The following is a 115041-nucleotide window of genomic DNA, read 5'->3' as shown; positions in this document are numbered from 1 at the left end:
GTCGACCTCCTCGGGGTCGAGCGGCCGGCGTGGCTCCAGGGGCACTCGCTGCTGCCCCACGTGGCCGACGCGAGCGTCGAGGTGAACGACGCGATCTTCGCGGAGATGACCTTCCACGCCGCCTACGAGCCCCAGCGCGCCGTGCGCACGCGGCGCTTCAAGTACATCCGCCGCTACGACGACGAGCACGTCGGACCGGTGCTGCCCAACGTCGACGACAGCCCCTCCAAGCAGATCCTCACCGACGCCGGCTGGGCCGAGCGGGCGATCCCGCCGGAGCAGCTCTACGACCTGCACTTCGACCCGGGCGAGACCGTCAACCGCGTCCCCGACCCCGCGTACGAGACCGTCCTGGCCGAGCTGCGCGAGCGCCTGGATCGGTGGATGGAGGAGACCGACGATCCGCTGCGCACCGGGCACGTCCTGCCGCCCGACGGCGCGCTCCTGAACCGCCGCCACCAGCGCTCGCCGCGCGAGCCGACCTACGTCTTCGAGTCCGGCGGCGGCATCTGACCGCCGCACCCGCACCGCCATGCTCCGCTTCGACCTGCAGTCCCACTCCACCGCGAGCGACGGCGCCCTGGCGCCCGCCGACGTCGTGCGCGCGGCCCACGCGGCCGGCGTCGAGCTGCTCGCCCTCACCGACCACGACAGCGTCTCGGGGATCGACGAGGCGCTGGCGGCCGCCGACGAGCTCGACGGCATCGCGCTCGTCCCGGCGATCGAGGTCTCGTCCCTGGACGGCGACCGCGCGGACCTGCACGTCTGCGGCTACGGGATCGACCATCGCGACCCGGCCCTGCGCGCGACGCTCGAGGAGTGGCGCGCCGACCGCGTGGGGCGCAGCGACCGGATGGTGGCGGCGCTGCGCGAGCTCGGCTGGGCGGTCGACGACGCGCCGCTCGTGGCGCGTCGCGAGGCCGGGGGCACGATCGGCCGGCCGCACGTCGCCGCCGCGGCGTTCGACCATCCCGACAACGCCGAGCGGCGGGCGGCGGAGGGCCTGGAGACGGCGACCGACCTGCTCGTCGCGTACCTGACGCCCGGGGCACCGGCCTTCCGCGAGCGCACCCGGCCGACGGTCGCCGAGGCGATCGACGTCCTGCACGCCGCCGGAGGCGTCGCCGTCTGGGCGCACCCGTTCTGGGACGTCGAGGCGCCCGCGGCCGTGACCGAGCGGCTCGAGCGGTTCGCCGGCCTCGGCCTCGACGGCGTCGAGGCCTTCTACCCGAGCTTCGACGAGGCGCAGACGCGGTTCCTCGTCGGGGAGGCGGAGCGCCTCGGCCTGCTGAGCACCGGCTCGGCCGACTTCCACGGACCGGAGCACCCCGTCTTCTCGCGGTTCCGGTCGTTCGAGACGTACGACCTGACGCCGCGGCTCGGCCCGATCGCCCCGGCCTGACGCCGCGGCGGCCGACGCGCGGCGCCGTGCCGCGGAGCGGACGGCGTCAGGCGTCCGCGGCGCAGCGAAAGCCCTGGTGCCCCGTCGTGCCGGCGGGGTCCGCGGCGCTGCGGGCGGCGACGCGGTAGCGCTCGCAGTACGAGACGTGGCAGAGGTGCGATCCGCCGCGGATCGCGACGGGCGCGCCGGCCAGCGGCAGCGCTCCCGGCCCGGGCGCGATCCATGGGTCGGCGGTCCACTCCCAGACGTTGCCGGCCACGTCGTGGAGGCCCAGCCCGTTCGGCGGGAAGGCGTCGACCGGGCTCGTCCCGCGCCAGCCGTCCTCCCCGGTGTCCTCGTCCGGGAAGCGCCCCTGCCAGACGTTGCAGCGGTGCCGTCCGCGCGGCTCGAGCTCGTCGCCCCAGGGGAACCGGCGGCCCTCGAGGCCGCCGCGCGCCGCGCGCTCCCACTCGGCCTCGGTCGGCAGCCGCAGCCCCGCCCACGCGCAGAACGCCAGCGCGTCGTCCCGGGACACGTGCACGACGGGGTGGTCCTGGCGCTCCTCGACCGTCGAGCCGGGGCCCTCCGGCGCGCGCCAGGACGCGCCGTGGACCTGCCGCCACCACGGCGTCGCGGCGATCGCCCGGGTCGGCGGGTGGTCGGCCGGCAGGTGGCCCGCGAAGACGAACGACCAGCCCTCGCGCTCGGCGAGCGTCCGGTGGCCGGTGGCCGCGACGAAGGCGGCGAACCGCCGGTTCGTCACGGGATGCGCGTCGATCCGGAACGGCGCGAGCGCGACGCGTCGGACCGGGCCCTCCCCGTCGCCGGGGATGGCGCGCTCGTCCTCGTTGCCCATGAGGAACGACCCACCGGGGACATCGAGCAGGCGCGCCCCGGGGTCCCCGGGTCCGGTGTTCGGGCTCGCGGGCACCCGTCCGAGGCTACGCGAGCCCGAGCACCGGTCCCCGGTCGCCGGCGAGCACGGCGCCGGCCCCTCGGCGTCGACGGGGCCGATCCGGGCCCCGGGGGAGCCGCCGACCGCGTCCCCGTCAGCGCGGCCCCGGCAGGAGCGCCGCCAGCTGGCCGCCGGGACCGCCGATCGGCGTGGGGCGCTCGAGGTTCTCGACCCGGTAGCCGTGCGTCGCCGCCCACGCCACGACGCCGTCGGCGGTGTCGTGCGTCTCGACGACGAGCACCGGGCGGTGCGCGGCGACGGTCCGCTCGAGCCCGTCGAGCACCCCGAGCTCGGCGCCCTCGACGTCGATCTTCACGACGTCTGGGATCCGCACCGCGGGATCGTCGAGCAGGTCGTCGAGCCGCAGCGCCGCGGCGGCGATCCGGCGGCCCTCCGCGCGGCCGGCGACGGTCTGCGCCAGGTGCGCCCAGGCGCCGTCCCCCGGCAGGACGAGCTCGACCTCCCCGGCCTCGCGCCAGGCCGCGGCCTGCAGGGAGCGCACCCACGGCATCGCGTTGAGCGCCGCGATCGCCGCGACGGACGAGGCGTGCTCCGGTACGGGGTCCAGCGCGAGGACCTGACCCTCCGGTCCGACGATCCGGCCACCGAGCGCCGCGAAGTAGCCGATGTTCGCCCCGACGTCCCAGAGGACGCCGCCGACGGGCAGGTGGCGGCGCAGGGCCTCGGCGACGGGGGGCTCGACGGCGCCGCGCACGAGCAGCCCCGCCTGCGCGTGGTCGATCCGCAGCAACGCGCTCGGCACGAGCAGGCCGACGGCGGGGCCGCCGGCGATCCGCACCGGCCCGGTGCGGACGGCCGCGTCGAGGAGGTCGAGGACCGCGGCGCCGGGACCGCGCCGGGCGGCGCGCCACGCCTGCAGGCGCGGGCTCGGCACGCGGGTGCCGAGCCGGAGCGCCCGCGACAGCGCCTGGGTGCGCAGCGGGCGGACCGCCGGCCGCGCGGGCGCGCGGACCTCGTGCGGCAGCACGGGCGGTCAGTCGGCCCAGGGGTGCGCGTCGGGGGCGCGGCGCACGCCCTCCAGGCGCGCCGCGCGGGTCCACGCGTCGGTCCGCTTCGGAGCCGGAGCGGCGAGCGTCGTGTCGCGCAGGAACTGCTCGACGGCGGCCACGAGCGCGGCCGCCTCCTCCGGGGACGCGGAGGCGGGAACGTCGATGCGCACGTCGGGATCGCCGGCCATGGCGCCAAGGGTACCGCCGCTGCGCGTCCGCTCACCGGCTCGCCGGACGCCGACCACCCGGCGGTCGGAGCGGTGCAGGGAGCGGCGAAGCGACATTCGACGTGCACGGGTCGCCGAAATCGGGCATGATCGGAATGCGCCCTTCCCCCATGGGGCGTCCGGGCCCCCGCCCACTGGAGATTCCGATGGTTCCCCCGCTCCTCGCGACCGCCGCGGTCGCGATCCTCCTGATCCTCGCCGGCACGCGCGGGCAGCGACCCGGGCGCGTGCTGCTCGGCGGTGCGCTGCTCACCGCGGCGGCGCTCGCGACGCTCGTGCTCGTCCTGCCGCTCGCGCTCGGCATCGCGGCCGGCTGGGTGGTCGCGTCGATCGGCGTCGGCCTCAGCGCCGCCGGCGCGTCGATCGCGCGCAGGGCGCCGACGCCGGCGCCGCGGCGGTCGCGGCCGTCCTCGGCCGCCACGGCCTAACGCACGAGCCCGCTCAGGGCTCCAGCGCCGCCGCGACGACCGCGAGGTAGTCGGGCAGCGCCAGCAGGAACGAGTCGTGGCCCCACGGCGAGGTCAGCGACCGACGGACGACGCCGACGCCCGCGGCGGCCAGCTCGCGGGCGATCCGGTCGCTGTGGGGCGGTCCGAACCGCCAGTCGCTGTCGAAGCTCACCACCGTCGCGTGGGCTCCGGCGGCCGCCGCGGCGGCGAGCCGCGCCGGGTCCCGGAACGGGTCGAAGTGGTCCATGACCCGCGTCAGGTAGAGGTAGCTCAAGGGGTCGAAGCGGTCCAGGAACGTCGCTGCCTGGTGGTGGAGGTAGTGCTCGACCTCGAAGTCCGGGGCCAGCCACTCCGCGCCGCTGGCGGGGAGCGCGCCACCCGGCGCGCGCCGCGCGCGGTCGAACTTCCGCTCGAGCGCCTCCTCGGAGACGTACGTCACGTGGCCGATCATCCGCGCGGCCGCGAGCCCCGCGTCGGGGCGGCGCCCGGTGCCGTGGTACCGGCCACCCTGGAAGTCGGGATCGCGGAGGATCGCCTCCCGGGCGGCGGTCGAGAGCGCGATGCTCTGCGCGGACAGCCGCGCGCTCGCCGCGATGACGACGACCCGGTCCACGTCCTCGGGCGCCTGCAGCACCCATTCGAGCGCCTGCATGCCGCCGAGGGAGCCTCCGACGACCGCGTGGATGCGCCGGACGCCGAGATGGCGCAGCAGCGCCCGCTGCACCCGCACGAGGTCGCCGATCGTGAGGGCGGGGAAGTCGAGCCCGTAGGGCCGCCCGGTCGCGGGATCCGGCGAGGACGGGCCGGTCGTGCCCCGGCAGCCGCCGAGGAGGTTCGACGCCACGACGAACCAGCGATCGGTGTCGATCGGCCGGCCCGGCCCGATGAGGACGTCCCACCAGCCGCGCCGGGCGGGATCGCCGTGGTGGCCGGCCGCGTGCGCGTCGCCCGTCAGCGCGTGCGGCACGACGACGACGTTGCTCGCCGTGGCGTCGAGCGTCCCGTAGGTCTCGTAGGCGACCTCGACCGGCGCCAGGACGGCGCCGCGCTCGAGCTCGAGCGGCGCCTCCGGCGTGAAGAGGACCGCCTGCGACGTGCGCACGAGCCCGAGGCCGCCCGGGGTCCGCGGCACGCCGCGCGCGGCGGACGGCGAGGACTCGGCGGTGCGGGCGGTGCTCATGGCGGGGAGCTCCTGGCCCGCCGCGTCCCGACGGGGTGGGCTCGTCGGGACGCGGCGGCCAGGCCGTGGTCCCCTGCGTGGCGCGCGTGCGCGCAGGGGTCCGGCGGATCGGTCAGTCGGCGGCGACCGCCGACCGGGACTTCGTCAGGGCCTGGTCGAGGTCCGCGAGCAGGTCGTCGATGTGCTCCAGGCCGACCGACAGCCGCACGGTGTCCTGGGTCACGCCGGCCGCCGCGAGCTCGTCCTCGTTGAGCTGCGAGTGCGTCGTGGAGGCGTTGTGGATCGCCAGCGACTTCGCGTCGCCGATGTTCGCCAGGTGGCTGAAGATCGAGAGCGCCTCGATGAACGTGCGACCGCCCTCGTAGCCGCCGGCCACGCCGAACGTCACGAGCGCCCCGCCCCGCCCGCCGAGGGTCCGCTCGGCGACCTCGTGGTACGGGCTGGACTCCAGGCCGGGGTAGGAGACCCAGGTCACGGCATCGTGCTGCTCGAGGAACCGCGCGACGGCGAGGGCGTTCTCGTTGTGCCGCTCGATCCGCAGCGGCAGCGTCTCGATGCCCTGGAGGAAGAGGAACGCGTTGAACGGCGACAGCGCGGCGCCCGTGTTGCGCAGGAGCACCGTGCGCGCGCGCAGGACGTACGCGATCGGGCCGGCGGCCTCCGTCCAGACCACGCCGTGGTAGGAGGGATCGGGCTTCGTGAGGCCGGGGAACCGGTCGGCGTGGGCGTTCCAGTCGAAGCGGCCGCTGTCGACGATCGCCCCGCCGATCGACGTGCCGTGCCCGCCGATGAACTTCGTGAGCGAGTGGACGGCCACGTCGGCCCCGTCCTCGAAGATCCGCGCGCCGACCGGCGTCGGCACGGTGTTGTCGACGATCAGCGGGACGCCGACGGCGTGCGCGGCGTCGGCCCACGCCCGGACGTCGAGGACGTTGAGCTTCGGGTTGCCGATCGTCTCGCCGAAGACGAGGCGCGTGCGCTCGTCCGCCACGCGGGCGACCGCGCCGGGGTCGTCCGCGTCGACGAAGCGGACCTCGATCCCGTACTGCGGCAGCGTGTGGGCGAAGAGGTTGTAGGTGCCGCCGTAGAGCTGCGTGACCGAGACGATGTTGTCGCCGGCGCGCGCGATGTTGAGGATCGCGTACGTGATCGCGGCCTGGCCCGACGCCGTGACGAGGGCGGCCTGACCGCCCTCGAGCTGGGCGAGCCGCTGCTCCAGCACGTCCCAGGTCGGGTTCATGATCCGGGTGTAGATGTTGCCCGGCGTCTTCAGGGCGAAGAGGTCCGCGCCGTGCTGGACGTCGTCGAAGACGTACGAGGTCGTCTGGTAGATCGGGACGGCCCGCGCGTTCGTGGCGGAGTCCGGCTCCTGGCCGCCGTGGAGCGCGATCGTCTCGGGGCGGAAGGTGGGCTGCTCGTCGGTCACGGGTCGGCTCCTCGGTGGGGATCGGCTGCGGCGCAGTCCCCGGCGCCGCCCTCACGACGCCGGGGAGACCGGTCCGCAGCATCCCGCAGGTTCGGGATCCTCCGGCGCTCGGCGCGCCGCGAGACCTTTATACACAAATCCGATCAGGTTTGCGACTTTAAGTCGCCGGAGCGGCAGGCGCGCCGCGAGGCGACGCGCGCCCGCCGCCTACAGCGGGATGTTGCCGTGCTTGCGCTTCGGCTGATCGACGCGCTTCGTGCGCAGGACCCGCAGGGCGGTGGCGACCTTCGCACGCGTCTGCGACGGCTCGATGACGTCGTCGATGTACCCGCGCTCGGCGGCGACGTACGGGTTCGCGAAGCGCGCCTTGTAGTCGTCCATGAGGACCGTGCGGCGCTCGTCGGGCGTCGGGGAGCCGGAGATGTCGCGGCGGTAGATGATGTTCACCGCGCCCTCGGCGCCCATGACCGCGACCTCGGCCTGGGGCCAGGCGAAGTTCATGTCCGACCCGAGGTGCTTGGACGCCATGACGTCGTAGGCGCCGCCGTAGGCCTTGCGGGTGATGACCGTGACCTTCGGGACCGTCGCCTCGGCGTAGGCGTAGAGCATCTTCGCGCCGTGGCGGATGATGCCGTTCCACTCCTGCGACGTGCCCGGCAGGAAGCCCGGGACGTCGCAGAACGTGACGAGCGGGACGTTGAAGGCGTCGCAGGTGCGGATGAACCGCGCGGCCTTCTCCGACGCCTCGATGTCGAGCACGCCGGCCATCTGGTTGGGCTGGTTGCCCACGACGCCGATCGAGTGGCCCTCGATCCGGGCGAAGCCGCAGAGGATGTTGCGCGCGAAGTTCTCGTGGACCTCGAAGAACTCGCCGTCGTCCGCGACGAGCTTGATGACCTCGCGCATGTCGTAGGGCTTGTTCGGGTTCGCGGGGACGGCGTCGTTGAGCGCCGGCTCCTCGCGGTCGGCCGGGTCGCTCGTGGGGACGACCGGCGCGGTCTCGAGGTTGTTCTGCGGGAGGAACGAGAGGAGGTAGCGCGTCTCCTCGAGCGCGTGGTCCTCGTCCTCGAACGCGAAGTGCGCGACGCCGGAGCGCGAGCTGTGGGCGACGGCGCCGCCGAGCTCCTCGAAGCCGACCTCCTCGCCGGTCACCGTCTTGATGACGTCGGGACCGGTGATGAACATGTGGGAGGTCTCCTTGACCATCCCGATGAAGTCCGTGATGGCGGGCGAGTAGACCGCGCCGCCGGCGCACGGGCCCATGATCAGCGAGATCTGGGGGATGACGCCGGAGGAGTCGACGTTGCGCTGGAAGACGTCGCCGTAGGCGCCGAGCGAGACGACGCCCTCCTGGATCCGGGCGCCGCCCGAGTCGTTGATGCCGATGACCGGGCAGCCGATCTTCGCGGCCAGGTCCATGACCTTGCACATCTTCTCGCTCATGACCTCGCCGAGCGAGCCGCCGAAGACCGTGAAGTCCTGGCTGAAGACCGCGACCGGGCGGCCGTCGATCGTGCCGTGACCGGTGACGACGGCGTCGCCCCACGGCCGCTGCTTCTGCATGTCGAAGTCGTGCGTCCGGTGGCGGACGAACGTGTCGAGCTCCTGGAAGGAGCCCTCGTCGAGCAGCTTCTCGATCCGCTCCCGGGCGGTGTACTTGCCCTTGGCGTGCTGCTTCTCGACGGCCTTCTCGGAGGCCGAGTGGATCGCCTGGTGGCGCAGGTCCCGCAGGAGATCCAGCTTCTCCTCGAACGTCTCTGGCGACTGCAGGCGCTGGCTCATGAGGCCGCGGATGCTATCCGCGCGGCGGCGCGCGGCGTCGGTCGGCCCGTCGGCGACCCGACGCCCGGCCGGCTCGGGGCTCGGTCGCGAGGCCCGGCGCGACCCCCGCCGCCCGGGGGACCCGGGCCGTTCGGCCGGCCGTCCAGCACCGGGTCGACGGCGCCGGCCCGGCGCTAGCCTGGCGCCGTGCGCGCTCCGACCTCGCGCGTCGCGGCCCTCGTCGTCGCGGCGCTCCTCCTCGCGCTGCTGCCGACGAGCGGCGGCGTCGCGTTGGCGGCCCCCGCGTCCGGCGCGCTGGACGCGCGACCGAACGCCGACGGCACCACGTCGCTGACGTGGACGCTGCGCGGGACGAGCGACGAGATCAACGTGCTGCCGCACCTGCGCTGCCCGGTGGACCCGACGGCCGACGGGCCGTTCGCCGGGGCACGGGTCCCGTGCCTGTGGATCGTCGACCACGAGGCCGCGTACGCGCCCGGCCCCGACGGCTGCGCGGCCGTCGACGGGCGCCTGGCCTCCTGGCGCTGCGACATGCGGCGGTTCCGCGACGTCACGATCGACGCCGCCGAGGCGGGCGAGTCGTCGCTCATCATGCTCAACACCCTCGCGGGCGGCGGCAGCGGCGTCTGCGCGTGGATCCCGCTCGCGATCCGCCTCGGCGGCGGCTCCGGCGAGGTCCGCGCCGCCGACGGCTGCCCGCAGGTCATCACCTGCGCTCCCGCCTACGCGGGGACGATCACGCGCGACCGGTTCGACCGCGTCACCGGGTGCCGCGCGGTGCGGGGCGCGACCGCCGGGTCGGCGTCGCCGGGGACGGACGGCGCCGCGTGCGCGGCGGGCACGGCGGAGCGGACGTCGCGCAGCCCCCTGGAGCGCGTCGCCGTCGCGCTGCGCGGGCGGCGCGGGATGCGGATCGCCATCCGCCTGCGCCGGGCGGCGCTCCTGCACGTGGACATCGAGGCGCGCGGCGCGCGCGGGTGGCGCCGCGTGCGGCGGATCGACCGCTGCGGGCGCGCGGGCGCGAACGTCGTGCGCGTGGGCGACGCGACCGGCGGCCGGCGCGGGGCGCGCAACTACCGCGTCGTGGTCCGCTCGCCCGCCAGCGCCTACCCGCTCCGGTCGAGCTGGACGACCCTGCCGCGGTCCTGACGCCGGGCATCGCGCGGCCGGTCCTGCGACGATCACGGCATGCGCGCGCGCCGGCTCGTCGATGCCCGATCGCTCACCGCGGTCCTCGCCGCGGCGGCGCTCGGCCTCCCCGCGAGCGCGGCGGCCCACGGCGGGATCACCGTCGCCCAGGGCGGCAGCGGCGGCGTGCGGATCCTCGTCCAGGGGACGGAGGCCGCCGCGGCCGACGGGTCGGCGGCCGCGGACCTCTCCACGACGCTCGACGGCGCGGGCTCCGGAGCGGGCGCGCGGGTCGTCTACTGGATCCGCCCGAAGGGCCGGGAGCGCGCGTTCCGGGTCCGGACCGAGCGCGACGAGCGCGGCATCCACCACGCCGAGATCCGCACCGCCGACCGCGGCTCGTGGCAGGACTGGGACGTCGCGGCGTACGTCACGCTGAGCACCGGCCGCGAGCTGCGGGTGACGAACGACCGCCGCGATCCGCCCGGCCCGCCGGAGGCGCCCGCGAGCGGCGGCACCCCGCCGCCGACCACGACGACGGAGGCCGCGCCGCCCGCCGGCGCCGGCACGACGACGGACGCGGCGCCGGCCGACGACGCGAGCTCGGCCGTCGAGGACGTGTCGGGCGAGGGCGACGGGACGCCCGGCTGGGTCGTTCCGAGCATCGTCGTCCTCGTCGTGCTCGGCGTCGTCGCCGTCGTCCTGCGCCAGCGCCGCCTGCCGCCGGACCCGCGCGACTAGCGTCGGCGCCACCCCGTCGCGACCCGCACCGATCAGGGCACGACGTAGGCCGCCTTCGACGCCGCGCGGCGCAGCGACGAGACGTCCTGGGCGGTGACCGGGACCGTCGCACCCGCGGCGGGGGCCGCCCAGACGTAGATCCGCCACTGATCGCTGCGCTCCTGCGCGCGCACGAGGCGCATGCCGCGGACCGGCGGCGCCGGGATCGGCCGGACCCGCGGGACGTCCTTCCCGCGCGCGGCGGGGCGGTCGATCACCGCGATCGAGTGGAACCCGCGGCCCTCCGGGCTCGACGTCGGCAGGCGCCACGCGCCCGGCACGTAGTGGACGACGGGCAGCAGCTGGTCGCGGTCCACGAGCAGGAGCTGCGGGCCGCCGCCGACCGCCGCGGCCCGGAAGGCGCCGCGCCAGTCGTCGCGCTGGGCGCCCGGCGTGACGGCGACCCAGGCGATGACGCCGAGCTGCACGGCGACGACGACCCCGACGCCCACGCGCGACCACCGCGGTCCGGCCGCGGCGGCGATCCCCACGAGCGCCCACAGGGCCGGCATGAGGAGCAGCAGGTTCCGGCTGAGGACGACGTCGAAGCCCGCGATCGCGGCGAGCTCGGGCACGAGCCACACGACGGCCGCCAGCCCGCCGACGAGTGCCGCCCGCCGCGCCGCGCCGCCGTCCGCGCGGGCGGCGCGCCACCCGCCGAGGAGCACGGCGGCGAGCAGGAGCGCGACGCCGAAGCCGAGCGGGTCCTCGACGGGGGCGGCGTAGCCGACGGCGAACTGCTTCGGCGCCGCGAGCGTGCGCTCGAGCAGCCCGCCCCCGGAGGCGATGCCGTTGTACATGCCGGTCGACTGCTGGTCGAGGGCGATCGGCACGAGGGCGAGGGCCGCCGCGCCGGACAGCGCGAGGGGGGCGACCGCGGCGCGGGGCAGGATCGGGGCGCCGGTCCCGCGCATCCGGCGCAGGACGAGCAGCCAGCCGAGGCCGAGCACGAGCAGCCCGAAGTAGTGCGTCCACGCGAGCGCGGCGGCCGCGAGGGCCCAGCGCCACAGGCGGCCCGGCGTGGGGTCCTCGAGCGCCACGACGAGCGCGAGCCAGGCGATGCCGGCGACGAGCAGCAGGAGCGCGTACGTCCGAGCCTCCTGGCCCATCCAGTGCGCGAGCGGGTTGACCGCGAGCAGGAGCCCGGCGAGGAGCCCCGCCGCCGCACCGTGGCGTGGTCCGGCGACGCGCCGGGCCAGGAGCGCCGTGGGCCAGACGGCGAGCGATCCGACGAGCGCCGAGAGCAGGCGCAGATCCACGTCGCCGCTCCCGACGACCTGCCGCCAGCCCCAGCCCAGGAGGTAGTAGAGCGGCGGGGTGTTCTCGGTCTGGCGGATGAGCGACCAGACCCGCCCGAGGTCGTCGCCGGCCGTGACGTTGACGGTGAAGATCTCGTCGAGCCAGAGGCCCTGGACGTCGATCGTCGCGACCCGGAGCGCGAGCGCGAGCAGCACGAGCGCCGCGACGAGCAGCCCGAAGCGGCGCGACCAGGGGTCGACGCGCGCGTCCCCGCCCGGGCTGTCGTGGGAGGCGGTGATCTCGAGGTCCGTTCGGGCTCGGCGCCGCGACGCGCGGCGCGCGGCGATCAGCGGTCGCCGCCGGCGGTGGGCGGCGCGCCCGCCTCGTCGTCCTCGCCGCCGAAGCTCTCGCGCGCGAGGAACTCCTCGACCCAGAGCGGGTTCTCCTTCGCGCGCGTGACGGTCGTGAGCAGGTCGGACATCGTCGCGACCTCCTCGACCTGCTCCTTCAGGAACCACTGGATGAACTGCTCGGACTGGTAGTCCCCGGCCTCGCGCGCGACCTTCGCGAGGCGCTCGATCTGCTGCGTGACCTGCTTCTCCTGCTCGAGGGCGAGCTGGATCGGCTCCACGATGTCGGCGAACCCGTTGCGCGGGGCGGCGACCGCCGGGATCACGACCTCGGCGTCCTGGTCCATGAGGTACTGGACCATCTTCAGCGCGTGGCCGCGCTCCTCGACGGCCTGGCGGTAGAAGAACGCCGCCAGGCGCGGCAGCGTGTCGGCGTCGTAGTGGACGGCCACCGCGACGTACTGCTGGCTGGCGGCGAACTCGTTGGCGATCTGCTCGTTGAGCGCGTCGACGAAGGCGGGCGCGGGCATGGCGGGGACGATAGCCCGCCGCAACGACCGCCATTCGGCCGGCGCGGCACGGCCCGGCCGACGGCGGGGTCGCAGCGGCCCCACCGGGGTACCCTGGGGAGAGGCGCATGGGCTCGACCGTCATCACGAAGAAGAAGTGCTGCAAGAGCGACCCGCGCTGCAAGAAGTGCCCCGTGGTCTGGAAGCGGCTGGAGCGCGCGGACCTCGCCGAGCGGCTGTCCCGGCGGGAGTACGCGCCGGCGGAGAAGATCCCGAAGAAGGCCTTCAAGGCCGCCCGCCGCTAGGGCCGATCGCCCGGCGCGCGGGCGCCCGCTAGCGTTGCGCCCCATGGCGACCTGTCTGGTGACCGGCGGAGCGGGGTTCCTCGGCTCCCACCTCTGCGACGAGCTGCTCTCGCGGGGGCACCGCGTCATCTGCGTCGACAACCTCGAGACCGGGTCGCTGCGCAACATCGCGCACATCCGCCGGCCCGAGTTCGAGTTCCGCCAGGTCGACATCGTCCAGCCGTTCTTCGTCGACGAGCCGGTCGACGTCGTCTACCACGCCGCCTCGCCGGCGTCGCCGATCGACTACCTGCGCCTGCCGCTGCACACGCTGAAGGTCGGCTCGCACGGCACGCACCACGCCCTCGGCCTCGCGAAGGCCCACCGCGCGCGGTTCCTCCTCTTCTCCACGAGCGAGGTCTACGGCGACCCGCAGGTCCATCCGCAGCAGGAGTCCTACTGGGGGCACGTCAACCCGATCGGCCCGCGCGGCGTCTACGACGAGGCGAAGCGCTACGCCGAGGCGCTGACGATGGCCTACCACCGCCAGCAGGGCGTCGACACGACGATCGTCCGGATCTTCAACACCTACGGCGCGCGGATGCGCCCGCACGACGGTCGCGCGATCCCGACGTTCCTGCGCCAGGCGCTCTCCGGCGAGCCGATCACCGTCTTCGGGGACGGCTCGCAGACGCGGTCGTTCTGCTTCGTCGACGACCTCATCGACGGGATCATCCGCCTGGCGGAGTCGGGCGAGCACCAGCCGGTGAACGTCGGCAACCCGGACGAGTTCACGCTGCTGGAGCTCGCGGAGACGGTCATCGACCTCACGGGGTCCGCCAGCGAGATCCTGCACCAGCCGCTGCCCACGGACGACCCGAAGCAGCGTCGTCCGGACATCACCCGCGCGCAGGAGCTCCTCGGCTGGGAGCCGCGCGTCTCGCTGCGGGACGGCCTGCAGCGCACGATCGAGCAGGCCGGGCGCGACGGCCTGCTCGGCCGCAGCGCCTAGAGCGCGTCGTCGGCCCACCGGCGCCGGCGTCGATCGGCGGCCGTCGAACGACCGCGCACGAGCGGCGTACGGCGAACGCGGGCCGGACCGGACGGGGACCGCCGTCCGGGCGGGTCGCGCCCCCAGGACGGGCGCAGTCGGGTCGGGGATCTGCCAGCATTCGCTGCTGGTGCCGTCCGGGATCCGCACACACGAGCCTGGCGATCAGCGCCCCCTCGCCGCCCCCTCCGAGCCGTTGCCCGGGGCCGGCAACCGGAGCGCGGCCGTCCTGCCGTCGGTCGACGTCCGCTCGAAGCGGCCAGCCGTCCTCGGCTACCTGCTGCGCGTGGACACGCTGCGGCAGGCGCTGCGCGTCACGACGCTGCTGGCCCTCGACGCGTTCGGCGTCTGGGCGGCGATCTTCTGCGCGCTCGCGGTGAAGGGCGCCTGGACCGAGGGGTTCGACCTCTCGATCCACGCCGAGCAGGCGCGCGACGTGGCGCCGTTCGCGGTCCTCGTCCTCCTCTTCAACTTCGCGCGGCTCGGGCTCTACGGCCGCCGCAACGAGCGCCCCGGCCTGGGGAAGATCGTCACCGGCAGCTTCCAGGCGATGGTCGTGATCATGCTGTTCGTCCTCATCGACGGGCAGCGCGACGCCTTCACGAGCTACTACATCTTCTGGGGCGGCCTGATCTGGACGATCGTGGTGATCGCGACCCTCCGCCTGCTCTACGAGAGCACGAGCGGGGCGGTCCTCCGGCACACCGGGCAGGAGCGCCGCGCGATCCTCGTCGGGCCCGCGCACCACGCCGACGCGGTGGCGACCGCGCTGCGCGAGGACGTCGACTCGGCGATCACCGTCGCCGGCGCGCTGCGCGTCGACGAGCGCGGCCCGCGCCCGCAGCGGTCGCGCTCGCTCGGCGTCATCGGCGACCTGCCGCGGCTCCTGGACGAGCACGTCTGCGACGAGGTGATCATCACCGACCCCGCGTTCCCGCAGGACCTCGCGCTGGAGATCGTCGACCAGGCGCACCACCGCGGGATCAACGTCCGCGTCGCCCCGTCGACGATGGAGATCCTCGTCAAGCGGGCCGAGTTCCTGCCGGGGCAGACGCTCCCGCTCTTCGAGCTCCGCCCCCCGGTCTCGGAGGGCGTCGACTTCGCGATCAAGCGGACGTTCGACCTCGTCGTCTCCTCGACGATCCTCCTGCTGCTCAGCCCGCTGCTGCTGGCGATCTCGGTCGCGATCAAGCTCACGAGCGCCGGGCCGGTGATCTACCGCTCGCGCCGCCCCGGCATCGGCGGCCAGCCGTTCGACTGCCTGAAGTTCCGCACGATGTACCAGGACGCCGACGCGCGCCAGGCGGAGCTCGAGGCGCTGAACGAGGCCGGCGGCGCGATCTTCAAGATCCGCGACGACCCGCGGGTCACCCCGGTCGGCCGCGTCCTGCGCCGGCTCTCGATCGACGAGCTGCCGCAGCTGCTGAACGTCCTCCGGGGCGAGATGTCGCTCGTCGGCCCGCGTCCGCTGCCGCAGCGCGACTACGACCGGCTCGAGGAGTGGCACAAGAAGCGCTACCACGTGCTGCCGGGCGTCACCGGCCTGTGGCAGGTCTCCGGCCGCTCGGACCTCGACTTCGACGACATGGTTCGCCTCGACTTCCTCTACCTCGAGCGGTGGTCGGTGTCGATGGACCTCTCGATCCTCGTGAAGACCCTCCCGGCCGTCCTCGGCCGTCGCGGCGCCTTCTGAGCGACACCCTGGAGGAGCCGCCTCAGCGGCCGGCGGGAACCACGTCGCGTGCCCCGTCGTCGCGGCGCCGCTCCGGGGCGGGCCCGTCGTGACTCGCAGAGCCCGCGACCGACCCCGGGCGGCCGTCGGACCACGTCGCGGCCCCGGCGGGTGCGACGGCACCGCGTCCGGGGAGCAGCAGGACGAGGAGCGCCGCGGCGATCACCAGCGGCAGGGCGCGGAGGAGGGTGCGACGGAGGGGCACCCCTCGGGTGTAGCGCCCGCGGCCCGGCGCGGGAAGGCCGACCGGAGGAATGTCCGCCCCCGGATCGACGGCGTGGCGGCGGCCTCGTACGGGCGTCCAGCGGTCCGGCGTGGCGGCGTCCGTACCGCGCCCGCGGGGACCCGCGGGGACGTGCCGCCCCCGAACGCGCGATCATCCACCGGTCGATGAGCTCCACGTCGGTCACCCGCCCGAGCGATCTGCGCGGTCACGGCTTCCTGTTCCAGCAGCTCGTCCAGCGCGAGCTGCGGCAGAAGTACCAGGGCTCCGTGCTCGGGCTCGTCTGGTACCTCATCAACCCGCTGCTGCTGCTCGGGTCGTACTACCTCATGTTCGGGGTCGTGCTGAAGCCGATCGAGCACGACGACTATCCGCTGTTCGTCATGACCGCGATGGTCGTCTGGCTCCTCGTGAGCCAGACGCTGCCGGCGGCGGGCGACAGCCTGCTCTCGCAGTCGGCGCTGCTGCGCAAGGCGCGCTTCCCCCGGGAGATCATCCCGACGGCGACCGTCGCGGTGCAGGCGATGACGTTCCTCGCGCTGCTGACGATCGTCGCGGTGATCACCGTCCCGCTGCGCGGGACGCTGGACCCGGCGCTCCTGCTGCTGCCGTTCGTGGCGGCGCTCAACATCCTCGCCGTCCAGGGCGCCGCCCTGGCGCTGTCGGCGCTCCACGCGCACTTCCGGGACGTCATGCCGATCGTCAGCGCGATCCTCGTCCCCTGGTTCTTCCTGACGCCGATCTTCTACGAGCCGGCCGACCTCGAGCTGCGCGACGCGCCGCACGCGGCGGTCGTCGCCCTCGAGTGGGGCAACCCCGTGGCCCCGTTCGTCGAGGCGACGCGCCAGATCCTCTACTACGGCCACGCGCCCGGGCTCGACCTCTGGGCCTACATGGTGGCCGCGACCGGGATCGCGCTCGTCGGCGGCTGGGCGATCTTCCGTCGCCTGCAGCGCGACCTGGCGGTGCTCCTGTGAGCGGCGGGCTCGAGGCCGGCGCGATCCGCTTGCGCGACGCGACGCGCGCCTTCGACGTGCGGATCGACAGCGGCCGCACGCTGAAGGAGGTCCTCGTCGGCGGCCTGCGGCGGCGCTCGGCCCCCGGGGGACGCGACCCGCGGCACCCCCCGCCGGTCCAGGCCCTGCGCGGCGTGAGCCTCGACATCGCCCCGCGCGAGACGGTCGCGATCGTCGGGCGCAACGGCGCGGGCAAGAGCTCGACGCTGCGCGTCCTCGCGGGGATCGTGCCCCTGGACAGCGGCAGCGTGGAGATCGGCGGTCGCGTCGCGGCGCTGCTCGACCTCGCCGCCGGCTTCAGCCGCGACTTCTCCGGCCGCGAGAACATCGTCATGGGCGGAGCCCTCTACGGGCTCAGCCGGCGCGAGGTCGAGGAGCGGATGGAGGCGATGGTCGCCTTCAGCGAGCTCGGCGACTTCGTCGACCTGCCGCTGAAGACGTACTCGACCGGCATGCTCGTCCGGCTGGCGTTCGCGATCGTCGCCGAGCTCGACGCCGACGTCCTCCTCATCGACGAGGTGCTCGCGGTCGGCGACGGCGCGTTCCAGCGCAAGTGCGAGGAGCGGATCGCCCAGCAGGTCGCGGGCGGCTCGACGCTCGTGCTCGTGTCCCACGACCTCGCGCTCATCGAGCGGACGTGCGAGCGCACCGTGCTGCTGGACAACGGCCGCGTCGCCGCGGACGGCCCGACGGCCGACGTCCTGGCCGAGTACCGCCACGTGCTCGAGGACGCCTCCGCGCCCGTGCGCGGCAGCGGCGCGCCCGCCGTGCCGGCGGGCGCGGACGCCGATCGTCAGGATTCCGCGTCGTGAAGCCCGAGGAGGCCCTGGCGGCCGCGCGCGAGCGCTCCGCCGCGAAGGCCGACGTCACCATCCCGGCGGGCGGGCTCGTCGTCCGCCGCAGCGCCCAGCCCAACGACGAGGAGCTCCTGCAGTGGGCCGTCGTCGAGCCGGACCTGGAGGAGGTCCGCTCCACCCGCCGCCTCGGCGCGCCGGTGACGCGGACGAAGCAGCTGCTGCTGCGCCTGCTGGGCCAGTACCACGCCCAGGTCCTGTCGGTCCAGAACCGGGTCAACGTCCACCTGGCGCTGCGCTCGAGCCTCGCGCGCGACGAGGTCCGCGACCTGCGGGCCGAGGTCGACGCCCTGCGCAAGCGGCTGCGCGAGACGGAGGACGCGCTGGGGATCTCGCGGGCCCAGGCCGACGAGCTCGCCGACGCCCGCGCCGAGCAGCGGCGGGCCGAGGAGGCCGCGGCCCCCGAGCCCGGCGCCGAGGGTCCCGGCGGCGGCCCGATCGACCCGACCGACGGCCGGACCGCCGACGCGCAGGAGCGAGCGAACGCCCGATGAGCATCACCGTCCACCAGGTGATCGGCGGCGCGGGTCCCTACGACGCGATCACGACCCAGGCGCTGCGCTACCGCAAGCTCTTCGACGAGTGGGGCTGGAAGGGCCGCGACACCGCCGTCCACATCGACCCGCGCGTCGGCGATCGCTTCGCGAGCCTCCGGTCGCTCGCGCCGGCGCCGACCGACGTCGTCTTCGCCCAGTACTCCGCCTACACGCCGGGCCTCGGCGAGCTGCTCGCGTCGCACCCGCGCTCGCTCGTCCTGTGCCAGAACATCACCCCGCCGGAGTGGTTCTGGGCCCACGACCCCCTCACCGCCCTGCAGTGCTACCTCGGGCGGCGCGAGGCGAAGCGCGTCATGGGGGCCGCGACGGTCCCCGCCGGAGCCTCGCGCTACACCGCCGAGGAGTTCGGGGCGAGCACCGTCATCCCGATCCTCTTCGAGCCCGAGCGCTACGGCGCGCCGGGACCCGACGAGCGCCCGGGGCCCTCGGGCACGGCCGGTCCGCCGGCGGACGGCGGCGAGATCCTCTTCGTCGGCCGGCTCTGCCCGCACAAGCGCCACGACGCCCTGATCCGCACGGTCGCCCTGCTGCGCGCGCGCCACCGGCCGCGGGCCACGCTGCGGATCGTCGGCGAGCCGGTGAACGAGGGCTACGGCGCCGAGGTCCAGCAGCTCGGCCGGCTGCTGCTCGGCGACGCGTTCACCTGGGACCGCGGCCTGACGCAGCAGGAGCTCGCCGACCGCTACCGCTCCGCGCACGTGCTCTGCTGCATGTCCGAGCACGAGGGCTTCTGCGTCCCGATCCTCGAGGCGTTCCACTTCGGCCTGCCGGTCGTCGGCCGCCCGTCCGGTGGCGTGGCCGAGGTCGCCGGGGACGCGGCGCTGCTGACCGACGAGCCGCACCTCGGCGTCGTCGCCGGGCTGCTGGACGTCGTGCTCGGCGACGCGGAGCTGCGCGCCGAGCTGCGCGAGCGGGGCCGGGCACGCCTGCGGGTCTACGACGAGGGCACGACGGCGGCCGCGCTGCGCGCCGCCGTCGAGGAGGTCGTCGCGCGCACCCCCGCCGTCGTCTGAGGCGGCCCTGGGGCCGAGCCGCGACGCGCCGGGCGGCGCGCGCCGGAACGACGAAGGCCCCGCCGGAGCGGGGCCTTCGTGCTTCGAGTCTCCTGTCCACGTCCGGCGGGCGGCCGGCGGAGAGAGGTGCCCCGGGAGGGACTCGAACCCTCAACCTTCGGATTAAGAGTCCGCTGCTCTAACCAGTTGAGCTACCAGGGCTCGGCGATGGTAGCCGATGCCCCGCTCCCGGCGTCGCGCGGCCTACTCGTCGGGCAGGGTGATCGTCTGGGGCGTCGTCGCGGTCGCCTGGCCCTGGCCGAGCGCGGCGTCCTTGCCGCCCTTCTCGAGCGCCTCGACCTGCTGGCGGACCGCGGTGCGCTGGTTCGGCCGGGCGGCGGCGATCGCGTCCTGGCCGTTGATCTTCGCCTGGCGCTTGCGGTCCGCGGCGAGGTTCGCCTGCATCAGCGCGAGGTACTGCGCGAACGGCGGACGGGTGCCGGCGCGCTCGGCGCGGGCGATCGCCGCCGCGGTGACGACCGCCTGGGCGTCGGCCCACTGGCCGGGCTTGTTCAGGATCGAGGGGCTGAAGACGGTGACCATCTTCTTCGCCGTCGTCTCGTCGACCCGCTCGGGATCGGTGGCGAGGTAGCGCGTCCACGCGTCGGCGGCCCCCTGGAAGCCGCGCCGGGCCTCGTCGGAGACCGCGCCGGTGTCCGGGTCGATCTGCCCGACGGCGATGTCGTACCGCGCGGAGGCGAGCGCCGCCAGGACCTTCCCGTCGCGGGGCTTCTGGACGACCTCCTTCTCGAGCCGCTCGACGCGCTCGCGCTGCTCCTTGGCGAGGTCGCCGCCGCCGCCCTGGTTGTTGCCGTCGAAGACGCCGGGGAGGCCCGAGCCGACGCCGAAGAAGATCAGGCCGCCGACGAGCACGACGGCGAGCACGAGGTAGACGGCCTGGATGAGCCGCTTGCGGCCGGGCGCGGCCAAGTCGAACAGCATGGGCGCCAGGATAGAGCGGTTCCGAGTGCCGAGCCGCCACCTCGAGCGCGCGGGTCGTTCCCCGCGCGCGCCCGCGGCGCCGTCGGGGCGCGGACCGCCGCTCAGTCGCGCGGGCCGCCGGCGGGTCCCGGCCCGTCGTCGTCGGCGGCGTACGGGTCGCGCGCGTCGAGGTCGTCGGCCTCCTCCCACCACGGCGCCGGCTCCTGCGAGCCGACGACCCGCGGCCCGGCCGGATCGCCCTGGAGCGCGGGGTCGGGCGCCTCGCCGGCAGGGGCAGCGCCGCCGGCCACCGCTCCCGGGTCGTCGTCGGGCCCGGCATCGGTGGCCCCGCCCGGCCAGGTCGGCTCGGGCGGGTCGCCGGGGACGGAGCGCGCGTCGTCGACGGGCCAGCGGGGCTCGTCCTCGTCGTCGTGGTCGCGGTCCCAGGGATCGACGTCGTCGCCGCCGTCGCCACCGCGCGGTGCGTCGGGACCGCCGCCGAGATCGTCGTCGTCGTCCTCGTCGTCGTCCCACATCTTCCAGCGATCCCGTGCCGGGCTGCGCCGCTCGAGGAACGCCGCGACGAGGAGGCTCAGCTCGAAGAGCACCACGAGGGGCGCCATGACGAGGAGCATCGTCACCGGATCCGGCGTCGGCGTGATGACGGCCGCGACCACCGCGGCGATCAGCACGACGATGCCGCGTTGCTTGCGCAGCTGCGTGACGCTCAGGACGCCGAGCCGGCTGATGGCCAGGACGAGCACGGGGACCTGGAACGCGATCCCGGTCCCGGCCAGGAAGAGCGTGACGAACTTGTAGTAGTCCTTGGCCTGGACGAGGATGTCGAAGGCCTGGTCGTTGAAGTTCTGGAGGAAGTCGACGGCCCGTGGCAGCGCGAGGAAGTACCCGAACGCGACGCCGCCGTAGAAGAGGAACGGGATCCCGACCATCACGGGGACCACGACGCGTCGCTCGCGGGTCGTGAACGCCGGGATGAGGAACGCGTACAACTGGTAGAGCAGCAGCGGCAGCGCGAGCACGAGCGCCGCGTAGAGCGCGACGTTGATCGTCTGGAAGAACGGCTCGGCGACGCCGAGGGTCACCGGGCGCCGCTCCGTCGACCGTGGCGCGAGCTTCGCCGCGTCGGTCAGGGCCTTCGTCGCCGTCTCGACCCGCGCGAGCTGCTCGGCGGTGGACGCGCGCGTCGACGCGGACTCGTTCGCCGCCAGCGCGCTCGTCGTGCCGGACAGCTGCTGGATCGCCGGCGTCAGCGCGCCGAGGGCCTTCGCCACCGCGCGGTCGAAGCACGCGGACTTCTCGAGCGAGTCGCCCGCCTCCGCGCAGTCGCGCGGCGCCTGCTGCGACTGCTCCAGGGGCTTGTTGACGATGTCGAGGACGCGCTCGTTCTGCCAGTAGGTGAAGCTGAACGCGACGACGAGGATCGCCAGGCAGATGAACAGCCGGGATCGGAGCTCCGTGAGGTGCTCGACGAGGGTGAGCCGGTCCTCGTGCTGGACCGGACGAAGGACGGCCATCTGCCGTCGGGACCGCCGGGGAGCCTACTCGCGCGTGCCGGACTCGCTGCGCTGCGACTCGCGCTGCGCGAACGCCTCGCCCGCGTCGGGGCGGTCCTCCGGCGCCGCGTCGAGCGACGTCGTCGAGGCGCGCTTCTCCTGCTTGTCGTCACCGCTGATCGAGTCCTTGAACTCGCGCATGCCGGTGCCGAGCTGCTTGCCCAGGCCGGGCAGGCGCTTCGGGCCGAAGATCACGAGGACCACGACCAGGATGATCAGGAGCTCGGGGACACCGATGGGCATGGGTGCATCCTTCCACGACGGGGTTGGGAGGGAAACGTCCGAGCGGCGGCGATCGGATGCCCCGCATGCTCCATCTGGACGCGTACGCTGTCCAGCCCGGCGTCGCCGCCGGCCCCTCCGGACGGCCGCCCCGGCGGCGCCTCGCCCGGCTCAGAGGCGGCGGTCCACGACGCCGCGCCCGATGAGGCGCAGCGCGCGATCGCGTCCGGCGTCGCCGTCCGGCGGGAGCGCCGCGAGCGCCACGTCGACGAGCTCACGCGCCCGCCGCTCCGTGGCGACGGTCGCCCCGGTCGCCGCGATCCGGTCGCACGCGGCGGCCGCGCCCGCGGGATCGAGCGCCCGCAGGTCGAGCTCGCGCAGCACCGGGTCCTCGGCGCGCGCGAGCAGCAGCGGCAGCGTCACCGTGCCGTCGAGGAGGTCGGTCCCGCGCGGCTTGCCGGTGACCTCCGGCGGGCCGACGACGTCGAGCACGTCGTCGAAGAGCTGGAACGCGACGCCGATCGCGGTCGCGAAGCGCGCGTAGGGCTCCGGCGCGACCCCGCCCACCTGGGCGCCGAGCGTCGCCGCGGCGGCGAACAGCGCCCCCGTCTTCAGCCGGCACCGCTCGAGGTAGCGCGCCTCATCGACGTCGGTGCGCCACGCGTCGGCGCGCTGGAGCAGCTCGCCCTGCGCGAGCTCGCGACACGCGCCGGCGAGCGCCTGCACGGCCGACGTCGAGCCACCCGCGGCGAGCTCGGCGAAGGCGGCGGCGAAGAGCGCGTCCCCGAGGCAGGTCGCGGCGGCGCGTCCGTGCTCGGCGAACGCCGTGGGCCGCCCGCGCCGCAGCGGCGCGGCGTCGAGGACGTCGTCGTGGGCGAGCGTCGCGGTGTGGATCAGCTCGAGCGCCACTCCGGCGCGCACGGCGGCGCGGGCGCGCTCGTCGTCGTCCCCGGCGGCGGCGCCGGCCACGACGATCGCCAGCAGCGGCCGGAGGCGCTTGCCACCGGCGGCGACCGCGGCGGTCCCCGCGAGGTCCACCGCCTCCTCGCCGGGGCCCGCGACGTCCCGGAGCCGGGACTCGACCGCGGCGACGAGGCCCGCGACGTGCGGGCCCGCCGCGTCGGCGATCGGCGCGACGACGGCCGGGACCGCCGCGCGAGGCTCGGTGTCGCCGGCCGTCACCGTCGCTGCGGAGCGTCCCGCCGCGGAAGGGGCGGGATCAGCCGCCCGGGACCGAGTCGTTGCCCTCGCCGGCACCCTCGGGCGCGGCGTCGCCACCGGCGTGGCCCTCCTCGGAGCCGGAGCTCTTCAGGGTGGCGAGGAAGTACGCCATGTCCTCGAGCTTCTGCGGACCGAGCTTCGAGAAGGACGGCATCGGCAGCGTCGGGTTGATCAGCGTCTCGCGGATCGCGCCCTCCTTCAGCCGGTCGCCGATCGCGGTCAGCTGGGGACCGGGACCGTCGTTGCCGTTGTGCCCGATCTTGTGGCAGCCGCCGCAGCCGCTCTGGGCCACGAGGCGCCGACCGCGCTCCCACTGCTCCTGGTCCTCGCTGCTCGCCGTCATGATCGACGCCGGCGGTTCGATCTCCACGCGGGAGGGCGGCTCCGCCTCGGCACCGAGGTACGAGAGGAAGAACATCGCGCCGATGACGCAGATGCCGGCCGTCGTGGCGACCGGGCGACGGAGCGGGTGACGCTCCGGGTTGCGGTCGTAGAACGGCAGCAGGAACAGCAGCAGCATCGCGATCGTCGGGACGCCGACGGTCGCGAGGGTCACGAGCTCCGGCGGCTTGATGACGCGCAGCAGCTCGAACGCCCAGAAGTAGTACCACTCGGGGCGCGGGGCGTACGTGGTCGTCGTCGCGTCGGCCTTCGCCGTCAGCTCGCCACCGAGGACGATCGACAGCAGCATGATCGTCCCGACGACGACGATCATCATCACGCCGTCCTTGACGATGATGTAGGGGAAGAACGGCTTCCCCTGCGCCTTCAGGACGGCGTACTCGCGGAGGTACTCCTCCTTCTCGCGCTGGTTCATGCGTCGTGCTCCTTCAGGTCGCTGCCGACCTTGTCGGCGCGCACCCACGGCGGGGCGGTCGTGCCCAGCTTGATGACGAGGTAGAGGTGGGCCACGATCAGGCCGATGATGAGGCCCGGGATCAACATCATGTGGATGATGTAGAAGCGCGAGAGGGTCAGGGTCGTGACGTCCGGTCCGCCGAGGGCGATGTCCGGGATGAACGGCCCGAGCAGCGGCGCGTTGCCGCCGATGTTCATCGCGACGACCGACGCCCAGTAGGCGCGCTGGTCGAACGGCAGCAGGTAGCCGGTGACCGACATCACGAGCGTCAGCACCAGCAGGGCGACGCCGATGACCCAGTTCAGCTCACGCGGGTACTTGTACGCGCCGAAGAAGAACGTCCTCGCCATGTGGAGGAACACGAGGACGACCATCACCGTCGAGCCCCAGCGGTGCATGCCGTGGAGGAACTCGCCGAGGAAGACCTCGTTGTTGATGTACTTCATCGACTCGTAGGCCCGGGTGGCCGACGGCTCGTAGTACATCGCCAGCACCATGCCGGTGATGACCTGGCTGATGAAGGCGACCATCGTCGCCGTGCCCAGGGTGTAGAACCAGTTCGTCCCCTTGGGGATCGGCCGGAACATCACCCAGCGGACGGTCCCCGAGAGCGACGTGCGCTCGTCGACCCAGTCGGCGGCGCTGATGGCCGCCTCCTTGACGAGGTCCTGGGGCTTGTCGTCGACCGACGGGTCGTCGGGCCGCTTCGGCTGCGGCCTGAGCGCCGCGGGCGGCGACGGGAGGAGCTTGATCTTCGCCATGAGGGATCAGGTGCCGGGGAGCTTGCGCATCGTCGGACGCGACGGGAACAGGTACTGGCCGACGCCGTCCAGCGCCTGCCCGGGCGGGCGCGGCGAGAACCGCTTGAGCTCGGAGTTCACCGAGTAGCGGCGGCCGACCTCGACCCGGCCGTTGACGACCCGGGTGTAGAAGCGATCGAGTGGGCGGACCGGCGGGCCGCCGGCCACCTTGCCGACGAAGTCGTAGACCCCGCCGTGGCACGGGCAGATGAAGTGCTGCGCGGCCTGCACGTAGCGGGCCGGGCAGCCCATGTGCATGCAGCGGGACGAGATCGCGACGTAGCGGCTGTACTGGTCCTGCGGACCTTCGGTGTCGACGCGGTCGTTGTGCTTGCGCACGTAGACCGTCGTCTTGCCGACCTGACCGGTCTTCGGGTCGAGGGTGATCACCCGCGGCACGTACGTGTCGTCGGGGATCTCGTCCTCGGCTCCGACGTCGTGCCAGCCGGTGTCGACCTCGACGAAGGGCTGGCCGAGCGCGAAGCCGGTCGCGGAGAGGGCGACTCCGCCGATCGCGATGCCGCCGGTGACGTTGGCGGCGAGGACCATCATGCGCCGACGGGTGACCGTCTCACCCTCGAAGGCGCCGGGGATTCCGCGGTCGAGGGTGTACTTGCTCTTCGCTGGGCGTCGTTCGGACACGTGTGAGGCTCCTGCGTGGACCCACGGGGGCCGCGTGGGACGCCGGGCATCGTATCGGCCGCGGGCGCAAGAGGAGCGCCCCTCGCCGCCGACGCGGGTGCTATGGCCCGTCGGCCCTGCTCTGACGGCGGTTCCGGGGCCCTCGGCGTGCGCCGTCGACCGGCGGCGCTCGGGCGCCCCGTGGACGACCCGATCCCGGATCAGGACGTCACGACGCCGGGCACGCGGCCGGCGCGGGCGACCCGCAGCAGCCGGGCCTCCGCGCTCTCGGCGCCCGTCCCGAGCGCGCCGGCCGCGACCGACCAGAGCGCCGCGGTCCGCACCTGCGCCGTCGCCGGCGCGCCCGTGCCCGCGTGGTGCGCGGGACCCAGCGCCCATGCCGCGCCCGCGTGCAAGCGCGCGACCAGCGCGACGACGTCGGCGAGGATCGCGACCTCGGCGGTCCACCCGCCGGCCGCGAGGCGCTCGAGACCGAGCGCGAGGAGGCGGTCGCCGGCGAGCAGCGCGAGGTCGCGATCGTCGGTGCGGACGATCCGCGCCCGCTCCGGGACGTGGTGGACGAGCTCGGCCTCGCGGGTCGCCTCGGCGGCGAGCGCCAGGTCCGGACCGATGACGTCCGCGCGGGGCGCGCCGGCGAGCGCCTGGGCGATCCGCCGGTCGGCGGCCGGTCCCGGGTCGACGACGACCTCGCCGAGCAGGCCGCCCTCGGCGCGCAGGAGGCCCGCGATCGCCGTCAGCGGGTCGGCGCCCGCGGAGCCGTCCGCGGCGCCGGCGGGCCTCACCCCAGCACCTCGAAGGCGGCGGCCGCCGCCTCGACGGTGCGGGCGACGTGGTCGGGCTCGTGGGCGAGCGAGACGAACCACGCCTCGTAGCCCGACGGCGGCGCGTAGACCCCGCGGGCCAGGAGGCCGCGGCACCAGGCGCCGTAGGCCTCGTGGTCCGCGTCGCGCGCATCGGCGTAGTCGCGGACGGGGCGGTCGCGGAAGAAGAGCGTGACGAGCCCGGTCTCCGACACGACCTGGACCGGCCGGTCGCCGGCCGCCTCGCGCAGGCCGGTGGCGAGCGCCGTCGTCGTCTCGCTGAGCCGGAGGTAGGCGTCGTCATCCAGCAGGCGCAGCGTCGCCAGGCCCGCGGCGACCGCCAGCGGGTTCCCCGAGAGCGTCCCGGCCTGGTAGACGTCGCCGACCGGCGCGAGGCGCTCCAGGAGCTCGCGCGGGCCGCCGAACGCGGCCGCCGGCAGGCCGCCGCCCAGGATCTTGCCCATGACCGTCAGGTCCGGCGTGACGCCGCTGAGCTCCTGCGCCCCGCCGGGGGCGACCCGGAAGCCGGAGATCACCTCGTCGAAGATCAGCAGCGCGCCGTGCTCCTCCGTCAGCTCGCGCAGCCGGGCGAGGAAGCCCTCCTCCGGCGGGACGAGGCCCATGTTCGCCGGGTAGGGCTCGGCGATGAGGGCGGCCACCTCGTGCTCCCGCAGCGCCGCCTCGACCGCGTCGAAGTCGTTCCACGGCACGATGACCGTCGCGGCCGCGGCCGACGGCAGGACGCCCGGCGACGACGGGATGCCCTGCGTCGCGAGGCCCGAGCCGGCGTCGGCGAGCAGCCCGTCGACGTGCCCGTGGTAGGCCCCGGCGAACTTCACGACGACGTCCCGGCCGGTCGCGGCCCGTGCGAGGCGGATGGCGCTCATCGACGCCTCGGTGCCCGACGACGTCATCCGGAGCATCTCGACCGAGGGAACGCGGCGGGCGACCTCCTCCGCGAGCTCGACCTCGAGCGCCGTCGGCGCGCCGAAGGTCGTGCCGGCGGTCGCGGTGTCCTGGATCGCCGCCAGGACCTCGGGATGCGCGTGCCCGTGGATCAGCGGGCCCCAGGAGCAGACCCAGTCGACGTAGCGGTTGCCGTCGACGTCGAGCAGGTCGACGCCGGCGGCGCGCTCGACGAAGATCGGGTCGCGCCCGATCGAGCGCATGGCGCGCACCGGCGAGTTCACCCCGCCGGGCAGCACCCGCGCGGCGCGGGCGAAGAGCTCGGCGGACTTGGCGTCGGTCAGGGAGGCGGTCATGGCGATGTCGCGATCCGCGGGCTCGTGCGCCGGGTCAGACGCCGGCGTGCTCGCGCTCCCAGTTGCGGAAGTCGTCGGTGAAGTACAGGAGCCGGATCTTCTTGAACTCGGTCGAGCTGTAGAGCGTCGCCCGGTCGTGGATGCCGTCGACCTCGGAGGCGATCGCGTCGAGGATCGCGTCGCACTCCTCCTTCGAGCGGCCGTGGGCCATCGTGAAGACCTGGTACTTCCAGTCGGCGTACGTCGGCCGCTGGTAGCAGTGGCTGATGCCGCGGTAGGCGGCCATCCGGATGCCGATCTCCTCGATCCGGTCCGGGTCCACCTGCCAGACGCCCATGCCGTTGGCGCTGAAGCCGGCGCGGCGGTGGAAGAGGATCGCGGCGACGCGGCGCAGGAGGCGACGCTCGGTCATGCCCTCGAGGTGCTCGAGCAGGCGCTCGACCGGCATCCCGAGCTCGGCGGCGGCGGGCGCGAAGGGCTCGGCGATCACCGGCAGGTCGCCCTGCGTCGCGCGGACGACGCGACGGTCGAGCTCGTCGTAGGGCTGGCGCTCGGTCTCGGCGGGCGCGACGGCCTCGCCGGCGGCGGCGAGGTCCTGCGTGTCGCCCGTCATCTTCAGGTCCATCCGGATCTTGAAGAGCTGCAGCGTCGGCAGCTGGCGGATCGACTCGGCACCGGTGAGCTCCTGCAGCACGTCGAGCGTCCCCTGCAGGCCGAGCTTCGAGTCCTCCTCGACGGCCAGCGTGAACCACATGTTGAACTCGTGGTTGCGCAGGTAGTTGTGGCTCACGCCCGGGTGGCCGTTGATGATCTTCGCCGGGCCCCACGGATGCTCGGGGTCGACCTTCGCGGCGACGAGCATCGAGCCGTAGCCGAACGCCCGCGTGTCGTAGATCGGCGTGACCTGGCGGATGATCCGCTCGCGCACGAGGCGCTCGGTCCGGCGCAGGACCTCGTCCTCGGTGATGCCGGCCCGCGTCGCCACCTCGGCGTACGGGCGCGGCACGAGCGGGAAGGACCCCTGGAGCAGGTCCAGGAGCTGCTTGTCGACGTCGTCGAGCGGGACCGCGGCCCCGTCCTTGCGGCTGCGCGCCTTGCCGACGCCGGGCAGGATGCCGTCGGTCGTCGTCGTGTCGTTCGTGGCCATCGGGACTCCTCGGGGGTCGAGCGCCGCCGCGGGCCGGGCCGGTGGTGGCACTCCCTCTGATCCTAGATGCCCGGCGTGGCGCGTTCGTTGCGACGCGCCCCGGCCGGCGCGACGGGACGGCGATCCGGGCGCTCGCGACGACCCTCCGGGACGCGTCGCGAGCGCGCGACGGAGGCCCTCGGGATCAGCCGGCCGCCCGGGCGACGTCGAGGGCGAAGTACGTCGCGACGAGGTCGGCACCGGCGCGCCGGATCGCGAGCAGCGACTCGGCGACGACCGCCGGCTCGTCGACGTACCCCGCCGCCGCCGCCGCCTTGATCATCGAGTACTCGCCGGAGACCTGGTAGGCGGCGACCGGCATCCCGGTGGCGTCCTTCACCCGCCGCACGAGGTCCAGCGCGGGGCCGGCCGGCTTCACCATGACGACGTCGGCGCCCTCGGCCACGTCGGTCAGCGCCTCGCGGACCGCCTCGTCGCCGTTGGCGGGATCCATCTGGTAGCTTCGCCGATCGCCGAACGCCGGCGTCGACCCCGCGGCCTCGCGGAACGGCCCGTAGTAGGCCGAGGCGAGCTTCGCGCTGTGGGCGACGAGCACCACCTGGTCGTGGCCGGCCGCGTCGAGCGCATCGCGGAGGACCCCGATCCGGCCGTCCATCATGTCCGAGGGGTACAGCACCTCGGCCCCGGCGTCGGCCTGCGCGACGGCGGTCCGGGCGAGCAGCTCGAGCGTCGCGTCGTTCTGGACCTGGCCCCGGTCGTCGAGCAGCCCGCAGTGGCCGTGGTCGGTGTACTCGCAGAGGCAGAGGTCGACGCCGACCGTGATGCCGGGGACCGCGCGCCGGATCGCGCTCGCGGCCTGCTGCACGATCCCGTCGGCCGCCCACGCCCCGGAGCCCTCGTGGTCCTTCTCGCGGGGGATGCCGAAGAGCATCACCCCGCCGACCCCGTGGTCGGCGGCCTCGCGCGCCAGCTCGACCGCACCGGCGATCGGCAGGCGCTCGACCCCCGGCATCGCGCCGATCGCCGCAGGCCGGTCCAGGCCCTCCGCGACGAACAGCGGCAGGACGAGCTGCGCGGGGCGCAGGGTCGTCTCCCGCACCGCGGCGCGCAGCTCCGGGGTCCGGCGCAGGCGGCGGGGACGGGAGCGCGGGAAGGCCATGGCAGGACGGTAGCGCCGCGCGGCGCGGCGTCCGGATCAGCGCCGCAGCGCGACGCGCGCGATCGCCAGCCAGGCGAGCGTGAGCACCGCGAGGTGGATCGCCGGCCCGACGTACGCGCCGCGCTCGAGCGCCGCGGTCACGAGATCGAGCCCGGGACCGAACGGGAAGATCGCCGTGACGCCGTCGATCGCCACGCCGGTGACGGACCCGACGGTGCCGTCCGGCACGAGGCCGATGACGACGACGGGAACGAGCAGGAGGATCGCCAGCAGGCTGGCCGCGCGGACCTCGGGCGCGAGCGATCCGAGCGCCACGCCGAGCGCGCCGCTGGCGGCGCCCGTCAGCAGCAGCGCCGGGACCCAGAGCGGGATCCGCTCGGCGGGCAGCCCGACGAACGGCGCCAGGCCCCCGACGACGAGCAGCCCGACGGCGGCGGCGACGAGGCCGGCGAGCAGCGTCTTGGCGGCGAGGAGCGGCCCCGGCCGGACCGCCGACCGGACGAGGCGCCCGAGGGTGCGCTCCTCGCGCTCCAGCGCGACGAGACCGGCGCCGAGGAGGACCGCGACGAGCAGCAGCGAGACGGCCGCCGCGACCGCGCCGGCGTACGTCTCCAGGTCGACGGCGGGACCGGTGACGCTCGTGCGCTTGACCCGGATCGGGTCGGCGATCGACTGGAGGATCGCGGGCGTGAAGCCGAGGTTCTCGACCGCGAGCTGCGCGAAGCGCTGGACGCGCAGCACGTCGTCGCGCTGGCTCCCGGCGGGCAGCGACCCGGCCGTGCGTCGGAGGATCTCGCTCGCGCCGCGCAGGCCGAGGATGTCGCCGCGCAGGCCGAGGACCGAGAGGTTGCCGCCCTGCAGGAGGACGCCGAGGTAGCCGCCGCCGACCTCGATCAGGCGCTTGCTGATCTCGGCGTTCGCGTCGCCGAGCCGCGCGCTGATGAGGGTGCGGAGGGCCTCCGCGCGGACCGGGTCGGTGTCGTTCGTCAGCACCTCGAGCGTCGGCAGCGTCCGCTCGCCGCGCAGCGACAGCACCGCCCGCAGCCGATCGACGGTGTCGGGCGGGATGACGATCGCGCCGGCGGCGTCGCCGTCGCGGACGCGGCGCACCGCCTCCTCGCGGGTCGCCACGCTCTGCACGTCGGTGCCCTCGAGCAGTCGCAGCGCGTACGTCCGCGCGTCGAGCTGCTCGCCGGCGAGGTCGACGGTGCTGCGCCCCTCGGGGACCTGGTTGACGAGCAGGACCGACGGCGAGGACGGCCCGCGGGAGAGCGCGAGGCCGAGCAGCAGGGCCACGAGCAGCGGATAGACGACGAGCAGCCCGAGCAGGAGCGGCGAGCGCCGCAACACGCGCGCGTCCTTCGCGACGAGCGGGCCGAGCAGCCCCCTCACGCCTCGGCCTCCCCGGCTTCCACGAGGTCGACGAAGGCGCGCAGGAGGTCGCCGCCGGCCGTCGCCGCGAGCGCCGCGGGCGTCCCGGTGAACGCGACGCGCCCGTCGACGAGCACGACGACCCGGTCGGCGTACCGCTCCGCCTCGCCCACGTCGTGCGTCGATGACAGCAGCGCGCGGCCGTCGCGCGCGAGTCCGGTCAGGAACCGCCACATCCGCTCGCGCTGCCGCGGATCGAGCGAGCTCGACGGCTCGTCGAGCAGGACGACCGGTGGGTCGGCCAGGAGCCCGACCGCGATGTTCACGCGCTGCTGCCCGCCGCCGGAGAGATCGCCGACGCGGTCGTCGGCGCGGTCCACGAGATCCGCCTCGACGAGCATCCGCTCGACGCGCGCGGCGGCGTCCGGCACGCCGTCGAGCCGGGCGAAGAGCTCGAGGTTCTCGCGCACGGTGAGCCGGCGGTAGACCGCGGGCTGCTGCGGGATCCAGCCGACCTGACGCGGCGGCAGCCCGACCTCGCCGGCGTCCGGCTCCTGCAGCCCCGCCAGCAGCGAGAGGAGCGTCGTCTTGCCTGCGCCGTTGGGGCCGAGCAGCGCGACGATCTCGCCCGCGGCGACGTCCAGCCCGACGTCGTCGAGCGCCACGCGGTCGCGGTAGCGGCGCGTGAGCCCTGTGGCGCGCAGGACCGGCGGGGACGCCGCGGCGGGCACGGCGGGGTCCTCGGCGGCCGACGTCACGCGCGCATCGTAGGCGGGGCGGCGCCCGCGCGCGACGTCCGCCCCACGGCGAGCGGGCGGGGCGTCGCCGCGTGGCAGACTCGCGCGATGGCCTCCGGACCGTCGGTGCTGTTCCTCGGCGACGTCGTCGGCGCGACCGGTCGCGCGGCGGTGCGCGCGGCGCTGCCCGAGCTCCGCGAGACCTTCGCGCCGACGTTCGTCGTCGTCAACGGCGAGAACATCGCCGGCGGCGTGGGCATCACGTCCCGGCTGGCGGAGGAGCTGTTCGGCCTCGGCGTCGACGCGATCACGCTCGGCAACCACGCGTTCCGCCAGCGCGAGGTGTGGTCGTACCTCGACGACACCGACGCGATCGTGCGGCCGGCGAACTACCTCGCCACCCATCCGGGCCACGGCAGCTGCGTCGTGGAGCGCGACGGGGTGCGGCTCGGCGTCCTGAACCTCATGGGGAACCTCTACCTCGACCCGGGGCGCGTGATGTTCGCCCAGGCCGAGGTCGAGGTCGACAAGCTCGAGCGCCGCGGCGTCGACCTGCTGCTCGTCGACGTGCACGCCGAGGCGACGAGCGAGAAGGTCGCGCTCGGCTGGGAGCTCGACGGTCGCGCGACGGCCGTCCTCGGCACGCACACCCACGTCCCGACCGCGGACGCCCGCGTCCTGCCGAAGGGCACGGCGTACATGACCGACGTCGGCATGTGCGGTCCGCGCGAGTCGGTGATCGGCGTGCGCCGGGAGCAGGCGATCGAGTCGATGCGCACCCGCCTGCCGGTGCGGTTCGAGACCGCCACGGGCGACCCGTGGGTCTGCGCCGCGCTCGTGCGCACCGACGGCCGGCGGGCGACGGAGATCGTGCCGATCCAGCGCTCGCCCCGGCTCCCGTCGAGCTGACCGACCAGCGCCCCGTACCACGTGGCGGCGTGCGCGGATCCCACCGCTGCGGCGCGGGACGGATGCCGTCCCCGAACCGGGACGGCGGACGCGAGGTGGCGGCGTCGGCCGCTCAGCGCGACGCGCCCGCCGGCGCGTCCTGCGCCCACGGGGCGTCCTCGCGCGGCACCGGGCCGTGCGGGCGCTCCGGGGGCGCGGTGTCGGCGCGGGTGCCGACCCAGCGGAGCGTCCGGTCGCCGAGCGCGCCGACGAGCACCAGCGGCAGGAGCCAGACGAGGTAGAGGTAGAACCAGTACTCCGTCGAGAGCTGCAGCGCGAGCAGCACGGCCGCCGCGGTGGCCGCCAGCCCGGTGAGGTCGTGGCGGCGCGGCAGCAGCGCCACGAGCAGCGCGAAGCCGACCGCCAGCACCCGGGCGACGGTCGTGGCCACGTCCGGGACCCAGCCGTAGAACCCCCACGGCATGAACGGCGCCTCGCGGCCGGCCTGGTAGCCGATCGTGCGGTCGTAGAGCAGCCGCAGCGACGCGCCGTCGAGGACCAGGAGCGTCGTCGGGACCACGACGACGAGGATGCCGACGCCGAACGCGGCCCACGCCCCGGGCGAGAGCCGTGGACCGCGGTGGTGGTGGCGGACCGTCGGGTCGACGGGGTGTCGAGTGGCCAGGAGCGGCACGAGCGCCAGCGGAGCGACCTTCGCCGCGCCGGCGAGGCCCGCGGCCAGCCCCCGGGCGAGCGGACGCGTGCCGACGAGCAGCAGCAGCGCCAGGCCGGCGGCGACGAGCGCGTCGTTCGCGTTGCTCGACAGGCAGTACGCCGTCCACGGGCACGCGAGCCAGAGGTAGGCGTAGAGCACGCCGCGACCGCGGCCCGCGCGCGGGTCCGTCTCCTGACGGCGGCCGACGAGGTAGAGGAGGCCGGCGGCGACGGCGTCGAAGGCGACCGCCGCCGCGTGCGCTGCGGGCAGGTCGTCCCAGCGACCGCTCCACGGCCAGACCTGCTCGAAGGGGAGGTACGCGAGGTAGTTGATCGGGCCGTACGTGTCGCCGGCCTCGATCCCCTTCGGGAAGTTGCCGTAGACGGCCTGGCCCTTGCCGAGGAGGTCCGCCCCGACGACGCCGGCGTAGCCCACGTCGATGACGTTGCCGTCCACGACGCTCAGGACCGCGCGGAAGACGAGCAGGGCGAGACCGGCGAGGAGCAGCAGCACGAGCGGGACCCCCACGACGACGTCCCGAGGCCGGTCGGGGTCCCGCGGACGCCGCAGGCCCGTCGTCGCCGCCCAGAGCAGCAGCGCGACGAGGAGGGCGAACGACGTCGGGACGGCGATGTCGAGCCGCGCGTTGTTGAACGCCGCCAGCGGGACGGCGAAGCCGGCGAGCAGCAGCAGCGGAACCGGCGGCCCGCGGAGCGGACGGACCCCGACGAACGGGAGGAGGAAGAGGATCGTCAGGACCCCCCAGAGCCACGGGCTCGTGATCGAGCGGCCGAAGGCGCCGTCGTACCCGCGCGCCATCGTCCAGGCGACGTACGGGCCGTCCCAGGACTCGGTCACCCGCCCCGAGGCGTCGCTGACGATGACCTGCCCGATCTCGCGCAGCGGCTTGCCCGGCGCGTAGATCGAGAGCTGCCAGCGGTCCTTGCCCTTGAGGAAGATGCTGTCGTAGCTGCCCCGCGTCTCCCGCCGGACCCTCCGGGCCTTGGGATCGGCGCGGGCGATCGCCTCGGCCTGCCGGGCGCTCAGGCGGTGCCCGGCGGGCGGGACCTCGCGGTCGCCGGGCGACTCGACGCCGTTGGGGTCGGTCGGGCCGGCGCGGGGGTCGAGGACCGGCACGCCCGGGACGGTCGTCGTCGTGCCGCCGGCCGGGGTGGTGCCGGTGCCCTGCGCGGCCGCCGGTCCGGCGAGGAGCAGCAGCGCCGCGACGATCAGCGCCAGGACCGTCCCGCGGCGGGTCGCCGCGCTCACGCCGGCGCGCTCCCGGCCACGTGGGCCTGGGCGGCGAAGTGGTCGAGGATCAGCGGAACCGGATCCTCGATCGACCAGGTCGTGGCGCCCTCGCGGGCGGGCAGCCCCGGTCGGCGCCGGCCGTCGAGCCCGTGCGCGAGCAGCACGCCGACGGAGTCCTCGGCCCGCAGCGAGCCGTGGCTGCCGGCGTCGACGTGGTCGACGTCGCCCCAGTCCGGGAACTCCACGCCCTCCGCGGCGGAGAGCAGGACGTCGCCGGAGTTCACGCAGGTCAGCGCGGACCAGCAGCGCCCGAGCGGATCGGGGTGGGAGTCCGACCGCAGGACGCCGTCGTCGATCGTCGCGCCGACGAGGCCGAGCTCGCCACGGACCTCCCACGTGCCGCCGCGGGTGTCGGCGACGGGCCCGCCCGGGCGGAAGCGCAGCTCGCCGGCGACCGCCGCGTCGGGACCCGACGCGATCACGCCCTCGTCGCCCTCGCGCCAGACGACGAGCTCGACGCCGTCGCCCTCGCGGCCGGCCGCGACGAGCTCGGGCAGCAGCTCGTCGCGCTGCGCCCGGTCCAGGACGTAGACGCTCGCCGAGCGCGACGCGGGGCAGTAGGCGATCCGGTCGCCCTTGCGCGGGCCGCCCGGCCGCGCGATCCCGAACGCCTCGAACGCGGGGCGCAGCTCGCCGCGGCGCTCGACGAGCGCGTGGGCGTGATCCGACGCGACGACGAGCCCCCATTCCTCCAGGAACCGGTCCACGCCGCCCGCGGCCTGCGCGATCCGGGCCAGCTGCTCGTCCGCGGCGGCGATCGAGTCGATCTGGGCGTCCGGGCCGTGCTTGTGGCTGTGCGTGTCGTTGTCGGGCAGCGAGAGCAGCAGGAAGTCGACGAGGTCCCGCTCGATGAGGTGCGCCCCGACGCAGCCGGCGTGCTGGTCGCGGATGCCCGGCAGGCCGAACTGGGAGTAGCAGCCGGTCTCCCGGCTCGCGAAGAGGTCCGCGTAGAAGAGCTCCCGCGGTCCCATCACGGGCTTGCGGAACATCGTCGAGGCGACGCGGTTCATCGCCGAGCCCTTCGCGAGCTGGTGGCGGAACCGCCCGCGGTAGACGAGGAACGTCGTGCCGGCCGTCCGCACGCCCCGGTCGTCGAGCGACTCGAAGACCGTCTCGACCTCGGGGGCGAGGTGGCGACCGTTGAGGTGGTAGACGGTGTCGGCGAGCTGCCGGACGATCCCGAGCTTGCGCGACGCGGCGAAGCTCGACCCGTACTCGACGTAGCGGCCGCGCGACCGGTCCCACCAGTTCATCGACGGGATCCGGTGACGGTCCTGGCGCACGCCCGTCGCCAGCGCGGTGGCGCAGACCGGCGTCACCGAGGGGAACGCCGCGACCGACCGGTGCGACTCCCCGTCGCGGGCGACGCGGGCGAGGACCGGCGCGCGGCCGGCATCGATGGCCGCCCGCAGCTGCTCGGGCCCGCAACCGTCGATGACCGCGAAGACGAGGCGCCGCATGGCGGGTCAGCGCAGGATGCGCAGCCCGGCGTGCTTGCGGGTGTCCTGCCGGCGGCCGCCGACGAGCAGCCAGATCCCGCCCGCGAGCGCGATCAGCCCCAGCGGCGGCAGCGCGATCGACAGCAGGGCGACGACGGCGGCGCCGAGCGCGACGCCGCCCGCGAGGGTCCCGTGGGCGTCGCGGTCCAGCCGCTGGCGGGTCCGGCGCACGAGCGAGCGCGCTCCGAGGCCCGAGACGAGCGCGGCGACCGCGCCCGCCAGCAGGCCGGGCCACCAGGTCCCGCTGTTGTCGGCGATCGTCGCGCCGGTCACCACGGCGCCCACGACGACGCCGAGGACGAGCAGCGCCTGCTCGGCCTGCGGGCGCTCGAGCCGGCGGCGCAGGACGAGCGCCGCGACCGCGAGGAGGATCGCGAGCACGAGCACGACCGGCGACCCGACCACCGACAGGTCGGTCCCGTCGTAGTCGGCGCCGAGCTGCAGCAGGCCGGCGGCGGAGGCGACCGCGAGGGGCAGGAACGGGCTCGCGCCCGCCGCTGCCGCGACGCCGAGGCCCTGGAGGAGATCGAGGAGGTAGGTCATGTGGCGATACCGTTCGCCGCATGACTGTAGAGGACCCGGACCCGACCGCCTCGGCCCCGGCTGCCGACGCGGCTGCCGGTTCCTCGGCGCCGCGCCAGCAGGGCGACCTCGAGCGCTACACCGCGCTCTTCGCCGGACGCACGCGCGTCATGAAGAGCTCGGCCATGCGCGACCTCATGGCGCTCACCGAGCGACCGGAGGTCATCTCGCTCGCCGGCGGCCTGGCCGACACGACGCTCTTCCCCCCCGAGCAGCTCGCGAAGGTCCTCTCGCAGATGGCCGCGGCGGACAGCGCCCGGGCGCTGCAGTACGCCCCCACGGAGGGGATCGCCGACATCCGCCCGTGCCTGGCGGAGGTCATGGCCGCGGAGGGCATGAGCGTCGACCCCGGCGAGATCCTCGTCACCACCGGTGGCCAGCAGGTCATCGACCTCATGTGCAAGACGCTCGTGGACCCCGGCGACGTCGTCGTCGCGGAGGCGCCGACGTACCCGGGCGCCGTGCCGACGTTCAGCGCCTACGAGGCCGACCTCGTGCAGGTCGAGGTCGACGACGACGGGATGCGGATCGACGTCCTGGAGGAGACGCTGGACCGCCTGGACCGCGAGGGCCGCACGCCGAAGTTCATCTACGCGATCCCGACCTTCCAGAACCCCTCGGGCGTCACGATGTCGCTCGAGCGGCGCCGCCGGCTCGTCGAGATCGCGAACGAGCGCCAGATCCTCGTGCTCGAGGACAACCCGTACGGCCTGCTGCGCTACGACGGCGGCGAGCAGCTGCCGACGCTCTACGAGCTCGACGGCGGCCGCTTCGTCGTCTACGCCGGCACGCTCTCGAAGATCCTCTCCCCCGGCATCCGCGTCGGCTGGGCGGTGGCGCCCGGACCGGTCCGGCAGAAGATGGTCATCGGCAAGGCCGGCAGCGACCTGAACTCCGCGTCGCTGAGCCAGTACTTCGTCGCCTACTACTTCCGCGACGAGGACTGGCGGACCCACGTCCAGCGCCAGGCCGACGTCTACCGGCAGCGGCGGGACGTCATGCTCGACGCGCTCGAGCGCCACATGCCGGACGGCGCGACGTGGACGCGGCCCGGTGGCGGCCTCTTCGTCTGGGTCACGCTCCCCGCGTTCCTCGACACGACCGACCTGCTCGTGCGGGCGCTGAGTCGCAACGTCGCGTTCGTCCCGGGCCGCGGGGCGTACCTCGACGGCCGGGGCGGGCACTCCATGCGGATCAACTTCTCGGGCGTCGGCGAGGAGGACATCCGCGAGGGCGTCAGCCGGATCGGCTCGGTCGTCGCCGAGCAGATCGAGCTCTACGACTCCCTCTCCGGAGGCGGTCGACGCCGGAGCAGCCGGCGGCCGGCCACCCCGCCGGCGGCCGGGACCGGCGAGGGCGGCTCGGTCGTGCCGCTGCGCCCGTCGGCGGGGCGCCGGCGCGACACCGCCTGAGCGCGGCCGCGCCGGCGGGCCCGTCGCCGCGCGTCCGACGATCCCGAGCGCCGCTGCGACCGCGCCGTTTCACGTGAAACGGCGTGGCGCTCGCCAGCTGCCGCTCGCGGAGGCGACGCGGGTGCGGGCGGGTCAGCCCTGCTGCCGGAAGTCGTCCGGCGAGACGTCGTCGAGGAAGCTGCGGAAGCGATCGACGACGTCGTCGGACTCGTCGCCGGAGCGCTCGAACTCGATCGCCGACTCCTCGACGACGTCGTCCGCGGCGAAGATCGGGGCCCCGCAGCGGACGGCGAAGGCCAGCGCGTCGGAGGGCCGCGAGTCGATCTCGACCTCGCGGCCGTTCTGCTCGAGCGTGATCGTCGCGTAGAAGGTGTTGTCCCGCAGCTCGGTCACCGCGACCTGGACGCACTTCACGTCGAACTCGCCGAGCACGTCGACCATGAGGTCGTGCGTCATCGGTCGCGGCGTCGAGGCGCCCTGCAGGCGCATGAGGATCGCGGCCGCCTCCGGGTGCCCGATCCAGATCGGGAGGAAGCGGTTGGACTGGACGCACTTCAGCAGCACGATCGGCTGCTTGCCGACCATGTCGAAGCTCACGCCGTAGATCGTCATCTCCTGCATGCGAGAGGCGGATCGGTCGGGCCCGTCGGGCGTCGTTCGATCCGCCCTGGAGTATAGGCCCGTGTCCAGGAATCCCCTGTGACGGGGCCTTCCTGTCGACGCCCGCTCCCAACCGCCCCGGCGATGACGCACGAGGGCACGACGGCGAGGGGCCGGCGCGCCGCGCGACCCGGACCGCCGGACCGCGCGAGCGCCACCGGACCGCGGAGGCGGGGTGCGCTCCGCGCGTCGCGCGCGCTCGGATCCAGCGACGCGCACCTCCACGGTGCGCCGGCGGGGCGCCGCGCGCGCCGTGGAGCGCTCTCGGCGGCGGCTCGCGCCCGGAGCCCATCGGGTCGGCCGGGTCCCGGGCGGCCCATCGCGCGCGCACCAGGACGATCGACCGCCGCCACGACGCGATCGGCCGGCCTCGGTGGGCGGCCGTCCGGCGTCAGGGCGCGGTCGCGGCGCTGCGCGGGTCCACGAGGACCTTCGCGTGCGTCTCGGGGTCGCCGAGCGCCTCGAACGCCGTCCCCACGCCGTCCAGGCCGACGGTGCCCGTCACGAGCGGGGAGGGATCGACGCGCCCTTCCGCGAGGAGGTGCAGCGCGTCGCGGAACTCGAGCGGCGTGTACCCGAGGACGAAGCGCAGCTCGACCTCCTTGTTGATCGCCATCGTCGGTCGCAGGCGGTCCTCCCCCATGCAGACCCCCACCACGACGACCCGCGACCAGATCGGCGCCCCGGCGACCACGGCGTCGATCATCCCCGGGACGCCGACGCACTCGAAGACGACCGGCGCCTTCGGACGGATCCCGAGCCGGTCGATCGCCCGCCACGTCCCCCAGGTCGGGATCGGCGCGTCGACGAGCTTCTCCTGCGTCCCGACGGCGAGCTCCAGGACGTCGGGAGCCGTCGTCAGGTGCCCGGCGTCCGGGAACGCCGCGTACGGGGACGCCGTGGCGGGATCGACGACGACGTCGGCGCCGCAGCGCTGCGCCAGCGCCCGCCGGCCGGGCGAGAGGTCGGCCGCGACGACGCGCCGGACGCCCTGCGCCTTGAGCAGCAGGATCACGGCGAGGCCGACCGGGCCGCAGCCGATGACGATCGCGACCTGCCGCTTGCCGACCTCCCCGCGGCGCACCGCGTGCCACGCGACCGCGAGCGGCTCCGTCAGGGTCGCGACCTCGGGTGGCAGGCCGTTCGGGACGGTGATCGCGCACGCGGCCTGGACGAGCAGGCGCTCGGCGTAGCCGCCCGCCGCCGCCGCGGACAGGCCGGTCGGATGCACCGCCCCGTCCGCTCCCCGCAGCAGCGGCAGGGCGACGACGAGGTCCCCGTCCGCCGGGCCGCCCTTCGTGCGCGGTCCGCGGTCGACGACCTCCCCGCAGAACTCGTGACCGAGGACGACCGCCTGGGACCGGCGCATCATCCCGTCGTAGCCCAGCTCGTCCATGACGCCCGCGAGCTCGTCGCAGTGGTGCCGGGCGTGCAGGTCCGAGCCGCAGATCCCGCACCGGCGCACCTCGACGAGCAGCTGGCCGGGACCGGGCACCGGCTCGGGCAGGTCCACGACCTCGAGACGGGCGTCCCGGCAGACGACGGCGCGCATGCGCCCAGGCTAGCCGCGGTCCGGGCGCCCGCGCCGCGGGTGCCCAGGAACGACGACGGCCCCGCGGTGCGGGGCCTCGCATGGGCGATGGTGGACTCGAACCACCGACCTCTTCCTTATCAGAGAAGCGCTCTAACCGACTGAGCTAATCGCCCGAAGGGACCGGAAGGGTAGCGCACCGAGGAGCGACACGCGGCCCCGCCCGCGCGGCCCCGATCCGGACCGGCCGCGCGGTCCCGGCGGGGCGTTTCACGTGAAACGGGCGCGGCGTCAGGAGCGATCGAACGACGACGCGCCGATCCGCGCGCCGAGCGCCTCGGCGTCCGCGAGATCCTCGAGCCGGATCTCCACGACGAACCCGTCGCCCTTCGGTCGCACCGCGACGTCGCGGCCCAGCGCGAGGCCGAACCGGTCGCTGAGCGACGTGGCGGCCGCCGCCTGGTCGGCCGGGACCCGACGGGCGGCCGGCCGCGATCGCTCGCCATCCGTGGCCGCGCGAGCCCGCTCCTCCAGCACGCGCACCGACCAGCCCTCCTCCGCAGCGCGGCGGGCGAGGTCGCGGCGGGTCGCGTGGCCGTCCGCGAGCAGCAGCGCTCGTCCGTGGCCCTCGGTCAGACGGCCGTCGCCGATGAGGTCCAGCGCCTCGTCCGGCAGGTCCAGGATCCGCAGGAGGTTCGAGATCGCCACGCGACTGCGACCGACCATCCGGCCGACCGCCTCCCGGGTCAGCCCGAGATCCTCGACGAGCGCCGCGACGGCGCGCGCCTCCTCGACCGGGTTGAGGTCCGCCCGCGCCATGTTCTCCACGAGCGCGGCCTGCAACGACGTCGCGTCGTCCTGCTCCTGCACGATCGCGGGGATCTCGCTCAGCCCCGCGATGCGGCTCGCCCGCCAGCGCCGCTCGCCCGCGACGATCTCGTAGCGGCCCCCGGGGAGCGGGCGCACGAGCACCGGCTGCAGCAGGCCGCGGTCGGCGATCGAGTCGGCCAGCGCCTGCAGCGCCTCCTCCTCGAACACCCGGCGCGGCTGGTTGGGGTTCGGGACGACGAGGTCCAGGGGCAGCGTCCGCAGCTCCGCGGCGGAGCCGTCGAAGGACTCCCCCTCGGTGGCGAGGATCGATGCGAGGCCGCGGCCCATGCCGCGCTGCTTGGCCTTCGGCTTCGGCTTCTCAGCCACGGGCGACCATCTCCTTGGCGAGGTCGAAGTAGGCGCTCGACCCGCTCGAGTGCGGGTCGTGATGGATCACCGGCACGCCGTAGCTCGGCGCCTCGCTGATCCGGACGTTCCGCGGGATCACGGTGTCGAACACGAGGTCGGGGAAGTGCTGGCGCACCTCGCGCTCGACGTCGTTGGAGAGGCGCGTGCGCGAGTCGTGCATCGTCAGGAGCATCCCGGCGATCGCCAGCCGCGGGTTCAGCCGCCGCTGGATGAGCTTCAGCGTGTCGAGCAGGCCCGCGAGCCCCTCGAGGGCGAAGTACTCCGTCTGCACCGGGACGATCACGCGGTCCGCAGCGGCCAGGGCGTTGATCGTGAGGGGACCGAGCGACGGCGGGCAGTCGAGGAGGAGGAAGCGAAAGCGGTCGCGCAGGGGCTCGAGGGCGTCCCGCAGCCGGGTCTCGCTCCCGTCCTCGCGTGCGAGCTCGACCGTCGCCGCGGCGAGGTCGGGGTTGGCGGGCAGCAGCGAGAGGCCCTCGATGTCCGTGCCCACCACGGCTGCCGCGGCCTCGACGTCGCCGCGGAGCACGTCGTAGACGCTCGGCTCGGTCGTCTTGTCGACGCCGAGCGCCACCGTCGCGTTCGCCTGGGCGTCGATGTCGACCAGGAGCGTCGGGTACCCGGCCTCCGCCACGCAGGCGGCGACGTTCACCGCCGTCGTCGTCTTGCCGACGCCGCCCTTCTGGTTCGCGATCGCGTAGATGGTGCCCAAGGAGCTGTCCGTGTCGGGAGCGGTGAGGACGCCGGGAGCCCGTGGGGCCCGGCCGGCGCATGCGACCCGGGGGTCGCGGTCCGTGGGACCGCCGCAGCGGCGCCCGTCGGGGCCTGGGACGGTACCGCGCGCGTCACCGGGACGCACCCTCGCGGCGTTTCACGTGAAACCGTCGCGAGCGCGGCCCGTTTCACGTGAAACGACGCCGCCGACCGGGGGTCCCCGCGAGGTCCTACAGGGGGCGCCGGCGCGCTTCCCCGGGCTTCCGGGGGAAGCCCTTCGGCGTCGGCCGTTCCTTCACCGAGACGACGAGGCGCCGCTCGCGAGCCTCCGGCCACGGCGTCACCCGCTGGCTGCGCGGCTCCCCCATGCCGAGCTGCTTCGCCGCCCCCCGACCGGTGCGGGACTCGTCGTCGTCGAGCTGCCCCTTCCAGGCCACGAGCGCCCCACCGGGTCGCAGCAGCGGGGCGGCGTACTCCAGCAGGACGCCGAGCGGGGCGACGGCCCGGGCCGTGACCACGTCGAAGCGGTGCCGCCCGGCCGACCACGCCTCGGCCCGGCCGTGCACCGTGCGGACGTTCTGCAGCCCCATCCGCTCGGCGGTCGCGGCGACCCACTCGACCTTGCGACGGACGGTGTCCATCGCCACGACCTGCAGCTCGGGCCGCGCGGCCGCGAGCACGAGCGCCGGCACCCCGATGCCCGTGCCGACGTCGACGAGGGTCCGGGCCTCCCGGATCTCGGGCGCCGTGAGGCCGCTCAGGCCATCGGCGACGTGACGATCCACCGCCTCGGTGGGATCGCGGACCGTCGTCGCGGCGTGCTCGTCCGCGGCCAGGACGTCGAGCAGCACCCCCAGCGCGACGACCGCCGGCTCGTCGAGGCCGTGCTCGGTCCCCAGCGCCGCCAACCGGGCCGCGACCCGGTCGCTCACGGGCGCTTCGGCGTGACGACCAGGTGCCGCTCGGGCTCGTCGCCCTCGCTGTGGGTCGTGACGTCCCCGCGGTCGCGCAGCCGCTCGTGGACGTGACGGCGCTCGCTGGCGGTCATCGGGTCCAGCGCGACGGCCTCGCCCCGGCCGACCGCCCGATCGGCCGCCTCCATCGCGATCCGCTCGAGGATCGACGCCCGCCGCGACCGGTAGTCACCGGCGTCGACCGTGACGACCCAGTCCCCGCCGGGAGCGTGCTTCGCCGCGACGCGGGTGGCGAGGTGCTGGACGGCGTCGATCACCTGACCGTGGCGGCCGATGAACGGGGCGACGCCGTCGCCGCGGAGCGTGGCCGTGATCCGGTTGCCCTCGCGCGTGACGTCGACGTCGTCGCCGGCACCGAGGCCGAGCGCCACGCGCCCGACCACCGCCCCGACCTCGACGGCGATCCGCTCGCCGATGGCCTCGTCGTCGCGTGCCACGTCAGCGCCTCCGTCCGGACCGCTTCTTCTTCTTGCGGGGCGGCGGCGGCGGCGCCGACGTCCGCACGGCCGCGGCCCCGCCCGCGACCTCGGGCTCGTCCGGGACGGCGGCGGGCTTCGCGTGGCCGTAGACCCGGATGAGGCCCCACTGCTGGACGAGCGTGAAGACGTTCGTCGTGATCCAGTAGATGAAGAGGCCCGAGGGCGGCTTGATCGGGATGAGGAAGATGACGAAGACCAGCGGCAGCGCGAGCATCAGCCGCTTCTGGTTCTTGTCGGCCGTCGGCGGCATGTTCACCAGCGACGAGGCCATCTGCGACCCGACGTAGAGGACGAGGAGCAGGACGAGCAGGCCGCCCGTGGCCACCGCCGTGATGTCGGTGATGCCGAGGAAGCCCTCGCCGAACCCGCCGAGGACCTTGCCCTTGATGTCGGCGGCGTAGGAGGCCGCGTCGTAGGTGAAGCCCGTGGAGGGGTTGGGCACCTGGTGGCAGCCCACGTCGTGGGGCAGGTTCAGGTCGCGCCCCTGACCGCAGATCTCGAACTTCAGATCCGTGCGGAGCATGTAGAAGAACGCGATCAGGAACGGGATCTGCGCGATGATCGGCAGACAGGACCCGAACGGGTTCACCTTGTGCTCGGCGTAGAGCTTCATCGTCTCCTGCTGGAGACGCTGGCGGTCGTCCTTGTACTTCGCCTGGAGCGCCTTCATCTGCGGCGCGATCGCCTGCAGGCCGCGCATCGACTTGAAGGACTTGACGCCGAGCGGCAGCACGAGCAGCCGCAGCAGGATCGTCAGCAGGATGATCGAGAGGCCCCATCCGATCCCCAGGGAGTCATGGAAGAACTCCATGACGGGGAGGAAGATGTCGATCAGCCATTGGATCGGGGCGAGGACGGCAACGGGCATGCGGGTCGCTCAGGACGAGGAGGCAGGAGGACGGGGGCGGAACAGGCGCTGCGCCGCGACGGGATCGTAGCCACCGTCGCTCCACGGGTTGCACCTGAGGATGCGCCAGGTCGCCAGGACGAGCCCGCGCAGCACCCCGTAGGTGCGAACGGACTCGACGGCGTAGTGGCTGCAGCTGGGCTCGTAGCGGCAGCTCTGCGGCAGCGCCGGGCTGATCACCCGCTGGTACAGGCGGATCGGCGCGACGACGATCTCGCGCAGGAGGCGCAGCACGATCATCGCTCGCGCTCGGCCTCGGCGGCGGCGGCCTTGTCGACGAGCTCGCCGAGCGCGGCGTCGATCCCCGAGAGGCCCTCGCGCTCGGCGAGCTCGAGGGCGTCCGGACGCGCGACCACCACGACGTCGAGCGACGTCGGCAGCCGATCGCGATGGACGGCGAACGCCTCCCGCAGGAGGCGCTTGACGAGGTTGCGCTGCACGGCGCCGCCGACCCGACGGGAGACGCTGAGCCCCACGCGGGGCTCGCGTGCGTCCTCGGACGCGTCGCGCGGGAAGAGGTGCAGGACGAGGTGCCGGTTGCCGAACGAGCGCCCGCGACGAAAGACGCGCTCGAAGTCGGCGCTGCGCGTCAACCGGCCCCGCTTCGACCGCCGGGCGGTCGGTCGGGGCTCGGTCACGGCGATCAGACCGTCAGGCGGCGACGGCCCTTCGCGCGGCGGCGCTTGAGGACCTGGCGACCGGCCTTCGACGACATCCGCTCGCGGAAGCCGTGGGTGCGGGCGCGCTTGCGCTTCTTCGGCTGGTAGGTGCGCTTCATGGTTCAGCTCGGATCGACTCGGTGGCCGGGCGCAGCAGGCTGCGACCCGCCTCGGGCACGGCGAGGCAGTGTAGCCGGAGACGCCCTCCCGGCGCCGTGCGGGTCGTCGCTAGCGCACCGGGTGGACGGACCCGAGGCGGTCCTTCCCGCTCTTTCCGGGAAACGACCACCACGCGTCGTCGAACGGCCCCGGCGAGGGCCGGGGGCGCTGGTATATTCGCGCCCTCGCCGCCGGCCCCGGCCGCGGCCCCTCGGGACCCCAGGGTCCTCCCATCCGCCCGACTCGCACCACGTCCGCGTGGTGCCGCCGCCTGCTGCCCGTGACCGCCTCCGACCTCGACCGCGCCTGGAACGCCATCGTCGTCGAGGCCCAGCGGCGGATCGCCGATCCCGCCTGGACCACGTGGCTCTCGGTCCTCCGGCCGGTCGGGCTGGAGCAGGGCGTCCTCGAGGTGCACGCGCCCGACCACGCCCGGTCCTGGGTGTCCTCGCGGCTCGTCCCGCTGCTGCAGGACTGCGCGCAGCGCGCCCTCGGACCCGGCTGGGAGATCCGGCTCGCGCCCGGCGCCGCGTCGTCGCCGGGCGGGCGACGCGGGGGCCGGCGCGGCGGGGCGGCGGGCGGCCGCGACGAGGAGGGCGAGCGGCGCCGCGTTCCCGAGCGCCCGCTGACCCCGCGGTTCCGGTTCGAGGAGTTCGTGCTGGGACCGGCGAACCGCTTCGCCCACGCGGCCGCGCTGACGGTCGCCGAGAACCCGGGCATCGCGTACAACCCGCTCTTCCTCTGCGGCCCCCCGGGCGTCGGCAAGACCCACCTGCTGCACGCGATCGGGCACTACGCCCGCGCCCATCACCCGGGCATCCGGGTCCGCTACGCCACCGCGGAGACGTTCACCTCCGAGTTCACCGACGCGCTGCGGACGCGCGGGATCGACGGCTTCAAGCAGCGGTACCGGTCGATCGACCTCCTGCTCGTCGACGACGTGCAGTTCCTCATGGCCAAGCAGGCCACCGAGGAGGAGTTCTTCCACACCTTCAACGCGCTGCACGAGGCCGGCGCCCAGGTCGTCCTCACCGCCGATCGCGTGCCGAACGACATGGAGCAGCTCGAGCAGCGGCTCCGCGACCGCTTCGCCTCGGGTCTCGTGGCCGAGGTCGAGCCGCCGGACATCGCGACCCGGCTCATGGTCCTGCGCAAGCGGATCACCGGCCAGCAGCTCGAGCTCACCGACCCCGGCGCGCTGGAGGAGATCGCGCGCCACGTCTCCACGAGCGTGCGGGCCGTCGAGGCGGCGCTCATCCGCGTCGTCGCCTTCGCCTCGCTCACCGACCGCCCGGTCACGCGCGCGCTGGCGCAGGAGGTCCTCGGCTCGCTCTACCCGGGCCGCGACCGCCAGCCCGGCACGCGGCGGGTCGACGAGCCGGCGACGACCGGCGAGGTCCTCGCGGCCACCGCGGCCGTCTTCGGCCTCGCCGTCGACGACCTGACCGGCCGGCGCAACGACAAGCGCACGGCCTGGGCGCGCAAGCTCGCGATGTACGTCGCCCGCGAGGAGACCGGCGCGTCGTACCCCGCGCTCGGGCAGGCCTTCGGCGGTCGCAACCACACGACCGTGCTGAACGCCGTGCGCGGCGTGAACGAGCGGATCGACCGCGATCCCGCCGCACAGGTCGACCTCGCACGTGTGCACGACCGCATCGCGGCCGTGCAGCGGGGCGAGGACGACCCGGCCGGCGATCGACAGGACGACCGCCTCGGGTGACAGACTGCACAGGTCGCTGTGGACGAGCCGATCCCAGCTGCCACGGGCGATCGCCGGTGCTCCCGCACAGGACGCACAGGCCTTCCTCCTACTGCTGATCACTCTCTCCCCCTGAGGACTTCAAGGTGAAACTGCACACCGCCGCACAGGACCTGCTCGGTCACCTGCAGTCGCTCAGCCGCGTCGCGTCCGGGCGACTGGCCAACCCGACGCTCTCGGGCGTGCAGATCGCCGCCGACGCCGACGGCATCGAGCTGCGCGCCACCGACCTGCAGGTCGGCCTGCGGATCAGGCTCGAGGGCGAGGTCGAGCGACCGGGCACGATCGTCCTGCCCGCGCGGCTGCTGCTGGACATCACGCGCCAGGCTCCCGGGCCGCGCCTGACGCTCGAGCTGCGCACGGAGGAGCAGGACGTCGAGGTCACCGCCGGCTCGGCGGTGTTCCACCTGCGGACGCTCCGCGGGGAGGACTTCCCGCCCCTGCCCGAGCCGGCCGGTGCCGACGCGGTCCACGTGCCCGCCGACGCGTTCATCGCCACGACGGCGAAGGTCGTGCGCTCGGCGGCGAAGGACGACACGCGGCCGCTGCTGGCCTGCGTGCTCGTGCGCGCCGAGGGCGACACGCTCACGATGGTCGCCACGGACTCCTACCGGCTGTCGGAGAAGCGCACGGCGCTCGAGACCCCGCTCGAGGGCGGCTTCGAGGCGAACGTGCCCGCTCGCGTGATGCAGGAGCTCGAGCGGCTCGTGCCGGCCAGCGGCGCGGAGCACCTCGTCGTCTCCCGCGGCGAGAACCAGGTCCTCTTCACCATCGGCGAGCACGTCCTGAGCTCGCGGCTCGTCGACGGCACGTTCCCGCAGTACCGCTCGCTCATCCCCGAGACGTTCGAGCACGAGCTGCGCGTCTCGACGGCCGAGCTGCGCGAGGTCGTCTCGCGCGTGTCGCTGCTGGCCCAGAAGGCCGCCGCCCTGCGACTGGCCTTCAGCGACGGCGAGCTCGTCGTCTCCGCCCAGACCCAGGACGTCGGCGAGGCCCGCGAGCCCCTGCCCGTCCCCTTCCAGGGCGAGCCGTTCGAGATCGGCTTCAACCCGGAGTACCTCCGCGACGGCCTCGACGCGATCGACGAGGACGAGGTCCTCCTGCGCCTCACGAGCCCGATCCGGCCGGGGCTGCTGCAGACGACCGACGAGCAGCAGGGGTTCCTGTACCTGATCATGCCGATCCGCCTCAACGCGTAGGCGCGCTCGACGCGGTCCGCGGTGGAGGGAGGCGACGCGCCGCAGGACCGCTCGCCGCGGCTGGCCGCGCTGCGCCTGCGCGACCTGCGGACCTACGAGGAGGCCGACCTCGAGCTCGGTCCGGGGCTGACGGTCGTCTCCGGGCCCAACGGGGCGGGCAAGACGAACCTCCTCGAGGCGGCGTACGTCGCCTGCACGGGACGCTCGTTCCGCGCGGCGGGCGACCGCGAGCTCGTGCGCCGTGGTCGGGACGCCGCCCACGTCGCCGTCGAGGTCGAGCGGCCGGGCTTCGGCCGGGCGACCTTCACCGTCGGGCTCGTGCCGGGCGACCGCCGGCGACTGCGGGTCGACGGGGCCCCGGTGGACGGCCTGCTCGACCATCCGTCGCGGCCGCTGCTCAGCGTGTTCCTCCCCGACCGCCTCGCGCTCGTGAAGGGCACCCCGGGCCTGCGCCGCGCCCATCTCGACCAGGTGGTGCTCGCGCTGCGCCCGGCGGCGGCGGCGGTCCGCCGGCGCTACGTCGACGCGCTGCGCCAGCGCAACGCGCTCCTCGGGCAGCTGCGTGCCCGCGAGGTCAGCCCCGCCGCCGCGGCGACCGACCTCGAGCCGTGGGACCGGGCGCTCGCCGACGCGGCGGTGGCGCTGACCGGGGCGCGCGCCGAGGCCGTGGCGCTCCTCGCGGATCCGGTCGCGGCGCGGGCGGAGGAGCTCGGTCTCGCGGGCGAGCTGTCGGTCGAGTACCGGCCGCGCGTGGCGGGCGACGCCGAGGCCTTCCGCGCGGCGCTCGCCGAGCGCCGGGTGGGGGACCTCGAGCGCGGGTTCACCCACGCCGGCCCCCATCGGGACGAGCTGGCCCTGCGCCGCGACGGACGCGCGATCGCGCGGTTCGGCTCCCAGGGGGAGCAGCGCCTCTGCCTCCTGGCCCTCCTGCTGGGCGAGGCCGACGCGCTCCAGGCCGAGACCGGGCGCCGGCCCGTGCTGCTGCTCGACGACGTCATGAGCGAGCTCGACGCCACGCGGCGGGAGCGGCTCGTCGCCGTCCTGCGCGCCGGCGGCCAGGCGCTCGTCACGGTCACCGAGGCCGCGCACGTCCCGCACGCCGACGATCCCGGCGTCGGGCGCGTGGAGGTCGAGCCGGGCCACGCCCGTGCGCTGCGCGTGTCGACGATCGCGGAGGTCGCGTGAGCCGTCGGCGCCGGTCCACCCCGCGGCCGGTCGCCGACGGCCTGGGCTCCATGCTCGACGGGCTGGCGCCGGACGACGACCTCGCGCGGGTCCAGCGGGCCTGGGCGGCGGCGCTGGGACCGGCGGTCGCGGCGGCCGGCCAGCCGGTCGCGCTGCGCGACGGCGTCCTCCACGTCGCGTGCGCGGACGCCACCTGGGCCCACGAGCTGCAGCTCATGGAGCCGCAGATCCTCGAGCGGCTGGGCAGCGCCTACAACGGTCTTCCCGTGGTCGCGCTGCGGACGCGCGCCGGCGGTCGCTGAGGCCGCCGTCGCGGCCCCGGTTTGCAGCCGTTTTAGCCCGTCGCGACGGGGTTTCCGGGCCCTTCCTGTGGTACCCTGGGGAGCTGATTCGCTCGGTGCGCCCCGCCCGTCGTCCTAGGACTCCGGACCGGGGCGTTTCTGCTGCACGGAGGCCCATGACGACGACTGACAGCCCTGACCCCGACGAGCTGGCCGCGGCAGGCGCGACGCCGCAGGCGGTCGAGGCCGCCAAGCTGGCCGACTCGTACGACGCCGGGGACATCACCGTCCTCGAGGGGCTCGAGGCCGTCCGTCACCGGCCCGGCATGTACATCGGCTCCACCGGCGTGCGGGGCCTGCACCACCTCGTGTGGGAGATCGTCGACAACTCGGTCGACGAGGCGCTCGCGGGCCGCAACGACGTCGTCCGGATCGCCATCCACCCGGACAACTCCGTCACGGTCTCCGACGACGGCGCCGGCATCCCGGTCGCCATGCACGACACGGGCCGCCCGACCGTCGAGGTCGTGCTCACCGTCCTGCACGCCGGCGGCAAGTTCGGCGACGGCGGCGGCTACAAGGTCTCCGGCGGCCTGCACGGCGTCGGCTCGTCGGTCGTCAACGCGCTCTCGGAGTCGCTGACGGTCGAGGTCCGCCGCGACGGCCACGTCTGGACCCAGGAGTACTCGCGCGGCATCCCGCAGGGCGAGCTCGTCAAGGGGCCGCCGCTGGCGAAGGGCCAGTCGACCGGCACGACGATCACGTTCCTGCCGGACTCCGAGATCTTCGAGACGACGGAGTACGACTGGACGACGCTCGAGCAGCGCCTCCGCGAGACGGCGTTCCTCACGCGCGGCCTGCGGATCGAGCTCGTCGACGAGCGCGGCGACGGCAAGCGGGTCGACTTCCACTACGAGGGCGGCATCGCCGACTTCGTCTCGTTCCTCAACGACGGCAAGGACCCGATCCAGCGGAAGGTCGTCTGGTTCGAGGGCGAGGACGCCTCCGAGGGCGGCGGCGTCGAGATCGCGATGCAGTGGAACTCCACCTACCAGGAGTCCGTCTTCTCCTTCGCGAACAACATCAACACGCACGAGGGCGGCTCGCACCTCTCGGGCTTCCGCTCAGCGCTGACGCGGACGATCAACAAGTGGGCCCGCGACAAGGGCGAGCTGAAGGAGAAGGACCCGGCGCTCTCGGGCGAGGACGTCCGCGAGGGCCTGACCGCCGTCATCTCGGCGAAGCTCACGAACCCCCAGTTCGAGGGCCAGACGAAGACGAAGCTCGGCAACCCGGGCATGGAGGGCTTCGTCCAGAAGGTCGTCAACGAGAAGCTCGCCGAGTTCTTCGAGGAGAACCCGCAGGACGCCCGCGCGGTCATCCGCAAGGCCGTCCAGGCCGCGCAGGCCCGCACCGCCGCCCGGAAGGCCCGCGACCTCACGCGCCGCAAGAGCGCGCTGGAGAACTCGCGCCTGCCGGGCAAGCTCGCCGACTGCTCGGTGAAGGACCCGTCGCTGGCGGAGCTCTTCATCGTCGAGGGCGACTCGGCCGGCGGCTCGGCGAAGCAGGGCCGCGACCGGAACACCCAGGCGATCCTGCCGCTGCGCGGCAAGATCCTGAACGTCGAGCGGGCGCGGATCGACAAGGTCCTCCAGAACAACGAGGTCCAGGCGCTGATCACCGCGATCGGCACCGGCGTGCGCGACGAGTTCGACATCGAGCAGGCGCGGTACCACAAGCTCATCCTCATGACGGACGCCGACGTCGACGGCGCCCACATCCGGACGCTCGTGCTCACGCTGCTCTTCCGCGAGATGCAGCCGCTGATCGAGGCCGGCTACGTCTACATCGCCAAGCCGCCGCTCTACAAGCTCAAGCAGGGCTCCAAGGATCGCTACATCGAGAAGGAGTCCGAGCTCGAGGAGCACCTCCTCGCCGACAAGCTCGAGTCCTTCGAGATCCTCGCCGCCGGAGGCGCCGCCGCGAAGCTCACGCCCGCCAAGTGGCAGAAGTTCGGCCGGCTGCGCAAGCAGCACGAGGGGTGGGGCAGCGCGCTGCGGGCCGAGCACGGCTCCGATGTCGTGCAGTTCCTCGCCTCGACCGGGCTCGTGCACGACGGGATCACCGGCACGGACAACGTGCTCGCGCGCCTGCGCTCCGACCGCGCGGAGGAGGAGACGGGCATCCACGTCGAGCTCCTGGGCTCCGACGACGAGCACCTCGAGATCCGCACGACGGAGAAGAAGACGAACCTCCGCCGCACGCACCGCCTCGACCGCAACCTCTTCGACAGCGCCGAGTACACGGGCTTCGTGAAGGTCCACCAGCAGCTCGTGCAGCTCATCGGCCCGCCGCCGTTCCAGATCGCCCTCGGCGAGCGGACGGCCGAGGCCGAGACGTTCGAGGAGCTCGGCCGCCAGGTGATGCGGATCGCCTCGCGCGGGGTGCAGCTGTCCCGCTTCAAGGGCCTGGGCGAGATGAACGCCGACCAGCTCGGCGAGACGACGATGGACCCGCAGCACCGCACGCTGCAGCAGGTCACGATCGAGGACGCGGCCGCGGCCGACCGCCTGTTCTCGATGCTCATGGGCGAGCACGTCGAGTTCCGCCGCGACTTCATCGAGGAGCACGCCCGCCAGGTCGTGAACCTCGACGTCTGAGCCACCCCCGGCTCAGCACGACCCACCGTACGAACGAGGACCGATAGATGGCGACCGAGGTGATCAGCGGCGGCAACATCGAGCCCCGCGCGCTCGAGGACGAGATGCGCACCGCGTACCTCGATTACGCGATGTCGGTGATCGTCGGCCGCGCGCTGCCCGACGTGCGCGACGGCCTGAAGCCCGTCCACCGGCGAGTGCTCTACGGCATGTCGGAGCTCGGCATCGGGCCGACCCGCGGGTACGCGAAGTGCGCCCGCATCGTCGGCGAGGTGATGGGCAACTACCACCCGCACGGCGACTCGTCGATCTACGACACCCTCGTGCGCCTCGCCCAGGACTTCGCGATGCGCTACGAGCTCGTCGACGGTCAGGGCAACTTCGGCTCGATCGACGACGACCCGGCCGCGGCGATGCGCTACACCGAGGCGCGCCTCACGAGGCTCGCGCTGGAGATGCTGCGCGACCTCGACATGGACACGGTCGACTTCTCGCCGAACTACGACGGCCGCACGACCGAGCCCGACGTCCTGCCGGCCCGCTTCCCGAACCTCCTCGTCAACGGCTCCGCCGGCATCGCCGTCGGCATGGCGACGAAGATCCCGCCGCACAACCTCGGCGAGGCGATCGACGCGACGATCGCCTTCATCGAGGACCCGGCGATCTCGATCGAGGGGCTCATGCAGCACCTCAAGGGCCCGGACTTCCCGACCGCCGGGATCATCCTCGGCACCGGGGGGATCAAGGACGCCTACGAGACCGGCCGCGGCCGGGTCCGGATCCAGGCGAAGGCCCACATCGAGCCGCTGAGCCAGGGCAAGGAGGCGATCGTCGTCACCGAGCTGCCCTACGAGGTGAAGAAGGGCGGCGACAACGGCCTCATCCGGAAGATCGCGGACCTCGCGAACGAGAAGAAGATCCCCGAGGTCTCCGACATCCGGGACGAGTCGGACAAGCGCGGCATGCGCCTCGTCATCGAGCTGAAGCGCGACGTCCTGCCGAAGGTCGTGCTGAACAAGCTGTTCAAGCACACGAACATGCAGACGACGTTCGGCGTGAACATGGTCGCGCTCGTCGACGGCGTGCCGCGGACGCTGAACCTGCGCGAGATCCTCCGCGCCTACGTCGACCACCAGCGCGAGGTCGTCGTCCGCCGCGCGAAGTTCGAGCTCGCGCAGAAGGAGGCCCGGGCGCACGTCCTCGAGGGCCTCCTCATCGCGCTGGACAACCTCGACGCGGTGATCGCGGTCATCCGCAACTCGTCCGATCGCGAGACGGCCCGCGGCGAGCTCATGAGCCGCTTCGGGCTGACGCTCATCCAGGCCCAGGCGATCCTCGACCTGCGCCTCGCCCAGCTCACCGCGCTGGAGAGCGACGCGATCCGCGCCGAGCACGCCGACGTCATGGAGCGCATCCGCGAGCTGCGCGAGCTGCTCGGCGACGAGCAGCAGGTCCTCGAGCTCATCAAGGAGGAGCTCACGGACATCAAGGAGCGCTTCGGCGACGAGCGTCGCACGATCATCACCCACGCCGAGGGCGAGATCGACATCGAGGACCTGATCGCCGACCAGCAGATGGTCATCACCATCACGCAGGACGGCTACATCAAGTCGCTGCCGCTGAACACCTACCGCCAGCAGCGTCGCGGCGGGGTCGGGGTCACCGGCATGAACATGAAGGACGGCGACTACATCGAGCACCTCTTCGTGTGCTCGAGCCACGACTACCTGCTGTTCTTCTCCAACCGCGGCAAGGTCTACCGCTCGAAGGTCTACGAGCTGCCGGAGGCCTCGCGTCAGTCCAAGGGGCGCTTCCTGCGCAACTTCCTGCCGCTGCGCGAGGACGAGCGGATCCAGTCCGTCCTCTCCACCCGGGACTTCAACGAGACGCAGTTCCTCATCTTCGCCACGCGCAACGGCACGGTGAAGAAGACCGAGCTGCAGGCGTACAACACGCCGATCAAGGCCGACGGCATCATCGCCATCAAGGTCCGCGACGACGACGAGCTGATCGCGGTGCGCAACGTCGACCCCGGCGACGAGGTCGTGATGGTCTCCAAGCAGGGCCTGGCCGTCCGCTTCGGCGAGGACGACGCGCGCGCCATGGGCCGCGACACGACCGGCGTGCGCGGCATGGACGTCGGGGCGGACGCGAGGAAGAACTCCGTGATCGCGATGGACGTCGCTCAGGACGACCTCGACCTGCTCGTCGTGACGGAGAACGGGTTCGGCAAGCGGACGCTCGTGCGGGAGTACCGCAAGACGAGCCGCGGGGCCAAGGGCGTCAAGACGATCCAGCTCACCGAGACGAAGGGCGGCCTCGCCGGTGCGCTCGTCGTCCGCGAGCACGAGGGCCTCGTCTTCATCAGCGAGGGCGGCATGGTCCAGCGGACCTCGGTCAAGGGGATCAACCGCTACGGCCGCAACTCGCAGGGGGTGAAGGTCATGAACGTCCGCGACGACGACCGCGTGCGCGCGATCGCCCGCGTCGTCGAGGAGACGGCCGCCGACCCGACGGTCGCCCTCGAGGACGGCGCGGTGCCGCCCGGCGCCGACGCCGTCGATGCGGGCGGCGAGGCGCCCCCGCCGGCGGACGACGCGCCGACGGACGCCTGACCGGCTGCCGCCGGACCGGTCGCCGCCGCGACCGGCCCGGCGGCAGCGTCCGGTCGGTCGTGACCGGCCCCCCGGGCCGGCTCGGCTCGTCGCGAGCCGTGCCGCCGTCGCCCCGTGCACGTCGACGGCGGACGCGCCTCGCGGGAGCGCGGTCCCCGTTCACGATCCGGTGCCACCCGCCTCCGACCGACGGGTAGCCTGCGAGGGGCCGTGCGCCATCTCTCGCTCTTCGCGCCACCTCGAAGCCGTCGCTCAGGTGCCGTGGTCGCCGTGCTCGCCGCGCTGCTCGGCGGCCCGACCGCGGCCTCGGCCGCCGCGCCGGACCGCGTCGCGCTGAACCCCACCGCTGATCCGGCGCGCTCGCAGACGGTCACCTGGCGGGCCCCCGACGGCGCGGGGGGCAGCCTTCAGCTGCGGGCGGCCGACGGCCGCGCGATCCGCAGCGCCACGCCCGACGAGAGCGAGCTCCTGCGCGGGGCTCGGCACCACGCCGTGACCCTCACCGGGCTGCGACCGGACACGACCTACGGCTACCGCGTCGGGCACGACGGCGCGTGGTCGCCCTGGCACGCGTTCCGCACCGCCACGGACGGCCTGCGGGCGCCGTGGCGGTGGCTGTACCTCGGCGACGCCCAGGAGGAGCTCGACACCTGGGCCCGATGGGTCCGACCGGCCTTCGACGCGGTCTCCGACGCGCGCCTCGTCATGCACGTCGGAGACCTCGTCAACGCGCCGAACGAGGACCGCGAGTGGGGCCAGTGGTTCGGCGGGCAGCGCGGCACGATCGAGCGGATCAACGTCTTCTCCGTCCCCGGCAACCACGAGTACGTGGGGACGACCGACCGCCTGCCGTTCGTCGACGCCGACGCGAGCGCGCGGACGTTCCGCACGCACTTCCGCTTCCCGCGCAACGGCGTGCCGGGCTTCAGCGACACGAACTACGTCTTCGACCACCAGGGCGTCCGGTTCATCGGCCTCAACACCGGCGACAACCTCGGCTACGACCCGTCCCCGCAGCAGGCGGCGTGGCTGGACCGGACGATCGCCGAGAGCACCCAGCGGTGGACGGTCGTCTTCTTCCACATCCCGGTCTTCTCCAGCGCCGACCAGCACCACTCGCAGGCCGCGCGGGTGCGCCGGTCGTGGCTGGAGATCCTCGAGCGTCGCGACGTCGACCTCGTGCTGCAGGGCCACACGCACGCCTACGGCCGCGGGTTCGTCAACGGGCACCCCGACGGTCCCCAGTACGTCGTGAGCGTCAGCAGCCCGAAGTACTACGACCTCGGCACCCCGCCCGGGGCCGACTGGATCGCCAACGGCGCGACCGCCCGCGCGATCGTCGGGCAGACCTCGACCGCCCAGGAGATCTGCGTGGGTCCGGACCGCCTGGGCCTGCGCGCGACGATCATCGGCAAGGGCCCCGGCACGACGACGGACAAGCCCGTCGGCGCCGTCCTCGATGCGTTCACGATCCGCAAGGACGGCGGGAGGAAGCGCGTCGAGGACGGGTTCTCCTGCGACGAGCCCCGCCCCCCGACGGCGACGGAGCCCGGCGGCGGCGTCGCGGAGTGCCTCGGCCGGCCCGCGATCGTCGACGTCGCGACGAGGGGCCGCCACGACCGGATCCGCGCCGAGGTCCCGCTCGCGCGCGCCGGCGGCGCGGTCCGGGTCGAGCGCTCCACCGGCGGCGCGTGGCGCACGGTGGTCCGAGGTCGGGCCGATGCGCATGGCCGCGTCGACGTCGGGGTCGCCGCGCCCGCCCGCCGCGTGGCCGCCCGGACGCGGTACCGCGTCGTCGCGGGCACGGGGCGCTCCAGCGCCGCCGGGCGGGACCGCGCCGTGCGGATCACCGGGATGGCGCGGCGCGGCGAGCGGGTGACGGTCGCCGGACGCGGGGCCGCGCGCGCTCCGGCGAGGATCGAGGTCCGCCGCGGCTGCGGGGCCTGGCGCTCGGTCGCCCGCGTCCGCTCGACGCGCGCCGGCGCGGTGCGCCGCACGGTCGACGTGCCGCGCGGAAGCGCCGTGCGCCTCGTCGTGGCCGGTGGCCGGTCGCTGCCGCGGACGGCGCGCTGAGCCCGGGTCCGGCGTCGCGGTCGCGGCTCCTCGGCGACGGGGGCGCGCCGCCCCGCCGGCCGTCGCGCCCGTGAGCGTCCTCGCTCCCGGCCGCGTCCAGGACTCGAACTCCCGGGTCGACGCGTCCGGACGTCCCTTCCCCTCGACCTCGTCGGCGGCCGGTGCTACCGTCGCCTCGACCCGCTTGCACCAGAGAAAGGAGGTGGTCCGAATCTACGACAGTAGCCACGGGACGCAGGAGGTGGCTGCGCGCTGACGCAGCCGTGATCGGCCTCCGGTGACGCGCACCCGACGCGTCATCCCGGATCAGGAGTTCCGCCCTCGTCCCAGCGGATGTTGTCCCCGCCCACGAGACTGGCGTGGAGACGTGGAGCTCCTGACCGGGCCACCGGTCCGACTCTGCGGGTGCCTCGAGGCACCCGGTCAAGCGCGGCGCCCTCTGGGCGCCGCGCGTCGTCGTGGGCGCGCCTCGCGGGCGCATCGCCCCGGCCGACGTCCGGCACGCACTGCAGCGGTGCGCCCGCGAGGGGTCCCCGCCGACGGACGCGCCGTCAGGCCGCCTGGCCGAGCCAGGCGTGCCAGCTGTCGGGCACCCGGGGGCACGCGACCTGGATGAACACCGACGGGTGCGGCGGCCGCGGCGAGCGGCGCGGGAACATCCGCGCCTGGTGCGGCAGCCGGTCCGCCTTGCGCCGGTTGCACGGCGCGCAGCAGGCGACGATGTTCTCCCACTCGCTCGACCCGCCCTTGGACCGCGGGATGACGTGGTCGACGGTGAGGTCGCCGCGCGAGCCGCAGTACTGGCAGGACCAGTCGTCGCGAGCGAACACCGCGCGCCTCGTGAGACGACGACGCCCGTGCCGAGGCACGGGCGCGTAGGTCCTGAGTCTGATGACGGCGGGGCGGGCGAGGGCCGTGCGCTCCGCGCGTAGCTCGCCGAGGCCGGCCTCGATCACCTCCGCCTTCTCCTTCAGCAGGAGGACGGTGGCGCGCCGGACGCCGCAGACGTGTATCGGCTCGTACGTCGCGTTGAGGACGAGCACGTGGGAGGAGCTGGCCGCGGGCGGCGGCGAGGCGTCCCGCGCCGGCCGCGTCGCGCTCGGCGCGCCGCCGCGGCGTGCGGCGCCGCCCGATCCCCGGGGGACGAGCGGTACGACCGTGGCTGGTGCGTCGCCGGCGTGCATGCTCCTGCTCCGCGGCGGAGGATACCCGGGCCCGCGGCGCCGTCGAGCCGGCGTGGCCCCATGGACACCGGGGCTTCACGGGTTCGAGCCCGCCCGCTCCCGCGCGCCTGGCGCGGCCCCGCTCGGCGCGGAGGGCGACGCGCTCAGTCCGCGCCGTCGGGGCGCGGCGCCGGCGGGGTGCCCTCGATCGTCCCGTCCCGGCGGATCGCGCCGTGACCGAGCGCGAGGGCGAGCGCCTCGTCCTCCTCCGGCGCGAGGCGGTGCTCGGGCCGCCCGCCGAGGATCCGACGGACGTACAGGCGGGCCTGGTCGCGGTGGTGGATCGACGTGATGACCACGCCGTCGCCGCGGACGTCGAGCAGCGCCAGGGAACAGGACTGCTGGCCCGAGAGCTCGCCGTAGGCGTCGTAGCGGACCATGCCGTGCCGCGAGAAGACGCGCAGCAGGGCGCCCTCGATGCCGCCCATCCGCGCCGACAGCCCGTCGGCGAGCGTCCGCCACTCGCCGGTCGCCGCGTCCACGCGGGCCGTGAGCTGCGCGGCGTGCGCGACGAGGTCGGCGGTCCCCAGGTCGCCGAGGACCGCGCGCTGGGCGCCGCGCACCCGTCGCAGCTGCAGCGCGAGGACGGCGACGCCGAGGAGGGCGAGCAGCCCGACCACCGCAGCGGCCGCGGCGACGACCTGCCAGGTCTCCGTCGACCCGCCCATCCCGCTCAGCCGCCGACCGTGACCTGGAACGTCTGCTTGTTGTTGTCCATGTTCGACTCGCCGGGGACGCCGCCGACCGTGATCGTCAGCTCGCCCTCGACGCCGGAGCGGACGGCCGCGGGCAGCGTCAGCGGGACGGTCGCGGTCTGGCCCTGCGCGAGCGTCGCGATCACCCGCTTCGTCGACACGGACTGCCCGCCGGAGATCGCGAACGTCGCGCCGACCTCGATCTGCGACTCGTCGGACTCGCCGCCGTTGTTCACCTGGACCTCGACCTTGCGGCCGGGGACCGCGGTGGACGCGCCGGCGCTCAGCTGCGTGCCGCCCATCGTGACGCCGGTGATGCTCGTGCCGTGCAGCCCGGGCGACGAGGGCGTCTCGCCGCTGCGGTCGCGGACCTCGCCCGACGAGCTCGATCCGCCGCCGCCCCCGCCGCTGCCGAGCTTCGCGCCGAGGCCGTCGGCGTCGAGCCAGCTGAAGTCGGTGAGGACGCGCGGCGCCTGGACCTCGGCGCCGCTGACGTCGGCGTCGCGCAGCGCCTCGTCGATCAGGGGCTTCGTGCGGCTGAGCAGGATCACGTCGCTGGCCAGGAGCGCCTGCATCTGCCCCGCGATCGCGTCGAGCGCCTCCTGGCTCGTCGACGCGTCGGCGAGGGCGCGCGAGATCTCCTGGGCGATGACGCGCAGCGCCTCGGCGCGGAGGTTCATCGCCAGCTCGAGGTCGTGCTGGGCGGCCTTCCCGCGGTCGTCGCCGGGCGGGCTGAAGCCCTGGACGCGGTCGGCCTCGTCGGAGGCGACCTCGCGGATGCTGCTCAGGCGCGACTGCAGCGCGTTGGCCTCCTCGCCCGAGGAGAGGACGTCGAAGAGCGGGTCGGCGACCTCGCTGCGCGACTCCTGCAGCACGGCGGTCACGTCGCGCGAGTAGTCCTGCAGCGCCGACTTGCGCCCGGACTTCACGCAGCTGTTCACCGCGACGGTGAGGAGGATGAGGATGAAGACGATCGCGCCGAGGGCCACGATCTGCCGGACGCGCGCGGTCTGGGCGTCGGGCGGCGCGCCCCCGCCGGTGAGCCCGCCGAGTCCGGGGCGCCGCGACGACGCACGCCGCGACTCGCCCTCGTGGGCGACGTACGTCGGCTCGTCGAAATCGTCGTCGTCGAAGAACGACACGGGGTGCGCTCCTGGGGCAGGTGGCAGTGCTCGGCCGGTCGATCGTCCGGCGGTCCCGGGCCTCGTTCACCGCGGACGCCCGAGATCCTCCTGCTCGCACCAGGGTAGACGGCGCGCGTGCCTCGACGCGCCGCAGCGCCGGGCGGCCGCCTGCCCCGTGCAGGAGCCGCGACGCGGAGCGCGAAACGGGAGGCGTGCGCACGGGAACCGTCGCCGCCACCGACCGCCTGGCCCCGCCCTCCGCGGCGACGCCGGCGGTGCCGCCCGCCGCCCCGGGCCGGTCGTCCGCCCCCGGCGGGCTCGTGCCCGGCGAGCTCGTGCTGGGCCGCTACGTCCTCGTGCGCGTCCTCGGCCGCGGCGGCGCCGGAACGGTCTGGGAGGCGCTCGATCGCCAGCTCGGCCGACCGGTCGCGGTGAAGTGCCTGCCGGCGGACGGCCGGGGGAAGGCGCTCGGCGAGGCCCGGGCCGCCGCGCGGCTCGGGCACCCCGCGGTCGTCTCCGTGTACGCCTTGGGCGCTGCCGCCGGGCACGTCTGGCTCGTGACGGAGCTCGTCGCCGGGGACACGCTGCGCCGCACGATCGCCGACGACACGCACAGCGACGAGGAGCTGCTGCAGATCGGCGTGTCGCTCTGCGCCGCCCTGCGTCACGCGCACGGGCGCGGGATCGTGCACCGCGACGTCACGCCCCGGAACGTCCTCGTGCCCCACGGCGCGTTCCGGGTCGACGGCGCCGGCGGGACGCGGTGCGATCCGGGGGTCGCCCCGGCGAAGCTCGCGGACTTCGGGATCGCCCGCCTGGCGGCGACCGAGACCGCGCCGACCCCACCCGGCGAGCCGCCGCGGATCGTCGGGACCCTCGCCTACATGTCGCCGGAGCGCCTCGAGGGCGGGCCCGGCGACGCCGCGGGCGATCTCTGGGCCCTCGCGGTCGTCCTCCACGAGGCGCTGACGGGCGAGCACCCGGCCGGGTCCACGACCGGGAAGCCGGCGAGCGCGCTGCTCGTCGCGCACCGCGACCTTCCGTCGCTGCGCCTGCGCCGGCCCGACCTCGAGCCGGATCTCGTCGCCGCCATCGACCGCGCGGCCGCCGAGGATCCCGCAGCGCGGGGCACGGTGGCCGAGCTCGAGGCGGCCCTGATGAGCGCCCTCGAGCAGCGCGGCGTCGCCGTCGCCCCCGCGGTGGCCGACCCGGCCCGCGCGCTGCCGCGCCGGCCCGCGCCGATCGCCGGTCCGTCCCCGGCGATCCACGTCCACGTCGCGCGCCCGCGGCCGGCGCTCGTGCCCGTCGTGCCGGTCGCCGCCGCGGCCGGCGCGGCGCTGGGCCCGCTCGCCGTGCCGGTCGCCGCGCTGCTCGGCGCCGCGGCGATCGTCGGGGCGCGTCGCGCCACGGCCCATGCCCACGGACGCCGGATCGCGGCGGGCGTGCTCCTCCTCGCGCTCGTCCTCGCCGTCGCCGCCGGCGCGGCGTCCGTGCTGCGCGCGGCGGGCGCTCCGGCCGGTCCCGCCCTGCCCCTCGTGGCGCTGCTGCTGGCCACGGGGGCGGTCGTCGCGCGGTCACCGAGCACGGCCGCCGCGGCTCCGACGCCCCGTCGAGCGCCGCGCACCCCGTAGCATCCGGGGACCGAGCCCGAGCCTCCTGTGCTGCGCGACATCGAGAGCAAGCTTGCCGGCCTGGTCGAGGGGACCTTCGGCCGGCTGTTCCGAAGCGAGGTCACCCCCGCTGAGCTCGCGCGCGGCCTCGCGCGGGAGATGGAGGCGACCCGGCGCCAGGGACTCGACCGCACCTGGGCCGCCCACCACTACGACGTGTACCTCTCGCCCGACGACCACGACCGGATCCTCCGGCTCGGGCCCTCGCTGCTGGAGGAGCTCTCGAACCACCTGCTCGTCCACGCGCGCGAGCAGCGCTACGCGCTCGCGCACACGCCGGTCGTGCGGCTGCATCGCGGCGACGAGCTGCCGCCGAGCCGCTACGGCGTCGCCGCGATCCACGAGGACCCCGACGACGAGCCGCCCGCCCCGTCCCCGGCGCGCCCGGCCGAGCCGCCGGCCGACCACGCCGCGCCGATCCCCGCCCCGCGGCAGCCGACCGGACCCGTCGCCGAGCCGCGACGCGCGCGCTCCGGGCGCGTGCCGACCCCGCCGGGCGGGGCCCCCGGTGCCGCCCGACCCCGCGCCGGGGCGCCGCCGCGGAGCCTCGTGGTCGTGCTCGAGGGCCGGCGCGAGCCGATCGGCCCCGACGGGGGCGTCATCGGCCGCAGCCGCGAGTGCGACGTCGTGATCGCCAGCGCCGAGGTCTCGCGGCGCCACTGCGAGATCCGGCCCGGCCGCGACGGCTGGACGATCGACGACCTCGGCTCGACGAACGGCGTCGTGGTCGACGGCGTGCCGGTGCAGCCGGGCCGTCCCGCGCCCCTGCGTCCCGGCGCGCAGCTCGAGCTGGGCACGATCGTCGCGCGGGTGGAGGCCGGCGCGTGAGCCTGCCCCTCGCCGATCTCGTCGAGCCGGTGTCCGTCGCCCTGAAGTTCGGCATCGTCGCCGTCCTCTACCTCTTCCTCGCCTGGGTCGCGCGCTCGAGCGTCGTGGACCTGAGCCGCGGCGCCGTCGGCGCGCTCGCCCCCGGGGTCCACGATCCGGGCGGCGAGGGACCCGTCGGGGCGGGCACCGGCGAGCCGCGCCTGCGCGTGGAGCGGGCCGTCGGTCACCAGCCCGGCGACGAGTACGACGTCGGCCCCGGTGCGGTGATCGGACGGGGCAGCCAGGTCGACATCCGGATCGACGACGCCTACGCCTCGGGACGCCACGCGCGCCTGGTGCGACAGGCTGGGGTCGTGATCGTGGAGGATCTCGGCTCGACGAACGGTACGTTCCTGAACGAGGAGCCGCTCGCCGGACCGCAGCCGCTCCAGCTCGGCGACCGGATCCGGATCGGCGACACCGAGTTCACGTACCTCGACGACTGACGACCCGTCCCCCGTGCTGAAAGTCGCCGAACACGCCCAGCGGACCGACACCGGCCGCCAGCGCCCCCACAACGAGGACTCGTTCGTGGCGCGGACGCCCCTGTTCGCGGTCGCGGACGGGATGGGCGGCGCCCAGGCGGGCGAGGTCGCCTCCCGCGTGGCGGTCGACACCCTCCGGGAGGGCCTGGGCACCGGCAGCGGGACCGTCGCCGAGCGCCTGCGCGACCAGGTCTCCGAGGCGAACCGCCGGATCCACGAGCGCGCGCTGCGCGACCAGCGACGCGCCGGGATGGGGACGACCCTCACCGCCGCCTACGTCGACGAGGGCCAGCTCGTCGTCGTCCACGTCGGCGACAGCCGCCTCTACCGGCTGCGGGGGCAGGAGCTCACGCGGCTGACGCGCGACCACTCGCTCGTCGAGGAGCTCGTCCGGCAGGGTCGGCTGACGCCCGAGCAGGCGCTCGAGCACCCCCAGCGCTCGATCATCACCCGTGCGCTCGGGCCCGAGCCCGAGGTCGCGATCGACTCCGAGGTCCTGAACGTCGAGGACGACGACCTCTTCCTCGTGTGCAGCGACGGCCTCACCGCGATGCTCAGCGAGGAGGAGATCGAGGAGATCCTCGCGGGTCCGGGCTCGCTCGACGAGCGGGTCGACCTGCTCGTCGACCGCGCGAACGAGGCCGGTGGGCGCGACAACATCACCGTCCTCCTCTTCCGGGTCGAGAACGCCGGGACCGCGCCGTCCGCGCTCGCCGCGGGGAGCCCCGCCGCCGACGAGGAGCCGACCCAGGCGCACGAGCAGGTCACCGCGGTGCTGCCGCGGGTCGACGCCGACCAGCTCGCCGCGGCGGCGTCCGCGGAGGAGCCGCGTCCCCCGCGCGGGTCCGCGGACGGACCGCGCACGCCGCGGACCGCGGTCGCGCCGCGCAAGCGCCGCGGCGTCCGCGCCGGGCCGTTCATCGTCCTCTTCCTGCTCTTCTGCGTCCTCGTCGGCGGGTACTTCGCGTCCCAGACGGTGTACTTCGTCGGCAATCACCGGGGCCTCGTGACCGTCTACCGCGGCCTGCCGTACGAGCTGCCCGCCGGGCTGAAGCTCTACTCGGTGAACTACCCGTCCGCCGTCCCCGTCGACGAGGTCGACGCGCCGCTGCGCCGGCGGCTCCTCGACCACCGCCTGCGGTCGCTGGCCGACGCCAACGACCTCGTGTCGAAGCTGGAGCGGGGCGAGGTCGTCAAGCCGTGAGGCCGCGCACGCGCGAGGCGCTCGCGCTCCTGCCCTCCGCGCTCCTGATCACCGCCGGCTTCACGGCGATCTTCCTCAAGCGCGGCGACTTCGTCGGCAACACGTCGCTCGTCATCGGCGGCGTGTTCCTCGGGCTGTGCCTCGCGGCGCACCTCGTCATCCGCTTCACCGCGCCGAACGCCGACCCGTTCATCTTCCCGCTCGTCGCGCTGCTGGCGTGCCTCGGGCTCGTCGAGCTCTACCGGATCGACGAGAGCTTCGCCCGGTCCCAGGCGCTGTGGTTCGTCATCGGGCTCGGGCTCTTCGCCGCGACGATGATCGCGCTGCGCGACTACCACCAGCTCGAGCGCTACCGGTACACGATCGCGCTCGGGGCGATCGTCCTGCTCATGCTGCCGCGGTTCCCCGTGATCGGGCAGGCGACGAACGGCGCCTACCTCTCGATCAAGATCGGGCCGATGAGCTTCCAGGCGGCGGAGTTCGCGAAGCTCGGGATCGTCATCTTCCTCGCGAGCTACCTGCGCGACACGCGGCAGGTGCTCATCCACGGCGGGCGCAAGGTCCTCGGGGTCGCGATGCCGCCGCTGCGCTACCTCGGCCCGCTGCTGGCGATCTGGGGCAGCGCGATGCTGCTGCTCATCTTCATCCGCGACCTCGGCTCGTCGCTCATGTTCTTCGGCGCGTTCCTCGCGCTGATCTACGTCGCGACCGGCAAGCTGCGGTTCCCGCTGTTCGGGCTCGGCGCGTTCGCCGCGGGCGCGTACATGGTCGGCTCCCGCGTCGGGCACGTCCAGGATCGCGTCGCCGCGTGGCGCACCCCGCTGGACCCGATCCTCTTCGGCAGCGCCGACGTCTCGCCGCGGCCGCCCGAGTACGGGACGAGCTACCAGCTGGCGCAATCGCTCTTCGCCCAGGCCGACGGGGGGCTCTTCGGCCGCGGGCTCGGCCAGGCCGAGCTCGGGACGACGATCAGCGACGGCGGCACCGTCTCCACGCCGCTGCTGCCGGCGTCGCAGACCGACATGATCTACGCGCTGATCACGAACGAGCTCGGCCTGCTCGGGGCCGCGGCGATCCTCCTCGCCTACCTCCTGATCATCCACCGCGGCTTCCGCGTGGCGATCCTCGCCCGCGATCCGTTCAGCAAGCTCCTGGCCACCGGGCTCACCGCGGTCTTCGCGCTCCAGGTGTTCGTCATCGTCGGCGGGGTCACGAAGGTCATCCCGCTCACGGGCGTCACGCTCCCGTTCATCAGCTACGGCGGCTCGTCGGTGCTCGCGAACTTCGTCCTGCTGGCGCTGCTGCTGCGCGTGTCCGAGGACGCGAGGAGACCGGCGTGAACAAGCCGATCCGCAACCTCTTCGCGCTCTTCGTCCTGCTCTTCGGGCTGCTGCTGGCGTTCAGCTCCCGCTGGACGGTGTTCGAGGACCAGGGCCTGCGCGACAACGCGCAGAACCGTCGCGACCTCATCCGGGCCGAGCGGGTGCCCCGTGGGCGGATCCTCGCGGCCGACGGCACGACCCTCGCGCGCAGCGTCGCGAGGAGGTCGCGGGACACGAACACCACCGCCTACAAGCGGCGCTACCCGCAGGGCTCCCGCTACGTCGCCGCGGTCGGCTACAGCGACACGACGCTCGGCCAGCAGTCGGGCCTCGAGCGCTCCCAGAACGACTGGCTCGCCGGCAAGGCGGTGAAGCTCGCCACGGCGGTCGACCGGCTCGTCTCGGGCGACCAGCGCGGCGACGACGTGCGCACGACGCTCGAGCCGGCCGTCCAGAACGCCGGGATCGCCGCGCTGGCCGGCCGGCGCGGGTCGGTCGTGGCGCTGGACCCGCGCAACGGCAAGGTCCTCGCGATGGTCTCGGTCCCCGGCTGGGACCCGAACAAGGCGATCCGGGACCCGGAGTACTTCGCCGACCTGAACAAGGCCGAGACGACGCGCCCGCTCGTCAACCGGGCCACGCAGGAGGCGTACGTCCCGGGATCGACCTTCAAGGTCGTCACCGCGGCGGCCGCGCTGGACAGCGGCAAGTTCACGCCGGACTCGCTCATCGACGGGTCCAACGGCCAGGTCTTCAGCGGGCAGCCGCTGAACAACGCCGGTGGCGAGGACCCCGGGACGACGACCCTGCGCTACCACCTGACGCACTCGACGAACACCGCCTTCGCGAACATCGCCAACGACCTCGGCAAGGCGACGATGCAGCGGTACATGAAGCGCTTCGGGTTCGGCGAGCTGCCGCCGCTGGACTACCCGAAGGCGCAGATGCGCCCCTCCGGCGAGTTCCTCGCCCGCGGGCGCAACAGCCGGTTCATCCCGGCGACGAGCCGCTTCGTCGACGTCGGGCGCCTCGGCATCGGCCAGGACAAGCTGCAGGTCACGCCGCTGCAGATGGCGATGGTCGCCGCCACCGTCGCCAACGGCGGACGGCTCATGCGCCCGCACCTCGTCGATCGCGTCGTCGACGCCGACGGCCGCGTCCAGGAGCGGGTCGAGGGCCGGCTCTTCCGGCGCGTCATGTCGAGCTCGGCCGCGTCCGACCTGCGCTCGATGATGGGCGACGTCGTGAACGAGGGCACGGGCACCGCCTCGGCCCTCCAGGGCTTCCAGGTCGGCGGCAAGACGGGCACCGCCGAGCTGAACATCGCCAAGGGGCTCAACGACCTGTGGTTCATCGGCTTCGCGCCGCTGGAGAACCCGCGCGTCGCCGTCGCCGCGGTGGTGGAGAACACGACCGGCTTCGGCGGGCCCGTCGCCGGGCCGATCGCCAAGCAGGTCATGCAGGCCGCGCTCGCGGAGGGATCGCGCTGATGCGCCGTCGCGATCGCTCGCACGTCATCCTGGGGGATGCGCCATGAACCGGGTGGGACAGACCATCGATGCCCGATACCGCGTCGAGCGCCGGCTCGGCACGGGCGGGATGGCCGACGTCTTCGGCTGCGAGGACCTGCAGCTCGGGCGGCACGTCGCGCTGAAGGTCCTCCACGAGCAGCTCGCCGAGGACCCGCAGGTCGTCGCCCGCTTCCGGCGCGAGAGCCAGTCCGCGGCCGGGCTCCAGCATCCCCACATCGTCCAGGTCTTCGACCGCGGCGACTGGGACGGCATCCCCTACATGGCGATGGAGCTCGTCGACGGGGTGACGCTGAAGGACGTCATCCGCGACCAGGCGCCGCTGGATCCGATCAAGTCGATCGACCAGATCAGCCAGGTCCTCGACGCCCTGCGCTACGCCCACCGCCGGGGCCTCGTCCACCGCGACATCAAGCCGCAGAACGTCCTGGTCGGACCGGACGGCCAGCTGAAGGTCGCCGACTTCGGCATCGCGCGCGCCGTCGACGACCTGCAGATGACGCAGACCGGCATGATCGTCGGCACGGCGCACTACCTCTCGCCGGAGCAGGCGTCGGGGCAGAACATCACGCCCGCCGCCGACCTCTACGCCGTCGGCGTCGTCCTCTTCGAGATGCTGACCGGCCGGCTGCCCTTCGACGGGGATCAGCCGGTGGCGATCGCGCTGAAGCACGTCAACGAGGACCCGCCGGCGCTCTCGGTCGTCAACCCGGCCGTCCCGGCGGACCTCGAGGCCGTCGTCATGCGGGCGCTGGCGAAGTCGGTCGACGACCGCTTCGCCGACGCCGAGGAGTTCATCGCGGCCCTGCAGGGCGTCCGGCACCGGATCGTGTCCGGCGAGCCCGAGCCCGAGCGCGGCACGTACCCGACGTCCGGGCCCCGCGGCGCCGACATGCCGACGGGCGGCTGGCTGCAGCCCGCGGCCGGGATGGCGGTGCCGGCCGGCGTGGCCCCGGAGGAGGCGCGGGAGGCCGACGAGGCCCGACGCCGACGCCGGCGAGCGTGGATGGTGACCGGCGCGCTCGCGACGCTCGCGGCGCTGGCGCTCATCGGCTACCTCATCTTCGGCCGGATGGAGACCGTCCCGCGGCTCAACGGCCTGACGGAGGCGGCCGCGACGCAGCGGCTCGAGGAGCGCGGCTTCCGGGTCAGCACGGAGCAGCAGGCGAGCGCCGACGTCCGTCGCGGGATCGTCATCCGGTCCTCGCCCCGTCGCGGAGCGCGCGTGCGGCACGGGTCGAAGGTCCTGCTCACCGTCTCGAGCGGCCCGGCGCAGCTGACGATCCCGGCGGTGGTCGGCCAGACGCGCGCCGACGCGCGCCGCGCCCTCGTCCAGGCGGGGATCGCCGAGGACGACATCGCCGACGCCGAGCAGGCGTCGGAGACCGTCGAGGCCGGGCGCGTGATCAGCGTGTCCCCGGCGGCGCAGACGCGGATCGATCCGGGGACCCAGGTGACGCTGACCGTGTCCTCCGGTCCCGCGAGCGAGGACCAGGTCGAGGTGCCGAAGGTCACCGACCTCGACCGCGCCGCGGCGGAGAAGGCGATCACCGACGCCGGGCTCGTGCCGGAGGTCACCGAGGTCGACTCGACCGACGTCGAGGCCGGCACGGTGACCGAGCAGAGCCCCGCCGCGCGCTCGAAGGTCGACGAGGGCTCGACCGTGCGCCTCACCGTCACGCGGACGCCGGCCGACGAGGAGGACGACCAGGTCGCCGTCCCGAACGTCGAGGGCCGCACCCGCGCCCAGGCGGAGCGCGCCCTGCGCGCCGCCGGCCTGCGGCCCCGGGTGACGGAGGTCGCGGTGTCCGACGAGGGCCAGGACGGCCGCGTCCAGCGGCAGGTGCCCAACGGCGGCAACGTGCGCAAGAACGCGACGGTGACCGTCCAGGTCGGGCGCTACGAGGAGCCGACGACCGACACGACGACCACCGGCAGCTCGGGCTCGTCCGAGGACCAGGGCGCGGCCGGGACGAGCACGACCGGCGTGGCGGCCGTCCGCTCGCAGGACGCGGCCCCCGTCGCCGCCGGCGACTGGCTCGGCGGGCTCGTGCGGCGACCGGCGGTCGTCGTGCGCGAGGCGCGCCGCCGCGCCTGAGGCCCCGCGGCGTCGCCGGCGGCGGGCGCCTCGTGGACCGACCGTCAGCCGCGCCGCAGGAGCGACAGCGCCTCGATCGAGACGCGCTCGGCGCCCGGCGGCAGCTGCGTGATCCAGACGAGGTAGTACCGGTACCGGCGGCCGTTCGTGCGCAGCGCGACGTTCGTGCGGGCCGTCGCCTGCGCGACCGAGCCGACCTCGACCCAGCCCGGGTCCGGGACCGTCGACGGCGGTGCCTCGCCGCCCGCGGACGCGAGGATCGTCGCCTGCCACCCGGGGGTGGACGTGGCGATCGACAGGCGCGTCGCGGCGACGGTGCTCGTCCCGACGTCGAGGTAGATGCCGACGCCGGTCTTCGGCGAGGGGAAGACGCCGCCGCGGTACTGCTCGGTCGTCCAGGCCGTGCTGCGGTCGCCGTCGAGGACCTTCGCCGTGTCCTCGGGGTGCTCGGACTTGTCGCCGAGCGGGTCGTAGTCGTGCGCCGCGTTCTGGCTCAGCGAGATCGTGCGCTCGCCGGACACCGGCGGCGTCGAGGGGCGCTGGTCGGTGCCGCGGGTCGTCGCGTCCGGCAGCAGCTGGACGGCGGCGAAGACGAGCGCCGCCACGACGAGCAGGACGGCCCCGAGCAGCAGGCCCCGGCGCCGCAGGCGCAGGTTCGCCCGCCGGCGCTTCTGCGGCGGCAGGCTGCGCAGCACCGCCGTCGCCTCGCCGGTCGCCTCGCCCCGGCGCGACGCCTCGATGGTGAGGACGTCCTCGAGGTCGGCGATGAGGTCCGCGGTGTCGGGGTAGCGGACCTCGAGGTCCTTCGCCGTGGCGCGGTCGACGACCGCGGCGAGGGCGGCGCCGACCGACGGGCGCAGCGCCTGGACGTCCGGCAGCTCCTCGCGGACGTGCTTCATCGCGACGGCGACCTGGTTCTCCCCGTGGAAGGGGACGTCGCCGATGAGCATCTCGAAGAGGACGATCCCCAGCGAGTAGACGTCGCTCTGGCCGGTGACCTCGTGGCCCATCGCCTGCTCGGGCGATACGTAGTCGGTCGTGCCCAGCACGCGGCCGTCGGCGGTCAGCCCGTGCTCCTCGAGCGTGCGCGCGATGCCGAAGTCCGTGACCTTCGCCAGGCCCTCCTCGTTGATGAGGACGTTCTGCGGCTTGACGTCGCGGTGGACGATGCCGCGGTCGTGCGCGGCGCCGAGGGCCCGGGCGATCTCGATCGCGTACGCCACGGCCTCGGTGACCGGCAGGCGGCCGGCCCGCTGGATCCGCTCCTTCAGCGTCTCCCCGCGGACGTGCTCGAAGACGATGAACGGCGTGTCGTCGTGCTCGCCGGCGTCGATCACCTGCACGATGTGCGGGTGGTTGAGCTGCGCCACGGCGCGCGCCTCGCGGCGGAACCGCTCGAGCTGCTCGGAGTGCTCGGCGATCTCGCGGTGCATCCGCTTGATCGCGACCGTCCGCTCCAGGACGGTGTCGAAGGCCCGGTAGACCGTCGACATGCCACCGGACCCGATCTGGGCCTCGAGGCGGTAGCGGTCCGCGAGCAGTGTGCCGACGTCGATGGTCACCGGGACGGGGTCGTTCGGGCGGTCCGGGTCGGCGAGGCGGTCGGGAGGGCGGTCGGAGGGCGGCTCGGCGGGGCGCCGGCCTCGTCACATCCTTGCGGGTGACGGGCGATCGCGGGCCGCCGGGTCCGGATCTTGCCGGGATCCGGCGCCGGAGCCCGGGATCTTCATCGCTTCCTAACCCTCTCCGGGCGCGGGGTTGCACCCGGAGCGAACGTCCGTTCCCGCCCCGGCTCAGCGCAGCTCGACCCCGCCGGGGGCCGTGCAGACGCCGCCGCGGTCGGTGACCGTCCCGATCCGGCGGGTGCCGGGATGGCGCTCGGCGAGCAGGGCGCTCGCCGCGTCGACGTGCTCGTCGGCGACGACGGCGACGAAGCCGCAGCCCATGTTGAAGACCTCCCACATCTCGGCGTCCGAGACGCTGCCGAGGCGCTGGATGAGGCGCATGACGCCCGGGACCGGGAGCGGGTCCTCGATCGCGAAGCCGAGGCGGGGGCCGGCGCTCGCCGCGGGGTGGGGCCGGCCGTGGGCGTCGAGGGCGCCGAGGCGGACGAGGTTCAGCAGGCCGCCGCCGGTGATGTGGCTCAGGCCCCGGACGGGGATGCCGCTGCGCAGCAGCTCGACGATCGCGCGGACGTAGATGACCGTCGGCTCGAGCAGCGCGTCGGCGACCGAGGCGCCGCCGAGCTCCTCCGGCCGATCGTCGAGGGTCAGGCCGCCGTCGCGCTGCAGCGCCTTGCGCGCGAGCGTGTAGCCGTTGGAGTGGATCCCGCTCGACGGCAGGCCGATCAGGGCGTCGCCGGGCTCGATCGCCGCGCCGGTCACGAGCTCGTCGAGCCCGACGGTGCCGATCGCGGTGCCGCAGAGGTCGAAGCCGCCGGGGTCGGGATGGCCGCGCAGGAGCTCGGGCAGGACCGCGAGCTCGCCGCCGGGGATCTCGATCCCGGCGTCCTCGGCCCCGGCCTTCAGGCCGCGGCCGATCGCGGCGAGCCGCTCGCCGTCGGGCTCCTGGACCGCGAGGTAGTCGAGCATCGCGATCGGCTCGGCGCCGACGCACACGAGGTCGTTGACGTTCATCGCGATGCAGTCGATCCCGACGGTGTCCAGCCGGTTCGTCTCCTCGGCGACGATGAGCTTCGACCCGACGCCGTCCGTGGCCACCGCGATCCCGAGGTTCGGCGCGACCCGCAGGACGCTCGCGTAGTGCCCGGACGCGAGGACGTTCAGCGACGGCTTCCCCGTCTCGATCGTCTTGAGGATCCCGACCAGGGCGCCGACGCCGGCGTCGGACTGGGTGGTGTCGACCCCGGAGGCCGCGTAGGCGTCGCTCATCGCGGAGGATCGTCGCACGTTCCCCGCGACCGGTGGCGGTCGGCGCGAGCGCGGCGCCGGCGCGGTCGCTGACGCGGACGGGGGCTTCGGGTGCGCGGGCTGCCGCGGTACGGGTGCGCGACTCCGCTGCGTCGTCGGGGAGGGCGACGCCCGTGGTGCGTCGCTCGCGGCGTCGTGCCGGACGAGTGGCGTGCCGGGGTCGCCGGGCGTCCGTGGCGCCGCGTTCGTCGCGTCGTGTCCGGCGAGTGGCGTTCTCGGGTGGTGATGCCCGTGGTGCGTCGCTCGCCCCGTCCTGCCCGGCGAGTGTCGTGCCGGGGTCGCTGGGCGTCCGTGGTGCGGCGTCGGCCCGGCGTCGGCGGGCGAGCGTCGTGCGGGGGCGGCGGCCGACGGGTCGCGGCGCTCGGCGCTCGGCGGGCGCGGTCGTCTCGGCGTGGCCGGTCGGGCGCAGAGGCCGGGTGGAAGAGGCGTGGCGCCCCGCGTCGCCGGCGGCCGGCGGCGAGCGCGCCGTCGCGCAGGAACGTGCGGCCGTCCGCTCAGCGCGGCGGCCGGGTGGCGAGCAGCCCGCCCGCGACGAGCAGTCGGTAGGCCCCGAAGGGCGCCAGGCGGACGCCCTCGAGCGTCCGTCGCGCCAGCGGCGCCGCCAGGCGGCCCGAGAGCGCGCTCGTGACCGCGACGGCACCGAGCGGCAGCAGCGCGGCGCGCGGCACCGTCCCGGCGGCGACGCGCTGGACGAGCCGCACGGTCTTCAGGGCGGTGGCGCCGCCGACCGCCGGGCCGGCCAGCGCCGCCGAGATCCAGCCCGCGTCCCCGCGCCCGAAGCCCAGCGCGCGCGCCGCCCCGAGCACCGCCCCGCTGCGCGACACGCCGGGCCACAGGGCGGTCGCCTGGGCGAGGCCGAGCAACAGCGCGTCGGCGATCGTCGCGTCCTGCCAGGAGCGGCCGTCGCCGGCCGGACCGCGCCGACCGGCGCCCGTCGTGCCGGGCCCGCCGGTCGTGCCCGTGGCGCCGGACGGGTCAGGCGTCCCGGTCCCTCGCGCGGCGCCCGCGCCCGCCGGGTCGGCCTCGCCCGTCGGCGCCGCCTCGCCGCGCTCGACGTCCCGGGCGAGCGCGCGGCCCCCGACACGCCGCAGCCGCAGCAGGCCGCCGTCGGCGAGCGTCATCGCGAACCCGCCGACGACGAGGCCGATCGCGATCGTCTCGTCGGAGCCGAGCCGCTGCTCGATCCGGCGCTCGAACGCCACGGCGGCCAGCGCCGTCGGCGCGGAGGCGAGGGTGATGAGGCCGGCGGTCCGCGCGGCCCTCGCCGGGTCGGCGGCCGCGCCGCGCAGCACCTGGCGGATCTCCACCCGCAGGCCGAGCGTCAGCCCGGCGAGCGTCCCGGCGTGCGCGGCGACCTCGGTCGCCTTCGCGAGCTCGGGATCGCCGGGCGCCACCCCGCGGCCACGCGTCACGACCTGCGTGACGACGCGGACGTGGGCGGAGGAGGACACCGGCAGCGCCTCGGCGGGCCCGTGGACGAGCCCGGCGAGCTGCGCCGCCACGAGCGAGCGCAGGGGGTGGTCGGGGAGGCCGGAGGGCATCGGTCGCGGAGCCTACGCCGCCCGGGGTCGCAGGCCCACGGCGCGGCGCGTCCGCGCTCTGCCGCGGGACGGCCGAACGGGGCCGAGGAGGGAACGTTCCGGCATCGATGCCCTCCGGAGGGCGGGGTGCGGAACGTTCCGGCACCGGTCCCGCCCTCCCGGGGGCCGCGGGGGCCTCCTCGCCCGGGCTCGGTCCCGGCGGGCCGCCGGTCGGCGCCGACCGTCGGGCATCCTGTGCGACATGGCCGTCCCGCTCTTCGACACCGCCACCGCGCTGGAGCCGCTGCGGGACCGCCTGGACGAGGCGCTGCTGCGGGTCGCCCGGGACGGGCGGTTCGTCCTGGGGCCGGAGGTCCACGCCTTCGAGGAGGAGCTCGCCGCCTGGCTCGGCGCCCGCCACGCGATCGGGGTGGCGAACGGCACCGAGGCGATCACGATCGCGCTGCGCGCGCTCGGCGTCGGTCCGGGCGACGAGGTCGTCGTCCCGTCGTTCACCTTCTGGGCGAGCGCCGAGGCGATCCCCCCGACCGGCGCGGTCCCGGTCTTCTGCGACGTCGACCCGGACACGATGTGCGTCACCGCCGAGACGGTCGCGGCCGCGGTCACGCCCCGGACGAAGGCGATCATCGCCGTCCACCTGTTCGGCAACGTCGCGCCGATCGCCGCGATCCGGGAGCGGACCGGGCTGCCGGTGCTCGAGGACGCCGCGCAGGCCGCCGGCTCGACGCTGCGCGACGGCGACGGGACCGTCGCCCGCCCGGGCACGATGGGCGACGTGGCGACCTTCAGCTTCTACCCCTCGAAGAACCTCGGTGCGTTCGGCGACGGCGGGGCGATCACGACGAGCGACGACGCGATCGCCGAGCGCGTCCGGACGCTGCGCTTCCACGGCTCCGCGGACAAGGTCGACTACGTCGAGATCGGCTACAACAGCCGCCTCGACGAGGTCCAGGCCGCGATCCTGCGCGTCCTGCTGCCGTCGCTGGAGAGCTGGGCGACCCACCGGCACCGGGTCGATGCGCGCTACCGCGCCGCCGGGCTCGGCGAGCTCGTGACGCTGCCCGAGGCGGCCCCGGGCAGCGCTCCGGCCTGGCATCTCTACGTCGTGCGGACCGAGGAGCCCGACGCGCTCGCGACGGGCCTCGGCGCCCGCGGGGTCGGCGCGCGCGGCTACTACCGCACCCCGGTCCACCGCCAGCCGCCGATGGCGGCGTTCCAGGCCGGCGGCCTCGCGGACCTGCCGGTCACCGACGAGCTCGCCCGCACGCACGTGGCCCTGCCGATCAGCGCGACGATGACCGAGCGCCAGATCGGCGAGGTCGTCGACGGCGTGGCCGCGGTCCTCGCCGGACGCTGACCTCGCGTCCGGCGCAGGCGTCCGACCGCGCGCGAGCCCGCAGGCCGGATCGACCGAGGCGGGCATCGCGACCGCGCTCGTCCCGGGCCGCCCAGAGGGCACGACGCGACGGCCGTCGTTCCCGCAGCGACGTCGCCGGCGCCCCGCCCCCGGTCCTGCGAGCATCCCGCGCGGCGATGCGCGTCTGGATCGACCTCACCAACAGCCCCCACGTCCTGGTCCTGCGGCCGGTGATCGAGGAGCTGCGCCGACGCGGGCACCGCGTCGACGTCACCGCGCGCGACTTCGCCCAGACGCTCGGCCTGTGCGACCGCCTCGGCATCCCGCACACGGCGATCGGCCACCACCGCGGCGAGCGGCTGCCGGACAAGGCCCGCGGGCTCGCGTCGCGGACGACGGCGCTCCTGCGCTGGTCGCGGCGGGTCGGGGGCCACCCGGACGGCTCGGCGCCCTTCGACCTCGCGATCGGGCACGGCTCCAACGACGTCACCGTCGCGGCCGCGGCGCTCGGGATCCCCTCGACGACCGCGTTCGACTACGAGTGGGCGACGGTCCAGCACCAGATCAACTGCCGCCTCGCGCAGGCGGTCGTCGTGCCGGCGTCGATCCCGCCGCAGCGGCTCTCGCGCTACGGGGCCGACGGCAAGATCCGCGCCTACGCCGGGCTGAAGGAGGAGTACTACCTCTCCGACCTCGACCCGGACCCGTCGGTGCTCGTCGACCTCGGGCTCGACGCCGCCGAGCCGATCGCGGTCGTGCGCACCCCGCCCGAGGTCTCGCTGTACCACCGCTTCCACAACGACCGGTTCGCGCAGGTCCTCACCCGCCTGCGCGAGCAGGGCCAGGTCGTGGTGCTGCCCCGCACCGCCGACCAGCGCGCCGAGCTGCGCGCGGCCGGCGGCTTCGTCGTCCCCGAGCGACCGATCGACGGGCCGTCGCTCATCGCGCTCGCGGACCTCGTCGTCTCCGCCGGCGGGACGATGAACCGCGAGGCGGTCGCCCTCGGCACCCCGGTCTTCACGACGTTCGACGGCCGGCCCGGCGCCGTGGACGACGCGCTGATCGCCGAGGGCCGGCTGCACCGGCTCGAGGACCCGGAGGCCGTGGAGCTCGTCAAGCGGGACCGCTCCGGCACCGATGCGGGCCGCACCCGTCGCGACCCGGCGGTCTTCACCGACCTGCTGCTGTCGCCGGTCGGCTGATCCGGGCCATTCCGAGCGCCCCGACGTCGGGGCGCTCGCCGCCGTCCGGGCCGCGAGGCCCCGGGTCCCCCTCGGGGCGGCGCCCCTCTCAGGAGGAGGAGCCGGCCAGCTCGCGCTCGGTCACCTGCAGCACGCCGCGGCGGTCCTTGTGCCGGCGCTCGTACGCCTCGATCGTCGCGATCTCGCGGGGCGAGAGCCGGGGGATCCGCTCGGCGAGCTCGGCGACGGTCAGGTCGTCGTAGCCGGCGATCGGCAGGTCGTCCGCGCCGGCGACGGTGCCGCGCACCACGCCCTCGGCCTGCGCGGCCCCGGGGGCGCGGCGCAGCGCGTCCTCGGCCGCCTCGGCGGCGTCGCGGGCACCCTCGGCCACGGCGCTCGCCACCCGGCCGACCGCCTCGCCGGCGCCGGTCGTCGACGGGTCGAACGCGCGGCCGCCGCGCGTGCCGCGCAGCACCGACCGGGTGAGGGTCGGGAGCGTCTCGCGGATCGTGCGCAGCATCCGCTCCTCGTCGGCGCGGATCGACGCGGCCAGGCGCGCGGTGCGCTCGTCGCCGGCCTCCTCGGCCAGGGTCTCCAGCGCGGTGTACGTCGCGATCTCCAGCGCCTCGGTCGCCGCCGCGTCCTTCGCGTTCTTCAGGACCTTCTCCGCCCCGCCGGTGCCGCGCACGAGGTCCAGGGGCGTCTTCGCGAGGGCGAGCGCCTGGCCGGCGATGCTCTCCGCGACGCCGACGGCCAGCTGCACGGGGTTGCGGCCCTGCTCGAGCTCCCGCAGGCGGACGCGCACGCGCTCGGCGTGGTCGCGCGTCTCCTCGAGGTGCGCCTCCAGCGCCGTCCGGTAGCGGCCGCGGGGCGTCATGGCGATCTGGCTCTGCAGCACGCGGACCAGCGCGACCTCGCTGGCGTGCGCCTCGTTCAGGTACTGGACGATCTTCTGCGTCGTGCGGGTCATCGGCGTCTCCCGGGGTCGGGGGCGGATCGCCCGAGCAGGCCGCGGCGTGCCCGGGCTCCCTCGTCGGCTACCCGCTGGGCCGACCGGGAACCGCGCGCCGGGGCCGGAGCGCGCGCTCGGGTGCGAGCCCGGAGCGCGTCGTCGCCCGTCGACCGACCGCCCCGGACGGGCGCGTCAGGCGCCCGCCCAGCCGATCTGGCGCAGCGTCTCGCGCACGAGGGTCGTCGCGATCGGCGCGACGGTGGCCACGACCGCCGCGGCGAGCAGCGCGGCCACGATGAATCGCCAGCCCCGTCCGACGCAGCCGAGGACGACGAGCGCGACGCCCGCGAGGCCCTCGAGCGTCGCCATCGCGCGCAGGCCGACCCCGTCCCAGACCCAGAGCAGCGCGATCGACTCGCCCATGAGCAGCCCGCCGAGCGTGCCGATCGCCGCGCCGTGCAGCCACGCGCGTCCCCGGCGGCCGCCGGCGCGGGTCGCGAACGCCGCGCCCGTCGCGCCCAGGACGCCCCCGATCACCGTCCCGGCCGCGCCCCAGCCGACACCGAGCTTCACCGCCCGCCGGGCCTCGGCGCCGACCGCGTCGTCCCAGAGCACCGACAGCGCGTAGTAGGCGAGCGACCCGCAGCCGATCGCGATCGCCCCGGCGACGACGCCGAGCGCCAGGCCGCCCGCCCGCCGTCGCCAGCCGGCCACGACGCCCGCGACGAACGCCACCACGAGCCACGGCCCGCCGAGGCGCGAGAACTCCCACGCACCGCGGAACGCGCCGTCGTTCGTCGTGCGACCCATGACGCCGAGCCCGAGCGCGAGCAGCCCGGCGACCACGAGCACGAGGAGCACCGGGACGGGCCGCCCGCCGCGGGCCGGCGGATGCTGCGCGCGGCCGCGACGCGCGGCGCCGGGAGGGCTCGGGAGGCGATCGGACGTGGCCACCGCCCTCCATGGTGGCGCAGCCGACCGGTTCCGGGCGAGGGGGGCGTGCGAGAATGCCCGCCGATGCGGCGACGCCCCGCTGCGCTGACGTTCCATCGGCTCTCGCCCCTCCAGGCGCTGGTCGACTTCGTGCTGGCCGCGGGCGCCTACTGGCTCGGCTTCAAGCTGCGGGTCGACGGCGGGGGCGTCTTCGGCTCCTACGCGGCGCTCTTCGACCACACCTGGCCGATCGCCGGCCTCGCGACGGTCCTCGCGGTCTGGGTCCTGGGGGGCTACCACCGGCCGTGGCAGCACACCGACGGGCGCGACGACTTCCGGATCGCCCAAGGCGTGGTGCTCGGCCTGCTGCTCCTCTACGCCGCCAACGCGGCGCTCCATCCCGTGACGCGGAACGCGCCGGAGGTGCTCGACAGCGGCCGCACGGTCTTCCGCGAGGCGACGGTCAACCCGCCGCTCGGGGTGATCGGGATCGCCGGGATCGCCGGGATCCTCCTGCTCGTCGGCGTCCGCGTCCTCACCCGCGCGATGGCCGAGGGCCGGTTCCGGATCACGTTCCGCGCGCGTCGCGACGGGCGCAGCGTCCTGATCGTCGGCGCCGGCGAGGGCGGGCGGCTCGTCCTGCGCGAGATGCTGCGCAACCCGCAGCTCGGGATGTGGCCGGTCGGCTTCGTCGACGACGACGAGCGCAAGCTCCGCACGAAGGTCGACGGCGTCCGGGTGCTCGGGCGGATCGGCGACCTCGGCCGCGTGATCGACGAGGCCGAGCCCGACGAGATCCTCATCGCGATCCCGTCGGCGCCCGGCACGCTGCGCGCCGACGTCCTGCGCGCGTCGCGTCGCCGGGGCGTCCCCGTGCGGACGCTGCCGACGGTCTTCGAGCTGCTGCAGGCCGGCGAGGGCACCGCGGTGCGCCAGGTCCGCGAGGTGCGGGTCGAGGACGTCCTCGGTCGGGAGCCCGTCCGGATGGAGCTCGACCGCGTGGGGGCGTACCTGCGCGACCAGGTCGTGCTCGTCACCGGCGCCGGCGGCTCGATCGGGTCCGAGCTCTGCCGCCAGATCGCGCGCGTCGGCCCGGCGCGGCTCGTGCTGCTCGACCACGCCGAGGACAACCTCTTCCGGATCGAGCGCGAGCTGCTCGACGATCGCCAGGTCCCGCCGGACCGCCTCGCGTCGGTCATCGCCGACGTGAAGGAGGGCGACCGGATCCGCGAGGTGCTCGCCGAGCACCGCCCGCAGGTCGTCTTCCACGCCGCGGCGTACAAGCACGTCGGGCTCATGGAGGAGAACCCGGTCGAGGCGGTCCGCAACAACTCGATCGCCACGCGCCTGCTCACGCGCCTCTGCGGCGAGGCGGAGATCGAGCGGTTCGTCCTCGTCTCGACCGACAAGGCCGTCGAGCCCGAGACGGTGATGGGCGCGAGCAAGGCGCTCGCCGAGCTCGCCGTCGAGGCCGCGGCGCAGCGCTGGCCCGGCACGCGGTTCTCGTGCGTGCGGTTCGGCAACGTCCTGGGCTCGAGCGGCTCGGTCGTCCCGATCTTCCAGCGCCAGATCCGCCTCGGCGGTCCGGTGACCGTCACCGACGAGCGGATGACCCGCTACTTCATGACGATCCCGGAGGCGGTCCAGCTCGTCATCCAGGCCGGCGCGCTGGGCTCCAGCGGCGACATCCTCGTGCTCGACATGGGCGAGCCGGTCTCGATCCTCCAGCTCGCCCGGGACATGATCGAGCTCTCCGGGCTGCGTCCCGACCAGGACATCGCGATCGAGGTCGTCGGCGCGCGGCCGGGCGAGAAGCTGCACGAGGCGCTGTCGAACCGGTTCGAGCGCCTCCACCCGACCGACGCCGAGCGGATCCGCCGGGCCGAGCGGACGTCGTTCCCGCCCGAGGTCGTCGAGGAGATGTTCAACGAGATCGGCCTGCTCGTGCTGGAGGGCGATCGCGCCGGCGTCGCCGCGAAGGTCGCCGAGCTGCAGAACGCCCACGCGCTGCACCCGCGGCCCGCGACGGCGACGAGCGCGGGCGCGCCAGGCGGTCCGGGCACGCCGGTCGGCGGGGCGCCGCGAGCGGCCCCGGGCGACGCCGCCGGGGGCGGTGGAGCCGGGCGCGACCGCGGGGCGAACGCCTACACTGGTCCGCTATGACCCCTGCGGCGATCCAGGTGCTCGCTGCCGGCTTCGCGAGCAAGTTCGACGAGATCGGCCCCTACGTCGGCTTCGCCTCCCTCGTCGCGGTCGCCGCGATGGGGGTCCTGGTCCTCACCCAGGGACGCGAGCTGCAGCGCCTGCGCGAGTGGGCGGGCACCGCCCCGGAGCGGCTCGAGGAGCTCGAGCGCCAGCTCGCGACCGGCGAGCTCGTCGGACGGCAGCAGCCGCCGCTGGCGGCGCGTCCCGCCCAGCCCCAGGTCGCCCGTCCCGGGCAGCAGCCGCAGGTCGCCCGCCCCGCGGGTGCCGGCGCCCCCGGCGCCGTGCCGGCCGCCGCGGCCGCGGCGGCCGGGGTGCAGGCACCGCCACCGCCTCCGGGCACCGCCGCCGGCGCGCCGACGCAGGTCGCGATGGGCGCTTCCGTGACGCCGCCCGCCCCGCCCGCCGGCGGCGCGCCGCCGCGCCCGACGCCGCCCCGTCCGACCCCGCCCGGCACGAATGGCGCCGGCGGACCCGGTGGGCCGCGCAGCACCCCGCTGAGCCAGCCGCGGCCGGCGACGGTCGTCGGGGCCGCGTCGACCGCCCGCGAGCGCGGCGAGACCCCGCGCCGGTCGGTGCTCGGCATGGTCGCCGTCGCCGGCGTCTCGCTCGTCGTCCTCGTCGCGCTGCTCTTCGCCCTCGGCGTGATCGGCGGCGACGGCGAGACGCAGGTCGATCGCACCAACGAGTCCGACGCGAAGGCCCAGCAGGAGCAGCGACAGGTGCCGGCGTACAGCGCCTCCGGCACGAAGGTCGTCGTGCTCAACGGCTCCGGTGCCGAGGGCCTGGGCGGCGGCGTCACGGAACGGCTCGAGAACGCGCGCTTCGACACCGGCACCGCCGCCACCTACACGGAGAACGGCTCGCCCGTCCCGCAGACGACCACGACCGTCGCCTACACCTCCGGCAACCGCGAGGCGGCGCTCGCGATCGCGAAGCGCCTGCAGCTGCGGACCTCGACCGTCCGGGCCATGAACGCGACGATCCGCTCGGCGGCCGAGGGCTCGCCCGACGTCGTCGTCGTGCTCGGCGCGGACTTCGCCCGCAGCCCGCTCGGCACGCGGCTGCGCCCCGAGTCCGACACCTCGGTGCCCAACGGCCAGCAGCTGCCGAACAGCCAGACGAACGACGCCGGCCCGGCCAACGGCGGCGCGAGCTCGACCGGCGGCGCCACCGGCACGAGCGGCACCTCCGGCACCACCGGCGGGGGCACCGGCACCGGCACCGGCACCGGCATCCCCGGCCAGTGATCCGCGGCGCCGGGCGCCTCGCCCCTCCCGACGCATGATCCTGCTCGCCCGCCACGGCCGCACGGCCTACAACGACGAGGGACGCTTCCAGGGGCAGGGCGCCGTCCCGCTCGACGCGCAGGGGCGCGCCCAGGCGGTCGAGCTCGCGAGCGCGATCGTCGCTCGCGGCGACGTCGACCGGATGGTCTCGAGCCCGCTGACCCGGGCGCTGGAGACCGCCGCGATCGTGGCGGCGGCGACCGGCCTGGCGCCCGAGGTCGAGCCACGCCTCGCCGAGACCGACTGCGGGACCTGGACGGACCGCACCTACGCCGAGGTCGAGGCCGAGGACCCGGACGGCTACGCCGCCTTCCGGGCGCTCGAGCTCGACTTCGCGGCCCCGGGCGGCGAGACGCTCGCCGCGCACCTCGCCCGCTCGCGCGAGGCGATCGCGGCGATCCGCGCCGCCGACGAGCTGCGCGCCTCCGACGGCGGCCGGCCTGTGACGCTCGTCGTCTGCCATCGCAACGTCATCCGCCTGCTGCTGCGCCACGAGCGCGGCGAGGAGCGCGATCACGACGGGCTCGCCAACGCGGCGGTCGAGGAGCTGTGAGCGCGCCGGCGCCCGATCCCGACGCCCGCGGCGGTCCCCTCACCGCCGCGACCGTGCTCTTCGCGCTGCTCGTCGTCGGGGCGGTCGGCGCGTTCTTCGTCGCGCAGAAGCTGAAGAACCAGCCGGCGGTGGTCGGCGGCCAGCGGTTCGCGAAGTCGTTCTCCCCCAACGGGGACGGGCGTCGCGAGTCGGTGACGTTCGGCTTCTTCGTCAAGCGCTCGACGTCGATCACCGTCGAGGTCGTCGACGCGGGCGGGCGCACGGTGCGCACCCTCGAGGAGGGCCGGCGCGTCCAGGCCTACCGCCGCCAGCGGCTGCGCTGGGACGGGCGTCAGGACGACGGACGGATCGCGGAGGACGGGCGGTACCGCTTCAAGGTGACGCTCACCGACGAGGGCCGCAGCATCGTCACTCCGGGCTCGTTCGCGGTCGACACGACCCCGCCGCGCCCGCGCGTGCGGCGGCTCGGGGACCAGCGCGGCAGCCGGCCGATGCTGCTGCCGACCGCGAACCGCAAGCCGTTCCGGGCCGACCTCGTCCTGCGTGGGTGGTACCCGCAGGCCCGGATCGTGCGCACGAGCCCGGGACCGGCGCGGATCGTCCGCCGCCTGCCGGTGCGGGTGACGCGGGAGGCCGACGGCGGGACGCTCGTGGGCGGGAGGCCGCGGTCGATCGCCGGCGAGGCGATCTGGGACGGCACGCTGCCCGACGGGCGCCCGGCGCCGCCGGGCACGTACGTCCTGCAGGTCTGCGTCCGCGATCAGGCGGCGAACCTCGGCTGCGGCCCCCGGGCCGGCGACCGCGACGCCGGCCTGCCGCAGGCCGAGCCCGACGGCGGCTACCACGGCCGCGGCGGCATCACCGTCCGGCCGATCGGGGTCCAGCCGCGGCTGGACCCCGTCGACGGCGACCACCGCCTGACGTTCTTCGTCGACGCCCGCGGGCGCCGCTACCAGTGGGTCCTGCGGCGGATCGGCGCCCGACGCGACGCGGTGGTCGCCCGCGGGTCCTCGCGCGAGCCGCTGCTGCGGCCGCGCACCCGCTCGGCGCGCTCCGCCGGCTACGTCCTCGCCGTCTCCGTCGACGGCGAGCGCGGGCTCGAGCGCGTCGAGGTGCCGGCCGTCGCCACCGACAGCCGTGCCCAGCGGGTGCTCGTCGTCCTGCCGGCGATCACCTGGGTCGGGCGCGTCGCGCTCGACGACGACGGCGACGGCCTCGTCGACGTGCTCGGCAACGGCCCGCGGTCGCAGGTCCGACGGGGCCGGGTCATGACGGGGCTGCCGCAGGGCTTCGACGACGTCCGGGCGGTGCTGCGCTGGCTCGCGGCCGAGGGCATCCGCTACGACCTCACGACCGACCTCGCGCTCGCCGCCCAGGGCGGCGACGGGCCCGGCACCGCCGACGGGTCCTCCCCGCGGGAGGGCGGCGGCGGCCCGCGCCTCGACGGGCACCGCGGCGTGCTGCTCGTCGGCGAGCACCGCTGGACGACCACCGGCCTCGCCGACCGCCTGCGGCGCTACGTCCGCGACGGCGGCAGCGTCGGCGTCCTCGATCCCGCGGCCCTGCACCGGACGGTGACGCTCGGCGCGAGCCGCCTGCGGCGCCCCGGCCCGCCGACCGCCGACGACGCGTTCGGGATCGCCAGCGCCGGTGCGGTGCGCCTCGACGGCCCGCTGCAGATCGACGGCGACGAGATCGGCCTCTTCACCGGCACCGACGGGCGCTTCGACGGCTACGCGACCGGCTGGCCCGCGCGCCTGCCCGACGGCGCGACGAAGGTCGCCGGCGCCGTCGACGGGCGCGACCGCCTGATCGTCGCCGGCGTGCGGATCGGGCGCGGGCTCGTCCTGCGCACCGGCCTCCCGGCGTTCGCCTCGCGCCTCGCCGGCGACCGCGACACCTCCGAGCTCCTGGGCAGCGCATGGCGACGACTCTCGCGCTGACCGCCGTCGCGCTCGCCGCGGCCCTCGCCCTGCTCCTCGCCGGCCGCGACGGGTCGCGGCACGCCGCGGCGGCGATGGTCGTCGCCCTCTTCGGCGCGCCGGTGATCCTCGCCGGCGAGGTCTGGGACACGAGCGCCGTGGAGCGGATCCGCGACGGCGCCCACGGCACCGAGGTCCTGCTCGCCGCCGCGCTGGGCGGGATCGCCCTCGTCGCGCTCGGCGCGGCGGTCCTGCGGCGCTGGCCGGTCGCGCTGCCGCTCGCGGTGGCGGCGGTCCTGCCGTTCCGGATCCCGATCGACGTCGGCGACGCCCAGCCGGTGAACCTCCTCGTGCCGCTGTACCTCGTCACGGGCGCGGCCGCGGTGGCGTGGGCCTGGGAGCGGCTCCGGCCCCGGACGGGCCCCGACGGCCGGCCGCACGTGCCGCAGGACCCGCGACCCGGCGCCGCCGACGCGCTGCTCGTGCTGTTCGTCGTGCTCTACGCCGTCCAGAGCGCCTGGTCCGACGACCAGTCCAAGGCGGTGCAGCAGGTCGCCTTCTTCTACGTCCCGTTCGCGCTGCTCTACGTCGTGCTGCGCACCCGCCGCTGGACCGCCGCGCTCGCGGCGCGCTGCCTCGCGGTGAGCGCCGCGGTCGCGCTCGTGCTCGCGGGCGTCGGGTTCTACGAGTACGCCACGCGGACGGTCCTGCTGAACCCGAAGGTCATCGCGTCGAACCAGATCGAGGACGCCTTCCGCGTCAACTCGCTGTTCTTCGACCCGAACATCTACGGCCGCTTCCTCGCGCTCGTGATGCTCGGCCTCGCCGCCTGGATGCTCTGGTCGCGGCGCCCGCGGACCGTCGCGGCCACCGGCGCCGTGATCGCGGTCCTCGCGGGGGCGATCGTCCTGACGCTCTCCCAGACGAGCTTCCTCGCGCTGCTCGTCGGCCTCGCGATCCTCGGCGGGCTGCGGTTCGGCCCGTGGCGCGCGTTCGGGGCGACGCTGCTCGTGCTCGCCGTCGGCCTCGTCGTCGTGCTCGCCGCGCCGAAGGCGGTGAACCTCGACGGCTTCAGCCACGACGACCTCGACGGCGCGACGTCCGGGCGCGTCGCGCTGACCGGCGGCGGGGTCGGGCTCTTCGCCGACCATCCGCTCGTCGGCGTCGGCTCGGGCGGCTTCGCGACCGCCTACCGCGCGGCGGAGCGGGCCGGCGAGCGGAAGGCCGTCGACGCCTCGCACACGATCCCGATCACGATCGCCGCCGAGCAGGGCGTGATCGGGCTCGGCGTCTACGTCCTGCTCGTCGTCCTCGTCCTGCGGCGCCTCCTGCGGCGGGCCGACGAGTCGGTCGCGCGCGCCGCGATCGCGGCGATGGTCGTCGCGCTCCTCGTGCACACGATGGGCTACGCGGCGTTCCTCGAGGACCCCGTCCTGTGGGTCCTGCTCGCCGTCGGCGGCGCGCTGGCCGCGAACGTCGCGCCCCAGGAGCGGCGCCCACGGCGCCGGCGCCGGTCCGCGGAGCGAGCGGCACGGGCGACGTGAGGTCCCGCGACCGCCGCACCTTCCGCCCGCAGCCGGCCACCGTCCCGATGGCCCCGTCGCGCTGGCCGTGGGCCGAGGGCGTCGTCGCGGTCGTCGCGGCGGTCGTCGCGCTCGTGGCGTGGGCGGCGGCGCCGACGTCGGGCAACTACGACACCGTCCTGGCGCTCGTCTGGGCGCGGGAGCTGCTCGACGGCGCGACGCCCGGGTTCGAGGCCTACGCGGCCTCGACGCCGCACCCGCTGTGGAACGCGCTGGCCGTCCCGGTCGTCGCGCTGCTCGGCGACGAGGGCGACCGCGCGATGGTGCTCCTCAGCGCCCTGTCGCTCGCCGCGCTCGCCGCCGCGAACGTCCGGATCGGGCGGCTCGTCGGCGAGTCGCTGACGCCGCGACCCTCGCTGAGCCTGCGGGCCGCCGATCGCCGGTCGCCCGACCCCGACGCCCTCGCGGCCCGCGCCCGCACCGGCGTGGCGACGGGCATCGTCGCCGGCGCGCTGACGGTGACGAGCTTCGCCTTCCTGCTGCTCGCCGCCCGCGGGTACCTCGACGTGCCGTTCCTCGCGCTCGTCGCGTGGGCGGCGGCGCTCGTCCTCGGGGACGCCCGCGCCCCGGGCGGCCCGAGCTACGCCGTCGGCCTGCGCTCGGCCGCCGACGGCGAGGTCGGCCGTCCCGCGCCGCCGAGCTGGTGCCTGCCCGCCGTCCTGCTGCTGCTCGCCGGGCTCCTGCGGCCCGAGGCGTGGCTCCTGGCCGGCGCCTACTGGCTCTGGTGCACGCTGGGCGGCCCGTGGGCGGCGGCCGACGACCCGCTGCCCGGCCGGATCCGGCACCTCGTCCTCGTCCTCGCCGCGCCGCTCACGTGGATGGCGATGGACGCGGCGGTCACCGGGAACCCGCTGCACTCGCTCACGGCGACGAGCCAGCTCGCGGAGGAGCTCGGGCGCGAGCGCGGGATCGCCAAGGCGCCGCGCGAGCTCGTCGTCGCGCTCACCGATCAGGCCCGCCCCCCGGTCGCCGCGGCGGGACTCGCGGGGCTGGCCGTGCTGCTCGCGGCGCCGCGGATCGGGCTCTCGCGGCCGGCGCGTCGGACGCGCGTCGTCGTCCTCGCGCTGCTGCTCGGCGGGGTCGCGACGTTCCTCGCCGCCGGCGTGGCCGGGCTCTCGCTCCTGCCGCGCTACCTCACCGTCCCCGTCGTCGCGCTCACGGTGCTCGCCGCGGTCGCCGCCTGCGGCTGGCTCGCGCTCCCGCCGGCGCACCGCTGGCGCACGCCCTGGCTCGCCGTCGCGCTGGCGGGCGCGGCGCTCGGCGTCGGCGGCTACCTCGTCGTGAAGCGGTCGAGCCTCGACAACCTGCGCGGCGAGCTGCGGTTCCTCGCCGACACCCGGCGGGACGTCCGCGCCCTGATGGACGACCCGCAGGTCCGGGCCGGCCGCCGCTGCGGCCCGGTCAGCCTGCCGACGTACCGCCTGGTGCCGGAGATCCGCCTGCAGCTCGACGCGACGGGCGAGGCGGTGGTGGCCCGCAGCGACCCGCGCGCCGGTCGCCTCGGCGTCGCGCGCGGCGGCGTCGCGATCGTCGTCGCCGAGGGGAAGGCCGCGCGCCGCTACGGCCGCGCCGACGGCGTGCCGCGCACGACCCAGCCGGCCCCACCCGGCTTCCGCGAGGTCGCCCGCCGCGGCCCGTTCCAGGCCTGGGTCCGCTGCCCGTAGGGCGGCCGCGCCGAGACCGGCCCGTCGGCGATCCCGCGGTCAGCCGGTCGTCGCGAAGGCGTCGACCCCGGTGAGCTCCGCCGAGACCGCCCACAGCCGCGCGGCGGCCTCGGGGTCCGTCGCGTGGGGCGCGACGCCGGAGGAGGGCGCGGCGTCGCCGTCGAGGACCATCGGCCGGGCGATGTCGCAGTCCTCGCAGTACACCCCGCCGAGCCCGTCGAGCTGGGGCGAGGTGGCCGCCCAGGTGGTGGTGGCCGCGCCCTGCTCGGGCGTCTTGAAGCGCATGAGCGGCTCGCCCTGCTCGTCGATCCACCCGTAGCCGACCATCTCGTCGCGGGTCAGGTGGCGCTGCAGCGGCGTGAGGATCCCGCCCGGGTGCAGCGAGAACGCGCGCACCCCGTGGTCGCGGCCGAGGAGGTCGAGGTGCAGGGCGAAGAGCGCGTTGGCGGTCTTCGCCTGGCCGTAGGCGGCCCACTTCTCGTAGCCGCGCTCGAAGTGCAGGTCGTCGAAGCGGATCGGCGAGCGCCGGTGCCCGAGCGAGGAGACCGCGACGACGCGCGCCCCGTCGCCGGCGCGCAGCAGCGGCCAGAGGCGGTTCGTCAGCGCGAAGTGGCCGAGGTGGTTCGTCGCGAGCTGGGCCTCCCAGCCCGGGCCGATCCGGGTCTCGGGGCAGGCCATGATCGCGGCGTTGTCGATCAGGAGGTCGATCGGGCGCCCGACGTCGAGGGTCCGCTCGGCGAACGCGGCGACGCTCCCGAGGTCGCCGAGGTCGAGCTGCTCGACGGTCGCGCCGGCGACGTCGGCGAGCGCCTCCTGCGCCTGCGCCGGACGGCGGGCCGGGACGAGGACCTCGGCGCCGGCGCCGGTGAGGGCCCGCACGACCTCGAGGCCGAGGCCGGACGCCCCGCCCGTCACGACCGCGTACCGGCCGGTCAGGTCGATGCCGCGCAGGACGTCGCCGGCCGTGCTCTCGAAGCCGAAGCCCGAGCCGATCGGCTCCTGGGGGGTGCGCGTGGTGGTCATGCCTCGACGGTAGGCCGTGGAGCGCGCTCCAGGTCAAGGGCCGTCGGCCCGACCGGACCTCGGCCTACGCGTCCAGCCCGATCGCGCGCAGGCGCTCGCGCAGCGGCGCGTTCTGCGCGTGGGCGGCCTGCTCGAGCGCCCAGGCGCGCAGCGACGCGTCCGGCGCCTCCCGCGCTCCGGCCTGGCTGCGCAGCGCGGCGACCATCGCGTCGGCGTCGGCGCCGACGAGGATCGCCCGGTCCCAGGTCCGCGCGCCCGCGAGGTCCGGCACGACGGTCCGCCGCCCCAGGCGCGCGGCCTTGAGGATCCGGTACGGCAGGCCCGCGTCGTTGAACGGGTCGACCGCGAACGGGAGGAGCCCGGCGTCGGTCAGGCGCAGGAGCTGCGCGACCGCCTCGTCCGGCAGCCGCCCGACGAAGACGTAGGGGGCGTGCTCGCGGCACCAGCGGAAGTCGGGGTCCTCGCCGACCTCGTCCTCGTGCACCTCGCCGACGAGCAGGAGCTGGAGCTCCGGCATCCGCTCGCCGATCGCGCGCAGCAGCGTCCAGTCCACGCGGCGCCCGAGGTGCCCCACGGTCAGGGCGACCACCCCGGCGGTCGGCTCCGGCGCGGGGAACCGATCGGCGGCCAGCGGGCTGAGGACCGTCGGGCGACCGTCCTCCCGCGCGAGCTCGGCGAGCCGGCCGCTCGAGGCGACGACGAGCGACGCGAGCCGGGAGAGGCGGTCGTGGAGGGTCGCGAGCCGCTCGCGCTGCGCGGGACCGGCGTCGTGGGCCAGCTCGTAGCGGTCCCAGCGCCAGTACCAGACCTCGCTGCCGGCCCGCGCGCGGAACTGGGCGACGACCGGCTCCTGGATCGCGTGGAAGGCGACGACCACGCGCGGGTCGCGTCCGTCGTCGCGCAACCGGCGCAGCAGCGAGGCCGCCTGCCGCTGGGCGATCGGCCCGGCGACGCCCTCCGGCACGCGGAGCGTCGCGCCGTAGCCGGGGCGCGGCGGGTCGAGCGCGACGACGTCGGGGCCGCGCAGGAGGTCCTCGGCCTGCTCGCGCAGGATGAACTGCTCGAGCGGACGGGGCAGCAGCAGCGCGCAGGTCGGGCGCAGATCGCTCACAGCGGGCGAGGCTACGCGATGCCCCGCGCGGGGCATCGGCCGGCGGCTCGTCCGCCCGACGGTCAGCCGGCGCGGCGCGGGTCGCGCTCGCGGAAGGCGCGGCCGCGCGGCGAGAGCCGGTAGCCGACCTCGAGGCTCTCCGTCAGCCCGAGCTCCTTCAGCCGCCGGACGTCGGCCTTGAACGGCAGCCGCTCGCGGCCGAGCTCCGTCGCCAGCTCGGCGGCGAGCGTCGCCGGGCGCCGCGCGATGAGGTCCAGGACCTCGCGCGTCCACGGGCCGCGCCGGCTGCGTGCGTCGATCGCGTCGAGCGCCGCGGCGATCTCGGCGACGGCGTCGTCGTCGAGCTCGGCGGCCTGGCGGAGCGCCACGCGCGGGTCGTCGCCGGTCCAGCGCACCGCGATCCGGTACACGGTGCCCTCCCGCGCGCGGAGCCGGTCCACGAGCTCCGCCCGCGACGCGGCGCCGGCGGCCCGGGCGTCGGCGGCGGTGATCGACGACAGGGCGACCGGCTCCACCGCGTCGATCGCGAGCTCGCCGAGCGCGGTCCGCAGGCGTCCGCCCGTCTTCACCGTCGGCCGGCGCTGGCGGCGGAACTGCAGCGTCACGTCGCCGGCGACGATCCGCTCGAGCAGCGGTCGGGGGATGAGCACGGGCGGATCCTGGCGCCTCGTCGTCGTGCTGTCGAGGGGGCGGGCGGGCGCCCGGCCGGCGGTGCGCGCCGCCGACGGGGCGGACCGCGGCGGATGGGCGCGCGCGGCGCTGCGTAGCCTGTCCCGGCGATGGCGCCGCACCCCCTCCGCCGCCTGGCCGCCTCCGGCCTGGCGTACCAGGCCTCCGGCGTCGTCGCCGGGGTGCTCGCGCTCGTCACGCTGCCGCTCTACACCTCGCACCTCAGCGAGGGCGAGCTCGGCTGGGCCGAGGTCCTGCTGACGTGGATCATCCTGCTGTCGATCGTCGTCCGCGGGGGCCTGCAGGAGGCGCTGCTGCGCCACTGGTTCCACGACGAGGACCCGGTCCGCCGCGCGCGGCTGGCCCGCCGCGTCGTCGCGCTCGTGGCGGCCGGCAGCACCGCGGTGGCCGGGATCGTGCTGCTCGCGGCCGCGCCGCTGGCCGAGCTCGTGCTCGACGACGGCGGCCACGAGGCGGCGGCGACGGTGCGCGCCGCGGCGCTCGGGATCTGGGCGTTCACGAACCTCGAGGTGCTCAACGCGCTGCTCCGCGCGCAGGAGGCGCGCCGCACGTACCTGCGCGCGTCGCTGTCGAACGTCGGGCTGACCGTCGGCGCGACGGTCCTCCTCGTGGTGGTGCTCGACCAGGGCGCGCCCGGCTACCTGCTGGGCAACTACCTCGCGTCGGTCGTGGTCCTCCTCGGGCTCTGGTGGTCGCAGCGCGAGCTGCTCCTCGGCCACCGCGGACCGGACGGCCCCGGGGTCCCGATGCGCGCCCTGTGGCGCTTCGGCCTGCCGACGGTCGTGCCCGAGGTCACCGTCTTCCTCCTCACCGTCGTGGACCGCCAGTGGCTGCTGCAGGAGGCCGGCAGCGACGCGGCGGGCGTGTACGCCGCGGCGGTGAAGCTCGCGACGCTCGTGATCGTCGTCGCGCGCGCCTTCCAGGCCGCCTGGCCTCCCCTGGCCTACGACCTGCCCGCCGAGGAGGCGCCGCCGGTCTACGCCCAGGTCGTCCGGCTCTACGTCGCGCTGCTCGGGACGGTCGTCGCGGCGATCGCGCTCCTGCGCCACGAGATCTGCGACCTGCTGCTCGGGGACGGCTTCTCGCCGGCGGCGAAGGACGCCGCGGCGGAGGCCCTGCCCTGGCTCGCCCTCGGCTGGGCGCTCTGGGGCCTCACGTGGGTCTTCACGTCGATCGCCGGCCGCGCGCACGCCACGGGGCGGACCCTGCCGGCCGCGGTCCTCGGCCTCGTCGTCAACGTCCTCGTCCTCGCCTGGCTCGTGCCCGACCACGAGGCGACGGGCGCGGCGCTCGCGCTCGTCGCCGCCTACGTCGTGGCGCTCGGCCTCGCGCACCTGCGCACGCGCCGCCTGCTCCGGGTGCCGTTCGACCACGCGCGGATGCTCGCCGCGGCCGCGGTGCTCGTCGCGCTCGTGCTGGCGGCCGACGCGCTGCTGCCGGGCGGCGGGGTCGACGGCTGGGCGACGCGGCTGGCCGGGTGCGCGCTGCTGCTGCCGGCGGTCGTGCTCGCCGGGGGCGTCCGGCGGGACGAGCTGCGGGGGCTGCGCGCGGTCCTCGCCGCGCGCCGGGCGTGACGCGCGGGCCCGCGCCGTCGCCGTCGCGGCGCCCGGGGCCAGGTCGCCGGACGCGAGCGCCCCGCCGGGCGGACGAACGTCGGACGTCCCCGCGCTCATGCTCCGCCGCCCGGCGGCCGATGGGACGATCAGGGAGTCCGTTCGCGGCAGCGGCGAGCCGTTCCCTCATGAATCCCCCAGACCGCTGCGCTACGGTGGCCGGAACGCCATGAGCACGAAGAAGCGCAGCAGGTCCAAGCGGTCGGGCTCGCCCACGCACAAGCGCGGGCAGGTCGCGGTCGTCCAGCCGACGGAGGTCGTCTTCGACCGGATCGGCAAGCCGGAGATCGATCGCATCCTCCGCGAGCAGCTCGGCATGCCGCTGGCGCTCTGCGTCGAGCGGTCATCGGTCGCGACGGTTCAAGCCTTCGTCGACGCGCTCGAGGCCGAGGACGACGCGGTAGCGGTCGTCCGCGAGGTCGAGGCGGAGCTCGGCATCGAGCCCGGCGCCCAGGAGCTGCCGGAGCTCACGCCGGAGCAGGAGGTCCTCCTGCTGCGCGCCGACGTCGACCAGGAGCGCCGGATCGCCGAGGTCGACAAGCGCCTGCTGGCGATCTGCCGCGAGGCGATCGTCGACCTCGACCGCCGCGCCGTTCGCGCCGAGAAGGAGCTCGAGCAGGCCCAGCGCCGCACGGAGCAGGCTCAGGCGCAGGCGGCCCGTCACGAGCGCCGCGCCGAGGAGCGCGTCGCCGAGTCGCAGGAGCTGCGCGGCCGGCTCGACAAGGCCGAGTCCGAGCTCGGCGAGCTGCGCGGCGAGCTCTCGCAGGCCCGGGCCCGCGGCGAGGAGCTGGCCGATCGGCTCGAGGACGCCCCCGAGGAGCCCGTCGTCGCCGGCGACGTCGCCGAGGAGGTCGACGACCTGCGCGCGCGGCTCGCGGAGCGCGAGCAGCTGCTGCTCGAGGCCCACGCCGAGCACGAGCGGCTCGAGGTCGCCCTCGAGGCCGCGCGCCGCGAGGCCGTCCGGCTGCACCACGAGGTCGCCGTCGACGACGAGGGCGACGACGCCGACGAGGAGCCGCTGCCCGAGGTCGAGACCGTCGCCGAGGCCGTCCACGTCGCGGCGAAGCGGTGCCGGAACCTCGTGTTCACCGAGCGGGCCTTCGAGACCGCCGCCGACAGCCCGTTCTGGCGGCCGGACATGATCCTCCAGGACCTCGCGACGCTCGATCGGGTCGCCGAGGCGTACCTGCGGCCCGAGGGGATCGGTCAGCCGGTCGGGCAGCTCGCGCAGGACCTCGGCCTGGACTGGCGGTCCGGCGTCGGGGACGTCTGGTACGGGATCCACCCGAACGACTACCACTTCCACCACGAGGGCCAGACCCTCCGGGTCGCGGAGCACGTCCGGGTCGCCAACGGTGCCGGGGCCCAGCGCTGCGCGCGGATCTACCTGAGCTTCCACCCCGGGCCGACGGCGGACAACCCGCTGCCGCGGGGGGTCTACGTCGGGCCGGTCGGGCGCAAGCTGCCCGACTCGACCACCGGTTGAGCCGGCCCCGACGCCCGTGGTTCCACCGATGAGGGAACCGCGGGACACCGGGTAGAACGGCGAGGTGCCGCGCTCGCCGTCGTTGCTCCTGAGCCTCTGCCTGGCGCTGCTCGGTGCCTCGACCGCGTCGGCGGCGTCCGTGAGCGTCGAGATGCAGGGCGACGCCTATCGCGTCGTCGGGGACGACGGTCCGAGCGCGCTCGACGTCCACGGCTCGATCGTCTTCACCGGGATGGAGTTCGAGGAGACGGCCGGCGGGACCGTGATCGCCGGCGCCGGGTGCCAGCAGCAGTCCGCGAGCGTCGTGCTCTGCCCGCCCCCGGACGCCGGCACGACGCTGACGGCCGACCTGGGCGGCGGGAACGACCGGATGAAGTACATCGCCGATCCGCCGAGCACGATCACGGCCGGCCCGGGCGACGACGAGATCGAGACCGGCTACGGGCGGGACGTCGTCCGAGGCGGCCCCGGTGACGACGTGCTCTCCGGTGGTCGCGGCGACGACGAGCTCTTCGGGGAGGACGGCGACGACCGCCTCGACGGCTGGGACGGCAACGACCTGCTCGACGGGGGCGCGGGGGCCGACGCGGTCACCGGCGACGGGGCGACCGTCTACGCCGGCGGCGACGACCGGATCCTCGTGCGCGACGGCACCGCCGACACGGTGACCTGCGGCGACGGCGCCGACGTCGTGCAGGCCGACGGGCTCGACGTGATCGCCGGCGGCTGCGAGGCGGTCGACCGCGCGGTCCCCGGGACCGGTCCCGACCGGCCGGGCGCCCCGCCGGCCAGCGGCGGCGGCGCCCGGCTGCTGCGCGCCAGCGCCCGTCCGCTGCGCGCGGGCATCGCGCTGTCGCTGCGCGTGTCGGCGCCGACGACCGTGACCGTCGCGGTCCGCCGGGGCGCTCGCAGCCTCGGCCGCGTCCGCTTCCGCGTCCCCCGGGCCGGCGGCTGGTCGCGATCGATCCGGTCGGTCGGCGGCCGGCGGCTGCGCCGCGGGACCTACCGCCTGCGCGTCTCGACCGGGGCGAGCTCCCGGACGCTCACCGCGCGCGTGCGCTGAGCGGCGCGGCGCGGGCCGGATCCCGGTGAGGCGGCGACGCGCGGACGAACGCCGGGGGAGGCGATCAGAGGTCCTGACGCGCCAGGCGCCACGACGCCAGGCCGGCGAGCAGGAGCGCCCAGACGGCGGCCCACGCGAGCGTCCCGGCACCCGCCGGGTCGGCGCCGCCGAACGGCCCGAGCTCCAGCAGCGGCTCGCGCGTCCCCGCGGTGAGCCGGTAGAGCACGTCCTCGTAGAGCGCCTGGAACGGCAGCACGAGCGCGACGACGTCGCCCGCGCGCTCGAGGGTGCGGTTGTCGATCGCGTCGCCGATCTGGCCCAGGAGGCTGCCGACGAGGCCCGCGCCGACGCACATGAACGAGCCGATCCCGCCCGCCACCTGGCTCAGCAGGACGGACGCGGCGAGCGACAGCAGCGCGACGAGGCCGACGGCGAGCGACAGCTCGATCGCCGACCACAGCACCTGGTCGGCGACGAACCCGCCGCGCCAGCGCATGATCGCGGTCGCGCCGAGGTGCAGGACCAGCGCGTAGGGCACCGCGATCGCGGTGGCGGTGAGCCACCGGCCGGCGAGGACCCGCAGGCGCCCGGGCGGGCGCACGAGGAGCGGCTGCAGGAGCCCGCGCTCGGCGTCGCCGCGGATCGCCCCGGCGGTGAGGAAGATCGCGAGCGTCGCGCCGAGGAAGAGCGTGGCGAAGCTCGCGAGCCCGAGCAGGACGCCGGCGGTCGCGGCGTCGATCGCCGGCTCGACCTGGTCGGCGACCGCGTCGCCGAACGCCCCGCCGCGCGGGACGGCGTCCTTCTCCACCACGCCGACCCCGAGCCAGTAGAGGACGAGGAAGGCGACCGACAGCGCGACGACGACCGGCAGCACCCGGCGCCGGACGGCCTCGCGCAGGCCGAGCCGGGCGATGACGAGCACGTCCCTCATCGCCGCTGGACCCCGCCGTCGGTCGCGCCGCCGACGGCCTCGCGGTAGACGTCCTCGAGCGTCGAGCGGCGGACGCGCACCCCGTAGACCCGCTCGCCGTCGGCGACGGCGGCGGCCACGAGCGCCGGCGCGTCGTCGCGACCGGCGCCCTCGACGATCCGCACGCCGCGGTCGGTCTCCAGCTCGACGCCGGCGGCGCGCGTCAGCACGCTCGGCCGGTCGTCGGCGACCACCCGGCCGTCGACGACGATCGCGACGCGATCGCAGACGCGCTCGACCTCGCCGAGCAGGTGGCTCGACAGGAGCACGCCGACGCCGCGGTCGCGCAGCGCGGTGAGCAGCTCGCGCACGATCGCCCGCCCGACCGGATCCAGGGCGCTCGTCGGCTCGTCGAGCAGGACGATCCGCGGCGCGCCGAGCAGCGCCTGCGCGATCCCGAGCCGCTGCTGCATCCCCTTCGACATCGCCCCGACCCGCAGGTCCCCGCTGTCCGCCAGTCCGACGTCGCGCAGCCGCCCGCGGCGCTCCTCGCTGCCCCCGGAGGACCCGGCGAGCCGCTGGTGCAGCGCGAGCACCTCGTCGGCGGTGAGCCAGTCGGGGAAGCGGAAGAGCTCCGCGAGGTAGCCCGTCGCCCGGCGGGCGGCCGCGGTCCCGACCGGGTGGCCGTCCACGAGCACCGTGCCGCCCGTGGGGTGCACGAGGCCGCAGGCGATCTTCGTGAGCGTCGTCTTGCCGGCGCCGTTCGGGCCGAGCAGGCCGACGAGCTCGCCCGGCGCCACCTGCAGGTCCACGCCGAGCAGCGCCGCACGGCCCCCGCGATAGGTCTTCTCGAGCCCCCGCAGCTCGAGGGCCGGCGCGGAGGAGGGGGGACCGCCCGGAGCCACGGCGCGAACCGTACCCGCTCCCGGCCCGCGCGACCCGCGGTTCGGGTCAGGCGGCGCCGGCCGGCGGCGTCTCGAGCTGCGCGTTGAACGCCTCCGCCGCCTCGCGGATCCCGACGCCGTGGTTCGGCGCGAGGGTCGAGCGCACGTGCCACCAGTAGCGGCGGGGCGAGTGCCCGGGCAGGACGAGGGCCGCGAGCGCGCGCAGGAGGTACGGCCACGCCGCGAGCGGCCGGCAGAGCCACGCGACGACCGGCCCGTGGTGGGCGACGAGGTAGCGCTCCTGGTTGCGGTGCAGCTCGACGATCCGCCGCCGCGCGCCCGCCCCGGTCGAGAGGCCCTCGTGGTGGACGCAGCGCGCCGCGGGCACGTGGAGCGTGTGCCAGCCGTTGTCGGCGAGCCGGCGCTGCAGGTCGACCTCGTCGCCGTAGACGAAGTACTCCGGGTCGAGGTGCCCGATCGTCGCCGACGCCGCGATCCGCACGAGCAGGCACGCCGACTGGCACCAGTCGACGCGGCGCGTGCTCGCGCCGCCGGACTGCACGACGAGCGCGCGGTGCAGCAGCAGCGACTGGGCGAGCGTCGTCCCGAGCCCCGGGAAGCGCCACGCCGAGGGCTGCTCGACGCCGTCGGGCCGCAGGAGCGCCGCGCCGGCGCAGGCGGCGCGCGGGTCGCGCTCCAGCGCGTCGAGCAGCTCCTTCGTCGCCCCGGCCTGGAGCTCGCTGTCCTCGTTCAGGAGCAGCGCGTAGCGGCCGCGCGCGGTGTCCAGCAGGAGGCTGTCGTTCGCGGCCTTGCCCTGGCGGCGCTCGAGGGCGATGACCGTCGCGCCGACCGGGTGCTCGCGGGCGATCCGGACGCTCTCGTCGGTCGAGGCGTTGTCGAGGACGAGGACCTCGGTCGGCAGCTCGAGCAGGCGCTGCTCGCGCGCGATCGCGTCGAGGCACGCCGGCAGCACGTCGGCGCCGTTCGTGCCGACCACGCAGAAGCTGATCACCGGGGTGGCGCCCGCCGTCACGCGGGGCACGGTACCGGCTGGGACCGCTGCGGCCCGCCGCCGCACGCGCGCTGTCGCGGCGGACCCGGGGACGACGGCCCGCCGGGTGCGCCAGACTGCGGAGCGGCGCTCCCCCCGCTCCCCCGCGATGCCCGACGTCCCCGACCAGATCGCCGCCTACCGGATCCTCCGGCCGCTCGGCAGCGGCGGGATGGGCACCGTGCACCTGGCCGAGCACGTGACGCTCGGCCGACGCGTGGCCCTGAAGCTCCTCGCGCCCGAGCTCGCCCACGACGACGGGTTCCGCGAGCGGTTCATGCGCGAGGCGCGGCTCGCCGCCCGGCTCGACCACCCGGCGGTCGTGCCGGTCTACGACGCGGGCAGCGACGAGGCCGGCCTGTGGCTGGCGATGCGCTACGTGCCCGGCGAGGACCTCGCCGCGCGCCTGCGACGCCGCGGTCCGCTGCCGCCCGTGGCCGCCGTCGCCGTCGTCGAGGCGCTCGCCGCGGCGCTCGACCACGCCCACGCCCAGGGGATCGTCCACCGGGACGTGAAGCCGAGCAACGTCCTGCTCGAGGGCCCCCTCGGCGACGACCCGGGCGCGCTCCCCGAGCGGGTGCTGCTCGCGGACTTCGGCCTCACGGCCGAGCTCGACGGCAGCGGCGAGCTCACCCGGACCGGCACGCTGCTGGGATCGATCGACTACGTCGCGCCCGAGCAGGTCGACGGCGGCGACGTCGACGCGCGGGCGGACGTCTACGGGCTGACCGCGACGCTCGTCGCCGCCCTCACGGGAGCACCGCCCTACGACGGCACCACGGCCCGCAAGCTCTACGCGCACGTGAACGCCCCGCCGCCCGCGCTCGGCGAGGAGCGACCGGCGCTCGGGCCGTTCGACGAGGTCGTCGCCGCCGGCATGGCCAAGGACGCCGCCGCGCGCCCCGCGACCGCCGGGGCGCTGGCCGCGGACGCCCGGATGGCGCTGCGACGGATCGCCGAGCCCCAGGCGACGCAGCCGATGGCGGCCGTCGATCCCGACGGCGCCCCGGCCCGCCCGGTCCCGCCGCCGGGCGCCGAGCCCGCGGCGCGCCCGCGGGACGCGGAACCGACGCGCGTCGTGCCCGGCACCGAGCCGACCGTCGCGCGCCCGCGCGACGCGGACCCGACGCGGGTCGTCCCCGCCGAGCCCACCCGGGTCGCGCCCGGCCCGGGACGGGCCGCGCCCGCGGGCGACCCGGTCGGCCCCGCCGCGCGCCACGAGGTCGCGCGGATCGCCGTCGAGCGGGGCACCGATCCCACGCGCGTCCGCGCGGGTCGCGACGGAGCGGGCCCGGCCCCGCCGGCGTCGGGCGCCGCGGCCGCCGGCGGTCGTCGAGCGGCGCCGTGGGCGATCGCGGGGCTCGTCGCCCTCCTCGTGGCGCTGGGAGCGGTCGTGGCGCTCGGCCTCTCCCGCGGCGACGACGGCAGCGACGTCGCGTCGACCCGGTCGACGTCCTCCGCCGCGCAGGACGAGGGACGGACGACGGGCGAGGGCGGTCCGGCGACCGACGGCGACGGGACGTCCTCCGGCGACGCGGCCGGCGCCGACGAGGGCACGACGACCGACGGCGGTGACGCCGGGAGCCCACCGCCTGCCGGCGGCACGCCGGTCGAGGGCGGCGGCGTGCTGCGCGCCGGGTCGGGGGCGCCGATCGCGGGCGCCCCGCCGGCGGAGTACCTGGCCGCCGACCAGGGCTGGCGGACCGCCCTGCCCGCGCCCGCCGAGGGGGGCTGGGCGCCGCCGTCGCGCACCGCGCGGTCCGGCGGCGCGCTGCACCGGGTGCGCCAGAGCGGTCCCGGCGGGCGGGTCGTCATCGTCGACCACACGCCGGGCCAGGCGGCGAGCTTCGCCAGCCGCCGCGACGACGAGCGACGCGCGGTCCCGGGCACCGCCGCGGGCACCGCGACCGGCTACGGCTTCTCGGACCGGCGGATCAGCGGGATCCCGGAGTGCGGCGCGGGGTACTGCGTCGACGTGCCGCTGAACCTCGGGCCGGACGGTCCGGGGTGGGGCGTGCTCGCCGCGGCCCCGACGGCGGACGAGGCGTGGGCGACCGCGATCCGGATCGCGCAGGCCACGGGGCGCACCGGCGGCTGACGCCGACGGGACGCAGGTCGAGCCCCGCTCGTGGCCGGCGGTCCGCGGGCCGGTCCGCGAAGATGCCGGCTGCGTGCACGTCCGGCTCGTCGATCCCTCCGCCTACACCCCGCCGTACGACCACGCGCTCGCGAGCGCGCTCGTCCGCGCCGGGGCGCGGGTGACGCTCGCCACGAGCGAGTTCCCCTACGGCGACGTGCCGGGGCCCGAGGGCTACGCGATCGAGCGGCGCTTCTACCGCCGCGGTCGTGGGCCGGCCGGCTCGCTGCAGCGGCGGATCACGAAGCTCGCCAGCCACGTGCCCGACATGCGCGCGCTGCGCCGCGACGCGCGCGACGCCGACGTCGTCCACTTCCAGTGGCTCGCGCTGCAGCAGCTCGACGGGCTGCTCCTGCCCCGCGGTCGCCCGGTCGTCCTCACCGCGCACGACGTGCTGCCGCGCGAGCCGCGCCCCGGGCAGCTGCGGGCCCAGGAGCGGCTGTACCAGCGCGTCGACGCGGTCGTCGTCCACTCCCACCACGGCCGGGACCGGCTCGTCGGGCAGCTCGACGTCGACCCGGCGACGGTCCACGTCATCCCCCACGGCGCCTTCGCGCACCTCGCGGCCGTCGAGCGCGCCGCGCTGCCCCGCCCGCTCGACGCGGTGAAGCGCCCGGTCGTCCTGCTCTTCGGCCTCGTGCGGCCGTACAAGGGACTCGACGTCCTGCTCGACGCGTGGCATCGCCTCGGCGGCGACCGGGCGCCGGCGGAGCTGTGGGTCGTGGGGCTGCCGAAGATGGACCTCGCCCCGCTCAAGGCGCAGGCGCCGCCCGGGGTGCGGTTCGTCGACCGGTTCGTCGCCGACGAGGAGGCCGCGGCGTTCTTCGACCGTGCCGACGTCGTCGTGCTGCCCTACCGCGAGATCGACCAGTCCGGGGTGCTCTTCACGGGTCTCGCGTTCGGCAAGCCGCTCGTGCTGAGCGACGTCGGCGGCTTCCCGGAGATCGCCGCGGAGGGCGCCGCCGAGCTCGTGCCCGCGGGGGACGCCGCTGCGCTGGCGACCGCGCTCGAGCACCTGCTCGTGGACCGCGAGCGGCGGCGCGAGCTCGGGATCCGGGCCGGCGCCCTCGCCCGCGGGCCGTACTCGTGGGACGCCGTCGCCCACGCGCACCTCGAGCTCTACCGCGCGCTGCTCGGGGGCTGAGCACCCGTCCGGCCGCCGCCGTGCGTCCCGATCGCTCGGGCACGACGGTCGCGGTACCGGCGACGCCGTCGTCGGGCCGGCGATCCGCGAACTGCTACCGCGGGTAGGATTCGGTCATGCCGGCCCTCGACCTCCTCGCCGCCCACCGCCGTGCCCGGCGCCTGCCGCTGGGCCGGACCGTCGTCTCGCGGGCCTATCGCGCGGCCGCGCCGTACTTCCTCACCGTCCCCGCGGAGCTGCGCGAGCTCGAGCCGGGGCGCGCGGTGGCGAGCATGCGCGCGGTCCCGTGGACCCGCAACCACCTCGGGACGGTCCACGCGATCGCGCAGTGCAACCTCGCCGAGTACGTCATGGGCGCGGTCGCCGAGGCGACGGTCCCGGCCAGCCACCGCTGGATCCCGCGCGGCATGACCGTCGGCTACCGCGCGAAGGCCACCGGCCGGCTGACCGCCACGGCGACGCTCGTCCTGCCCGAGCCGCTCGCCGAGCGGCAGGAGCTGCCGGTGGCCATCGAGCTCGCCGACCGCGCGGGGACGGTCGTCTCGACGATCGAGATCCGGATCTGGGTCACGGCGCGTCCGGCCGCGTGACCGTCGCCCGGCTCAGCGCGTCGCGCCGGCGGCCCGCGTCGGCTGCAGCTCCCGCAGGGACCGCCGCTGGCGCCCGGCGTCGTCGAAGCTCGCCGGATCGAGCCAGGTGCGGAACGCGGCGTCGACCGCCGGCCACTCGTCGTCGCCGATCGAGAACCAGGCGGTGTCGCGCGTCCGGCCCTGGACGACCATGTGCTGGCGGAAGGTCCCCTCGTAGGTGAAGCCGAACCGCTCGGCCGCCGCCCACGAGCGGCGGTTCAGCGCGTTGCACTTCCACTCCAGGCGCCGGAAGCCGCGGGCGAACGCCTCCGTGGCCAGCAGGTGGACCGCCTCCGTCGCCGCGCGCGTGCGCTGCAGCGGGGCACCGAACCAGACGTGGCCGATCTCGATCCGGCCGTGCTCCGGCACGACCGACATGAGGGCCAGGCAGCCCGTCGCGCGCCCGTCGCGGATCACCGCGTGCAGCAGCGGGTCCTCCGTCGCCGCGAGCTCGCCCAGCTGGACGTCGAACGCCGGGCGATCCGGGAACGGGCCGTAGGGCAGGTAGTCCCACAGCGCGGGGTCGCCGGCCTGCGCCGCCCACAGCGCGTCGCCGTGCGCGGCGGGATCCAGCCGCTCCAGGCGGACGTCGCGCCCCACGAGCGTCCGGCCGTCCGGCGGCGTGGCCGGCGTCCAGTCGATCCGCGCTCCCAGGCGGGCGTCGTCGTCCATCCACGGCACCGTAGTCCGAACGGCCTCGGCTCGCGGGCTCTGCGACGATCCGCGCCGTGCGGCTGCTGCACCTCACGAGCCTCGCGCTCCTCGCCTGGACCCACGCCGGGTGGGGGCTGCTGCTGCGCGCGCTGCGCCCGCTCGGCCGCGTCGCCGACGATCGCGAGTCGCGCCCGGCCGGTCCGCCGACCGGGCTGCGCGTCGCCGACGGCACCGTGCCGCGCGTCTCGGTCGTCGTCGCCGCCTACGCCGAGCAGGACGTGATCGCCGCGACGGTCGCCGCCCTGCGGGCGCAGGAGTGGCCGGCCGAGCTGCTCGAGATCCTCGTCGCCTGCGACGGGTCGCCGGACGCGACCGCCGAGCGGGCGCGCGCGGCCGGCGCCGACGTCGTCCTGGAGCTCGAGCGCGGCGGCAAGCACGCCGCGCAGGCCGCGGCGGTCGCCCGGGCCCGCGGCGAGATCCTCGTCTTCAGCGACGCGAACACGCGCTGGGCGCCCGACGCCCTGGCCGAGCTCGTGGCGGCGTTCGAGGATCCCGACGTCGGCTACGCCTGCGGACGGGTGGCGTTCGTGGCCGCCGACGGCGCGACGAACCAGGAGGGCGCCTACTGGCGGCTGGAGATGGCGCTGCGCCGCCGCGAGAGCGACTGGTGGTCGGTGACCGCCGGCAACGGCGCGATCTACGCGCTGCGCGCCGACGTCTGGCCGCGGCTGCGCACCGAGCGCGGGCACGACCTCTCGCTGCCCCACCAGGTCGTCCGGCTCGGCCTGCTCGCCGTCGACCGTCCGACCGCCCGGGCGACCGAGCCGCTCGTCCCGACGCTCGAGGGCGAGTCGGCCCGCAAGCGGCGGATGATGGCCCAGGCGTGGCGGATCGTCCTGCGCGGCGGCCGCGACGGGGGCCTCGGCGGCGGGATCCTCGACCCCCGCGGGCTGCCGCCGCGCTACCTCGCCGCGATCGTCAGCCACCGCTGGCTGCGCTACGCCAGCCCGCTGCTGCACCTGCTCGCGCTCGCCGCGGGCGCGCTCCTGCTCGTGCGCGGCCGCGCGACCCGGATCGACCGGCTGCTGCTCGCCGCGCACCTCGCGCTCGGCGCCGGCGCGGCGGCCGGCACGGTGGTCCCGTCCCGGCCGCTGCTGCTCTGCCGCTACTACGTCTCGATGACGGCGACGATCGCGCTCGGCCTGGCCGACTTCCTGCGCGCCGGCGCGCCGGCCGGCTGGGAGCCGGCGGAGGGCACCCGATGAGCGCCGGCGGCCCGCGGCCGTCCGCCGAGCCCGTCGAGGACGCGCACGCCGAGCTGCGGGCGGCGATGCGCGCGTCCGGGGCGCGGGTCGGTCCCGACGGCCCGATCGTCCGGCCGGCCGGTGGGGGCCCCGCCGAGGTCGTCCGGCGCGCCTTCGACGTCGTCGTGGCCGGGGCGGCGCTCGCCGTCCTGGCGCTGCCGCTGGCGCTCGTGATGCTCGCCGTCCGGCTCGAGTCCCCGGGCGGCGCGATCTTCCGCCAGCGACGGGTCGGCCGCGACGGCCGGGTCTTCGAGGTCCTGAAGCTCCGCACGATGGTCCAGGGCGCCGAGCGGCTCGGCGCCGGCCTCGCGATCGAGCAGGGCGACGCGCGCATCACCCGCCTCGGGCGCCTCCTGCGGCGGACCTCGATCGACGAGCTGCCGCAGCTCGTCAACGTGCTGCGCGGCGAGATGGCGATCGTCGGTCCCCGACCGACGGTCCCGAGCCAGGTGGAGCGCTACGACGCCCGCCAGCGCGAGCGGCTGCTCGTCCGCCCCGGCCTCACCGGCTGGGCGCAGGTCCAGGGCCGCACGACGCTCAGCTGGCCCGAGCGGATCGAGCTCGACCGCTGGTACGTCGCCCACCGCTCGCTGCGCCTCGACGCCGAGATCCTCCTGCGAACGGTCCGGGTCGTCCTCGGCGGCGAGGGCGTCGAGCGCGACGGCGCCGCCTGGCGCGACGCCTGACCCATCGCGCGTGCGGCGCGCGGGGCGCGGGGAGGGACGAGCCGCTGCGGCTGGGCGTGCGACGTCCCTAGCGGCGCAGCCGGACCCGCAGCCGGTGGACGGCGTCGTCGGCGGCGACCCGGACGACGAGCGACCGGGTGCGCGGGCCGACGCGGACCCGCAGCGTCCGGCCGGTCGTGCCGAGGACGCTGCGGCGCCCGCCGAGGACGCGGAACCGCGCGCGCAGCGGCTCGCCGGTGCACGCGAACCGCAGGCCGACGCGGATCCGTGCGACGCCATCGCGGACCCGCCACCGTCGCGCGGGCGCGGTGAGCGTCGGGCCGCAGCCGGCGCGCTCGTCCGGGACCCAGCGGTCGCCCGCCCGGCGCAGGCCGAGCCAGACGTCGCCGGCCGCCGCGGCGGCCTCGCGCAGCCGATGGCCGTCGCGACCGGTCCGCGGGACGGCCGTGCCGCCCGCCTCGCGACACCCGCGCGCCGCCGACGCCGCCGGGAGCGCCACGGGGGACGCGCTCCAGCGACCGTCCGCGGCGCGGCACGCCGCGCGCAGGGCGTCGGTGCACGGCCGCGTGGTCCAGCGCCCGTCCGGGCGCTGGGCGGCGCAGTCGCCGGCCGCGGGCTGGCCCGGCGCCCAGCTCCAGACGAACGCCGTTCGGCGCGCGTCGTCGCGCAGCAGGTGGTCGAAGCCGACGATGTCCACCCCGCAGCGCAGCATCCGGGCGACGAGGGCCGGGGACATCCGGGTGTGGCCGGTGCCCGCCGCGGCGCCGAGCATCGTCAGGTCCTCGTAGTAGCGCACGGGGTGGGCGTCGTACTGGACGCGCGTGATCTCCGGGCCGCAGTCGGGCGCGTCGCGCAGCGCCGCGTTGTCGCCGGCGGTGATCCGCGGCTCCTCGTCGAAGACCCAGGAGGACCAGCGGGCGCCGACGCCGCACGGCCCGATGAGCAGGAGCTGGCGCCCGGCCGCGAGGATCTGGGCGCGCGTGAGCTCCAGCGGCATCGGCCGGCAGGTCCCGGGCGGGCCGTCCGGGCGCAGGACGCGCCGGCCGAGCGTCCGCTCCAGGACCGCGGCCCCGGCGTCGTAGCCGGTGGTGCCGCCGCGGCCCTCGAGGTGCGACTCGAGGTAGAGCAGCACGACCTCGGCGGGGTGGCGATCCAGCCAGCGGGTGAGCTCGGTGAGGCGGGCCTCCAGCGGCTGCTCGAGCGTGCACACCGTGTGGCAGACCGTCGCGGGCTGGTCGAGCAGCGGCAGCGGCGCGAGCGGCGGATGGACGTCGATCTCGAGGTGCCGGACGCCGGCGTCGAGCTGCCCGGTGAGGTCGAGGGTCTGGTTCGGGTCCAGCGTCGCGAGCGCGAGGCTTGGCCGGTTGTAGGAGTTGTGCGTCGCGAGCCAGGGCGCGTCGCGCAGCGGCACGTCGTCGGCGAGGTGGTGCTGCAGGTCCAGCGCGCGGTCGACCCAGGCGCGGGTCGGTGCCGGATCGGCCGCTGACGCGGTCGCGGTCGTCGCGCCCAGGACGAGCGCGGTCGTGGCCGCGCAGAGCGCCGTGATCCACGACCGTCGTGGCCGTCCTGGTCGCCGCCCGTCCCGTGCACACCGCATTTACACGACTGTAACCTCCGCGCGCCGGTGCGTGGGGACGGTCGGGTCGGGACGGGATCACGGGAGCGCACCACCGGCCGCCGTCGACCCCTGCGACGTGCGCGCCGGTACCCCGGTCGCGATCGAGCGGCGGCTCCCGTCCGCCCCGCTCGCCGGCGTCCGGGCCTGCCGGTTGACGGGCGCCGGGAATCCGCGTTAGGGTCGAACGTGACGCAGGCGTCAACTTTCGCGGGCCACCGGACGGCCCGCAGCGAGGAGGAGCACCACGATGGCCAAGCAGCCGCGAGTCCTGGTCGGGCAGGTCGCCGCGATCACCGGCGGAGCCCGGGGGATCGGCAAGGAGACGGCGCGCGCGCTCGTCGCCGAGGGGATGAAGGTCGCGATCGGCGACCTGGATCTCGACGTCGCCGAGGCGACCGCCCGCGAGCTCGCGCGCGGCGGGTCCAACGTCCGCGCCTACCGGCTCGACGTCACCGACCGCGCGTCGGTCCGCGCGTTCATCGAGGCGACCGAGCGGGACCTCGGCCCGATCGGCGTCTTCGACAACAACGCCGGGATCATGCCGGTCGGCGCGTTCCTCGACGAGAGCGACGACAGCACCCGGCGGCAGATCGACATCAACGTCTACGGCGTGCTGAACGGGGTGAAGGAGATCCTGCCGCTGTTCGTGGAGCGGCGCCGCGGCCACCTGATCAACGTCGCGTCGATGGCCGGCAAGGGCGGCTTCCCCGGCGTCGCGACGTACTGCGGCACGAAGCACTTCGTCGTCGGCCTGTCGGAGTCGCTGCGCGGCGAGCTGCAGTACGTCGACTCGCCCGTCGAGGTGAGCTGCGTCATGCCGGCGATCGTCCAGACCGAGCTCGCGACCGGGCTCAAGGCGACCCGCGGCGTGAAGCCCACGACGCCGGAGGACGTCGCCGAGGCGATCGTCGACGCGCTGAAGTTCCCGCGCTTCGACGTCATCGTCCCGAAGTCCGCCGCCGTCGCCAACGGCGTCCTGCAGCTCCTGCCCCGTCGCGGGCGCGAGGGGCTCGCCCGGGCGCTCGGCGCCGACAAGGCGCTGATCGAGGCCGACCAGGGCGCGCGCCAGGGCTACGAGGTGCGCGCCGCGCACAGCGATCCGCAGCTGGCGTCCGGCGATCAGCCGGCGGCGCTGTCCGGCGGTCAGGACTGACCGCCGGTCCCGTCCGCGGCGGGCTCGGGCCCGTCGCGGTGCTCCGGCGATCCGGTCGCACGTCGCCCGCGGCGCGGCTTTCCACCCGGGCGACCACGAGGAGGGATCGGCCGCCCCGGCCGGATCCGGCCTTCGCGGACCGCCGGGGATCCGGGCGACCGCGAAGCGCGTCAGGTCCTAGCGCTCGAGGAAGCGGGTCACCCCGTCGGCGAGCGCCCGCGCCGCTCGAGCGCGCCAGGCGGCGCTCGACATGCGCCGCGCGTCGGTCGCGTTGCGCATGTTCCCCGTCTCGATCATGACGCCCGGCACCCGCAGGAGGTTCAGGCCGCCGAGGTCGGTGCGCACGTCGAGCCCGGCGCGCCCGAGGTACGTCGCGTACGGCATGCCGCTGCCGCGGCGGTAGGCGCGGCGGAGCTCGAGGCCGAGCCGGCGGGACGGGGCGACGATCGCGTCGTGGCCACCCACCTGCGGCACCCGGCCGGGCAGGATCACGTGGAAGCCACGCCCGGTCGCCGGGCCGCCGTCGCCGTGGATCGACACCGCCGCGTCGGCCTCGGCGGCGTTCGCGATCCGCGCCCGCCGGTCGATGCACGGGCCGACCCCGCGGTCGTCGCCGCGCGTGAGGACGACCCGCGCCCCCCGGGCGCGCAGCTCGTCGCGCAGCGCGCCCGCGAGCAGCCAGGTGTAGCGGTGCTCGGGGAGCCCCCGGACGCTCGTCGTGCCGACGGCCTGGCACGCCTTGCGGCGGTTGCCGATCCAGACCGTGCGGTTGATGACGTCCGGGCGGCTCGCGCTCGCGCCGTTGTGCCCGGGGTCGACGACGATCGTGCGCCCGGCGAGCGGCGGGTCGTCGAGCTCGGTGTCGGCGGTCGCCGGTGCAGCGGCGTCGGTCGTCGCGGCGACGCGGGTGGCGTCCGGCGCCGCGGGCCGGTCGAGGGCGGCCGCGGCGGCCGGATCCGCGGGGGTGGCGGCGGACGGCGGCACGGTCGCGGCGCCCTCGAACGCCACGTCGGGCTCGGCGTCGGCGCCGCAGCCGGCGAGGGCCAGCGCGACCACGGCGACGGCGGGGAGGGGCGGGCGGGGCACGTGAGGATCCTCGCGCACCGTCCCCATCGGCGGGCGATCGGGGCCCGCGCTCGGCCGTGCGGCACCCGCCGATGGCGCGTCGGCGCTCGCGGCACCCGCGTCTCCGGCTCGACGAGAGCCTTCGAGACGGGTGCCTGACGCCGCGCGCTCGAGGGCGATGCTCGCGATCCGCGACGGGCGCGATGGCCGCTGGTGCCGCCCCTCCCGGGCCGCTGCTCGACCTGTGGTCGACGTCGAGGCTGCGCCCGGGCCGCGAGCACGAGGACCGAGCGGCCGGGATCGGCCACGCGGTCGGGCCCGCTCGCGCCTCCCCCGGCCGGGACGAGCCCGGTGACGCCTGAGCACCCGATCGTCGCGGGCGCCCCGGACGGACCACGACGTCGGCCGTCGTCGTGCGACGGCCGCCGGTGCGCCCGAGCGGGCCCCGTCGCGGATCGACCGCTCAGCCCGCGAGGCCCGCCGCGTCGGCGGCCAGCGCGTCGAGCGCGGCGGACGAGCGGCCCGCGGCGTCGACCGGCCGCCAGAGGCCGATGAGCCCGGGCCCGGCCGGATGCACGAGGTCGCATCCCCGCGGCGCGGCGCCCGAGCGGGGAGGGCCGGCGACGACGGCCACGAGCCAGTGGCGGGGCGGGGCGGGATGGACCGAGCCGTCGATCCAGAGTCCGAGGTGCCCGGGAGCGCCACCCGCGAGGTCGCCCTGCCACGCCTGCAGCAGACGTCCGGGCACCGGGGCGTCGAGCACGCGGCGCAGCGCCTCCGGGTCCTCCGGCCGCAGGGCGCGGGTCCGCGCGTGCTCGCGACCGAACGCCTCGAGGCCCCAGGCGACGCTCGCCGTGCGCGTCCGGTCGTCGAGGTGCTCCCGCCCGGTCGCCCGTGCCGCGCGCACCGCCGCGACGAGCCCCACGAGCAGCCAGGCGACTCCGGCGGCCATGCCGAGCGGCTCGTCGTCCCACCACGACCACGCGAGGCCTCCGAGGCCGGGCACGAGCGTCAGGACGAGGAGCGCGCCGAGCGCCCAGCGCCGGACGGTCCGCGCCGCGCGACGGCTGCCGGCGCGCACGATCGGCGCGTAGCCGGCCTGCGCCTCCGCGACGTCGGCCGGCGGGGTCGGCCAGTGCCGCAGCGCCACGCCGGCGTCGACCCAGCGACGGCGCAGGTCGTCGGGACGCTCGCCGAGCCACCCGTCGGCCCGCAGGACCGGACGGCTCGACGCGATCGCGGCGAGGGCGCCCGTCACGGCGGAGGCGAGCCGGCAGAGGGCGTCGAGCTCGCCCGCGTCGGTCACGAGCCGTCCGGGGACCCAGACCCCGAGGGCGCCGAGCTCGACGACGAGCCGGGTGCCGTCGGGCGCCGCGGCCCACGCGCTCCGGACGTCCTCCGCCAGCAGCCGCTCGACGGCCGGCTCGTCCTCCGGCGGGTCCAGGCGCCAGCGGATGCCGTCGCGCACGACGGTCGCCGAGGGGCGGGCGACGATCGACCCCGCGGGATCGGCGACGGGATCGGCCTCCGGCCCCCGCCGGTCGATCGTCAGCGCGGCGCGGCTCGCGCCCGGGTCGGCCCCCGCCTCGGCGAAGGCCACGGCCCGCGAGCCGGTCCCCGTCGGGACGAGCACGATCGTCCGGACGCCGGCGACCCACCGCGAGCCGTCCCCGCCCTCGGTGCGGCGCAGCGACACGTGGTGCCCGAGCGCGCCGGTCGCCCCGCCCGGCAGGACCCCCTCGCAGAGGTGATGGGTCGTGCGCTCCTCGCGGCGGCGGGTGTCGTCGCGCACGACCCCGTGGGCCCCGGAGCGCCGCTCGAGCGGGGCGCGGTGCGCGCCGACGCCGAGGCCGGCCCGCAGCGGCTCGAGGATCGGGGGCAGGAGCCCCGCGGGCGTGAACTCGAGTCCGCGGGCCCGGGCCCACTCCTGCATCGCCTGCGCGCGTCGGTCGGTCATCGCCGCCTCAGGATCCCCGACGGTCGGGCCGCCGACCAGCGGGACCGCCCGATCCGGGCCTCGGACGGGACTCCGCGGGGATCAGGGTGCGGGTTGCGGGCACGCCCGGATGTCCGGCCGCCGCGCGCCGCCGAGCATGGCGCCCCTCCTGCCCCCGATGCCGGAGCGCCCCCATGAGCCGTCCCGTCCCCTCGCCCACCCCGATGCCCCGCCGATCGCGGCGCGCCCGCCGCGGCGCGACGGCGCTCGCCCTCGCGCTCGCCGCCGGCGCGACGCTGCCGCCGGTGGCCGGCGCCGCCCCGAGCGTCGGCGCCGTCCTGGACCTGCCCGCGCCGCCGCGCCACCTCACGACGACGCCCGACGGCGACGTCTGGATCGCCCTCGGCGGGACGAATCCCGACCTCGCCCGTGTCCACGACGGCGTGGTCACCGGCTTCGCGCTCGCGGCGGCGTCGTTCCCCTCCGGGATCACCACGGGCCCCGACGGGCGCCTGTGGCTGACGCAGTCCGGCGGCGTCGTGCGCGTCGACCCGGCTGCGCCGGCGTCGGGGACCGCCTTCGCGATCCCCGGCCTCGACGATCCGCGACGGATCGTCACGGGACCGGACGGCAACCTCTGGACCGCGAGCGGCGATCGCGTCTTCCGGATCCCGCCGGGCGACCCGGCCGGCCGCGCGACCTTCACCGTCGCCGGGATGAGCGCGACCTCGATCGCCGCGGGCGGCGACGGCCACCTCTGGATCACGGACTTCGCCGGTCAACGCGTCGTCCGCATGGCGACGGACGGGACCTTCACGACGACCGCGCTCGGCGAGAGCCCGCAGGACGTCGCGGCCGGCCCCGACGGCCAGGTGGCGATCACGGGCCCGACGAGCAGCCCGCACCGGATCTGGCGGGTGACCGCGGGCGGCCAGCCGGACGCCACGCTCGTCCCCGCGTCGGACGTGTTCGGCATCGCCTACGGCGGCGACGGCGCGTACTGGAGCGCGCGGTTCGCGACCGCGAGCCTCGCGCGCCTGACGCCGTCCGGCGAGGTCTCCGAGCTCACCGGGCTGCCGACGGGCTCCGGTCCCCGCTACCTCGTCGCCGCGGGCGGACGCCTGTGGGTGGGTCTGGAGCAGAGCGAGCAGGTCGCCGAGATCCGCGACGTCGCGCCGCCGGTCCCGGCGGATGAGCCGCCCGTCGTCGGCGGCGATCCGCCGCCGGTCGTCGACCGCGCGGCGCCGCGCGTGAGCGACACCACCGTCCTGCGCCGCCGCTTCCGCGCCGGGCGGGTGCTGCGGCCGGCGCGCGGTGGCCGGTCGGGCGTCGGCACGGCGCTGCGCCTGACGCTCGGCGAGGCGGCGACCGTCGCGGTGACGGTCGAGCAGCGCCGGGCCGGGCGCCGGGCCGGCGGCACCTGCCGGCCGCCCCGCCGGACGCGGTCGGGACGAGCGTGCAGCCGCTGGGTGCCGGTGCAGGAACTCCGTCGGACCGCCGCTGCGGGCCGCGTGTCGATCCACCTCGACGGCCGACGTCGCGGGCGGGCGCTGCCCGCCGGGGCCTACCGGCTGCGCGTCCTCGCCATCGACGCCGCCGGCAACCGCTCGCCGGTCCGCACGCGCGCGATCCGGATCGTGCGGCGCTGACCGTCCAGGAGCCGCGCGCCGGGGACGTCGAGCGGCGCGCGGGCCTCCTGCCGGCCTGGAGCCCCGTGCGCGGGCGCTCGGACGGGCGTCGCAGCCGCTCGACGTCCTGACGCGTCAGTCGCGGCCATCGCGCTCGCGGTCGACCATCCGCGCGACCTCGAGCCGCGAGCTGACGCGGAGCTTCTGGAAGACGTTGCGCAGGTGGCTCTCGACGGTCTTCGGACTGAGGTAGAGAGCCCCGGCGATCTCCGCGTTCGTCCGCCCGTCGGCGACGAGCTCGGCGATCTCGCGCTCCCGGCCCGACAGCGACGGCAGGCCGGGAGCGCCGACGACGCCGCGGACGGGACGCCGGCCCAGGCGCCGCATCTCGCGTGCCGCGTCGTCCCGGAACGCCCGGGTCCCCGCGGCCTCCGCCTCGGCGACGGCCTGCTCGAGCTGCTCGAGCGCCGCGTCGCGCTCGCCGGCGCGGCCGAGGGCCCGCCCGGCCAGCACCCGCGTGCGCAGGGCCTCGACCGGTCCCGGCGCCTGCAGCTGCAGCTCGACCGCCTCGAGCGCGAGGGTCGCCGCGGCGGCCGGGTCGTCGGCGAGCGCGATCCGCGCCGACGCCCGCCGCGCCCACGACCGGGCCAGCGGCAGGCCGAGGCGGTCGGCCTGGGCGACGACGCGATCCCGCGCCGCCTCCGCGGCCGGACGGTGGCCGAGCTCGAGCTCGATCGCGCAGAGGAGGTCGAGCGCGTAGCAGCGCCAGAACCCGGCGATGGCCGGGAACTCCGGGGCGCCGGCGGCCGCGGCGGCCTCGAGCGCCCGGCCGTGGTTGCCGACCTGGAGGAGCAGGTCGGCCTCGACGAGCCGCAGCTGGACGAGCACGGGGTTCGTGTCGACGGTCCCCGCGACGCGCAGCGTCTCGTCGAGCCGGGCGAGGCCGGCCTCGATCTCCCCGGCGTAGAAGTCCGCGAAGACGGCGTTCATCTCGACCCACGCGAGCGACAGCGGGGCGCCGTCGATGCGCGCCTCCTCGACCGCGTCGTCGAGGATCCGGCGCGCCTCGGGCAGCCGGCCGAGCATCGCCGTGGCGTACCCCCGCCCGAGCGCGAGGACGGGCAGGAGCGCGCCCTGGCGGGTGGCCCGGGCGACGCGCATCCCGCGCTCGGCGTGCCGGATGAGCGCCGCGAACCGCTCGAGGTACATCGCGGCGAGCGTCAGGAAGTGGAGGCCGTCGAGCCGGACGGCGAGCGCGTCGTCGGAGAGCGTCGCGGCGAGCGCGTCGCCGGCGTCCCAGTGCTCGCGCGCGTCGTCGACCCGGTCCTGCAGCAGCCCCGCCCACGCCAGGGCGCCGAGCGCGGCGAGCTCGTGCGGCGCGTCGCCCGCCTGCCGGGCGGCGTCGAGCGCCTCGGCGGCGCGCTGCTCCATCGTCACCGGGTCGGCGCGGTAGAAGGCGTCGGCGGCGAGCTCGACGAGCAGCGCCGCCCGCGGCGCCGGGCGATCGCCCGCGGCCGCGAGCTCCTCCTCGAGCCGGCGGCGGGCGTCGCGGTGGCGTCCGAGCCGGTGGTCGACCCCGGCGGCGGCGACGACGAGCCGGCGGCGGCGCTCCTCGTCCTCGGGCACCTCGATCCGCAGCGCCTCGTCGAGCGCGGCGCGTGCCCCCTCGCTGTCGCGCGTCGCCACGCGGGCGGCGGCCAGCGGCTCGAGCACGGCGAGCCGCTCCTCCGCCGTCGGGTCGGCACCGCGGAGCAGCGCATCGGCGCTCGTCAGCCAGTCGGCGGCGCTCGCGGGCACCTGGTCGACGACCGCGGCCGCGCCGGCGACGAGCAGCGCGACGGCGTCCCGGTCCCCGGGCGAGGCCGACCGGGCGACGTGGTGCGCGAGCAGCGCCGGTGGGGCGCCGCGGTCGCGGAGCAGCGCCAGGACGCGACCGTGCGCGGCGGGGCGCCAGCCCGCGCCGGTCCCCTCGTAGACCGCGCGCCGCACGAGCGGGTGGCGGACGTGCAGCCGCCGGCCGTCGGCGGCGACCCGCAGGAGCCCGAAGCGGACGAGCTCGTCGATCGCGGCGGCGGTCGTCGCCGGCGCGGTCTCGGCCGCGGCGGCCGCGAGCTCGGGCTCGAACGGATCGCCGGCCACGACGCCGCCCTCGAGCACCCGCCGGGTGTCCGCGGCGAGCGGGCGCAGCTCGGCGGCGATCGCGTCGCGGACGGTCCGGGGCACGGGGCCCTCCTCCGTCGCGCGCGCGAGCTGGAGGAGGTAGAAGGGGTTGCCGCCGCTCTCCTCGCGCAGCGCGACCCGTCGCTCGGCCGGCACGGAGGCGCCGAGCAGCTGGTCGCAGGCCGCCGCGTCGAGGACGTCGAGCCCGATCCGCAGGAGGCGCGCGTCGCGCTCGGCGCGCTCGAGCGCGGCGGCGAGGCGCTCGGGCACCTGGGCGGGCCGCGCGGCCACGACGAGGGTCGTGCGGAGCGCCGGGCGTCGCAGCAGCCCGGCGACGAGGTCCAGCGAGGCGTCGTCGCCCCAGTGCAGGTCGTCGAGCAGGACGACGAGCCGCCCGCCGTGGTGCGCGGCGAGGCCGGTGAGCAGCGCGCGGAACGCGGCGTGCAGCCGGTGGCGCTCGGCCAGCAGCGGCGAGGCGTGGCGCTCGGCGCGGGCGGCCAGGGGCGGCAGGACGGCGGCGAGCGCGTCGACGGTCTCCTGTCCGCCGAGCGCCTCGAGCGGCAGGCGCGGGTCGGCGAGCGCGTCGGCCAGCGCGTCGACCCAGACCCCGAACGGCAGGTCGCGCTCGAACTCGCCGCCCGCGCCGCGGACGACGGCGGTCCCGGCCTCGCGCAGGCGCCGCTCGGCCTCGGCCAGGAGCCGGGTCTTGCCGATCCCGGGCACGCCCTCGACGGCGACGGGGCGCCCGCCACCCGGCTCCCCGGTCGCGTCGAGCAGCAGGCGCAGCTCCTCGTCGCGGACGAGCATCGCGTCGGCCGGTGGTCGTGAGCGCGCGATGGGGGCAATCTATGCGACGCGCCCGGCGCCGTCCCGCAGGCGATGATCAGGGTGTTCCCTGATGTGCGGGATGCGCCGGACCGGCACGGTGGAGCCGTGCCGATCCTCGCCTACCTCGGAGGAGGCCCCGACCCGCTCGGCGACCGACGGGAGCTGCGCGCTCCCGACGGCACGGTGCTGCTGCTCGACGGTCGCGTGCTGGAGCTCTTCGCGCCCGGCGACGCCGGCGGAGGGTCGCGACGCTGGCACGTCGCGCAGCTCGACGTCCAGGCCGAGCGCGACGCGGCCGCCTCGCGGGTGCGCCTGCGCCCGCGCGACGGCGGCGTCGGGACGGAGCTGGCGCTGCCGGCCGACGCGTGGTCGGCCGTCACCGCGTTCGTCCAGGCCGTGGCCCGCGCCCGCTGAGGGACGCGGGCGGCCCGGCGGGCGCTAGCTGAGTTGCCCACGGTCTTCGTGAACATGGAATAGGTGCCGGGCCTGTTCGGGATGCTGGGAGTTGCGAGACGCCCCAGAGCCCGAAAGGCCCGGCAGTGGAAG

100 protein-coding genes and 2 tRNA genes (1 of these 102 only partly in view) are annotated in these 115041 nt (G+C 75.7%); 47 read left to right on the top strand and 55 right to left on the bottom strand.

Annotated elements, in window-relative coordinates:
* Together SK069_RS12980 and SK069_RS12975 are read left to right on the top strand one after the other, a co-directional pair.
* Positions 1-513, top strand: partial view of a sulfatase family protein gene (locus SK069_RS12980; protein WP_319954667.1) — the 3' portion only. It extends 816 nt beyond the left edge of the window; the window shows 513 of its 1329 coding nt (coding positions 817-1329); the start codon falls outside the window, past its left edge; it ends in the stop codon at positions 511-513.
* Between the two features lie 19 nt (positions 514-532).
* The gene (locus SK069_RS12975) at positions 533-1402 is read left to right on the top strand and encodes a PHP domain-containing protein (RefSeq protein ID WP_319954666.1); all 870 of its coding nucleotides are present in this window, start codon (positions 533-535) and stop codon (positions 1400-1402) included.
* 46 nt (positions 1403-1448) lie between these two features.
* Here the strand turns inward: SK069_RS12975 and SK069_RS12970 are convergent, their stop codons facing one another.
* The 3 genes from SK069_RS12970 to SK069_RS12960 all read right to left on the bottom strand — a co-directional run bounded on the left by SK069_RS12970 (position 1449) and on the right by SK069_RS12960 (position 3534).
* Entirely contained in the window at positions 1449-2312 is an 864-nt protein-coding gene (locus tag SK069_RS12970) for a formylglycine-generating enzyme family protein (protein ID WP_319954665.1), read from the bottom strand.
* Positions 2313-2430: 118 nt separating this feature from the next.
* On the bottom strand, positions 2431-3324 hold the full coding sequence (locus SK069_RS12965; RefSeq protein WP_319954664.1) for an FkbM family methyltransferase: 894 nt from the start codon (positions 3322-3324) through the stop codon (positions 2431-2433).
* A gap of 6 nt (positions 3325-3330) precedes the next feature.
* The gene (locus SK069_RS12960; RefSeq protein ID WP_319954663.1) at positions 3331-3534 is read right to left on the bottom strand and encodes a hypothetical protein; all 204 of its coding nucleotides are present in this window, start codon (positions 3532-3534) and stop codon (positions 3331-3333) included.
* A 185-nt stretch (positions 3535-3719) separates the two neighbouring features.
* Between SK069_RS12960 and SK069_RS12955 the strand changes: the two genes are divergently transcribed.
* Positions 3720-4001, top strand: coding sequence for a hypothetical protein (locus tag SK069_RS12955; RefSeq protein ID WP_319954662.1), 282 nt, complete (start codon positions 3720-3722; stop codon positions 3999-4001).
* A 13-nt stretch (positions 4002-4014) separates the two neighbouring features.
* Here SK069_RS12955 and metX read toward each other — a convergent pair whose 3' ends face one another.
* The 3 genes from metX to SK069_RS12940 form a co-directional block, all read right to left on the bottom strand.
* Positions 4015-5202: a homoserine O-acetyltransferase MetX gene (gene metX, locus SK069_RS12950; RefSeq protein ID WP_319954661.1), complete on the bottom strand. Its 1188-nt coding sequence runs from the start codon at positions 5200-5202 to the stop codon at positions 4015-4017.
* A gap of 112 nt (positions 5203-5314) precedes the next feature.
* A complete protein-coding gene (locus SK069_RS12945; protein WP_319954660.1) occupies positions 5315-6628 on the bottom strand; it encodes an O-acetylhomoserine aminocarboxypropyltransferase/cysteine synthase family protein in 1314 nt (437 codons plus the stop codon).
* Positions 6629-6835: 207 nt separating this feature from the next.
* Positions 6836-8410, bottom strand: coding sequence for an acyl-CoA carboxylase subunit beta (locus SK069_RS12940; protein WP_319954659.1), 1575 nt, complete (start codon positions 8408-8410; stop codon positions 6836-6838).
* Positions 8411-8596: 186 nt separating this feature from the next.
* Here SK069_RS12940 and SK069_RS12935 point away from each other — a divergent pair, with 186 nt between their 5' ends.
* Together SK069_RS12935 and SK069_RS12930 are read left to right on the top strand one after the other, a co-directional pair.
* A complete protein-coding gene (locus SK069_RS12935; protein ID WP_319954658.1) occupies positions 8597-9559 on the top strand; it encodes a hypothetical protein in 963 nt (320 codons plus the stop codon).
* Positions 9560-9598: 39 nt separating this feature from the next.
* Entirely contained in the window at positions 9599-10279 is a 681-nt protein-coding gene (locus tag SK069_RS12930) for a hypothetical protein (protein ID WP_319954657.1), read from the top strand.
* Positions 10280-10311: 32 nt separating this feature from the next.
* On the opposite strand, the gene SK069_RS12925 is transcribed toward SK069_RS12930, so the two are convergent.
* Positions 10312-11772 (bottom strand): glycosyltransferase family 39 protein, encoded by a 1461-nt coding sequence (locus tag SK069_RS12925; protein ID WP_319954656.1) that lies wholly within the window; start codon positions 11770-11772, stop codon positions 10312-10314.
* Between the two features lie 131 nt (positions 11773-11903).
* The gene (locus tag SK069_RS12920; protein ID WP_319954655.1) at positions 11904-12437 is read right to left on the bottom strand and encodes a ferritin; all 534 of its coding nucleotides are present in this window, start codon (positions 12435-12437) and stop codon (positions 11904-11906) included.
* Positions 12438-12544: 107 nt separating this feature from the next.
* On the opposite strand from SK069_RS12920, the gene SK069_RS12915 reads away from it, so the two are divergent.
* The 7 genes from SK069_RS12915 to SK069_RS12885 all read left to right on the top strand — a co-directional run bounded on the left by SK069_RS12915 (position 12545) and on the right by SK069_RS12885 (position 19146).
* Complete coding sequence (locus SK069_RS12915; protein WP_319954654.1) at positions 12545-12721, top strand: hypothetical protein; 177 nt, start codon at positions 12545-12547, stop codon at positions 12719-12721.
* Positions 12722-12764: 43 nt separating this feature from the next.
* Positions 12765-13712, top strand: a complete 948-nt coding sequence (locus tag SK069_RS12910) for a UDP-glucuronic acid decarboxylase family protein (RefSeq protein ID WP_319954653.1) — start codon at positions 12765-12767, stop codon at positions 13710-13712.
* Between the two features lie 169 nt (positions 13713-13881).
* Complete coding sequence (locus tag SK069_RS12905) at positions 13882-15444, top strand: sugar transferase (protein WP_319954652.1); 1563 nt, start codon at positions 13882-13884, stop codon at positions 15442-15444.
* A gap of 429 nt (positions 15445-15873) precedes the next feature.
* Positions 15874-16683, top strand: coding sequence for an ABC transporter permease (locus SK069_RS12900; protein WP_319954651.1), 810 nt, complete (start codon positions 15874-15876; stop codon positions 16681-16683).
* Positions 16680-17534, top strand: a complete 855-nt coding sequence (locus SK069_RS12895; RefSeq protein WP_319954650.1) for an ABC transporter ATP-binding protein — start codon at positions 16680-16682, stop codon at positions 17532-17534. Before SK069_RS12900 ends, SK069_RS12895 begins: the two co-directional genes overlap by 4 nt.
* A complete protein-coding gene (locus SK069_RS12890) occupies positions 17531-18070 on the top strand; it encodes a hypothetical protein (protein ID WP_319954649.1) in 540 nt (179 codons plus the stop codon). Before SK069_RS12895 ends, SK069_RS12890 begins: the two co-directional genes overlap by 4 nt.
* Entirely contained in the window at positions 18067-19146 is a 1080-nt protein-coding gene (locus SK069_RS12885; RefSeq protein WP_319954648.1) for a glycosyltransferase, read from the top strand. Before SK069_RS12890 ends, SK069_RS12885 begins: the two co-directional genes overlap by 4 nt.
* Before the next feature lie 127 nt (positions 19147-19273).
* Here SK069_RS12885 and SK069_RS12880 read toward each other — a convergent pair.
* The 14 genes from SK069_RS12880 to SK069_RS12815 form a co-directional block, all read right to left on the bottom strand.
* Positions 19274-19347: transfer RNA gene (locus SK069_RS12880), tRNA-Lys, on the bottom strand.
* Positions 19348-19389: 42 nt separating this feature from the next.
* Complete coding sequence (locus SK069_RS12875) at positions 19390-20127, bottom strand: hypothetical protein (protein WP_319954647.1); 738 nt, start codon at positions 20125-20127, stop codon at positions 19390-19392.
* A gap of 101 nt (positions 20128-20228) precedes the next feature.
* Complete coding sequence (gene tatC / locus SK069_RS12870; RefSeq protein WP_319954646.1) at positions 20229-21641, bottom strand: twin-arginine translocase subunit TatC; 1413 nt, start codon at positions 21639-21641, stop codon at positions 20229-20231.
* 24 nt (positions 21642-21665) lie between these two features.
* Entirely contained in the window at positions 21666-21923 is a 258-nt protein-coding gene (gene tatA / locus SK069_RS20305) for a twin-arginine translocase TatA/TatE family subunit (protein ID WP_406628288.1), read from the bottom strand.
* A 150-nt stretch (positions 21924-22073) separates the two neighbouring features.
* Positions 22074-23084, bottom strand: a complete 1011-nt coding sequence (locus SK069_RS12860) for a polyprenyl synthetase family protein (RefSeq protein ID WP_319954645.1) — start codon at positions 23082-23084, stop codon at positions 22074-22076.
* 37 nt (positions 23085-23121) lie between these two features.
* The gene (locus tag SK069_RS12855) at positions 23122-23940 is read right to left on the bottom strand and encodes a c-type cytochrome (protein WP_319954644.1); all 819 of its coding nucleotides are present in this window, start codon (positions 23938-23940) and stop codon (positions 23122-23124) included.
* Positions 23937-24743, bottom strand: a complete 807-nt coding sequence (locus SK069_RS12850) for a cytochrome b (protein WP_319954643.1) — start codon at positions 24741-24743, stop codon at positions 23937-23939. Before SK069_RS12850 ends, SK069_RS12855 begins: the two co-directional genes overlap by 4 nt.
* Positions 24744-24749: 6 nt before the next feature.
* Positions 24750-25424 (bottom strand): QcrA and Rieske domain-containing protein, encoded by a 675-nt coding sequence (locus tag SK069_RS12845; RefSeq protein ID WP_319954642.1) that lies wholly within the window; start codon positions 25422-25424, stop codon positions 24750-24752.
* Between the two features lie 200 nt (positions 25425-25624).
* Complete coding sequence (locus SK069_RS12840) at positions 25625-26206, bottom strand: hypothetical protein (RefSeq protein ID WP_319954641.1); 582 nt, start codon at positions 26204-26206, stop codon at positions 25625-25627.
* Positions 26203-27486 (bottom strand): glutamate-1-semialdehyde 2,1-aminomutase, encoded by a 1284-nt coding sequence (hemL, locus tag SK069_RS12835; RefSeq protein ID WP_319954640.1) that lies wholly within the window; start codon positions 27484-27486, stop codon positions 26203-26205. The genes SK069_RS12840 and hemL overlap by 4 nt, the downstream gene beginning before the upstream one ends.
* Before the next feature lie 34 nt (positions 27487-27520).
* The gene (gene ahbA / locus SK069_RS12830; protein ID WP_319954639.1) at positions 27521-28633 is read right to left on the bottom strand and encodes a siroheme decarboxylase subunit alpha; all 1113 of its coding nucleotides are present in this window, start codon (positions 28631-28633) and stop codon (positions 27521-27523) included.
* Positions 28634-28817: 184 nt separating this feature from the next.
* On the bottom strand, positions 28818-29792 hold the full coding sequence (gene hemB / locus SK069_RS12825; protein ID WP_319954638.1) for a porphobilinogen synthase: 975 nt from the start codon (positions 29790-29792) through the stop codon (positions 28818-28820).
* Between the two features lie 36 nt (positions 29793-29828).
* The gene (locus SK069_RS12820; protein ID WP_319954637.1) at positions 29829-31184 is read right to left on the bottom strand and encodes an ABC transporter permease; all 1356 of its coding nucleotides are present in this window, start codon (positions 31182-31184) and stop codon (positions 29829-29831) included.
* On the bottom strand, positions 31181-31921 hold the full coding sequence (locus tag SK069_RS12815) for an ABC transporter ATP-binding protein (RefSeq protein WP_319954636.1): 741 nt from the start codon (positions 31919-31921) through the stop codon (positions 31181-31183). Before SK069_RS12815 ends, SK069_RS12820 begins: the two co-directional genes overlap by 4 nt.
* An 87-nt stretch (positions 31922-32008) precedes the next feature.
* Here SK069_RS12815 and SK069_RS12810 point away from each other — a divergent pair, with 87 nt between their 5' ends.
* The gene (locus SK069_RS12810; protein ID WP_319954635.1) at positions 32009-32809 is read left to right on the top strand and encodes a TIGR00282 family metallophosphoesterase; all 801 of its coding nucleotides are present in this window, start codon (positions 32009-32011) and stop codon (positions 32807-32809) included.
* Between the two features lie 112 nt (positions 32810-32921).
* Here SK069_RS12810 and SK069_RS12805 read toward each other — a convergent pair whose 3' ends face one another.
* Genes SK069_RS12805 through SK069_RS12795 form a run of 3 tightly spaced genes read right to left on the bottom strand, consistent with a single transcriptional unit; the run spans position 32922 to position 36856 of the window.
* Positions 32922-34772 carry a hypothetical protein gene (locus tag SK069_RS12805; RefSeq protein WP_319954634.1) on the bottom strand — a complete coding sequence of 617 codons (1851 nt, stop codon included), beginning with the start codon at positions 34770-34772 and terminating at the stop codon, positions 32922-32924.
* A complete protein-coding gene (locus tag SK069_RS12800; RefSeq protein ID WP_319954633.1) occupies positions 34769-36274 on the bottom strand; it encodes an alkaline phosphatase family protein in 1506 nt (501 codons plus the stop codon). The genes SK069_RS12805 and SK069_RS12800 overlap by 4 nt, the downstream gene beginning before the upstream one ends.
* 6 nt (positions 36275-36280) lie before the next feature.
* Entirely contained in the window at positions 36281-36856 is a 576-nt protein-coding gene (locus SK069_RS12795; RefSeq protein WP_319954632.1) for a DUF4126 family protein, read from the bottom strand.
* Between the two features lie 20 nt (positions 36857-36876).
* On the opposite strand from SK069_RS12795, the gene SK069_RS12790 reads away from it, so the two are divergent.
* The gene (locus SK069_RS12790) at positions 36877-38307 is read left to right on the top strand and encodes an aminotransferase-like domain-containing protein (RefSeq protein WP_319954631.1); all 1431 of its coding nucleotides are present in this window, start codon (positions 36877-36879) and stop codon (positions 38305-38307) included.
* A 132-nt stretch (positions 38308-38439) separates the two neighbouring features.
* On the opposite strand, the gene SK069_RS12785 is transcribed toward SK069_RS12790, so the two are convergent.
* From SK069_RS12785 to rpmH, 11 genes are all read right to left on the bottom strand, one after another.
* The gene (locus SK069_RS12785) at positions 38440-38919 is read right to left on the bottom strand and encodes a bifunctional nuclease family protein (protein ID WP_319954630.1); all 480 of its coding nucleotides are present in this window, start codon (positions 38917-38919) and stop codon (positions 38440-38442) included.
* A 439-nt stretch (positions 38920-39358) separates the two neighbouring features.
* Complete coding sequence (locus SK069_RS12780; RefSeq protein WP_319954629.1) at positions 39359-40519, bottom strand: zinc-binding dehydrogenase; 1161 nt, start codon at positions 40517-40519, stop codon at positions 39359-39361.
* Positions 40520-40600: 81 nt separating this feature from the next.
* Positions 40601-40674, bottom strand: a tRNA-Ile gene (locus tag SK069_RS12775).
* A 115-nt stretch (positions 40675-40789) separates the two neighbouring features.
* Positions 40790-41695 carry a ParB/RepB/Spo0J family partition protein gene (locus tag SK069_RS12770; protein WP_319954628.1) on the bottom strand — a complete coding sequence of 302 codons (906 nt, stop codon included), beginning with the start codon at positions 41693-41695 and terminating at the stop codon, positions 40790-40792.
* Positions 41688-42446: a ParA family protein gene (locus tag SK069_RS12765; RefSeq protein WP_319954627.1), complete on the bottom strand. Its 759-nt coding sequence runs from the start codon at positions 42444-42446 to the stop codon at positions 41688-41690. Before SK069_RS12765 ends, SK069_RS12770 begins: the two co-directional genes overlap by 8 nt.
* A gap of 232 nt (positions 42447-42678) precedes the next feature.
* The gene (gene rsmG, locus SK069_RS12760; protein WP_319954626.1) at positions 42679-43380 is read right to left on the bottom strand and encodes a 16S rRNA (guanine(527)-N(7))-methyltransferase RsmG; all 702 of its coding nucleotides are present in this window, start codon (positions 43378-43380) and stop codon (positions 42679-42681) included.
* Entirely contained in the window at positions 43377-43859 is a 483-nt protein-coding gene (locus SK069_RS12755) for a Jag family protein (RefSeq protein WP_319954625.1), read from the bottom strand. The genes rsmG and SK069_RS12755 overlap by 4 nt, the downstream gene beginning before the upstream one ends.
* Before the next feature lies 1 nt (position 43860).
* Entirely contained in the window at positions 43861-44769 is a 909-nt protein-coding gene (locus SK069_RS12750; protein ID WP_319954624.1) for a YidC/Oxa1 family membrane protein insertase, read from the bottom strand.
* A 9-nt stretch (positions 44770-44778) separates the two neighbouring features.
* On the bottom strand, positions 44779-45048 hold the full coding sequence (gene yidD / locus SK069_RS12745; protein ID WP_319954623.1) for a membrane protein insertion efficiency factor YidD: 270 nt from the start codon (positions 45046-45048) through the stop codon (positions 44779-44781).
* Positions 45045-45446 (bottom strand): ribonuclease P protein component, encoded by a 402-nt coding sequence (rnpA, locus tag SK069_RS12740; protein ID WP_319954622.1) that lies wholly within the window; start codon positions 45444-45446, stop codon positions 45045-45047. The genes yidD and rnpA overlap by 4 nt, the downstream gene beginning before the upstream one ends.
* A 5-nt stretch (positions 45447-45451) precedes the next feature.
* Positions 45452-45586 (bottom strand): 50S ribosomal protein L34, encoded by a 135-nt coding sequence (rpmH, locus tag SK069_RS12735; RefSeq protein WP_319954621.1) that lies wholly within the window; start codon positions 45584-45586, stop codon positions 45452-45454.
* A gap of 320 nt (positions 45587-45906) precedes the next feature.
* Between rpmH and dnaA the strand changes: the two genes are divergently transcribed.
* The 7 genes from dnaA (at position 45907) to SK069_RS12700 (ending at position 57398) form a co-directional block, all read left to right on the top strand.
* A complete protein-coding gene (gene dnaA, locus SK069_RS12730; RefSeq protein WP_319954620.1) occupies positions 45907-47346 on the top strand; it encodes a chromosomal replication initiator protein DnaA in 1440 nt (479 codons plus the stop codon).
* Between the two features lie 125 nt (positions 47347-47471).
* Positions 47472-48584: a DNA polymerase III subunit beta gene (gene dnaN, locus SK069_RS12725; protein WP_319954619.1), complete on the top strand. Its 1113-nt coding sequence runs from the start codon at positions 47472-47474 to the stop codon at positions 48582-48584.
* A 21-nt stretch (positions 48585-48605) separates the two neighbouring features.
* Positions 48606-49769 carry a DNA replication/repair protein RecF gene (recF, locus tag SK069_RS12720; RefSeq protein WP_319954618.1) on the top strand — a complete coding sequence of 388 codons (1164 nt, stop codon included), beginning with the start codon at positions 48606-48608 and terminating at the stop codon, positions 49767-49769.
* The gene (locus SK069_RS12715) at positions 49766-50071 is read left to right on the top strand and encodes a DUF721 domain-containing protein (protein ID WP_319954617.1); all 306 of its coding nucleotides are present in this window, start codon (positions 49766-49768) and stop codon (positions 50069-50071) included. The genes recF and SK069_RS12715 overlap by 4 nt, the downstream gene beginning before the upstream one ends.
* Before the next feature lie 155 nt (positions 50072-50226).
* Positions 50227-52710, top strand: a complete 2484-nt coding sequence (gene gyrB, locus SK069_RS12710; protein ID WP_319954616.1) for a DNA topoisomerase (ATP-hydrolyzing) subunit B — start codon at positions 50227-50229, stop codon at positions 52708-52710.
* A 47-nt stretch (positions 52711-52757) separates the two neighbouring features.
* Positions 52758-55325 (top strand): DNA gyrase subunit A, encoded by a 2568-nt coding sequence (gene gyrA, locus SK069_RS12705; protein ID WP_319954615.1) that lies wholly within the window; start codon positions 52758-52760, stop codon positions 55323-55325.
* A gap of 261 nt (positions 55326-55586) precedes the next feature.
* The gene (locus SK069_RS12700) at positions 55587-57398 is read left to right on the top strand and encodes a metallophosphoesterase family protein (protein ID WP_319954614.1); all 1812 of its coding nucleotides are present in this window, start codon (positions 55587-55589) and stop codon (positions 57396-57398) included.
* A gap of 551 nt (positions 57399-57949) precedes the next feature.
* On the opposite strand, the gene SK069_RS12695 is transcribed toward SK069_RS12700, so the two are convergent.
* The 3 genes from SK069_RS12695 to SK069_RS12685 all read right to left on the bottom strand — a co-directional run bounded on the left by SK069_RS12695 (position 57950) and on the right by SK069_RS12685 (position 60458).
* Entirely contained in the window at positions 57950-58441 is a 492-nt protein-coding gene (locus SK069_RS12695) for an HNH endonuclease (RefSeq protein ID WP_319954613.1), read from the bottom strand.
* Positions 58442-58725: 284 nt separating this feature from the next.
* Entirely contained in the window at positions 58726-59289 is a 564-nt protein-coding gene (locus SK069_RS12690) for a DUF4446 family protein (RefSeq protein ID WP_319954612.1), read from the bottom strand.
* 5 nt (positions 59290-59294) lie between these two features.
* Complete coding sequence (locus tag SK069_RS12685; protein ID WP_319954611.1) at positions 59295-60458, bottom strand: hypothetical protein; 1164 nt, start codon at positions 60456-60458, stop codon at positions 59295-59297.
* A 194-nt stretch (positions 60459-60652) separates the two neighbouring features.
* On the opposite strand from SK069_RS12685, the gene SK069_RS12680 reads away from it, so the two are divergent.
* The 7 genes from SK069_RS12680 to pknB are packed head-to-tail and all read left to right on the top strand — an operon-like array spanning position 60653 to position 69615.
* Positions 60653-62071: a serine/threonine-protein kinase gene (locus SK069_RS12680; RefSeq protein ID WP_319954610.1), complete on the top strand. Its 1419-nt coding sequence runs from the start codon at positions 60653-60655 to the stop codon at positions 62069-62071.
* Positions 62072-62098: 27 nt separating this feature from the next.
* Complete coding sequence (locus SK069_RS12675; protein WP_319954609.1) at positions 62099-62938, top strand: DUF3662 and FHA domain-containing protein; 840 nt, start codon at positions 62099-62101, stop codon at positions 62936-62938.
* The gene (locus SK069_RS12670) at positions 62935-63423 is read left to right on the top strand and encodes an FHA domain-containing protein (RefSeq protein WP_319954608.1); all 489 of its coding nucleotides are present in this window, start codon (positions 62935-62937) and stop codon (positions 63421-63423) included. Before SK069_RS12675 ends, SK069_RS12670 begins: the two co-directional genes overlap by 4 nt.
* Positions 63424-63436: 13 nt before the next feature.
* The gene (locus SK069_RS12665) at positions 63437-64666 is read left to right on the top strand and encodes a Stp1/IreP family PP2C-type Ser/Thr phosphatase (RefSeq protein WP_319954607.1); all 1230 of its coding nucleotides are present in this window, start codon (positions 63437-63439) and stop codon (positions 64664-64666) included.
* Positions 64663-66006, top strand: a complete 1344-nt coding sequence (locus SK069_RS12660; protein WP_319954606.1) for an FtsW/RodA/SpoVE family cell cycle protein — start codon at positions 64663-64665, stop codon at positions 66004-66006. Before SK069_RS12665 ends, SK069_RS12660 begins: the two co-directional genes overlap by 4 nt.
* Positions 66003-67478 carry a peptidoglycan D,D-transpeptidase FtsI family protein gene (locus SK069_RS12655; protein ID WP_319954605.1) on the top strand — a complete coding sequence of 492 codons (1476 nt, stop codon included), beginning with the start codon at positions 66003-66005 and terminating at the stop codon, positions 67476-67478. Before SK069_RS12660 ends, SK069_RS12655 begins: the two co-directional genes overlap by 4 nt.
* A gap of 43 nt (positions 67479-67521) precedes the next feature.
* Positions 67522-69615: a Stk1 family PASTA domain-containing Ser/Thr kinase gene (gene pknB, locus SK069_RS12650; protein WP_319954604.1), complete on the top strand. Its 2094-nt coding sequence runs from the start codon at positions 67522-67524 to the stop codon at positions 69613-69615.
* A 44-nt stretch (positions 69616-69659) separates the two neighbouring features.
* Here pknB and SK069_RS12645 read toward each other — a convergent pair whose 3' ends face one another.
* The 3 genes from SK069_RS12645 to SK069_RS12635 form a co-directional block, all read right to left on the bottom strand.
* Entirely contained in the window at positions 69660-71177 is a 1518-nt protein-coding gene (locus SK069_RS12645; RefSeq protein WP_319954603.1) for a protein kinase domain-containing protein, read from the bottom strand.
* Between the two features lie 231 nt (positions 71178-71408).
* Positions 71409-72506 carry a phosphoribosylformylglycinamidine cyclo-ligase gene (gene purM / locus SK069_RS12640; RefSeq protein ID WP_319954602.1) on the bottom strand — a complete coding sequence of 366 codons (1098 nt, stop codon included), beginning with the start codon at positions 72504-72506 and terminating at the stop codon, positions 71409-71411.
* Positions 72507-73039: 533 nt separating this feature from the next.
* Positions 73040-74086, bottom strand: coding sequence for an undecaprenyl-diphosphate phosphatase (locus tag SK069_RS12635; RefSeq protein WP_319954601.1), 1047 nt, complete (start codon positions 74084-74086; stop codon positions 73040-73042).
* A 241-nt stretch (positions 74087-74327) separates the two neighbouring features.
* Here SK069_RS12635 and SK069_RS12630 point away from each other — a divergent pair, with 241 nt between their 5' ends.
* A complete protein-coding gene (locus SK069_RS12630; RefSeq protein ID WP_319954600.1) occupies positions 74328-75443 on the top strand; it encodes a DegT/DnrJ/EryC1/StrS family aminotransferase in 1116 nt (371 codons plus the stop codon).
* A 176-nt stretch (positions 75444-75619) separates the two neighbouring features.
* Positions 75620-76645, top strand: a complete 1026-nt coding sequence (locus SK069_RS12625; RefSeq protein WP_319954599.1) for a DUF354 domain-containing protein — start codon at positions 75620-75622, stop codon at positions 76643-76645.
* A gap of 88 nt (positions 76646-76733) precedes the next feature.
* Here the strand turns inward: SK069_RS12625 and SK069_RS12620 are convergent, their stop codons facing one another.
* Together SK069_RS12620 and SK069_RS12615 are read right to left on the bottom strand one after the other, a co-directional pair.
* Positions 76734-77594, bottom strand: a complete 861-nt coding sequence (locus tag SK069_RS12620) for a YciE/YciF ferroxidase family protein (RefSeq protein WP_319954598.1) — start codon at positions 77592-77594, stop codon at positions 76734-76736.
* A 174-nt stretch (positions 77595-77768) separates the two neighbouring features.
* Positions 77769-78530: a DUF6518 family protein gene (locus SK069_RS12615; RefSeq protein WP_319954597.1), complete on the bottom strand. Its 762-nt coding sequence runs from the start codon at positions 78528-78530 to the stop codon at positions 77769-77771.
* Between the two features lie 63 nt (positions 78531-78593).
* Between SK069_RS12615 and SK069_RS12610 the strand changes: the two genes are divergently transcribed.
* Genes SK069_RS12610 through SK069_RS12585 form a run of 6 tightly spaced genes read left to right on the top strand, consistent with a single transcriptional unit; the run spans position 78594 to position 87722 of the window.
* Entirely contained in the window at positions 78594-80672 is a 2079-nt protein-coding gene (locus SK069_RS12610; RefSeq protein ID WP_319954596.1) for a polysaccharide biosynthesis protein, read from the top strand.
* On the top strand, positions 80669-81961 hold the full coding sequence (locus tag SK069_RS12605) for a LytR C-terminal domain-containing protein (protein ID WP_319954595.1): 1293 nt from the start codon (positions 80669-80671) through the stop codon (positions 81959-81961). The genes SK069_RS12610 and SK069_RS12605 overlap by 4 nt, the downstream gene beginning before the upstream one ends.
* Before the next feature lie 34 nt (positions 81962-81995).
* The gene (locus SK069_RS12600) at positions 81996-82553 is read left to right on the top strand and encodes a histidine phosphatase family protein (RefSeq protein ID WP_319954594.1); all 558 of its coding nucleotides are present in this window, start codon (positions 81996-81998) and stop codon (positions 82551-82553) included.
* Positions 82550-84496: a FlgD immunoglobulin-like domain containing protein gene (locus SK069_RS12595; protein ID WP_319954593.1), complete on the top strand. Its 1947-nt coding sequence runs from the start codon at positions 82550-82552 to the stop codon at positions 84494-84496. Before SK069_RS12600 ends, SK069_RS12595 begins: the two co-directional genes overlap by 4 nt.
* Positions 84475-86019, top strand: a complete 1545-nt coding sequence (locus tag SK069_RS12590; protein ID WP_319954592.1) for an O-antigen ligase family protein — start codon at positions 84475-84477, stop codon at positions 86017-86019. Before SK069_RS12595 ends, SK069_RS12590 begins: the two co-directional genes overlap by 22 nt.
* On the top strand, positions 86016-87722 hold the full coding sequence (locus tag SK069_RS12585) for a hypothetical protein (protein WP_319954591.1): 1707 nt from the start codon (positions 86016-86018) through the stop codon (positions 87720-87722). Before SK069_RS12590 ends, SK069_RS12585 begins: the two co-directional genes overlap by 4 nt.
* Positions 87723-87761: 39 nt before the next feature.
* Here SK069_RS12585 and SK069_RS12580 read toward each other — a convergent pair whose 3' ends face one another.
* From SK069_RS12580 to SK069_RS12570, 3 genes are all read right to left on the bottom strand, one after another.
* Positions 87762-88745: an SDR family NAD(P)-dependent oxidoreductase gene (locus SK069_RS12580; protein WP_319954590.1), complete on the bottom strand. Its 984-nt coding sequence runs from the start codon at positions 88743-88745 to the stop codon at positions 87762-87764.
* Positions 88746-88809: 64 nt separating this feature from the next.
* Positions 88810-89856 (bottom strand): glycosyltransferase family protein, encoded by a 1047-nt coding sequence (locus SK069_RS12575; RefSeq protein ID WP_319954589.1) that lies wholly within the window; start codon positions 89854-89856, stop codon positions 88810-88812.
* 62 nt (positions 89857-89918) lie between these two features.
* On the bottom strand, positions 89919-90506 hold the full coding sequence (locus SK069_RS12570; RefSeq protein ID WP_319954588.1) for a hypothetical protein: 588 nt from the start codon (positions 90504-90506) through the stop codon (positions 89919-89921).
* Between the two features lie 129 nt (positions 90507-90635).
* Between SK069_RS12570 and SK069_RS12565 the strand changes: the two genes are divergently transcribed.
* From SK069_RS12565 to SK069_RS12555, 3 genes are all read left to right on the top strand, one after another.
* Complete coding sequence (locus SK069_RS12565) at positions 90636-92120, top strand: lipopolysaccharide biosynthesis protein (RefSeq protein ID WP_319954587.1); 1485 nt, start codon at positions 90636-90638, stop codon at positions 92118-92120.
* A 208-nt stretch (positions 92121-92328) separates the two neighbouring features.
* On the top strand, positions 92329-93645 hold the full coding sequence (locus SK069_RS12560; protein ID WP_319954586.1) for a hypothetical protein: 1317 nt from the start codon (positions 92329-92331) through the stop codon (positions 93643-93645).
* A 64-nt stretch (positions 93646-93709) separates the two neighbouring features.
* A complete protein-coding gene (locus tag SK069_RS12555; RefSeq protein ID WP_319954585.1) occupies positions 93710-94708 on the top strand; it encodes a calcium-binding protein in 999 nt (332 codons plus the stop codon).
* A 64-nt stretch (positions 94709-94772) separates the two neighbouring features.
* Here the strand turns inward: SK069_RS12555 and SK069_RS12550 are convergent, their stop codons facing one another.
* From SK069_RS12550 to SK069_RS12540, 3 genes are read right to left on the bottom strand one after another with little or no spacing between them, the layout of a single operon-like run.
* Entirely contained in the window at positions 94773-95639 is an 867-nt protein-coding gene (locus SK069_RS12550) for an ABC transporter permease subunit (protein WP_319954584.1), read from the bottom strand.
* Positions 95636-96523 (bottom strand): ABC transporter ATP-binding protein, encoded by an 888-nt coding sequence (locus SK069_RS12545; RefSeq protein WP_319954583.1) that lies wholly within the window; start codon positions 96521-96523, stop codon positions 95636-95638. Before SK069_RS12545 ends, SK069_RS12550 begins: the two co-directional genes overlap by 4 nt.
* 46 nt (positions 96524-96569) lie before the next feature.
* Positions 96570-97535: a glycosyltransferase gene (locus SK069_RS12540; protein ID WP_319954582.1), complete on the bottom strand. Its 966-nt coding sequence runs from the start codon at positions 97533-97535 to the stop codon at positions 96570-96572.
* 127 nt (positions 97536-97662) lie between these two features.
* Here SK069_RS12540 and SK069_RS12535 point away from each other — a divergent pair, with 127 nt between their 5' ends.
* From SK069_RS12535 to SK069_RS12525, 3 genes are all read left to right on the top strand, one after another.
* Positions 97663-99651 (top strand): serine/threonine-protein kinase, encoded by a 1989-nt coding sequence (locus SK069_RS12535; protein ID WP_319954581.1) that lies wholly within the window; start codon positions 97663-97665, stop codon positions 99649-99651.
* A 73-nt stretch (positions 99652-99724) separates the two neighbouring features.
* Complete coding sequence (locus SK069_RS12530) at positions 99725-100834, top strand: glycosyltransferase family 4 protein (protein ID WP_319954580.1); 1110 nt, start codon at positions 99725-99727, stop codon at positions 100832-100834.
* A 116-nt stretch (positions 100835-100950) separates the two neighbouring features.
* Positions 100951-101424, top strand: a complete 474-nt coding sequence (locus SK069_RS12525) for a hotdog fold domain-containing protein (protein ID WP_319954579.1) — start codon at positions 100951-100953, stop codon at positions 101422-101424.
* 12 nt (positions 101425-101436) lie between these two features.
* On the opposite strand, the gene SK069_RS12520 is transcribed toward SK069_RS12525, so the two are convergent.
* The gene (locus SK069_RS12520; protein ID WP_319954578.1) at positions 101437-102135 is read right to left on the bottom strand and encodes a GNAT family N-acetyltransferase; all 699 of its coding nucleotides are present in this window, start codon (positions 102133-102135) and stop codon (positions 101437-101439) included.
* 56 nt (positions 102136-102191) lie between these two features.
* Between SK069_RS12520 and SK069_RS12515 the strand changes: the two genes are divergently transcribed.
* Positions 102192-103382, top strand: a complete 1191-nt coding sequence (locus SK069_RS12515; protein WP_319954577.1) for a glycosyltransferase — start codon at positions 102192-102194, stop codon at positions 103380-103382.
* Complete coding sequence (locus SK069_RS12510; RefSeq protein ID WP_319954576.1) at positions 103379-104107, top strand: sugar transferase; 729 nt, start codon at positions 103379-103381, stop codon at positions 104105-104107. Before SK069_RS12515 ends, SK069_RS12510 begins: the two co-directional genes overlap by 4 nt.
* Before the next feature lie 67 nt (positions 104108-104174).
* On the opposite strand, the gene SK069_RS12505 is transcribed toward SK069_RS12510, so the two are convergent.
* Positions 104175-105704 carry a hypothetical protein gene (locus tag SK069_RS12505; RefSeq protein ID WP_319954575.1) on the bottom strand — a complete coding sequence of 510 codons (1530 nt, stop codon included), beginning with the start codon at positions 105702-105704 and terminating at the stop codon, positions 104175-104177.
* A 268-nt stretch (positions 105705-105972) separates the two neighbouring features.
* On the opposite strand from SK069_RS12505, the gene SK069_RS12500 reads away from it, so the two are divergent.
* Positions 105973-106878: an SDR family oxidoreductase gene (locus SK069_RS12500; RefSeq protein ID WP_319954574.1), complete on the top strand. Its 906-nt coding sequence runs from the start codon at positions 105973-105975 to the stop codon at positions 106876-106878.
* A 177-nt stretch (positions 106879-107055) separates the two neighbouring features.
* Here the strand turns inward: SK069_RS12500 and SK069_RS12495 are convergent, their stop codons facing one another.
* Entirely contained in the window at positions 107056-107964 is a 909-nt protein-coding gene (locus SK069_RS12495) for an N-acetylmuramoyl-L-alanine amidase (RefSeq protein ID WP_319954573.1), read from the bottom strand.
* Between the two features lie 442 nt (positions 107965-108406).
* The gene (locus SK069_RS12490) at positions 108407-109900 is read right to left on the bottom strand and encodes a hypothetical protein (RefSeq protein ID WP_319954572.1); all 1494 of its coding nucleotides are present in this window, start codon (positions 109898-109900) and stop codon (positions 108407-108409) included.
* A 173-nt stretch (positions 109901-110073) separates the two neighbouring features.
* Between SK069_RS12490 and SK069_RS12485 the strand changes: the two genes are divergently transcribed.
* Entirely contained in the window at positions 110074-111528 is a 1455-nt protein-coding gene (locus tag SK069_RS12485) for a virginiamycin B lyase family protein (RefSeq protein WP_319954571.1), read from the top strand.
* Positions 111529-111642: 114 nt separating this feature from the next.
* On the opposite strand, the gene SK069_RS12480 is transcribed toward SK069_RS12485, so the two are convergent.
* Positions 111643-114474: a helix-turn-helix transcriptional regulator gene (locus tag SK069_RS12480; protein WP_319954570.1), complete on the bottom strand. Its 2832-nt coding sequence runs from the start codon at positions 114472-114474 to the stop codon at positions 111643-111645.
* Between the two features lie 126 nt (positions 114475-114600).
* On the opposite strand from SK069_RS12480, the gene SK069_RS12475 reads away from it, so the two are divergent.
* Complete coding sequence (locus SK069_RS12475; RefSeq protein ID WP_319954569.1) at positions 114601-114909, top strand: hypothetical protein; 309 nt, start codon at positions 114601-114603, stop codon at positions 114907-114909.
* Positions 114910-115041 lie beyond the last annotated feature (132 nt).

Origin of the sequence: Patulibacter brassicae (assembly GCF_033949425.1) — a bacterium.
Classification (GTDB): domain Bacteria; phylum Actinomycetota; class Thermoleophilia; order Solirubrobacterales; family Solirubrobacteraceae; genus Patulibacter; species Patulibacter brassicae.
The sequence above is the reverse complement of the archived record's forward strand: the minus strand, read 5'-3'. Positions and strand labels throughout refer to the sequence as shown.

Excerpts from the sequence above, each read along its gene's own strand:
- SK069_RS12940 (WP_319954659.1), bottom strand. The coding sequence starts at position 8,410 with ATGAGCCAGCGCCTGCAGTCGCCAGAGACGTTCGAGGAGAAGCTGGAT.
- SK069_RS12900 (WP_319954651.1), top strand. The coding sequence starts at position 15,874 with ATGAGCTCCACGTCGGTCACCCGCCCGAGCGATCTGCGCGGTCACGGC.
- tatC (WP_319954646.1), bottom strand. The coding sequence starts at position 21,641 with ATGGCCGTCCTTCGTCCGGTCCAGCACGAGGACCGGCTCACCCTCGTC.
- SK069_RS12955 (WP_319954662.1), top strand. The coding sequence starts at position 3,720 with ATGGTTCCCCCGCTCCTCGCGACCGCCGCGGTCGCGATCCTCCTGATC.
- SK069_RS12690 (WP_319954612.1), bottom strand. The coding sequence starts at position 59,289 with ATGGGCGGGTCGACGGAGACCTGGCAGGTCGTCGCCGCGGCCGCTGCG.
- SK069_RS12920 (WP_319954655.1), bottom strand. The coding sequence starts at position 12,437 with ATGCCCGCGCCCGCCTTCGTCGACGCGCTCAACGAGCAGATCGCCAAC.
- SK069_RS12785 (WP_319954630.1), bottom strand. The coding sequence starts at position 38,919 with ATGACGATCTACGGCGTGAGCTTCGACATGGTCGGCAAGCAGCCGATC.
- SK069_RS12520 (WP_319954578.1), bottom strand. The coding sequence starts at position 102,135 with ATGGACGACGACGCCCGCCTGGGAGCGCGGATCGACTGGACGCCGGCC.
- SK069_RS12885 (WP_319954648.1), top strand. The coding sequence starts at position 18,067 with ATGAGCATCACCGTCCACCAGGTGATCGGCGGCGCGGGTCCCTACGAC.
- SK069_RS12550 (WP_319954584.1), bottom strand. The coding sequence starts at position 95,639 with ATGAGGGACGTGCTCGTCATCGCCCGGCTCGGCCTGCGCGAGGCCGTC.
- SK069_RS12560 (WP_319954586.1), top strand. The coding sequence starts at position 92,329 with ATGAGCACGAAGAAGCGCAGCAGGTCCAAGCGGTCGGGCTCGCCCACG.
- SK069_RS12610 (WP_319954596.1), top strand. The coding sequence starts at position 78,594 with ATGCGGCGACGCCCCGCTGCGCTGACGTTCCATCGGCTCTCGCCCCTC.
- SK069_RS12855 (WP_319954644.1), bottom strand. The coding sequence starts at position 23,940 with ATGAACCAGCGCGAGAAGGAGGAGTACCTCCGCGAGTACGCCGTCCTG.
- SK069_RS12875 (WP_319954647.1), bottom strand. The coding sequence starts at position 20,127 with ATGCTGTTCGACTTGGCCGCGCCCGGCCGCAAGCGGCTCATCCAGGCC.
- SK069_RS12750 (WP_319954624.1), bottom strand. The coding sequence starts at position 44,769 with ATGCCCGTTGCCGTCCTCGCCCCGATCCAATGGCTGATCGACATCTTC.
- gyrA (WP_319954615.1), top strand. The coding sequence starts at position 52,758 with ATGGCGACCGAGGTGATCAGCGGCGGCAACATCGAGCCCCGCGCGCTC.
- SK069_RS12485 (WP_319954571.1), top strand. The coding sequence starts at position 110,074 with ATGAGCCGTCCCGTCCCCTCGCCCACCCCGATGCCCCGCCGATCGCGG.
- SK069_RS12510 (WP_319954576.1), top strand. The coding sequence starts at position 103,379 with ATGAGCGCCGGCGGCCCGCGGCCGTCCGCCGAGCCCGTCGAGGACGCG.
- hemL (WP_319954640.1), bottom strand. The coding sequence starts at position 27,486 with ATGACCGCCTCCCTGACCGACGCCAAGTCCGCCGAGCTCTTCGCCCGC.
- purM (WP_319954602.1), bottom strand. The coding sequence starts at position 72,506 with ATGAGCGACGCCTACGCGGCCTCCGGGGTCGACACCACCCAGTCCGAC.
- SK069_RS12565 (WP_319954587.1), top strand. The coding sequence starts at position 90,636 with ATGGCGCCGCACCCCCTCCGCCGCCTGGCCGCCTCCGGCCTGGCGTAC.
- SK069_RS12915 (WP_319954654.1), top strand. The coding sequence starts at position 12,545 with ATGGGCTCGACCGTCATCACGAAGAAGAAGTGCTGCAAGAGCGACCCG.
- SK069_RS12975 (WP_319954666.1), top strand. The coding sequence starts at position 533 with ATGCTCCGCTTCGACCTGCAGTCCCACTCCACCGCGAGCGACGGCGCC.
- SK069_RS12505 (WP_319954575.1), bottom strand. The coding sequence starts at position 105,704 with ATGCGGTGTGCACGGGACGGGCGGCGACCAGGACGGCCACGACGGTCG.
- SK069_RS12960 (WP_319954663.1), bottom strand. The coding sequence starts at position 3,534 with ATGGCCGGCGATCCCGACGTGCGCATCGACGTTCCCGCCTCCGCGTCC.
- pknB (WP_319954604.1), top strand. The coding sequence starts at position 67,522 with ATGAACCGGGTGGGACAGACCATCGATGCCCGATACCGCGTCGAGCGC.
- SK069_RS12600 (WP_319954594.1), top strand. The coding sequence starts at position 81,996 with ATGATCCTGCTCGCCCGCCACGGCCGCACGGCCTACAACGACGAGGGA.
- SK069_RS12525 (WP_319954579.1), top strand. The coding sequence starts at position 100,951 with ATGCCGGCCCTCGACCTCCTCGCCGCCCACCGCCGTGCCCGGCGCCTG.
- ahbA (WP_319954639.1), bottom strand. The coding sequence starts at position 28,633 with ATGGCCACGAACGACACGACGACGACCGACGGCATCCTGCCCGGCGTC.
- SK069_RS12625 (WP_319954599.1), top strand. The coding sequence starts at position 75,620 with ATGCGCGTCTGGATCGACCTCACCAACAGCCCCCACGTCCTGGTCCTG.
- SK069_RS12490 (WP_319954572.1), bottom strand. The coding sequence starts at position 109,900 with ATGACCGACCGACGCGCGCAGGCGATGCAGGAGTGGGCCCGGGCCCGC.
- SK069_RS12850 (WP_319954643.1), bottom strand. The coding sequence starts at position 24,743 with ATGGCGAAGATCAAGCTCCTCCCGTCGCCGCCCGCGGCGCTCAGGCCG.
- gyrB (WP_319954616.1), top strand. The coding sequence starts at position 50,227 with ATGACGACGACTGACAGCCCTGACCCCGACGAGCTGGCCGCGGCAGGC.
- SK069_RS12795 (WP_319954632.1), bottom strand. The coding sequence starts at position 36,856 with ATGACCTACCTCCTCGATCTCCTCCAGGGCCTCGGCGTCGCGGCAGCG.
- SK069_RS12780 (WP_319954629.1), bottom strand. The coding sequence starts at position 40,519 with ATGCGCGCCGTCGTCTGCCGGGACGCCCGTCTCGAGGTCGTGGACCTG.
- SK069_RS12635 (WP_319954601.1), bottom strand. The coding sequence starts at position 74,086 with ATGCCCTCCGGCCTCCCCGACCACCCCCTGCGCTCGCTCGTGGCGGCG.
- SK069_RS12605 (WP_319954595.1), top strand. The coding sequence starts at position 80,669 with ATGACCCCTGCGGCGATCCAGGTGCTCGCTGCCGGCTTCGCGAGCAAG.
- SK069_RS12535 (WP_319954581.1), top strand. The coding sequence starts at position 97,663 with ATGCCCGACGTCCCCGACCAGATCGCCGCCTACCGGATCCTCCGGCCG.
- rpmH (WP_319954621.1), bottom strand. The coding sequence starts at position 45,586 with ATGAAGCGCACCTACCAGCCGAAGAAGCGCAAGCGCGCCCGCACCCAC.
- yidD (WP_319954623.1), bottom strand. The coding sequence starts at position 45,048 with ATGATCGTGCTGCGCCTCCTGCGCGAGATCGTCGTCGCGCCGATCCGC.
- SK069_RS12620 (WP_319954598.1), bottom strand. The coding sequence starts at position 77,594 with ATGACCCGCACGACGCAGAAGATCGTCCAGTACCTGAACGAGGCGCAC.
- SK069_RS12790 (WP_319954631.1), top strand. The coding sequence starts at position 36,877 with ATGACTGTAGAGGACCCGGACCCGACCGCCTCGGCCCCGGCTGCCGAC.
- tatA (WP_406628288.1), bottom strand. The coding sequence starts at position 21,923 with ATGCCCATCGGTGTCCCCGAGCTCCTGATCATCCTGGTCGTGGTCCTC.
- SK069_RS12800 (WP_319954633.1), bottom strand. The coding sequence starts at position 36,274 with ATGCGGCGCCTCGTCTTCGCGGTCATCGACGGTTGCGGGCCCGAGCAG.
- hemB (WP_319954638.1), bottom strand. The coding sequence starts at position 29,792 with ATGGCCTTCCCGCGCTCCCGTCCCCGCCGCCTGCGCCGGACCCCGGAG.
- SK069_RS12590 (WP_319954592.1), top strand. The coding sequence starts at position 84,475 with ATGGCGACGACTCTCGCGCTGACCGCCGTCGCGCTCGCCGCGGCCCTC.
- SK069_RS12630 (WP_319954600.1), top strand. The coding sequence starts at position 74,328 with ATGGCCGTCCCGCTCTTCGACACCGCCACCGCGCTGGAGCCGCTGCGG.
- SK069_RS12480 (WP_319954570.1), bottom strand. The coding sequence starts at position 114,474 with ATGCTCGTCCGCGACGAGGAGCTGCGCCTGCTGCTCGACGCGACCGGG.
- SK069_RS12500 (WP_319954574.1), top strand. The coding sequence starts at position 105,973 with ATGGCCAAGCAGCCGCGAGTCCTGGTCGGGCAGGTCGCCGCGATCACC.
- SK069_RS12910 (WP_319954653.1), top strand. The coding sequence starts at position 12,765 with ATGGCGACCTGTCTGGTGACCGGCGGAGCGGGGTTCCTCGGCTCCCAC.
- SK069_RS12930 (WP_319954657.1), top strand. The coding sequence starts at position 9,599 with ATGCGCGCGCGCCGGCTCGTCGATGCCCGATCGCTCACCGCGGTCCTC.
- metX (WP_319954661.1), bottom strand. The coding sequence starts at position 5,202 with ATGAGCACCGCCCGCACCGCCGAGTCCTCGCCGTCCGCCGCGCGCGGC.
- SK069_RS12810 (WP_319954635.1), top strand. The coding sequence starts at position 32,009 with ATGGCCTCCGGACCGTCGGTGCTGTTCCTCGGCGACGTCGTCGGCGCG.
- SK069_RS12580 (WP_319954590.1), bottom strand. The coding sequence starts at position 88,745 with ATGACCACCACGCGCACCCCCCAGGAGCCGATCGGCTCGGGCTTCGGC.